The organism is Phycisphaerae bacterium, assembly GCA_028714855.1.
Taxonomy (GTDB): Bacteria; Planctomycetota; Phycisphaerae; order Sedimentisphaerales; family Anaerobacaceae; genus CAIYOL01.
This window is the reverse complement of the sequence record JAQTLP010000008.1, coordinates 1-115343: the sequence shown is the minus strand read 5'-3', so window position 1 is coordinate 115343 and position 115343 is coordinate 1. Positions and strand designations below refer to the sequence as shown.

Sequence of the window (115343 nt, the reverse complement as noted above, 5' to 3'; positions counted from 1 at the left end):
TACCTTCGGCGGGCAGGTCGGCATTAAAATCCGCGAGGCGCGCGAAAAGACGGCGGCACTTCTCGGTTGCGACCCGTCTGAAATTATATTCACCGGCTGCGGCACCGAAAGCGACAACACCGCAATCAAGGGAACACTTGCCGCCTATCCCGATAAGCGCAAGGTAATAACCACCCGCGTCGAACATCCAGCCGTTCTTCAGGTCTGCCGCGAGCTTGAGAACCACGGCTATACTGTTGTGGAGATACCTGTCGATAGGAAAGGCAGGCTCAACATCGAACAATTGGAAGAGCAGCTTACCGAAGACACTGCTATCGTAACGATTATGTATGCCAATAATGAAACTGGCGAGATATTTCCTATTGAGAAAATCGCCGAGATGGTAAAGAGCAAGGGCATCGTCTTTCACACCGATGCTGTTCAGGCGGTCGGCAAGATTCCAATTAACCTTGCAAAAAGCAGCATCGATTTGCTCAGCATATCGGGTCATAAGCTGCACGCACCCAAGGGGGTCGGAATACTCTATGTCAGAAAAGGGACGCGGCTTGCGCCTTTTATGTTGGGCGGCCATCAGGAGGGCGGTCGAAGGGCCGGCACCGAGAACGTCCCCGGCATAATCGGATTGGGCAAGGCCTGCGAACTGGCTATGCAGAATTTCGATGAGGAAAATAAAAAGGTTAAGAAGCTGCGAGATAAGCTCGAAAAGGAAATTCTCAAGAAATGTCCCGATTGTATGGTCAACGGCGATACCGAAAATCGTCTGCCGAACACGAGTAATATCAGTTTCGAATTTATCGAAGGCGAAGCGATTTTGCTTATGCTCGATAAATTCGGCATTTGCGCATCCAGCGGCTCGGCCTGCACATCCGGCTCGCTCGAGCCTTCACACGTTTTGCGTGCTATGGGCGTTCCCTTCACCGCGGCCCACGGCTCAATCCGTTTTAGCTTAAGCCGATACAACACCGAAGAAGAAGTTGACTACACAATCGAAAAAATGCCCGAAATAGTCAAACGTCTGCGCGAGTTGTCGCCTTTTGTGGTCAAAAAATAAATGTCGGCAAAAAAACTCTGCCTACGGCACCTTCAGAATCACTGGTATGTGGCCGCTTTGCTGGAGCATTTCTATAATGTGCAGAATAATAAAAATCCAGATAAACCACATTCCAAACACCAGTTTCCTTACGAAAACATCCGTGTTTATTTGATATTGCACGCTGCCCTTATACAGCGAAAATTTAGGTATGAACCGCGGTGTGCGTTTTATGTAATCGAGATACCCCTGATCGAATTTGTCCACCAGTTTCTTTTCCTCTACAATAATTGTCAGAGGATAATACAGCAGATAGAAAATAATCAGCACCGCAAGGACAAGGATGTTTTCCGATGCTAATCCGATGCCGATTGCTCCTATGAGACTGAAAACATACAAGGGGTGCCGCACAATCGAGTAAGGGCCTTCCGTGATAAGCTCAAGTTTTTTGTAGCCGCTTATGTACAATAATGCCCACAATCTGCCGATGCTGCAAATCGTGAGCAGGAATAAACCAGACATTTCAAGGAGCGTATCTGTCAAGCTGTCCTGGCTGAATGAGCTTGCCGTAAAAAGTATCAGCAGCAGAACCAGAACAGCGAAGATGCGGGAAACTGTTATTCGCTGGCGTGCAATCTTGAATAGCAAGCCGTTTTTCTGTATGCCCATATACCAATCCTTGGAACTGACCCTCTCCTCCGAGAACCTTTCAAATAAGGTTACGCGTTATCTTCCTTCCACGTTAAGGACACCTTTCTTTTTCAGTGTCCGAACTATTATGTATAAGCACAATCCTGTCAAAAATAACGATACCCAAACCGGGTCAAATACCAGTTTGTCTGAATAGAAAAAATCTTTTCCTATTTCCAGGCAAGTAAATATAGTTATTATAGCAAAGAGTGTAGTGTATTCTCTTTTGAGCACAGTCTTCAGCGAAAACGGCAAAGCTGCTTTCTGCCAGTTTCTGAATCGGGGGAACAATAATGGCGTTCTGTGTGCCCATTCAGCGAATGTATTGCCGAACTTTTCGCGAAGAATTTTTTCCTCTGCGAGGGTTATCAGCCAATAGTATAAAGAAAAGAGTAAAATAAGCGATATAACAAGAACCAGTGAATGAGGGAACATCGAAACGCCGAGCCATACGAAGAAATTGCCTAAGTACAATGGATGTCTGATTACCGAATACATCCCCGTAGTATTCAGGGTGCTCGCTTTTGGATTGCCTGTTGTCCTGCCGGATGTTCCTTTGGGGACGAAACCTACGGTAAAGACCCGGATTGCCAACCCAAATAGTGAAACACCAAAGCAGATGCCGTCCCACAGCATGTCCGGATAATGTTCATTTCTATGGTGTGAAGACTGTCTCATCACAATCAGGAAGAGGCCTATCGTAAGCAGCGGCAGGAAACTTCTCCACTTGAATAAAAAATTCCCAGTGGATTCTAATTTTTCTTTCAGAAGCATCAAATATTTTTCCGATACGTGTCGGCGAACTGTCAATGTGTTACCGGCATACGTTTTTGTTTTTTAATCCTTATACACTATACGCTAAACGCTGTACATTAAATTGCACTGCCGAAGGAGGGAATTGAACCCTCACCCTGTTGCCAGGACAGGATTTTGAATCCTGCGCGTCTGCCAGTTCCGCCACTTCGGCCCGTAAATTGCCTGTTTATTATCGATTATTCGAAGGGAATCGTCAATTGTAAAACATCAGGATATTGGTTCGCTGCTTTGGCTCGATAAACCGGGAAAGACGCTTTGAAGCGCCCTGTCGAAGCTGGTTGCATAGATGAGGCATATTGAAAAAGTGATGGCCCAATACAGTTTGAAGACGTAGTTGCAGAGTATGAAAATAATAAGGACTGCTATCAGGCCGAGAATAATCTGAACGGCTGTGGCATCACGGTCGCTGATACACTTTTCATCGATAATCCTGAGGCGCAGCATCAACAGCAGCAGAGCACCGTTGATTATGTTCCATATCGGGAAGACAAGCTGCCAGTTGTTAACGTCGTTGTTTTTTAACACATACCATCCGGATATGATGCCCGTGCCCGCATTTGCCACCACTGCGAAGAACAGCATAACCATCTTTTCATGATCAGTTTTTTCCTTTGCAGTGAAAACGTGGTATAGACTGAGAACTAAGCCTCCCAGAAAAACCGCAGATAAAAGATACACCCGGAAGTCATGAATTCCTTTTATCCATTTATATATCTGCTCTCGCATTGTGGCGTTGGCGGCGCCAAGCAGGATGAACGTCACCGCCATCAGAAACAGCGACAACTCATCGTATGTGGGAATAAACCATCCGGCTTTTTCCCTGTAGACCTCAGCTATATCATCGGGCGAACCCTGTGCAGTGCTTAATGTGGCAACCGACTCCATTACCTGCTGCAGCGGCTCCGGAATGTCGGAGCTGATAGCCGGCCTGCCTTTGGTTGTCTGGGGGACAACCACCAGATGATTACACTTGGGGCATTTGCCTTTCTTGCCGCGTCCATCCTCTTGCGCCAGCATCCTTTGCCCGCAATATATACACTTAAACCTTATCACGATTTGGCCTGGCCTCCCGCAAATAATCGCCTTGCCCGGTTAACTCCGCGGTAAATTAATAATCCACGAACACAATGTCTTCCGGAATTGCTACCACGTCCCTGTGTTTCGGGCCGAGGATTTTGCGAATCTCGGAACTGTGTTTGCCCGCAAGGGATTTTAGCTGGGCGCTGCTCAAATTTGTCACTGCTTTGGCTTTGTCGTTAAGCATAATAACGTCCCCGGCTTCGAATGAGCCTTCAATGGATGTTACTCCGCTTGGCAATAAGCTCTTACGGTTCTTAACAGCTTTCATTGCCCCTTCGTCGATGTTGATTACGCCTGCGGCGGAGCTGTTTAGAATCCATCTTGCGCGGTTGCTCAATTTTCTTTTAGGCATAAAGACCGTGCCGATTTCCTCGCCGGTGATAATTCGGCTGATGACATTTTCGGTTCTGCCGTCGGCTAAAACTATCCTGCAGCCGGCGTTTGCGGCGATTTTCGCGGCTTCAATCTTGCTTTTCATTCCGCCGGTGGCGAATTTGCTGCCGCGGCTGCCGGCGCTTTTTATAATCTGGTCTGTAATTTCGAAGACCGCCTTGACGGGTTTTGCATCGTCGAACTTGCGTGGGTCCTTGTCGTAAAGGGCATCGATGTCACTGAGCATAATCAGCACATCGGCGTCGAGCTTGCTTGCGACAAGTGCGCATAATTTGTCATTGTCGCCGAAGGCAGAGCCGATTTCGTCGGTGCTTATGCTGTCGTTTTCATTCAGAATAGGTACTACTCCCAGTTTCAGCAGTGTCTCGATGGAATGGCGAAGATTCAGATATGTCTTTCTGTTGTCGAGCACGTCTGCGGTGAGCAAGACCTGGGCGACGGTAATGTGGAACTCTTCAAAAGCCTTTCGGTATTCGGCCATCAGCAGGGGTTGTCCTATGGCAGCACAGGCCTGGCGCAGCTTTATGTCTTTTACCCTGTCGGTCAGTTTCAGTTGTCCCGCTCCCATCCCGATAGCCCCGGAAGTGATAACAACTACCTGTTTCCCCGTCTTCAACAGCGCATCGACCTGCTCGGCGACCCGGCCGACATAATCGGCGTCGATGCCGCTGTCTTTGGTCAGGGTATTTGTCCCGATTTTTATGACTACCCGTTTTGTTTTGCTGAAGTCTCTCATCTAATTATTATAGCTCGCAGTTTTTGTTAAGGTTTTTATGCGTAAATTTCTTTTCTTTGCTGCCTGAGTAATCTGCGACAATCTGGCCTGAGCCGAGGAGTTTCCATTTGTAAATCACAAGTCCTTCGAGGCCGACGGGGCCGCGGGCGTGGATTTTGTTGGTGCTTATGCCTACCTCGGCGCCTAAGCCGTAGCGGTAGCCGTCACTGAATCTCGTGCTGGCGTTCCAGAACACATTTGCGGAATCGACTAAGTCCATAAATTTTTTGGCATTTTCCTCATCGGCGGTAACTATGGTATCGGTATGGCGTGAGCTATAACGATTTATATGCTCGATCGCCTCATCGACGCCATCCACAACTTTTATCGAGATAATATAATCGAGGTACTCTGTTGACCAGTCCTTCTCCGCGGCGGCTTTGACCTTGATGATTGAACGTGTTTTTTCACAGCCGCGAAGCTCAACGCCTTTTTCTTCTAAAGCAGTTTTTACTTTTGGCAGAAACTCTTTAGCAATCTTACCATCGACCAGCAGGGTCTCAGCGGCATTGCAGACAGCGATGTACTGACACTTTGAGTCAATGACGATATTAACAGCCATATCCGAATCGGCATCACCATCGACATAGACGTGACAGATACCATCGGCGTGGCCGAGAACAGGGATATTGGTGTTGTCCATTATGTAGCGGACGAATTCGTTCGAGCCGCGAGGTATAATCAGGTCGATGTCCTCATCCATCTTGAGCATCTCGGCTACATCTTGCCGGGTTTCAAGCAGCTGAATCCAGCCATTTGGCAGAACCGATGTAGCTTCGGCGATAACTTTCGCCAGAATCTTATTTGTATTGGCTGCCTCGCTTCCGCCTTTGAGCAGGACTGCATTGCCGCTTTTCAGGCAGAGCGTGGAGATTTGCACAAGCGCATCGGGCCGGGATTCGAAGATAACTCCGATGACTCCAATCGGACAGCTGACTTTGTAAAGCTCCAGCCCTTTATCAAGCTCGGTGGCTGATAAGGTTTTGCTGACCGGGTCATCTAACTTAATCAGGCTCTCAATCCCGGCGATGACGTCAGCTATTTTATTTTCGTCGAACTTCAATCGTTTCAACAGGGCAGGGGAGAGCTTATTTTTCTCAGCGTCAGATAAGTCTATCTTGTTGGCGGAGATGATTTCATCGGTGTTTTGCTTCAGAGCCCTGGCAATCTCTGCTAATGCGGCATTTTTAACGCTGCTTTTGACCGCTGCTAATTGAATTGAGGCTTTCTTGGCCTGTTTTGCTATATCTGCTATACTCATAATGATTGACTATTGGTTATTGATTATTTACAATTTATAGACGGATATTAAATAATAAACAGAAAATAGTAAATAGTAAATAAAACATGCGGGTGTAGCTTAGTGGTAAAGCTCCAGCCTTCCAAGCTGGTCATGTGGGTTCGATTCCCATCACCCGCTTTTTTTATACCTACTTTTTCCCAAGTATTCGGCACCTTAATAATTCCGCAGTTTTTGGCTTTGTGAACCAGAGCAATAAAGTCACAGAGAAACCTGTGAAAAACGCTTAAATAACATTTAGTTCAAACACAGGGCCGATTTTTTTCCTAAACGCATTTTAATAAAGGAATTACGAGTTTTTCAAGTATAGTCCTATAATAAAATTTCACAAAAATTCCAGGAAAAATAATTTTACGTGTTGACAAAGTGGTAAGAAGTGGTAGCATTTCCCATTGTTAATTGTCTCAGTGGGATAAATGCCATGCTTTTGTTAACAGGCGAATATGAACACGTAATCGACGGCAAGAGCAGAGTGCTCATATCCAACAAGCTCAGAAGCCAGATTGATGCCGATGAGCACGGCAGCAATTTTTATCTCGTCCTCGGCGCCAACGGCATACTTTGTTTATATCCAGAGAGATATTTCGAGCGGATTGCCCTTGCGATTGCGCCCGGCACTGCTGCACCTGATGAAACTGTGGCGTTCGAGCGGATAAGTTTCGCATTGGCCAGCAAGGTAGAGCTCGATAATCAGGGACGTTTGCTTTTGAACGAAAGATTGAGAAAAAGGGCGGGCCTGAAAGACCAGGTAACGCTCGTTGGCGTCAGAGACCACATCGAGCTATGGAACAGCGAAAACTGGGAGCAATATCTTACGGACAATATGGCTCAATATCAGAAACAGATGTCGCAGGCAAGGCAGGTTGTCTTGCAGAAAGAAAGCAAGGAACTTTAACTTATTAGGTGGAGGCAAAAATGATTGGAATGGATTTGAATCATTGTCAGATTGTTGAACAGGGGCTTACCGGTGAAAGGGCGGTTGACGAACAAACCCTTGCCTCGCTGGAAATTCTTTCCGAACGGCTGGAACGGCTGAAGAAGCTCGATAAGGCCTTTTCCTGTATTAAATTTTCGTCGGCAGTTAAGAAGCTTAAGACCTGCAGAAATGCCGTGGCCGTAGGTTGAAATCAACAAATAATGGAAGCCAGACCCTATATGGGGTTTGCAGATTTAGAAGTGAATAGTTCGGTAGTTTCGCATATTCCGGTTCTTGCAGGAACGTTGGCCGAACGGATACATTTGCCCACGGATGGAGTGATGGTCGATGCGACCATAGGACAAGGAGGTCATAGTCTTCTGTTCGGCTCAAGATTGGGCCCTGAGGGAGTTCTCATTGGCCTGGATGTCGATAAAGATTCTATCCGAAGGGCCCATTTAAGATTAAAGAACCTTGTTTGCAGGGTTATTTTGATTCGCGCTAATTTTTCCCAGATTGGTGAGCAGCTTTCCGAACAGGGTATAGAAAAGATCGATTTTATATTGGCTGATTTGGGTCTCTGCTCGTCGCAGCTGGCTGGCGCCAGGATGGGGCTGAGTTTCCAGATAGATTCGCCCCTTGATATGAGAATCGACGAAAGATTAAAGACCACCGCTGCCGATATAGTTAATAAGACGGATGAAAAAGACTTGGCCGATTTGATTTACGGGTTTGGCCAGGACAGGGCCTCAAGGCGGATAGCGCGGTTTATCGTAAATCATCGTCAGGGCCGGCCGATAACTACAACCGGCCAGCTGGCAGCGGTAATTTGCAAGGCGCTTAACAGGCCGGCGGGGAAAGGAAAGACAAAAATACATCCGGCAACCAGAACCTTTCAGGCCCTGCGAATAGCAGTAAACAATGAGCTGGGAAACCTGGAGAAGCTGCTTGGTTCGGTGCCGGGACTGTTAAAGAAAGATGGACAGGTAGCTGTCATTAGTTATCATAGTTTGGAAGACAGATTAGTTAAGAATAGTTTTAAGCAGAATAAAAAGGATAATATTTACTCCGACGTCACAAAAAAGCCGATTGTGCCGTCGCGGCAGGAAATATCAGAAAACGCGAGAGCAAGAAGCGCAAAGTTAAGAATTGCCCAAAAGTCGTAAGATACTAAAAAAGGAAAAAGGAGTTTCATTATGGCTTCCGACGCCAAGATTGGGTTGCTGTTAGGTTTGGTTTTTATATTCATAATCGCACTTGTAATTAACGGGCTGCCGAGCTTTCACGAAAGCGGAAATAATAATGAGCTGACCACCAAAATGGTTAGGTCGCAGAACAATCTGCCTGCCATCGCAGCCAAGGAGCGCGGGGTCATTAATATGAGAGAATCGGTAGAACAAAAGCCGGCGCAGGTTGAACTGCCTTCCGCAGGCAATCAGGATATTATTCCTGCAATGACGGCGGCGGAAAACACCTCAATCATAAAAGAGACCGCGGCGGAGCAGGCGATTGCTGTTGCGGCGCAGGCAGTGGCGGCAATAGACGAAAGTCCGAAGGCCGAATCGGATGAAACACTGCTTTCAAAAATCTATGTCGTCAGTAAAGGCGACAGCCTCGCCAGCATAGCCAGAAAATTTTACGGTTCCAGACAAGGCAACAAACTAATAAACATCACCAGGATATTCAAGGCCAATCGCAAACAATTGAAATCACCCGACGAACTCAGTGTCGGGCAAAAGCTTGTCATACCGCCGCTGGTGGCTTCGGCGCCGGATAAAGACAGGATTGTGAACGTCCTTTCCGGGACGGAATTTACTAAGGTCGAATCCATCGGTGATAGACATCTTTTGGCTAATAGCAGCCCGGCGGAACAAAACAGCAGCTACGTTGTGCGTGAAGGCGACAGTTTATGGCAGATTGCCGCCGACCAGCTTGGCAGTGGAAGCCGCTGCAGCGAGATAGCAGAGCTGAACGCCGGTGTTTTAGACAGCGAGGATAATCTTTTCGTTGGGATGAATTTGAAATTGCCGGCTCGGTAAGGTTACGCAATGAGGTCTTGGTTTTGCTTTGTTTTTGTTGTTTTTTGTTTTACGGCTGCCTTAATTCTTACCATTTATCTCCGTAACGCTGACAACCGCACTTTCTATAAAATTTGTGTGTGCACAGCCGAACAGAATCGGCTGAAACAGCAGCTTTGGCAAAAGCAGCTTCGGCTGGAAAATTTAATAAGTCCCGCCGCTGTTTCGCACCGTCTCGACGCCAATAAATCAGGCAATTGAAAAATTGAAAAATGTCCGAATCATCATTTTCTTCTTTATTTTTTTGATAGTGGCATTTTTGTCACTTGCGGGGCGGTGCTTTTATCTGCAGTATTTCAAAAGCGGCGATTATATTGCCGCCTGCACTAGGCAGCAGCAGGGGCGCATAGTCCAAATGCCTCAGCGAGGCGTGATTCTCGATTGCCGGGGAAGGATGCTTGCCGCGAGCAACAGAGTCCAGACCGTTTTTGCTGAGCCGAGAGTTATAAAAGACCCAAAGGATGCCTCCGTCAGACTCGCTCCGATACTTGATGTGGGCGCACACGAAATCTGCAGGCTTATCACCGACAGTAAAAATCCGGGCTTTGCGAAAATCAGAGTTGGCGCCGACGCAGACCAGTGTAAAGCGGCCGCTAAAATTTATGGTATCGGTGTTCAGTCGGATTGGCGAAGGCAGTATCCGGTCGGTTCCCTGGCCGCACATGTTGTCGGTTTTACAAGCGCTGACAATCAGGGATTAGGCGGCATCGAGTTACAATACAACAAAGAGCTCGGCGGTTCGCCGGGACAGAACATTTTTTTTGCCGATGCGGCCCGCAGACCTATCCGGCTGAAACAGCAGGATAGCGTTGTCAGTGACGGCGTCGGCATTATTTTGACCATCGATGCCACCATTCAGCAGTTTGCACGTGCCGAATTGATAAAGCAATACCACGCCTACCAGGCCGAAGCGGCTATAGCGGTTGTGGCTGATGCAAAAACGGGGGCGATTCTGGCGCTTGTTTCGCTGCCTGATTTTGACCCTAATAACATTGGGTCAACTCCTGTTGACCATTTCCGCAACCGCGCCATAACCGACCAGTTCGAACCCGGCAGTATCTTAAAGCCGATTGTTGCTGCGATGGCGGTCGATGCAGGTGTTGTTAATCAGAATGAAAAAATATACTGCGAGGAGGGAAACTATCACGGCAAGGGCTTCGGAAAAATCGGCGAATACGGCGGGCACAGGTATGGCAGCCTGACGGTAAGCGAGATTCTGACTGTTTCCAGCAATATAGGAATGGCCAAAATCGGACAAAAACTCGGCAAAATCGGGCTCCACAGCGGAATGAAACGTTTCGGCTTCGGGCAGGAAACAGGCATCGAGTTGCCGGGCGAGGCGCCGGGATTCCTGCCGCCGCTTTCGGGCTGGACCGGATATAGTGTAACTCGAATACCTTTCGGTCAGGAAATTTCAGTAACTGCGCTTCAGCTGATTCAGGCTTTCTGCATACTTTCCAACGGCGGACATTCGGTTCGGCCGTTCCTTGTCCTGGCAATGGTGGATAACGACGGCAAAATTATTGAGAACAAACAGCCGGAGCCGTCCGCGGGGGTCGTCATTAAGCCCGAGGTCGCAAAGTGGGTCGTTACCGATGCTATGGTCGGCGTGGTTAACCAGGGGACAGGTAAGCCCGCCAGACTCGAAAAATGGCAGGTATTCGGCAAGAGCGGAACCGCCAACATCGCCAACAGCAATCGGCGGGGATATTCGAAGACCGATTATATCGCTTCATTCATAGGCGGAGCACCGGCCGAGGACCCGAAAGTGCTCGTTTTAGTTTCGGTGCGAAAGCCTAAAATTTCGCTCGGCAAAGGTTATACCGGCGGGGCCGTTGCCTCGCCCGTCGTCGGCAGGATACTTGAAAAAACCCTCACTTACCTCGAAAAACATCCGCTCTAATTTGAAGTTTGGCCGAGATATCCGGCTTCGATGCAGAACTGGATGATGTCACGCGCCAGCGGCGCAGCGTCGCTTGAGCCGTGCTGGCCGCCTTCGACTAATACCGCGACCGCTAATTTCCTTCCCTTTCCATCTACGGCGAAACCGGAGAACCAGGCAGTTTCCGGGGCCTGTGTTGAGCCGGTCTTGCCGTAAACTTTCGCATCCTGCTCGGCAAGGCCGGCGTAGACGAATTCTTTATAAGCTGTTCCATGGGGTTCGTTAACCACGGCATACATACCATCATAAACGGTATATAAGGTCTCCGCTGAAATTCTGAGATTAATTTCATCCGAATTTCGAATATCCATAAACAGTCTCGGCTGTTTGAAGATTCCGCCTCGGGCGATAGCCGCCATTGCGTTTGCCGCCTGCAGCGGCGTGACTCGCAGATTTCCCTGTCCTATGCCGAAGTATCTTCTTTCGCTTTTTGCAATCGGCAGTAACTGCTCGAAAGCGGGGTTTGTGCCTTCTACCGGGATTGTCGATATTTGGCCCGATACCTGTCTTAAATCTCGCGCTTCGTCCCCATCACCAGTCTGCGCGAGTCCCGCCCCTCTGGGAGGGGCGAGGACGAGCGGCGAGACGCGGCCGTACCCGAATGCCGACAGCCATTGCTGCAAAACCTCCGGCTCGATTCTGTCTGCGAGCCGGGAAAAATAGACGTTGCAGCTGCCTTTGATGGCGTTGCGAGCTTTGTTCTGCCACATATCGTCGTGGCCGGAACGGTATCTATTGTATATCAAGCAGTTCGGCCAGCCTCTCGGTGCTTTCTCGGCCCGGCAGTGTATGACCTCGTCAGGGGTGATTCTGCCGGATTCGAGACCAGCTATCAGAATCACAGGCTTTACTGCTGAGCCGGGCGGGTACTGCTTGTTTATTGCCCGGTTTCGCAGCGGCCCGTTGGGGTCGTTGGCCATGCGGGTATAGTCTGGCCTGATGCGGTTCAGGTCAAAAACGGGTGTTGAAACAAGTGCTAAGATTTCTCCGCTTGCGACATCGATTACGACGGCCGCTGTCGGCGCCAGGCAATTTTTGTTGCTATTGCAGTTGGTTATGAGTTTTTCTATTTTTTGCTGAAGCTCTATGTCTAATGTTAATGAAACATCCTCGCCGAGCTGTGCTTTGGTTTCATCTATCAGCTCGCGGTCTATGTCATAGACGGCTTTACCGCGTCTGCCGCGGAGAACAGGTTCGCAGACGTACTCGACGCCGTCCTCTCGTCCGCAAACTTCACCTTCAAGATATCTCGACAGGTTATCATCTGAGAAGAGCTGCCTGTCTTCCTGTTGTGTCGCAGGGCCTACCCAGCCTATTGTTTGGGCGGCGACTGAGCCGAAGGGGTATACTCTTTCTCCTTTTGCCAGAATTTGAACGCCGTCAATATCTGAAAACTCCAGCTGCGCGGTAAAGATATCGTCGTCGGTTTTTAACTTCACTAACGGCCAGCTCTTGTGCATCTCGGCAATATCAACTTTGCTGATAAGTCGAAGCCGTTCGGCTGAGTTTGGCTCCTTTTTCTCGAAATCGGCTGCCGCGATATAATCCGGGATGCTGATTATATTTTCATATCTTTCGAAGACTTCCGAGTTCGGAAAATTGTTCCGCCATGCCTGAAACGCGCGCCGCTTCCAGACAAAATCATTTATTTTTTGTATTTGAGTTTCTACTTCTGTTGGTTTGACCCCTCCGAGCTGAGCACATTTGCTGATTATCAGGTCCAAATCCGCCAGACCGTCGTCCAGCTTTTTCCGTATTTTGGCCGAGGCGTCTGCATCGTCTTTTTTGTTTAACAGGTAACCTTCCCTGACGCGGTCATCCATAAAACAGGTAAGGCCGTAATTTACATACAGTTGAAATTGCGGTTCGTCGACGGCCAATACTTTGCCGTTCCTGTCGAGTATTGTGCCTCTGACAGTTTTAAATTGCCGGCTGCGGCTTTTTTGAAGCCTTAGTTTTGTGATTTTATCAAGATAAAACGATTTGGACACCAGCTGCATTTGTACCAGCCGAAGCAGCAGGACAAACAGACAAAATGCGACTAATATTATAAAGATTTTAATTTGCTTGTTGTAAGTAGTATTTTGCATCTTGCCTTTCGCATCTCGTATCTTTTCGAGATACGCTTTACGGTCCACCGGATACGAATTTAATGCTGCCCGGTGCGATGTGTCTTTATACGCATCAGCCACGCTGCTGGCAAGAACAAAAATGGCCCCACAATGCTCGAATACACGGACGTCCCGAAAATAACCGTAAATGCATTGGCCGTTGCCGGCTGGCCCTTAAGAAGCGTTAAAAAATAAGCTATCACACCGGTCAGAATACTGCTGATGAATATCACGAGCGACTGATAAGGCATTTTTTTAATAATGACAACACCGTGCAGGTATGACAGCAGCGTCCCGAAAAGACCAAAGCTGATTATTTGAGGACCCATTGCAGAACCAATAATATCAGCGGCGAAACCTATTGTGAAGGATGTTATAATTGCCTCCTGCTGATTACAGTAGAGGGAAAAGAAAACCATAAGGATTAACAGCAAATCAGGTTTGATACCCAAACGGCTGATGGCAATTATATTGACCAGACCTGCTTGCAGCACGGTGACTAAACAGATAAAAGCTGCAAACCGAAGCCAACGCATTTTATGTCCTCACTTTTATCCGCCTTGGGCGGAAATCCTTATTTCGCAGTGTATTGCAGAATGAAACCATAGGTTACTTTTGCGGATTCATCCTCGCCCCTGCGGCAGGGGCGGGATTCATTATAATCACTGCTGCCTCGGTAAGTTTCCGTATATCACAGGAAGGTTTTACCGTTATGTCCCACAGCATCGGATTTTCATCGGCCGCTTTACATTGAGCCACCGTTCCTATAATCATCGGGGCGTCCAGCAGTCCCGGCTTTTTACAGGCGTAAACATTGTCTCCGATTTTGATTTTGTGCTTTATCGAAACCAGTTGGACCTTGGCCGAGTTCTTGCCGTTGCCCCGGATTACCGTTTTTAATCCGTTTATCTCTGCCGCCATATTGGATGTGGTTTCTGTAATCAGCTCAACCTTGGCGGTGCGCGATGAAACATCGGATATGGTCCCGATGATACTGTTGTCGCCAAGCACAAATTGGCCTTTTTGCAGGCCGTCGTCCTGGCCGCGGTTGATAATAAGCCCCTCGGCAGAGGCTGTGATTACATCGGCGAGCACCAGGGCGGCGCCTTCCAATGGATGCCTGTTGCGCATCCTCGACAGCTCCTCGACCTTTTGGTGTTCCTGATTCAGCTCCTCTGTAAGGTTAGCAAGATGATTTTGGAGCTGGTCGTATGTTCTGCGGTTGACAACGTCTGTGAGCTGCGGCTGCGTACGTGCCGAAAGGGTCATGGTTCTGCCGATGCTTAAAGGCCAGCGGAAAAGGTGAGCAAAAGCGAACTGAAATTTATTTGTCAGGTTCTGCGGCCCCAGCAGAAAGATAAATCCTGCTAACATAAACCATGTGAATAACATTCCTCTGGAGGGGTACTCCAAATGCCTTTTATTATATTTGGGAACCCAGATTCTGATTTGCCGCCTTGCCATATTTATTGGTCGGTTGTTTCTGCGATATCAGATGTTGCTCGCTCCGCCGACCTTCCTCCGCCCGCCTCAGCGGGCTGCTTATACTGCGCAGCACAGGCATCCTTACCTGTACTCGTTATGGTCCATCGTATCCTTCCACAATTCCAGGTTTTCCAGGTATACGCTGGTACCGCGGGCCACACAGCTTAGTGGGTCCTCGACTCTTTCAACCTTCAGGCCGGTCGCATTTGCCAGGATGGTATCCATTCCCCGCAGCAGTGACCCGCCTCCACAGAGATGCACGCCGTTTTCTATCAAATCGGCAGCCAGTTCCGGCTCGACCTTCTCTAACGTCGTCGTAACTGCGTCTATGATTGCAGCGATGGGTTCCCGAAGAGCCTCGCGGATTTCCTCGCTTGTTACGACGATTTTTCTCGGCAGCCCCGAAATTGTGTCTCTGCCTGCTACCTCCATTGTCAGTTCCTCTTCCAGCGGAGCAGCAGAACCGATTTGTATCTTCACTTTTTCTGCCCTTGGTTCGCCGATGAGCAGGTTGTAGGTCTTTTTGAGATGATTAATCACCGCTTCGTCCATATCGTCGCCGCCGACGCGGATTGATTCGCAGGTTGCGATGTCCGCCAGGCTTATTATGGCAACTTCCGTTGTCCCGCCGCCGGTGTCGACTATCATAGAGGCCGTCGGGTCGGTAATGGGAAGCCCGGCTCCGATGGCTGCTGCCATCGGCTCCTTAACCAGATAAACCTTTCGGGCGCCTGCACGTTCGGCGCTGTCTATGACAGCCCGCCGTTCTACCGCTGTTATCCCGCTTGGCACGGCTATCACAACTCGGGGTCTGATTAGGCCGCCTCTGCCGTGAACTTTCCTGATAAAATAACTCAGCATTGCCTCGGTGATTTCGAAATCGCTGATTACTCCGTCTTTCAGAGGTCTTATTGCGCTGATTGAGCCGGGTGTTTTGCCCAGCATTTCGCGCGCAACCAAACCGACGGCTTCGCCGTTATTTAGAACGATATTGGTGCCTTTGCGGACGGCTACTACGGAGGGTTCATTGAGGACAATACCTTTATCGCGGACACAGACCAGGGTAGTGCATGTGCCCAGGTCAATGCCCATATCCATGCTAAACCAGCCTAAGATTGTGTCCAGTAGCACTTTCGAGTCCCTTCTTAATAGATAGACTATTTGTATATACTAAAGGCCGGTTTGTCAATAGTCAATCTCGGCTACGGAATTTTAAAAAATGTGCCGTATTGGAAGTAGCATTTGTAGGTAACCAGTATCGCAGTGGCCAAAACTGCACAAAATGCTAAGGCGAGGATAATAGTGTAGAGATTATTGGACGTTACTGCTTTTCCACCACCGCTTTGCCCATCAGGACTCATATCTTAACCTCATATAGTATGAAGGGTTTTCCCTTACAGATTACAGGTAAGTTTATAAATTAGTAGATACGGTATCGCCGACATTTGGCTGCTGCTGTACAAGCTCCATTACCCCGACGGCTGCTTTTACGTCTGCATCCACAATAAGCAGATCACAGAGAAACATATTGCCGCGGGTCACGTGGAATCTCATACCTTCTTTGACCCCGTCTGCTGTTCCTATGGATATGGTCGCCATAGAATTTCTTAAATCCACCGCCGTTACCAATCCCTGCAGGGCGATGTCCCTTGCTTCAGTTTCAATCTCAACAGGTCGGGCCGCCTCGGTTCTTGGTGTAACCGGCATAGTGGACGCGGCGGTTTTGCCGACAGGCTGTAAGAACTGGTTTACCTTGTTTTGTAACCCCGTCTTTTCTTCCACTATGCGTTTATTTTCTGCCTGCAGCGTTTCTATTATCGCCATCTTTTCCTGAAGAACCTTCGTGGTTTCATCCAGCTCTTTGCGCTGACGGACTTGTTCTGTTTGAGTTTTACTCAGCTCCTCGAGGGTGTTTTTCAGTAACTGTCCCTGTTTATCGTTGGTTTCGTAGAAATCTTTTGTGATGCTTGTCCAGCTGTTTACTTTTTGAAGCAGGGCTGCTTTCTCTCTTTCAGCGTTGTCGAGGCTGGTTTGCAATTCATCCTTTTTTGCAGTCAGTGAAGCGATTTCGTCACCAAGTCTGCTTTCCGTTTGCTTTTTCTGCTCGATGCTTTCGTTGACCTGTTTGGTCAAGTCTTCGACCTTTTTGCTTAAGCTGTCCTTATCGGTCTTTATGGCGTCGTATTTTTGCCTGTAATTGTCAGCATTGGCTACATAAGTTACAACAATACCGCAAAGGAAAATGGAAGATAACGTCAACAAAACTATCAAAATCTTAGTGAGCGTACTCAAGATTAAACCCTTTCACTATTCTTCTTAAAATTACGTGTTGCAGCCACAGATTGTATATCGTGCTGATATACCCTGCAGTTGAATAATTTTACGTTTCAGGTCCGAAAAAGTCAAGCTATTTTTGCATTCCCTTATTGGTAAATAGCACAAATTAGCCCTCTGTAGGCGGTTAAAATAGGGCAATAGGGGATTAATACGGGTAATTAATAGGAGGCCTTTTTGGCGTTTCGGTCCTTTATTGTGCATTGAATAACGGCTTTGGCTGCAGCAATACGGACAAGTTTCGACTCATCTTTCAAAAGTTGAGGTAAAAATTTTGTCACAGATGCCGTCCGGATTTGCCCTATCGCCAGGGCTGTCAACATATTGACGCGTTCGAGCTCCTCTTCATTCATCCCGGCTGTGAGATCTTTCGTAAAAACTTTGAGAACCTCGGCCTCCCCTATGGTTTCCCCGAGCATACCGAGCTGCTCGGCTGCGGCGAGCCGGACCTCAAGCACATCGTCGTCGAGTTTGGTTATCAGAAAATTTTTGGCTTTTTCAGTCCCAAGCGCACCCATTGCCTTGATACCCATAACTCTGTCGTCGGCATAAGTGCTTATAAGCATCGCCAATAACTTCTCGTCTATCCGTTCGTCGCCGAGTCTTGCTATGGCTTCTGCCGCATTAAATCTCGCTTTGTAATCGGAATCTTTGTTTTGCAGCGTCCACCACAGCCATTTCAGCGAGTTCTTGTCGCCGCTTTTGCCCAATAAAAGAGCGGCGTTGGCTCTGACTGTTTGGTCGCTGCTGGCTACCGTTTGGCGAACAAGACTAAAACCGCTGCCTGTCCCAAGTTTGCTCGTCGCATAGTCGGCCGCAATCCTGACGTTTTCATCGTTATCTTTCAGCAATCGTTTTACTGAGTTTTCCGCAAGAGAGTATTGTAAATCTCCTACGGCCAAGGCCGCTGCAAATCTGACCGGCACAAAATCGTCTTCTAACAGCCGCTGCACCCTGGGCATCAGTTTGCTTTGTTTGGTATCTGCGATAATTTCAATGGTATTGGCCCTGATTAGCGGATCACTGTCGCTTAAACTTTCCTGGATAATTTTGTTTGCTTCAGGCAAAAGCTCGCTTATCGAGCCGCCGGCAGGGGGGTATGTTTCCTTCCGTAAGGATTCATTACAGCCCAAGGTAAATACTGCGAAAGTTATAACTGCATAAGCCGTAAGTGTTCTTGCGATTTTCATCCTTTTGCCTTTCTATTCTTGTTTTTTTGTCCTTCTCTAAAAAGAAATCGTCCCAAAGACGGCATTATCATTAGCAAAACAAAGCAGACCGCGCAACAAAAATCCAGCCATTGCCCGTATCGGCTGAAAAATGTGCTTCTTTTATCTATCGGCACTCTATCGGCAAACCAGCCTGCCATACCTGTCCTCGCCATCGCCTGATGCGGCAAAGTCCCTGCGATATAACCATTTCGTATACGGCCGACCGTATCGATTAAACAGCTTATCCCTGTATTAACACTCCGCACCACCGCAAGTCTGTTTTCAACGGCCCTGAATACGCAAATGGCTGCGTGCTGGCCCAATTCGGTGCTCGGAGAAATTTTACCATTTGCAAATCGCACGAACCACCCGTCGTTGCTTATATTGACGAGCCAGTCGATGTTCTTTCCGCCTTTTTCGTCTATTGCAAATCTCCTCGCAATCGCAGGCACCGCATCCTCATAACAAATCATCACGCTGAATTTATACACCTGCTTTTCTTTGCCGGTCATTTCGAAAACAGTGTATTCGCTCCCTGCGTCCAGCGTATAATCGTAGTCGTACGGCGTAAATTTCATCAGCAGATTATAAAGCGGCGGAAAACTTTTCTTGAAGGGTATATACTCCCCGAAGGCGACTAAATGAATCTTGCTGTATTGTTCATCCGCCGCCGTGCCGTCGGGTTTATACAGAAATGCCGAGTTATACCTTTCAGCTAAATCAAAGGTGAAATCGTCCCCAATTTTTAATGTGCCCCCGTATGCCCCTGCGAGCACAAAAACTTTTCCCTTCGAATGTTCTCTCAAAATTTTATCGACCGTTTTACAGTCGTATTCATCGGTTATACGATTTAGTATCCTCTTGTCCAGCGTTGCCTGCACCATTGTCTCAGGCCAGACCACTAGTTCCGTGCCTGCTTCGATACTTGCCCTGCTGTTTTTCAGCAGCCCGTCGAGTATTTCCTCCGACGACTGATGCGATTTCTTGACAGATTGCGGAACGGTTGTCTGCACCGCCGCGACCAGAGGTCCCGCTTTGATGTATTTGTCCGATTCGTTTATTCTGTATCGCCCGTAGATAACAGCGCCGGCCAACGCACCGCCTACCAAAGCGGCTTTCAGGAGATTACCGATTTTAAAAATCTTTTTCTCTTCGGCGGCGATTATCAGTTCTGCCGCTAACCCGTTGACCATTGCTATCAGAAACGAAACGCCCGCTGCGCCGAATATGTCAGCTATTTGAATGAGCGTGATATTGGCGTATTGGCTGTGTGCCAAAAACCGCCAGAAAAAGCCCCCTAATAAAAACCCCTGAAAATGCTCAGCCCCGACAATCAAAACCGGCACAGCTAAAAATAACGGTATCTTTTTTCCCCGGCAATACCGCAGGCAAACCGCCATTATAGGCCAAAGTAGCCCTGTGTACATACAAAACGCAATCCACCCCCCCGGCGTTACCTGGTACATCCAGTAAATGTTCCCAAGCCAATAGCAAAGCGCAACTAAGTAAGCCGTAAGAAATAACCGCCAAGCTTTTACCTCAGGCGAGCACGCCATAATAAACGGCACCAGCGCAAACCACGCCAGAAACGACAAGCTAAACGGTGCCTGTATCACCGTCAGCATCGCCGCACTGCTGGCAATCACCAGTAAAATCAGCAAATTTTTCTTCATCCCTGTATTCTTCAATCGGCCGAATCCCTTAAAACCGTCGCTATCTCTTCTGTCTTATAGCGCCTGCCGTTGTTCATCCTCACGGAAAATTGATTTGTAAATAGAACCAGAAGGTTTTTGTCGCCGGCAATCTCCCTGACAGGTATCGTCGTCTCACTGACAAGCCGTTTAAATTCAGCCATCTCCGTTGGTTTCAGAGACTCATTCCCGCAATGTTGCTTTCCTAATTGAGCTAAACGTTTTTTTGTCTTTTCAACATACTCTTCGGATATTTCCACGCCGGCGTAATTTCTGCCTAATTGTTTCGCCGCTGCCAAAGTTGTCCCTGACCCGCTGAATGGGTCCAGCACGCAATCTCCTGTATTGCTGCTTACCGCTATGATTCTTTTCAGCAGACTCTCCGGCATCTGGCACGGATGCCATTCTTCCCGTTCCTTGAATGTCCCGCATACGCGCGAGAATTCCCCCCAGACATCGTCCGGCATCTTGCCTTTCGGATTGGCGCGCTTGTCTCCGTAAATTAGTTGCCTGTCCGAAGGCACGCGAACCGCGTGTTCGTTAAAGGTAAAATTCTTCTTATCGTTTACAAAGTAAAAAATATGCGTGTGCGCGCGGGCAAATTTCATCTTCGTCTGCTGGCCGAATGTGTAATGCCATATTATCCAGTTCCGCATAAAAAGCCCAAGCTCATCCGCTATCACCTTCACGTTTGCCGCATATTCATCGCCGATGGCTATATAAAACGAGCCAGATGGCTTCAGGACCTTTTTGCAAACGCCCAGCCACTCTTTCGTCCATGCGATGTAATTTTTGCTTTTGACCTTGTCGTAGTATTTGTCGTATTTATACCCGATATTAAAAGGCGGATCCGCGAATATCAAATCCGCAAACGGCTCGCCGACCTCGCCGAGTATCTCTATACAATCCCCGCAGATAATCTTGTTAAGCAGTGCGTTCATATTGAATATTTTTTACTTGGTTAGCCCTGCCATTTTAATGGCAGGGTTTTATTCACTAAATACCAATAACTAACCACTCACGACTAAGCACTAATAACTAATGATTTTCCCCCATTTTAGCGCACAATTGTCGGATTGCAAGTGGGATTTATGGTTAGCCTCGCCATCACCTCGCAGGGGTCATTTGGGACTCACGCAGCCACTTCAACGCAGCTTCGAGAACAGCATCCCGGCTGTTAAGTTCTGTCTTCGTCGTTTTAATAAGAATATCCGGAGCAATACCCTCGCCCTCAAAGCACGTCCCGTCAGGCCGCATAGCTTTCCACGATGGCAAAAATACCGTCACACCGTTGCCCAGTTCGGTCGGCTTGGGATTACCCGAACTGCCGTAAGATTTCTCGCCAATAAGTTTACAGCCAGAAACCTGCTTCATCATCAAAAGAAACGCCTCGCAGCTGCTCATATTCACCGGCCCCGTAAGCACGGCTATCTTGCCGCGATACTTCGGCCGCCCCTCGCTCGGCTCCAGAATGCGATTATTCGGCTTGGTAAATCCTCCCGGCTCACGAACATTACGATACACATGCCGGGCATAAACCTTCGGCTCGTCGATAAAACAGCCCGCAAATTCCTCCGCAAGCGGCTCAGCACCACCGCTGTTGCTGCGAACATCGATTATAAGTCCCGGTGCATCGGCAAACTTCTCTATCGCCTTATAGGCCTCCTCGAGCGCCTCCTTACGTTCACGGGACCAGCTGTCAATAAGAATATAACCGATCCCGTCGTTGAATTGCCCGGTAAATACCGCATCGCTGCGCTTCCGCCACCCGCGAACTGTTTTTTCCAAAATTTTTAGATTGTAATTTTCAGTAACACTCCTCCTGAATTTCCCCTTAGCATTTTTTTCGCCAATCTTAACCCAGATGTGCGCATCTCCCGCATTGGCAAGCATCTCCGCTGCTGCCTCCGCAAATGCTTCCGGCGTTTTGGCGACCTTCATTGCCCGGCTGTACCTGTCGAACAGCCTGTCCCAATCAAACTTACGAAGGTCGCGATACGAGTACTTCTCATCGATAGCTTTGCGCAGCTCTTCTGTCGCCTCTGCGTTTTCTGCGACGCTGAGATTCTCAGCTTTGGCTCCTGCTTTATCTGAGCTGGTCTTAAATTCAATCGGATACGGCTCGGCCGATTCACCTTTGGTATTCTTGAAATTCTTGAAGTTTGGGCAGTTGATGCTTAGCTGATAATCATGGTTTGGAATAAGCTTCACCCGCATTACAATCGTGCGTTTGTTAACCCATCGCGGGTTTCCGATTGTTTTAGGATAATTCTCTCCGCCTCCGCATATCGAATAGCCGTTTTGGTCCATATCTTGGTCGAAGACAATGCGAATCTGTCGCAGATTGGAGTTCACATCCTGTGAACCATTTTCAGGCACCGTATTGATGATTTTCGGTGGCGCGCCCGATACCCCTGCCTCCAAAGAAAATAAAAGTATAATCACCGCAATGATTTTATTGAGTGGTTTTTCCATACCCCAATTTTAGCGCACAATTGTCGAATTGCAAGAAGGACTTGTCCGCCCCAGGCGGATTTGTTTACCCCTCGCTGCTCACGGCGACGCGATACACTATTTTGAGTTTTAATCCTCAAGCCAGTATTGTGTGAATACCGCAAGGTCTAAGATATCAATGACACTGTCCTGCGGTTCAGCAATGTCACAGCGCTCGTTCCAGTTGACCTGAGTAGGGTCGCTTAGCCAGACGTTGGCCAGAATCGCAAAGTCTATGAAACTGACGCCGTCAGGACAGGTAAAATCTGCCATATTAAACTGCCACCACAAAAGCGGATAGTTCACTCCGTCTATACACATCCGCCAGACATAATCCGTGCTGTTGGCCGTATCGCCCGCAAAACTCCAGTTGGCTGCGGTAAATGTGCTTTTCAATTTCATTTCGGCGGTGGTTTTGCCCGTCCCGCCGGCGCTCCATGATTGGCCGCTGGTTTCAATGTCCCAAAATGAATCTGTAGTTGTCCCTCCATTATTCCAGCCTAATAATCCGCCGACATACATATACCCAGACACGCTGCCTGATGAGTAACACTCTTCAATGTAGCTATTGTCGTTTATACCCACTAAGCCGCCCACATCATAGTCCCCGGCAACCTCACCCGTAGCATAGCAATCTATGACATAGCTGTCATTTGCATTCTCCCCTACCAGCCCGCCGACATAATCTGATTCATATCCGCCACGGACATTTCCTGTCGAATAACAATACATGATAAAGACGGCCCGTTCATTACCTCCAATTAACCCGCCGAGGTAGTATGAATAATCTCCGCCGGTAACATTGCCTGTCGAACTGCATTCACGGATACCTCCTCCATAGGTATATCCCACCAGCCCGCCGAGGTAGTATGAATAATCTCCGTCGCTGGTGACGGTAGCTGTCGAATTGCAGTTTCTTATGCCGCCTTCATTCCACCCCACCAGCCCGCCGAGACAAACCGAGTTGTACCCACCGGAGACATCTCCTTTTGCATTGCAATTGTCGATAGTGCCTTTATTGTATCCCACCAGCCCGCCTAACATATCAGAGTAGGAAGAGTCGCTGACAGTTCCTGTCGAATGGCAATTTGCTATAGTGCCTTGGTTGTATCCCACCAGACCGCCAACAATCCAAGAATTAGAACCACCGCTGACTGTACCTGTCGAATAGCAATTGCTGATACTGCCGTTGTTGATTCCCACCAGACCGCCGACATAATTGTGTCCGGTTATGTTTACATCGACAAGAGAGACATTTTCGATTTTTCCTGTATTGCTGACATTACCGAAAATGCCGATATAGTCGCCACTTTCTGCCGTGTATGTGAAATTGGAAATTGTGTGCCTATTGCCGTCAAAGACACCGCTGAAAGCGTGTTTGTCGTCGGTGCCGATACGGCTGAACTGTGTGCCTGTATAGGCAGAGAGGTTTATATCAGCCGTCAGTTTAAAGTGCTTGTCCCAGTCTTGGTAATTGAGCCCGATTTGGTTCATATCCTCGGCTGTGGCAATTTGATATGGGTCTTCCTCTGTCCCCGAGCCGCCGGAATAACCGAAGCAAATAGACGACAACACCAACCCCCCGAAAACAATTGCCGCAAAAAACACTCGACCCATTTTTCTGCCCTCCTGCAAAACCTCCTGATAGGCCAAATCTTGGTAACTGGAACTGACTCTTTATTATACAAAACCTGCGTCTCCGAGCAACAAAAATTCTTCTTCGCTCCGCGCGATCAAATGCGCAGGGGGGTAAAAAATCATCCAACATTTTCAACCATTTTTGCGCATTTTCTCTCACTTTTACGCGCATTTTTAGCGATTTTTTACAACTTTTTACCATTTTCTACCATTCCAAAACGCGAACTTGCGCGTTTGGTGCTATCCCACATTGCCCAAACCTCCTAAATTCCGCAAAAATATTTAATAGTTGTTGCAAAAGTTTCTCTTCTTCTGTATAATACTGGGCTTATGAGTAGAACTTACACAATTCATTCTCCGCAAAAGGCAATTCTGTGCCTTAGCGCCCTCCTTTTGCGCCGTTAGGCGCAATAAACCCTTTTTTCCACAAAAAATCTATATTTGTAAACCCTTGCTTTTGATAAATTTGTAGCAATTTAACGGCGTTTGGGGTAAATTTGCCCCGAACAGCGTTAGTTTTGGAGAAAACAAATGGCTGAAGAAAAAATCTTAATTTTCGATACCACCTTACGCGACGGCGAGCAGGCACCCGGTGCCTCTCTTTCAATCGCTGAAAAGCTCGAAATAGCCCAGCAATTAGCGGTTTTGGGCGTCGATGTAATAGAAGCGGGCTTTCCGGTTTCCTCGCCTGCCCAGTTCGAAGCGACAAAACAGATAGCCGAGCAGGTCAAAGGGCCGACAATTTGCGGCCTCGCCCGTTCGACCAAGGAAGACATCGAATCAGCTGGCAAGGCTCTTGCGCCGGCAAAAAAACGGCGGATTCACACTTTTGTCGCAACCTCGCTGATTCATATGAAGCACAAGCTGAATAAGACGCCCGCCGAGGTCTTGAAAATGGCCGTCGCTGCGGTAAAACTGGCAAAAACTTTCACCGGCGACGTCGAATTTTCACCTGAGGATGCCTGCAGGAGCGAAATGTCGTTTCTCGTTGAAATCCTGACCGCGGTCATCGAAGCCGGTGCGACGACATTAAATATACCCGACACCGTCGGCTACGTCCTGCCGTATGAGTATGGCCGAATCATTGCTCAGCTTAAATCAGACGTTCCGGGTATAGACAAATGTATAATAAGCACCCATTGCCACAACGACCTCGGTATGGCGGTGGCGAATTCAGTTACAGGCGTGCGAAACGGCGCCCGTCAAGTCGAGTGCTCGGTCAATGGTCTCGGCGAACGAGCTGGTAACGCTGCGCTCGAAGAGGTCGTGATGGCTGTGCATACGAGGCCCGACTTCTTCGGCAAAGACAGAACCAAGCCGTTAACGACAAATATAAATACAAAGCAGATTTACAAGACAAGCCAGCTTGTGTCTCGTCTTACCGGATTTGTCGTGCAGCCGAATAAAGCGATTGTCGGAGCCAATGCATTCGCACATGAGAGCGGCGTCCACGTGGATGGCGTCCTCAAGGAGCGAAGCACGTACGAGATTATGACGCCGGAAAGTATCGGCTTAGGCAGCTCTCGTATGGTGTTAGGCAGACACACAGGCAGGCACGGGTTTGTCGACCGCTGCAAAAAGCTGGGTTACAAACTCTCTAAAGAGGAGCTTGAACAGGCCTACCAGCGGTTTTTGCAGGTGGCGGACAAGAAAAAAGAAGTGTTCGATGAAGACGTTGTTGTGATTATCGATGATGAGGTGCGTGTAGTCGAGCATACCTTTGAGCTGGAGTATCTGCGGGTGCTGATAGAAACGGGAATGAATCCGACGGCAACGGTTAAAATCCGCAGCAAAGGCAAATTGAAAGAAGCGCAGGCCGAAGGCGACGGCCCCGTCGATGCAGCTTACGAGGCGATTCGCGAGGCAACCGGTTTCTCGCCGACGCTGGAAAATTACTCGATTCGAGCGGTAACCAGCGGTAAAGAAGCTCTCGGTGAAGCAACAGTCAGAATCAGGCAGGATAGCCGAACCTGCATAGGCAGAGGCGTCTCAACTGATATTATTGAGGCAAGTGCAAAGGCCTACGTTGACGCCATCAACAGAATGGTCGCGAGAAAAGACACCGGCGAAGAGCCGGAAGTAAAAGTAGAACTGTAAATTCAGGGTAAAACCTATGGGAATGACAATAACTGAAAAAATTTTAGCGAAAGCAGCGGGCCAAAAGAAAGTCTCGCCTGGCGATATAATAAACGCGAAGATTGACATCATTATGTGCCACGATGTAACAACACCGGCGGCTATTTCAATGCTGATCGAAAAAGGTATAGACAAGGTATTCGACTCCGAAAGAATAGTCGTAACGCCCGACCACTTTCAGCCTGCTAAAGACATCAAGAGTGCCGAACTCCACAAGCGTCTTGACGAATGGGCAAATCGCCATAACATAAAACATTATTATAAGCTCGGCAGGATGGGCGTCTGTCACGCGCTGCTGCCGGAACAGGGACATATCAGGCCTGGTGAGGTAATCGTCGGCGGCGATTCGCATACGTGCACATACGGTGCGTTTGCGTGTTTCAGCACTGGTATCGGCTCGACTGATTTGGCAGCGGCCATTTCGACAGGTCAGCTTTGGTTCAAAGTCCCTGCGTCAATAAAGTTTGTGCTCAAAGGGACGCTGCCCAAAGGCGCTTACAGCAAGGACGTAATTATTGCTGTGATTACACGAATAGGCGTCGATGGTGCGCTCTATAAGGCGATGGAATTCACCGGCCCTGCGATTGCGAAAATGTCAATGGAAGCGAGAATGACCATAACGAATATGGCCATCGAAGCAGGTGCAAAAAACGGCGTCATCGGTTTTGACAATGTCACAAAACAGTATCTCGACGAACATCTGAAAGGGAAAACCGATTACACCGTGTACGAATCCGACGAAGATGCTGAATATGCAAGCGTTGAAGAATTCGACTGCGCCAAATTAGAACCAATGGTAGCGATGCCGCACCTGCCCAGCAATGGTGTGCCTATCGGCAAATGCGCCGGCAAGGTAATGGACCAGGCGTATATCGGAAGCTGCACCAACGGCAGAATCGAAGATTTAAGAATAGCGGCCAAAATTATAAAAGGCAAAAAAGTTGCCATAAGGACCATCGTTGTCCCTGCAACGCCTGAAATCTGGAAACAGGCGATGGATGAAAAGCTGTTCGATATATTCTACGCGGCCGGTTGCGTAATCGCTGCGCCCACTTGTGGTGCGTGTCTCGGCGGCTTTATGGGTGTGTTAGCCGAAGGCGAGAAGTGCGTCAGCACAACCAATAGAAATTTCGTCGGCAGAATGGGGCATCCAAAGAGCGAAGTCTATTTAGCTTCGCCCGCCACCGCTGCAGCAAGTGCGGTTGAAGGGAAACTAACCGACCCAAGAAAGTATATGTGAGGTAAAAATGTCAAAAGCTTATGTTTACAAATGCGACCAGTGCCTTTAGGCACATAAATATTAAAATAGAGAGATTCGATTTTTATCTGAGGTTATAAAGATGGGTGCAGCACACTTATATAATAGAGATCACATTAATACGGATGAGATTATACCGGCCCGGTATTTGAATACCGATGACAGGGTTGAGCTTGCAAAGCATTGTCTCGAAGATTTAGACCCAGGCTTTGTCAAAAAAGTCAAGAAGGGCGATTGTATAGTTGTCGGCGAGGATTTCGGCTGCGGCTCATCGAGAGAGCATGCCGTCTGGTCTATTTGCGGCGCAGGCGTGCAGACCGTAATCGCAAAATCCTTCGCGAGAATCTTCTATCGCAATGCTATCGACAATGGCTTCTATGTGATTGAATTGCCGGACGCGCTTGAGAAAATCAGCGATGGCGATGAATTGAAAATAGATTTCAAAGCCGGCCTGATAAGAAATGAGACAACAGGCGTTGATATTAAGTTTAATCCGCTGCCCGACTTCGCTTTAGAAATAATCAGCGATGGCGGACTGCTGGAACATATAACCAAAACGCATAAGTAAAATAACGACTAAGGAGATTTGAAAGTGGCGAAGAGTTACAAAATTGCGGTGATGCCTGGTGACGGAACTGGGCCGGAAGTGACTGCGGAAGCGGTAAAGGTATTAAAAGCTGCCGCGGATAAATTCAAATTCAAAGTTGATTTGACCAGTTTTGATTTCGGCGGCGAAAGATACAAAAGGACAGGCGAGACCCTGCCCGACAGCGCCATAAAAGAGCTTCGTAAATTCGATGCGATTCTGCTCGGCGCTATCGGCCATCCCGACGTTGCGCCTGGAATTCTGGAAAAGGGAATTTTACTCAAGGCCCGTTTCGAACTTGACCAGTATATCAATCTGCGCCCAGTGAAGCTCTATCCCGGCGTCGAGACGCCGTTAAAAGATAAAGGCCCGGACGACATAAACTTTGTCGTTGTCCGCGAAAACACCGGCGATGCATACACCGGCACGGGCGGCTTCACAATGAAGGGAACGCCGCAGGAAGTGGCGGTGCAGTCGGCGGTCTATTCCCGCTTTCAGGTTGACCGCTGCCTGAAATATGCGTTCGAATACGCCCGCAAGTACGGCAAGAAAGCGACCGGCAGAGGTGAAAACAATACCCTCGCTCTCTGTGGAAAAACAAACGTCTTAACGTATATCTACGACCTGTGGGAAAGGGCCTTCCACGAAATGGGCCAAAAAGAATATCCGGATATCAAAAGAGAATACTATCACGTGGACGCCACCTGTATGTGGTTTGTGAAAAATCCCGAATGGTTCGACGTGATTGTTACAGGCAATATGTTCGGCGATATCATTACCGACTTAGGTGCGATGATTCAGGGCGGGATGGGTATCGCCGCAGGCGGCAATCTTAACCCTGAAGGCGTCAGTATGTTCGAGCCTATCGGCGGCAGTGCGCCAAAATATACCGGCAAAGGCGTAATTAATCCGTTAGCTGCCATCTGTGCGGGACAAATGCTCCTCGCCTCCCTCGGCGAAGAAAAGGCAGCCGAAAGAATAGAAAAGGCTGTAATGTTCACAACCGCCAACAAGCTCAAATCGCTCGCGGCTGGGAAAATGGGATACTCAACCAGCCAGGTCGGAGATATAGTTGCAGAAAAAGTAGCTGAATAGAAAATGCCAGCGAACCTGACGCCAGATTATTACAAGGCTGAGCAATGGTACCGCGAAGCGACTACCAATGAGGAGAAAATCATTGCGCTGGAGCAGATGCTGGCGGTTATGCCCAAGCACAAGGGTACCGACCACCTCAAAGCTGATCTTCGCAGGAAACTCAGCGCCTTAAAAGAAGCCCCCGTCGGCAAAGCAAAAGGCAAACACGTCGATATCTTCCACGTCCAGAGAAACGGCGTGGGCCAAATCGTTCTCATAGGGACGCCTAACTGCGGCAAAAGCTCCATCGTTGCCGCTTTGACTAATGCGAAGGTCCATATAGCCGAGTTTCCGTTTGCGACAGCAATGCCCGTCCCAGGAATGATGATGTTCGAGGACGTCCAGATTCAGCTCGTCGATATGCCGCCTATCACCGCCGACCACATTGCCCCCGGCCAGGTGGGGACATACCGCAACTGTGATTTGATTGCTATCGTCATTGACCTGTCCGCCGACGTGACCGAGCAAATGCGAATCTGCCTGGATTTCCTCGAATCAAAAAACCTGCTTATTGATGAACAGACGCCCGCCGCAGATGGTCTCGGCAACGTCCTCGGCAAAAAGGCCCTCTGCATCTGCACAAAGTGCGATATCGCCAAACCAGGCTCGCTTGAAGCCCTCAAGCAAGCCTGCAAATACCAGTTCGAATTTGTGGAAATTTCTACCGAGACCGCCAAGGGGCTCGACAAGCTCCCCGCTTTATTATTCCATTTATTAGGCATCATCCGCATCTATGCCAAGCCGCCGGGCAAAAAACCTGATATGGCAGATCCATTCACACTGCCGGTTGGCTCGAACGTTTCAGACCTGGCTACTGCCATCCACAGAGAGTTGGCGGATAAATTGAAATTCGCAAAAATCTGGGGCACGGACGTCTATCAAGGCCAAAACGTCCAGAAAAACCACATCCTCAGCGACAAAGACATTATCGAATTGCATTTCGCCTGACTTTTAACTACAATTAGATAGCTGTGTGAATTTCCCAGATAGGAGTAGAGAAAGGAGACAAAAATGAGTGACCAAGCACTTAGTTCCATAATAGCTGCTGCTGCTTTATGCGTTGGTACAGTAGTAGGCGCAGTTATAAAGTACATCTTGAATCTTCGTGAGATACGAAAAAATAAAGAGGCAATACAACAAAAGGATACAACAATTATTGGATTGCAGAAGCAAATTAGAGAGATTCTTGACTTAAAGGTTGAACAGGCGCCCCGTAAAATTTCCTACCAACTTCAGATTTTGGATGATGAGATAAGTAAAATCCAAGAATCAGGACACAAGGCAGAGGTATCAATACTTGGGATTAATGCAACAGGACCACTACATCAGGGTCGAGAACTACTAGTGAATCTTCTCGTAAAAGAAGGGAGATTGCGAGTATTGCTGTTGGATCCAAGAAAACCTGTTTTTGAGGAACGCTGTAACCGTGAGGACGACACCGTGGGAAGAATCGCAGCTGAATTATATGCGTCTCTGTACATCCTGATGGATATCACCTTGAAGGCTGGTATTTTCGGAGGAAACATTGAGATACGTTTGCATGAAAAATATCCTGATAGAAGTTTGCTGATGTTGAACCACAGGGACAAAGATGGGGTAATACTTGCTAATCCTTATCCAAGTAGTAATGGAAGCCGCGGGATGGATGGACAAATGTATCCCCTAATTAAGCAAGGGCGCACTACAGATGGATATAACGTAAACGTTCAATATTATGAGAATCTATGGGATGAGGCTGATCCAATTAAACTGCGAATTCCTCAAAAACGCCACCGTATTACAGACTGGCCTTTCTAATTCCAGCTTGCTAATATTATGCCAACTGTCACAAGCAAGCCACCGATTACTACCCTGAACAATTCGGCGCCGCATAGTGCCTCTTTAAGAAAAACAACCCCTAAAACCACTGCCACCAAGGTGTTCGTGTTGTAAACAATCGCCAGCTTTGAGATAGGGGCTTCCTTGCTGATTGCGAAAAGTACGGCACACATTCCAAGGGCCCAAATACAACCGGGAAGAATAGCAAGTATACAAAGACTTGGTTTACAGTGCTGGAATGTCCCGTTTGCGAGGAAGAAGTAAATAATCAAGGTAGTAAGGGCTCCTATTCCCATCAACAAAGCACTTGTAGAACTCGGGATTCCACAATACTTTGGACTGGTAACTATCTTGTTTAAGACTACATAAGTTCCCCAGCACAAAGATGCCAGCAAACCACATAAAAGCCATAATCGCATAACTCATTCCTTAAAAAATGTAAATAACCACACCTTGGAGTTCAAATCTCCGATTTCAAATGCTTGCCCATAATAACCAAGAGATATTACATTCTGTAAAGAGTTGAGTCAAACTTAAATAACAAATGTAATCCCGGCAAGTATTGCATTTCGTCTGATTTTTAACTACAATATTTCCAGTAGCCGCTAAGATAAAGCATTTTTTTAAAAGGAGACTGGGTTTAATATGGAATGCAAAAAAGAAAAAAATCTCAAAGACTGCAACTGTTCATATCCTGGCTGCAGCAGAAAAGGTATATGCTGCGAATGTTTGAGCTATCATTTATCATCCAGAGAATTGCCCGGCTGCTGTTTCCCTGATAACGTCGAAAAAACTTACGATCGCAGCTTCAGGGCCTTCGCAAAAGCGTGGAAGCTTTGACAAGGTAAAAGACAAAAGGCCGGGTGATGAGGACACTCGGCCTTTTGTATGAGTGCAGAATGGGTATTGGCAATCAGTAATCAAGCAGTTCATCGGGCCAGTCTTTGCTTAAAATTTGCTGCAGGTTTCCATTGGTGTCGAGGATGAGGATTTCCTTTCGACGGGCCGGGGTGTTCGGGTCGGTGGTTAGGAAATGGGATTTTTCCGAGACGAGGCAGGAAATCTGGTCTCTGCCTTTCCATTGTGCGACGAGCTTTGGCGGTGATTCATCTCCGAACGATTCGTTTTCTTCGATGAGGGGTTTTGAAAGATTAAGGTCGCCGCCGATGGCATAGATGCCGAGCGTGTTTTTCTTTCCATGCAGGAGGATTTTTCGGGAATCGTGAGAAAGGGCAAAGAGATTAGAATTGCCCTGCGTGAAATCGACGACAATTTGCGGAAGAATTTCACTAACAGTTCCGGTAAGCGTATCAAAGCAGAAGATGGTCTGTTTTTCCGCATCGAGTTTGCTGGAGGGCAGCGTCATTTTTGAGGAGGAGAAAAAGATGCGGCCGTCACATGCGTATGAGATGTACATCCAGGAACAATACAGGATGCCGGCGAACTCTTTTGCAGGACCGGTGCAGATATGTGGCGCCGGAGTTGTGTTTCCGTCGGGATTAGCTGGCGAGGCAAGAAGTTTTCCGTTGGGGTCGATGATTGTTTGCTCGACAAGTGAGCCGAGGACAGATTTATCTTTGTCGAAGTTTTCAACTTCCGGCTTCATATATGCTATCGCGTGAGAATCTGGTCGGAAGTCATAACCAATGGTTGTCGCCGGCGCAACGAAAATGGGCGGATTTTTTTCAGATATCACCGCGACGTAAAGGTCGAAGCCAGCTTCGAATGTTTTACCCGCAACGTTATCAATGACCCACGCGACAAGTTTGGCATCGGGCGAGAACCGGGGTCTCCAGAGTTGTCGAGAGCTTGTCGCGAGGATTTTTTTGTTGTTCGGGTCAGCCGTAGCAGCAAGAACAAGCTGGTAATAAGGAAGTTCTTTTTCTTTGATTTTTTTGATTATTGCCGGTCCGATTTTCTGTGCGAGCTGCCTATCAGCCTTTTCAATTAAATATCGGTTGACCCATGCAGTATGCTGCTCATTGGAGTAGTTTTCGAGGGCGGGAAGGTTCCCGTCTTTTATTCCCTCGGCAATGATTTTTTGTCCGAGAGTGTCGGCGTGGGCTTTGATTTTTTTAACCTCGACAGGCGGGAGAAGCTCAAATGATTTGTTGAAATCGTTTACTTTGACGATTTGGCCGTATGCGAACAAAGAACTGTCGGGCGATATAGCGGGCCAGTGCGTGGTGGTTTCCCTGGGGGCGATTGAGGTCAGAGCACCTGTATTGCCGTCGACAAGAAACAACGCACCATTTTTGCTATAAATGCCTTTAGAGCCGTCTGTTGACCATTGCAGTGAATCTTCGGGTATGCAGCCGATAAAAAAAGTAATGGCAGCGTATGAAGCGATAAGTAAAAAGTTGATGATGTTTTTCTTAGTCATAGTATTTCTCCTTTAAGATATTGTTTGTAGGCATTAAGCAGACTCATTTTGTCAAACCGGCTTTGTGCATAAGGTCTGGGCTGCATTGCAGCGAGGGCTTTCTGTCGCCAGAAACTTCCTTTGGCCTGTTGGACAGTCGGATGTGCCGGCATAGGCGAGGCATAGCCGGGGAGGTTAAGCGATGCCGTCTGTGTCTGAGGCAGTGCGGACCGTCTGCCGACGGATAGACCAATAGCGAATGCGAAAATGACGACCGCCGCGGCTGCGAGCAGCCGCAGGCCGATGACGAATCTGGTTCGCTCCGGTCGCTGGGCCTGCAGAATGTTGAGGGCAGAGGCAAACCTCTGCGAGGTTTGTTCAGCGATACCGGTGATATCCGTGGGGACTTCGGTCTGGCCGATGTTTTTCAGGATTTCTATCAGTTTTTCTTCGTTCATTTCAGGACTCCGATATATTAAAACGAGCAAATTTTTCTCTCAGCACAGCGATTGCCTTTGAGACGTGGGAGCGAGCGGTATCTTCGGTGCAGTTTAGTTTGTCGGCGACTGAGCGGTAATCTCGCTGGTCGATGTATCGCATCACAACCGCCTGGGCCTGTTTTTCTGGTAGTTCTGCAATTTCCTTTCTAACCAGATTGATTGTTTCTTCATCGGCGGGGCCGGGGGCTGTTGGGTTTTTAAGCACGTATTCTTTTGGGATTTGGCCATCCCTGCCGATTCTGTTTCGCCACGCCTTCGAGTTGGCAGACAGTGCGATTCGATAGATGTATGCGCCGGCTTGTGGGCTTGTGAGCTTTTCGAGATTCAGCCAGATTTGCAGGAGAGCATACTGGAATGCCTCGGTGAAAATCTCGGTGTCGCCGGTGAGTTTCCAGAGGGTGGAGGTAAGATAGCCGGCGTACTCGCTTCTTAATTTTTCAAAGAGCTCCAGTCGCTTTGAATATTTCATTCCAAAGGTCCTTTAGCCAATCGCCGGAAAGTTATATTTCCACATAATAATAACCGCCAAAGGCAAATTGCGTGTAAAGCTTTTCTAAAAAAAACGGCCGCCGGAGACGGCGGCCGTTGTAATTGTTTATTGTTAAAGGTATTGGTTCAGAAGTTAACTGCCGAATGTGAACTTTTTACCAGTCAGTTTATCATAAGCATCGATGTATTTCTGGCTCGTCTTTTTGCAAATATTATCAGGCAGCTCGACGCCCGGCCCGGACTTGTCAAAATTTATACTCTCAAGGTAGTTACGGACAAACTGCTTGTCGAAGCTTTCCTGGTCCCTGCCCGGCTTGTATTTGTCGGCCGGCCAAAAACGCGAAGAGTCCGGCGTCAAAACCTCGTCAATCAGAATAATCTTGCCGCCGACAGTTCCCCACTCAAACTTCGTGTCAGCCAGGATTATGCCCTTCCTCTCGGCGTACTCGCTTGCCCTTTCAAAAATCATTATGCTGTTATCGTGCACGAATTCCGCCTGCTCGGCGCCGAGAATTTCCATGCACTTCTCGAAGCTGATATTCTCATCGTGCGTTCCTCTCTCGGCCTTGGTCGAAGGCGTAAAAACAGGTTCCGGCAGCTTTTCGCACTGGCGCAGGCCGGCCGGCAGAGCTTGTCCGCAAACGGTCTGACTGTCTTTGTATTCTTTCCAGCCCGAGCCTGCCAGATACCCTCGCACAACGCACTCAATCGGTAAAACTTCGACTTTTTTAACCAGCATGCTCCGCCCGGCTAATTGCTTCTCGAAGTTGCAGAAGGGCGCCGGGAAATTGCTCACTTTGTCGCTAATCAAATGGTGCTCAACAACATCGCTGAGAAAATCGAACCAGAATTTTGAAATCTGCGTCAGGATAGTTCCTTTATAAGGTATGCCGTTGGCCATAACCACGTCGAATGCACTTATCCTGTCGGTCGCAACTATCAGCAGCTTATCGCCCAAATCGTATATGTCGCGGACCTTGCCTCTTATCGGTTCCAATCCAGCTATATTTGTTTGCAAAATTGTTTCCATAACTACCCCTCTATAAATGCTTACCAATTACTATTCTTTACTTATCTTGTTCTATTCTCGAATCGACATACTTAAGTATTGTTTCCGTCACCTTGCCAATATCTTCGGTCTTCGGCAGAAAATCAAATATTTTTTCCAGAAACCTGCGATGTTTTATCCGTTTCAGCGTCGCCGGGAAATTCACGTCATAAACCCATCCGAGCTGGCAAAGCATCATATCGTTCAGCGTTTGCAGCTTCTTGTATTCTATCCGCCGGCCGCATAAAATTGCTTCAATCACCTCGGCGGAATACCCCGAGTTATCCGGGAATTCCAGCTCCAGCGTAAACTTCTGCGGGTCATTTCTGTATTGTTCGCTGTATTCCATCACCACATAAAATATATCCAGCTTGTCGGCGTCACGTATCAATCTCGCAAACAGCAAAGTCTCTTCTTCCAGACCCGCCGGCATCTCTATCAGCCCGTGATACTCAATAGCTTTTTCAATCAATTCCTTTTCTCTTTTGTCTGCCTGCTCGAGCACCTTCTCCTGGCGAATGACCTCCACTGCCAAAAGGCAATGGTTCAAACTTTTGAAATCGCTGTATGTCCGGTGCTTGACAAACTGCTTGAACCGTCCGACATCGTGAAGAATCGCTATCGCATCAGCTATCCGCTTTTGATTGCTCGAAAGCCCCAGCTCGTCCGTCAAATACGACATCTCTTCACAGACCCGCCGGCTGTGCTCTTCTTTCAGTTTCAAATTGGCGTTTACAACCTTATCGCTGCCGTAAAAGCCGGCCGCGTAATCATCAAACCATGCCTTGAGTTTTTTCAACTGCTCTTGTTCCATAGTCCTTTACTTTTCTTTTGACCTCAACTTTCTGCTCTGCAAAGTTTAATATCAATCCGACTGGCTTGCCGGTAGCAGCCAGGTAATTTACTAGTTGCACCTCATGTGCCTTAGTAATTTGTTTAATTGATTTCAATTCTAATATGATGGTATCTTCGACTAAGATATCGGCCTTAAATTCTCCGACTACTTCGCCTTCGTAATTTACAGTAATGTCCTTTTGTGATTCGGCTTTAAGCCCTTCTTTTTTGAGCTCTATCAGTAAACACTTTTCGTATACGGATTCCAGAAAACCAAATCCCATTTTATTATATACGCAATATGCACAGCCGATAATTTTTTTTGTTAGCTCTTCATATTCCATTATAAATTTCTTACCTGTTAATCCTATGCGTCGGAATCGAGTCGATAGTTTTAGGCAGCTTCAGGATAAGGCCGTCTTGATGGCCTTGTGGACGAAGGCAAATCTTTGCGACAAAGCTTGCTTTGGGAGCAAAGTTTGCCGAGAACACAAAGCTGACTAAAACTCTGCATCGTATTTGTAAATCCTGTTATCCTGTCTAAAAAGTCCGTTTTCTCTTTTTCTCTTTCGTTTTTCCGAGCCGTTATTATACTGATTAACGATAGAATTGAAAGCATAAGGAGAATAATATGCCTACCGTTAAAGATATCATTGTTAAAAAGCCCTCGGCGACCGAAGAAGCAACCTGCAAGGCTTGGCCTATCTGGAAGTGCGGGCCGAGCACGTTCAAATGGGAATACACGGAAAAAGAGACCTGCCTTATTCTTCAAGGCAGGGCAACGATAACAGACGGCACAAATTCGGTAAGTTTTGGCCCCGGCGACTTTGTCGTTTTCCCCGATGGCCTCGAATGCACCTGGACCATAACTGAAGCAGTGTCAAAACACTACAACTTCGGATAAGCATTAGGCCGAAGGCGGAAGGGGTTAAATAACTTTTTCCATTTTGTAGTCGTCCATTGCAAAGCCATCCCCGATGTCGGTAACGAGAGAATTCGTGATAACAAACCCGAGTTTTTTGTAAGCGTTAATCGAACTGGCATTATTCTTATTTACCGTAAGGATTACTTTAGAAAAGCCGTTGTTTTTTGCGAGTGTTTCAATAAATTCCAGGGCACCTCTGCCGTAACCTTTGCGGCGGTTTTTAGCGGTGACATATAATTTGCTTAAGAATAATTCCTTCAGATGGGGAACAATTGCAAAGTATCCCACCCGATTGCCATTTTTATCTTCAAGTAAATAATAAAGGCAGCCTTGTTTTTCTATTTGATTTAAAAGGGCCTGGCGCGATTGAAACTTTTCGAGCATATACTCTACTTGGGGACTGCCTATGAGGGGAACAAAATACTCGCGCCAGATACTATGCGCAAGGGCTTCAACGACGGAAACAAGGTTATCATTCGAGACTTTGACTATTTTTGGTGTTTCCACGGCTCTGGTTTATTTGTTTTTTTGATAATATTTATCGATGGTTTGTCTGATTTCTCTCAACCAGTTTTTTCTCTGCTGCGCGGAACTGGTAACTATGACGCCGAAAGTTCTTCGGTAGAAATCTGGTATTCCGCATAAGTTGAAAATACAATTCTTCCACAGGGTTTGTAGAGGGTCGCCAAAGACTTTCTTTTCTCTTCCAGTTTCGGTATTGGAAGTATTGAATACAATCGCTGATTTTGCCTTTAACAAGCCGACAGGCACGCCTTCGCCTTTGTCGCCTTCGCGGAATTCGTAGGCGACACCGGGGCGAATGACCCTGTCTACCCAACCTTTTAAAATGGCTGGTGGCTGGCCCCACCAATTGGGATGAATGATGATAATGCCATCGGCTTGGGAGATTTCCTTACAGTGCTTTTCAATCTTAGCCGGCAGGGGAGTATCTTTGGGGAATTCTTCAAATGGTAATACCGGGTCGAAATTTTCCTTGTATAAATCGTGGAAATAAACCTTGTGGCCATTTTCATTGAGCGTTTCAACAACAGCGGCTGCTATAGCGTGGTTGAAACTTTCCTTATTAGGGTGAGCAAGTATAACTGATATTTTCGTCACGGCAGTATTTCCTTAACGTTTTTGCTGTTTCTGCCAGTATAAGAAGTTCTTGCCGGGCGGTCAATCAGTCGCTGGCGGGTTTACCGTTCCTTGGTTTTTCAGTCAAGGTTATTTACAATTCGTGATTTACTGTTACAATAGGGGGCGTAGATTAGGTGATTTGGGTTGGTTAATATGAGGTAGATAAATATGGCGGAAGAAAATATAACACATAATACAGAGTGCAAAAGCGAATCGCACGATAAGCACTTGTGCTACATTGTTTCCCAGGGGTTTCATCTCAGCGATGCGGAAGAATACAATGCCATTGTCAAAGACCCGAAGTTTAAATGTCGGCATTGCGGACGCGTAGCTCATAGTGCGAATAATTTGTGCGAGCCGGCTGGATTGTAATGCCGGACGACTTGGCTACGCCGGGGCAAGCGGAGGACGGCAGAGGGCGGATAAAATTGTGATTTTTATGCAATAAATGGGGGTAGCGGTGCGTCTATAATATGATTAAACCTTGATTTATAGGGTGATTTTTTGATATAATACGGCAATAGAGCTTTTTTTCGCTTCAAAACAGGGGAAAGATGGGAAAACTTGCCCAAAAATAGGAGCGGGGTTGCTAAAAGGCCGATGAAAAGACATTAGCGGCCATGGCATCAGTTGCGAGTATTGCCTGCAGGAAATTGATAATGGAAAATAATTCCGGTTCAGTTACAGAAAAAAGGCGTTTTTTACAGCCTAAGATTTTGGCTTTGGCGGGGGCGGTCGTGATTCTGCTGATAGTAGTTGCGGTTGTAGCTTTTAATCATTCCGGCTCGAAGACTATTTTGGCAGGAGATATGCCAACTTTTGCAGTCAAGCAGGGGCCATTGAGGATAAGTGCAACCGAATCTGGGACGATACAGGCGCGTGAGCAAATAATTCTCAAGTGCGAGGTCGAAGGGAAAACCACAATTCTTACTTTAGTGGAGGAAGGGACGCGCGTGAAGAAGGGTGACCTGCTGGTTGAATTAGACTCGAGTGCGTTGTTAGATGAAAGAGTTGACCATGAAATTCGAGTCCAGAACACCGAGGCAGCTTTTGTCGGGGCGCGTGAGAATTTGGCTGTGGCGGAAAACCAGGCGAAGAGCGACATTGATAAGGCGGCGCTGGCGTTTGATTTCGCCAAACAGGATTTGAGAAAGTATGTTGAAGGTGAATATCTGAATCAGCGCAAGGAGATGGAGTCGGAGATTACATTAGCGAAGGAAGAGCTTCAGACGGCGGAGGAGAAGTTAAAATGGTCACAGAAACTTAAAGAGAAGGAATATATTTCACAAACAGAATTACAAATTGACGAGCTGTCTGCGCACAAGGGCGAATTGAACCTTGAGCTGGCAGAAAACAATTTGCGTTTGCTGGAGGATTTTACCCATCCGAGGAACCTGGCGAAACTTGAAAGCGACGTTAACCAGGCGGAGATGGCTTTGGAGCGAACAAGCCGCAAGGCCAAAGCAGATGTTGTTCAGGCCGAAGCTGACCTTAAGGCAAAAGAGTCTGAATTCCAGCGGCAGAAAGACAAACTGAAGAAGAACGAGGAGCAGATAGCCAAGACGAAGATATACGCACCAGCCGACGGATTGGTGATTTATGCGACCAGCGCCAAGACGCAGGGCTGGCGAGGCAATCAAGAGCCGCTGATTGAAGGTCGGGAGGTTCGTGAACAGGAAGAACTTATTTATCTGCCGACGGCAACAGCGGTGAAGGCGGTGGTAAAAGTCCATGAAACCAGTCTGCAGAAGGTCAAGCCTGGTTTGCCTGTAGTGGTTACGGTGGATGCTTTGCCTGGGAAGACATTTACCGGCCGAGTTGAGAAGATAGCGCCATTGCCAGATGGTCAAATGATTTGGATGAACCCTGACCTGAAGGTCTATAATACTGAGGTTTATCTTGATGGCGAAGGGGATTATCTTCGGACGGGAATGAGCTGCAAGGCGGAAATAATTATAGAAGAGTATGACGATGTAATGTACATACCTGTTCAGGCGGTCCTTCGTGTCGGCGGGGAGCCGACCGTTTATGTGCAGAAAGGCGGGGAATTTGAGCCTCGCAAGATTAAAATTGGATTAGATAACAACCGGATGATGAGAATCCTTGAAGGTTTAAAGGAGGGTGAGGTTGTGCTGCTGACGCCGCCTTTGGCCCCATCTACTGTTGAGCAAGGTGGAGATAGGGCCGGCGAAACGCCTGCCGCAGAAGTTGGCACAGAACAGAGGGCGCGGACGACCGGAGGGGAAGGCGTGAAAGAGGCGGGGATAGAGAAAGTTGAGCAGAAAAGTCCGAAGCTGGAGGGGGAGCCATCGCCCGAGCAGCGGCAGAAGATGCGAGAGAAGTTTGAGAATATGTCCGACGAAGAGAAGGAAAATATGCGTAAACAACGGGAGGGACGTCGCCAAAAGCAATCCGGGGAAGGCGAATGATAAGTCAGGCGCAGTCTAATTCTGATAATCAGATAATCAAGCTGGAAGATGCCCGGAAGATTTATCAGATGGGCAGCAGCGAAGTAAAGGCCCTTGCTGGTGTGACGCTGTCGTTCAAGAGAGGCAGTTTCTGGGCTATAATGGGGCCGAGCGGCTCAGGCAAAAGCACGATGATGAACATACTTGGCTGCTTAGACCGTTTAAGCTCGGGTCGATATATCCTCGAAGGACATGACGTAAGCACTCTTGAAGATGATTCGCTCAGCGAGATGCGGCTTCGGCATCTTGGCTTTATTTTTCAGAGTTTCAATCTCATACCGCAGCTGTCGGTGCAGAGAAATATCGAGCTTCCCCTTTATTATTTGGGATGGGAGGCACACCACAGCGCCGAGCGAGCGAGAGAACTTGCCGGGAAAGTCGGGCTGGGAGAACGGCTGAATCATCGTCCTTCGGAGCTATCGGGCGGTCAGATGCAGCGGGTAGCGGTAGCGAGGGCTCTGGCGAACGACCCACAGATTATTTTTGCGGATGAACCAACAGGCAATCTTGATACGGCGACCGGAAAAGAGATTCTTGCGCTGCTGACCGAGCTTAATGAGCAGGGCAAGACGATAATTATGGTTACGCATGAGGCGGATGTTGCTGCATACTCAAGGCAGCGGCTTCATATGCTGGATGGTGTGGTAGACCGCATCGAGGGGGAAGAGCAATGAGACAAATCAAGCTTGTCCGTAACATTCTGCTTGGTATGGAAGACCTGCTTTTACACAAGCTGCGTGCTTTTCTTACGACGCTGGGGATTGTATTCGGGGTCGGCAGCGTGGTGGCGATGCTTTCGGTAGGAGAAGGCGCGAGCAAAGAAGCTATGGATCGGATTCGCAAACTTGGCAGCAATAATATAATTATCAGTTCAGTTAAATCGGTAGAAGAAGAATCGACGAGTACGACACATTCCCATTTGGCCATTTATGGGTTGACATATGAAGATTATGCGAGGGTAACAGAAACTTTTAAGGTCATAAGAAAAACGGCACCAGTGAAGCTGATACGCAAGGAAGGCCGTTTGGGCGAGAGGACGCTGGAGCTGCGTGTAGTAGGAACATCACCGGTGTGGTTCGACTTGGTGCAGAGACCTATTGTGGCAGGGCGGGTGCTGATAGCTTCCGACGATAATGAGCGAGCTCCGGCTGCGGTCCTGACGGAACATGGCGCCAGAAAACTTCTGGCTGCTGAAAATACAATCGGTCAATCTCTTAAGATAGGCGGTGACCGGTTTGAAGTCGTCGGGATTGTCAAAAGCGAAAGCGGACAGGCCGGCAATATTCAGATACCCGACCAGGAAGTTGACGTTTATATTCCCATCGATGTTGCGCGTACATATTTCGGTGACATAACAGCGAGAATGACATCCGGCACATTCGAACGGGAATTGGTTGAGCTGCATCAGATGATTGTGCAGGTCGATTCGATTGAGGATGTCGAGCCTACCTCAAAAGGGATAGAGGATATGCTGAGCCGTTTCCACAAGAAGAAAGATTATATGGTAAGCGTGCCGTTGGCATTGCTGCGTGAGGCGGAAGCAACCAAGCGCAGGTTTAATATTGTGCTGGGTTCGATAGCCGGCATTAGTCTGCTGGTTGGCGGGATAGGGATTATGAATATTATGCTGGCCTCGGTAACCGAGCGCACGCGGGAGATAGGTATCCGGCGGGCCATCGGCGCCAAGAGGAGACAGATTATCAGCCAGTTTCTGATAGAGACGGTCGTGCTTTCGATAATCGGGGGCCTTATCGGTATCGGACTCGGGGTGCTGGTGCCGTTTTTGATAACATATTTTTCCGATATGCCGACGGTCATTACGGTGGGAAGCATCGTGCTGCCATTGGTGATTAGTTTCGCTGTCGGGATTATCTTCGGTTTGTATCCTGCGGTGCGGGCCGCTAAAGTTGACCCCATAGTCGCACTTCGGCACGAATAGCGAGCGTGCTTTGCATTGTGTTTTTCGCCTTCGTTAAATTTATCTTGGCCTTTTTCCCTGAATTGGTATAATAACACTATCTTGCTACGGAAGGGGCAGAAATTAGCGTTTTTCAGGCGTTTCAGATGGGTAAAAAGGCACTTAAAACAGATTTTGCTCAGGAAAAGTTCGAGGAAATCGAGCGGATTTTTCGCATGCATTTCCAGCTCGGTCTCGAAACGGCGGACATAGACGGCAAAGAGATAAAAAAGATGTGCAGCGAAGACTGCTATCCGGAATTTTGCCAGGTCGTCCGCGGCAGCGCAGCCGGCGCAAGGAGATGCAGTAAGGAGCGAAGGCAGAGCCTGAAGATTGCGATTGAGACGGGGCAATCTTATATTTCGCTTTGTCACGCGGGTATAGTTCTGGTCTGTGTGCCGGTTATGGATAAAGACAAAGCTTTGGGCGGGATGTTTTTCGGCAAATGCCTCTGGGAGCCGGTAACGCCTACGCTGGTCGAGGACATCAAGAAACGGCTGAAAGGAATTCGTGTTGACAGCAAGAAGCTGACGGCGGCGATAAAAGCCCTGCCTGTTATACAGGGGACACAAATCCACAGGGAAGCGGAGTTTTTGTTCGACCTGCTGTATGAAATCGGCGGGTTCGACCCGCGCGTTGTGCGATGGAGGCAGCAGCGGTCGGAGCAGCAATCCAAAATCGGCGAATTCATACAGGAAAAAAAGAGGATTGGGGCAACGTGGGAATATCCGCTGGAGAGCGAGCGCGAGCTGATGGGCAAGGTTAAAATCGGCGACAGGACGGGCGCAAAGGAGATTCTCAATTCCATATTCGGGACGATATTGTTTCATAATCCCGGCGACATCGGTGTTCTTAAGGCGAGACTGCTGGAACTGCTGAGCATCCTGAGCCGGTCGGCTGTTGAAGGCGGGGTTGGCATCGACGTTATGCTTCAAAAGAACCTGACGTATGTCAATAAGGTTATGCAAATCAACGAGCAGGGCGATTTGTGCGCGTGGATAAGCACCGCACTGAACGAGTTTATCGAGCTGGTGTATTCGTCGCAGGACGCCAAAAAGGTAACGCAAATCAGGCCCGCGATAAACTATATCGACGCCAATTACGATAAGCCGATAGGACTTGCCGATGTCGCCAAGGCTTCGCATATGAGCGTTTCGCGCCTCGCGCACGTATTCAAAGAACAGATGGGGATTACGCTCATAGATTACCTGACCAGCGTCCGGATAGAGCGGGCGAAGCAACTGCTGCTGGCGACGACGCAAAACTGCACGGAAATCTGCTTCCAGGCGGGCTTTAATAATCAAAGTTATTTCACGCGAACATTCAAACGGCTGGTAGGCGCGACGCCGAGACAGTTCAGGGTCAAGAACCTGCGAAGAGAGAAGATGTCGATACCGCTTTAAAATTGGCTTTGTTTGGGTTTGTTTTTGATAGTTCATTGTTCGTGGTTCGTAGTTGTTAGTCATTGTTATTGCTAAAGTTATACTCATTTTGGGGGTTTTGGAAATTGGGTTTGTTTTGCATAATTTATTCATTTTGATTGATTTTTCCGCTATAAACAGAAAATCTCCGCTGCCGAAATTTCAGCCACAGAGAAAGAAGAGAAGTAAATTATAAACAATATTAATTGATTATTTGTAACCACTCATTAGTAATTCCTTTCAAAATAGACTGTTTCTCTACTGTTGGAGAAACTTGCGCGATTGATGCGAAAAAATTAATTGTCGCTTGTCGCTCGTCTCTCGTAACTCGATGTGAGAGAAGGAGTAAAAAATTTTTAGAAAAATGGGTTTTAGGTACACAACTACCTGCGCTTTTGATTGAAGTTTTATCAAAACCTACGGCGGCACAAGCAGGTGCTATAACTCTCTCGCATTAAGCTACGGCCAAGGGGGTGTCGCCAAACGCATGCTGGCGAGGCAGTCGCAATTGACAATTAAATCTTTTGCCAATTGCTTCGGGGTTCTCGATGTTTGGAAAATTGGCGATAAGACTCAGATTTTGAGCTAATCTCTCTTATTCTTGGGTTTAGAGTCAGCTATGAAGACTATAATCAACCAAGGAAGGCCAATAACAGAGAGAACCGTACCTGGATCAAGTAGGATTAATAAGAACAAGTAAGGGCTCATCTTTAACGGGAGAAGGAAAAAGCCAAGGGTAAAACAGATGGGGCCTATGAAATAAATGAGTGAATGATGAACCTCAACCTTTTTAAAACGCTTCCAATAGTAATCAATGATAAGAGACCAGTTGCCTATTGCGACTAGCGCAAAGAGCAAAAAAGATACTATGCTGATGACATGCCTAAGATTGTTCATAAGCAGATAACATAATAATATATAAAACTATTTACAGATTTTATGCCGGTGTTCGTGTAAGAGCAACAAGAAATTAGTCGCTGGTCGATTTGCGAGGCGTGGGAGAAACAACCCCCGTTATTAAAATGCCGGGGCTAAGCGAAATCCTTGACATTGGGGGTTTTCGGGCATAGTATTTAGGTTATGGTGAAACGTATAGCGATTCTGGGTTCGACGGGTTCGATAGGCAAAAACGCGCTTCGAGTAATTGATTCGTTGGGGGCAGGTTATGAGGTTGTAGCACTATCCGCACACAGCCGAGTGGAACTGCTGGCTGAACAAGTCAGAAGGTATAAGCCAAAGTTTGCGGCGATTACGAACGCTGATTTTGCGGATGAGCTTCGGGGGCTGGTCAGCGATTTGGAAGTTGACCCCGCCCTTCAGAAGGGCGGGGTTGAGGTTTTAGCTGGGCCGGAAGGGCTGGCGGAGATAGCGCAGCTTGAGGAAGTTGATATTGTTCTAACGGCGGTTGTCGGGGCGGCGGGTCTGCCTGCGGTGCTTTCGGCGGCAAAGGCGGGCAAGACGCTCGCAATCGCCAATAAAGAGCCGTTGGTTATCGCAGGCGAACTGCTTATGCAGACTGTAAAGGCGAGCGGGGGGCTTATTTTGCCTGTCGATAGCGAACATTCGGCGATTTTCCAGGCGATGCAGGCGGGCAAGCACGGAGAGGTAAGTAAAATCATTTTGACGTCTTCGGGCGGGCCGTTCAGGAAGAGCAGCCCCGAGGAAATCGAAAATGTAACGCTGGAGCAGGCGCTTTCGCATCCTGTCTGGGACATGGGGCCGAAAATCACCGTTGACTCGGCGACTATGATGAACAAGGCGCTCGAGGTCATCGAGGCGCACTGGCTTTTCGATATGCCGGTCGATAAGATAGAAGTTTTGATTCATCCGGAGTCGATAGTTCATTCGCTCGTTGAATTTGTGGACGGCTCAATGATGGCGCAGTTAGGCAAGCCCGATATGTGTCTTCCGATTCAGTATGCTTTGACGTACCCGGCGCGAGTAGCTGGGATTGCAGAGCATCTGCAGCTTGACGAATTGGGCAGGCTTACATTCGAGAAGCCGAATATGGAGACGTTTAGAGCGCTGTCTCTGGGTTTCGAGGTTGCGCGAACGGGCGGGACGGCGGCGGTTGTTTTTAACGCTGCGAATGAGGCAGCGGTGGGGGAGTTCCTCGCGGGCAGAATTAAATTTGCCCGTATAGTCGAGCTTATCGAGCATTGCCTGAATAAACACGATGTTAAGAGACGGGTGTCGCTCGAAGAACTTTTTGAGGCGGACAGCTGGGCGAGAAAAGAAGTCGAACGAAGAGCACAGGAACATAAGAGCGTAATTAGTTAAAGGGTTGTTTGATGTCTAAAGCTAAGGGAGCAATTGAGCAGTATATTTACGCGGTTTTGTGGGTTGCTGTTTTTGCCGCGGTTATTAATTTTGCAGTCCGAAACATCGGTGTTTTCGGCAATGTACTTTTAGTTGCGCTTGGTTTTGGCGCATTTGTTCTGGTCCACGAATTCGGGCATTTTCTTTTAGCCAAGCTCTGCGGGATAAAGGTAGAAGCCTTTTCAATCGGTTTTCCGCCTACGTTGGTTGGCATTTTGCGAACCGAGAAGGGCATGCGTATCCGCATTCTGCCGCAGTTTTTTCCCAAAGGAGACGGCTCTGACGACGGCAGGTTAAGTTTTACCGTAGGCAAGAAAGAGCACCAGCCGGGCGAGACCGAATATCGCATCGGAGCTATTCCGTTCGGCGGTTTTGTCAAGATGCTCGGTCAGGAAGACGTCGGCCAGATAAAAGAATGCGATGACCCGCGTTCGTTTGCCAATAAGCCGGTCAGCGCCCGTATGGCTGTTATAGCGGCAGGGGTGGTTTTTAACGCTATCAGCGCACTTATCGTATTTATGGTTGTTTTTCTGATTGGCATAAACCGGGTGCCTGCGGTAGTCGGCGGCGTGGTGCCGGGGTCGCCTGCGGCCCAAGCGGGACTAACGGCAGGTGACGAGGTAATTGAGATAGCAGGCAGAAACAAAAACCTCGATTATTATGATATCGCGGTAGAGGCGGCTTTGTCGGGCAAGGAGAAAAAGGTCGCGTTAAAAGTCAGGCACGAAGACGGCAGTATCGGAGATTATACACTTGTGGCTGAAAAGGAGCCCGGGGATGAAATGAAAAAGTTCGGCATCGTTCTGCCGCAGAGTCTGATTGTCGCAAAGATTTCCGACGCCAATGACGTTAATGAACTGTTCGAAAGGACGGGGCTGCGTCCGGGCGACCGGATTGTATCTGTTGACGGCAGGAGTGTGCAGAACTACTGGGAGTTTGAAAAAACAGCTCAAGATTCCATAGCACCGGCGGCGACGGTTAAGGCAGAGCGCATCTGGGCGGGCGGCGAGAGCGGAGAGGTTGAAGCAAAAATTAAACTGAGTTTGATTGCGGCAGACATAAAAAATGAGGCTGAATCCGAAACCGGCAATATATGTTCGATGGTTCCGCGTATGCGATTGGAAGATGTTTCGAAAGAACCGCCGCCAACTGCAAAAAAGCTCAAGGCGCTGTTCGGCAGCAAGGAGGAACGGAAGGAAATCGGGACTAAGGAGGAACTGCAAAGCGGCGATATTGTTCTTGCGGCGGGGGAGGTTGAAAATCCAACTTATAAAGAGCTTCGCGATGTCACCACAAAGTACGAAGACAAGGAAATGCCGATAAAGGTATTGCGTAAAGTTGACGGGACGGAAAATGAGCTTACCGTTACGGTTACGCCGAAACGTTCGAAGAAAGACGGGCCTGTGTTAATTGGCGTTGGAACAGTGTTTGATGCTGAGCATCCGGTAGTCGCCAAGACTATTTCCACCAAAGATTATCCCGAACTGGACATTCCTCGCGGCGCGGTGATAACCGCCGTTGACAAGGTCAAGGTTTCAAGCTTTTACGATGTAGTCCGTGAAATAAGACAGAAAGCCGGCAAGCGCATCGAGATAGCTTATCGTGCAGGTGAAAAGGAAACCGGCAGCGTTAAATTGGATGTTAAGGCGGATGAGAATTTTGCGGCTGTCAAATCGGTTTTCGCTGATTTGGTTCCGTTCAAGCCGTTAGAGAGACTTTACAAGGCAAGCGGTCCGGTCGAGGCAATCGGTATTGGATACAGGAAGACCGTTATGTTTATCGCCCAGGCGTACATAACGCTGAAAGGTCTTGTGGGCGGACTTGTCAGCCCGAAGAGTCTTATGGGGCCTGTCGGCATCATCAGCCTGAGTTACAAAATCGTCGCTGAACGGCCGTTGATAGATTATGCCTACTTTCTTGGTTTGATAAGCGCATCTATCGCGGTGTTTAATATTTTGCCTCTGCTGCCTTTTGACGGAGGCTTTATTGTGTTTTTGCTGATTGAGAAAATCAAAGGAACTCCTGTCAGTGTGCGTGTTCAGGAGAAAATCGCTTCTGTCGGCTGGATGCTTGTGATTGCACTTATTCTTTACGTGACGTTTAATGATATTATCAGGAGCTTTTTCAGCTAGGAGTTTATAACAAAACTTGCAATGCGTTTAACAAAAAAACAATCGAAATCCCGTTACGTCGTGGACAAACTTCGCGGGGTTGGCAAGATAAGCAGACGGGGAAAGACAAGTTTTGAGGAATATCATAGAGGGCAAATCAGCACCCTGAAAGAAACGGACGCCGGTGTTTATGAGCTGATAAAAAGAGAGTATGGGCGCCTGCAGGATAATATAGAGCTTCTTGCCGCGGAGAACCAGTGTTCGCGGGCTGTTTTGGCGGCGCTCGGTTCGGTTGTTCAGAATAAAACGGCAGAGGGTTTTCCGGGGGCGAGGTGTCACGGCGGCTGTGAAGTTATCGACGATGTGGAGAGACTCGCAATCGCCAGGGCCAAAGAGGCGTTCGGAGCACAATATGCAAACGTTCAGCCGCATTCCGGCACCGGCGCAAACCAAATTGTTATAACGGCGGCGTTGGAGCCGGGAGAGAAAATATTAAGTCTCGGCTCGGAGCAGGGGGGACATTATTCGCATGGGGACGAGGTTTCCCTGACCGGCAGGTTTTTCGCAGCGGAGAGTTATTACGTTGATAAGAAGACATTTCTTCTGGATTACGATGCCATTAAGGACAAGGCGCTCAAGGTAAAACCCAAGCTGATTATATGCGGCGCTTCTTTTTACGTCAGGACAATAGATTTCAAAAAGTTCAGGGAGATAGCGGACGAGGTCGGTGCGTATCTTCTGGCGGACATATCGCACATATCCGGATTAGTCTCGGCAGGCGCCCATCCGTCGCCGATGGATTACGCGCATTTTACGACAACGAGCACTTATAAGCCGGGAGGACCGAGAGGCGGGCTGATACTGATGGGGAAAGAATACGAGAAAAAGATAAAAGTGCGGGGTAAAAGCATACCTCTGTGGAAACGAATTGAGGACATAACGTTTCCGGGGGTGCAGGGGACGCCATATTTGAACCATATAGCGGCCAAAGCGGTCTTCTTCAAAGAAATGCTTACCGATGAATACAGGAGCAGACAATTCAAAATCGTGGGAAATGCGGGGAAGCTGGCAGGCTATTTGGCCGGTTTGGGGCTTGACGTGCTCACGAAAGGGACGGATAATCATATGGTCCTGATAAACGCAGCGAATTCACGGGAGCATTTGACGGGCGTGACAGCGCAGAAGTGTCTTGAGGAATGCGGCATAACCGTTGACAGAATGCGGCTGCCGTATGACGAAAGGCCGTCGGCGATTACCAGCGGCATCAGATTGGGGACGCCTATCGTTACGAGAAACGGGATGGGGGGCGAAGAGATACAGACTATAGCGGAAATGATAGATGCAGTGCTTAAACGCGTAGAGATAATAAGCGGGACGGAATATAAAATAGACAATTCATTCAGGCAGCAGGCCAGAGCTAAAGCAACTGAATTGTGCCACAGGTTTCCAATGTGGTAGTTTATTGCTGATAAGGAGACGGTAATGTATAAAGAACATACGGTTTGCGTGGTTGTTCCGGCGTATAACGAAGAACAACTCATCGGCAAAGTTCTTGAAACTATGCCGGAGTATGTTGACAAAATAGTGGTGGTGGACGACAAGAGCACAGACAGGACGGCGGAAATAGTTCGCGACGAAGCCGATAAATCTAAAGGCAGGGTCATTCTGATTCAGCACGAAGAAAACCAGGGCGTCGGAGGCGCTATCGCAAGCGGTTACAAATGGGCGCGTGATAATAAGATGTCAGCCACCGCCGTTATGGCTGGTGACGCTCAAATGGCCCCGGAGGATCTGCCAGACCTTCTGGAGCCGGTGGTGACAGGTCAGATTGATTATGCCAAAGGCAACCGGCTTTTCACCGGCAATGCGTGGAATATTATTCCGAAAGTGAGATACCTCGGTAATTCATTCCTTTCGCTCTTGACGAAAATAGCAAGCGGGTACTGGCATATTGCCGATTCCCAGACCGGCTATACCGTGATAAATCTCCGCTCTCTTGAGCTTATCGACATCGACAAGATTTATAAACGTTACGGTATGCCCAACGACCTGCTGGTTAAACTCAATATTTACAATCTAAGGGTCCGTGATGTGCCGGTCAAACCGGTTTATAACGTCGGCGGAAAGAGCGGCATAAGGATTCATCACGTCGTGCCGAAACTTTCCTGGCTGCTGCTGAAGTGTTTTTTATACAGGATGAAGGAGAAATATGTTATCAGGGATTTTCATCCGCTGATTTTCTTCTACGTGTTCGCTTTTTTGTTTGATGTCGCTACAGTGCTTCTTTTTATCAGAGTGTTTTATATATGGATTTTCCAGGGGCATATCCCGCCGATAAATGCTCTTGCGGCGATGTTTTCGTGTATTACCGCCATACAGTTTACGCTCTTTGCGATGTGGTTCGATATGGAAAGTAATAAGGATTTGAAATGAGAGATTTTACCTTAGCTGCCTGCAAAGGCGGTTTCAGGTTATTGGCATATTTCCGATACACAAACCAAATTTACTGCTATCTCCAGTGAAGCATTAAACGCCATTAGAATACACGATATTTATGGAAGCTAATAAGTAAATTTTGCAGCAGGAATCTGATATGGATAAAGTTTGTTCAAGATGCATTTTAGACGACAGGATACCGGGCATTATTTTTGACGAAAATGGGGTATGCCAGTATTGCAAGATACATGATGAACTAAAAAGAATCTACCCGCTTGACAATAAGGGTCAGGAGAATCTTGACAATTTAATTAAAAAAGCAAGAAGGAAAGGCAAAGGGGAAAAATACGATTGTATAATTGGTGTAAGTGGCGGAACAGATAGTACTTATGTATTATACCAGTTGGTACAACTTGGGATACGTCCCTTAGCTGTACATTTTGATAATGGATGGGATTCGGATATTGCAGTAAGGAATATCAAGAATGCCTGTTCCATGCTGAATGTTGATCTTTATACGTACGTGGTGGAATGGGAAGAGTTTAAAGATTTACAAATATCGTTTTTAAGAGCTTCGACTCCTGATACCGAAATTCCTACAGATGTCGGGATTCATTCGATATTAGTAAAAATGGCGGCAAAAGAAGGCGTTAAGTATGTTTTTAACGGACACTCATTCAGGGCCGAAGGTCTAATGCCAATCGGATGGACTTATATGGATGGCAAATATATTGACTATGTCCATAAAAAGTTCGGAAGTGTAAAATTGAAGACGTTTCCTAATTTTAAACTAATGGATGTTTTGTATTATAATATTATTCTTGGTATTAAAGTGATACCAATCCTTAATTATTTTAAATATGAGAAAGCCAAAATAAAACCTTTCCTGCAGAAGGAGTTAGGGTGGCAGGATTATGGCGGCCATCATCATGAATCTGTTTATACTAAATTCTACCAGTCATACCTGCTGCCAAAAAAGTTCAATATTGATAAAAGAATAGTCGATTATTCGGCGATGATAAGAGAGGGGATAACAGATAGAGAAACCGCGATTAAAGAGATAGAGCGAAATCCGCATCACGTTAAAACCGAGATTGTAGATTATGTCATCAGTAAACTGGGCCTCACGAAAGAAGAATTCAATAATATTATGAACCTGCCTGTTAAAAGTTTTAATGATTATCCTAATTATTATAAAATCATTAAATTTTTTAAAATACCGATTAAGATTTCCGTCAAACTGGGTTTAATTCCCAAATTGCTTTATCTTAAATATTTAGAAAACGAGTAAAATGATAGTTATCGTTGACTATGAAATGGGGAATCTTTGGTCTGTATTAAAAGCATTTAAAAGAATTAATGCCGACGCCATAGTTTCGTCAAAAATAGAGGACATAAAGAATGCCGGTAAATTGATACTGCCCGGCGTGGGGCATTTCAGGAACGGAATGGACAAGCTGAAAAAGCGGAACCTCATTGATATTTTGAATGAGAAGGTTCTTTCACAAAAAACTCCGATTTTAGGTATATGCCTTGGCATGCAATTGTTTACGAAACATAGCGAGGAAGGAGATTGCGAAGGTTTTGGATGGCTGGATGCCGGGACAGTAAGGTTCGATTTTAACACATCCAATTCCATTTATAAAATACCTCACATGGGCTGGAATACTATAAGACCGGAAAAGGAGTGTATTTTATATGACGGTTTGGAAAAAGATGCTTTATTTTATTTTGTCCATTCTTTTCATGTTTGCGCCGATAAAAAAGATGATATAAGCTCCACGACAGAATATAGTATCAGGTTTGTATCATCTATACAGAAGGATAATATTTACGGTACGCAATTTCATCCGGAAAAAAGTCATAAAAACGGCCTTAAGATTTTAGGAAACTTTGTTGAAAAAACATAGATTTATAACCTTTTAGAGATTTTATTTTATGTTCCGTCCGCGAGTGATTCCCTGTTTATTACTGAAGAATAAAGGATTAGTTAAAACGGTCAAGTTCAAAAGTCCCACTTATATAGGGGACCCTATGAACGCAATAAAGATTTTCAATGATCTGGAGGCGGACGAGTTGGTCTTTTTAGATATTACCGCAACTAATGAGAACAGGCTTTTGCCGCTTGACCTGGTTGAGAAAATTGCTGAGGAGGCATTTATGCCGTTTGCCGTAGGGGGAGGGATTAAAAATTTAGATGAAATAAGACAGATATTAAAAATAGGCGCTGAAAAAGTTATTATTAATACTTCATCAGTTACAAATCCAAATTTAATCAGGGAAGCATCGGATAATTTTGGGAATCAGAGTATTATTGTATCTATTGATGTTAAAAAAGATATCTGGAAGAAAAACAAGGTGTATATTAACAGCGGCAAGAAAAAGACACAGCTTGAGCCGGTTGAACACGCAAAAAAAATGGAACAATTGGGCGCCGGAGAAATTATAATTAATTCTATCGACAGAGAAGGTACAATGGCCGGTTACGATATCGATTTAATCAGAAAAGTTTCAGAAGCTGTACAAATACCCGTAGTAGCCCTTGGCGGAGCCGGTTCACTAAATGATTTTAAAGAGGCAATTGTTAATGGACATGCATCTGCTGTTGCCGCCGGGAGTATGTTTGTATTTCATGGTCCAAGAAGAGCAGTATTAATTAATTATCCTGAGGAAGAAGAGATAAAACATTTTTTGGTTTTTAACGATGAAAATACTTGTTGATATTAATCATCCTGCTCATGTTCATTTGTTTAAGTATGCCATATCGGAGCTTCGAAAGCGCGGGCACGATGTGATTATAACCGCCAGCCAAAAGGATTTGTCTTATAAACTGCTCGATGCCTACGGGTTCGATTACATCAAGATGGGGACGTACGGAGACAGCCTTGCGAAGAAGTTAATCAATTTACCGATATTGGACTGCCGAATGGTCAAAGTGGTGCTTCAGCATAAACCGGATATTTTGACCGGATTAGCGTCCTGCAGGATAGCTCATGCCGGTTTTCTGTGCAGAAAAAAGACGCTCATTCTCGATGATACCGAACATGCGACCGGTCAGATTGCGTTATATAAACCGTTCGCGACGAAAATTATGACGCCGAGCTGTTTTACATCGGATTTGGGCAAGAAGCAAATCAGGTATGAAGGTTGTCACGAGCTTGCATATCTGCATCCAAAACGGTTCACGCCTGACAGGGAGATTGCCAAAAAGTTCGGTATAGACATTTCGGAAAAATACTGCATAATTCGTTTTGTTTCGTGGAGGGCTTCGCACGATATCGGTCAGCATGGAATCGCGGATAAACAAAAGCTGAATTTCATAAAAGAAATCTCGAAATACGCCCGGCCTTATATCAGTTCGGAGGCGCAACTGCCGACAGAACTTGTGCCTTACCAGTTGAATGTGCCGCCGCATTTAGTTCATCACGTAATGGCCTTTGCTTCGTTGTACGTTGGTGAGGGCGCGACAATGGCCAGCGAATCTGCGATACTCGGCGTACCTGCGGTTTATGTCAATACGCTCCGACTCGGTTATATCGATATGCACGAGAAGTACGGCCTGCTTAAACAGACCACAGATACGAATGAGGCCTTGAAATTGTGCGTTGAATTTCTAACGGGTCAAAATGTCAAAGAAAGATGTAAAGTTGCCCAACAGAAACTGTTGAGTGAAAAGATTGATGTTACCGCATATATAGTCGAAACCATCGAACAACTGCATAAAGGCAATCTTTAATTGATTGTGAGCGGATTGTCGGGGGGAAATTTACTGTTTTTCGATTTGCGCTATGCATTTTTCCCACATGTCCTTATCGCTTGATTTATCAGTTTTAAAAACCGGAGAATTAGTAGAGGCTTTATGGGCGAGTATAGGTTCATTTTGGTAGTAATATAATTCGAAGTATTTTGCCATATTTGAATACGGGTCGTCCGGCTTGAATTCTTCCGAAGGGACCACTTTAGCTTCGAATATTATTGTTTTTACTTTAGACTTCTTTGCCTTTTGTGCCCTTCTCCAGCCGGTGTCCCTGCTGCAAAGTCCGACGATTTTTTCGATACATGGCCAAACCATTCTTATAAACTTTGAGTTTTCGAAACGCCTCCTGTTGATATAGGTGCCAAGGCGCAAAAAATTCCTCCTGACAAAATCCCAGTAAATAGTAAATTTGTTTACGTCATAAGCTGACCAATCTGGTGCGAATTCGAAATGCCGCTTCGTTTCGAAAAAACAAAAAACAGGATTAGGAAAATTATGATACATCCCCAGCTTCCATGGCGGGTAACTGACGCCAAGAGTAAAAATATTATTTTGATTTATTAAGTTTGTCAAAAAGACGTCCCAGTTTTTTTTGAGGATATGAACATCCGGGTCAAGGATTAAAGCATACGGCGTTTTGATATTTTTCATTACGACATTGAGGCCGTGAGCGTGTGCAGGCGAACCTTTAAGACTGCCGGGGTCGTTTTTGATTATGGTAACGGTTTGAAATTTTTCTTTCAGTTTTTCGATGGTTTCGTCTTTGCTATTGGTGTTATCAACGATGACAAAACGTAATCTGTCGGGGATACCGGCCTTATCGAGTAAGTTATTTAGTAATTTCTCTAAATAGGCGCAGGAATACCAATTAACCGCGGCAATAGTAATCAGGTCATTAGAAATTGGCATTTTATTTCAGTTTTAACACTATTTAAATTATGGTTTTATTTAAGCCATAATGATAAGCCAAAAAGGGCGGTTAACCAAGTATTTTCCGTGGTCAAAAAAGTCAATCTTAATCGAATATTTACAGTCTGAAGCGACGGCCGAAAGAAAGGGCGATATTTTTTAACAACCATTGTGCGAGACTGATATCCGGCACAATTTTTTTTGCCATTCTATAATCGGACAGCAGAAATCTTTTTGCGCGGATAAATTTTTGGGGCAAAAGAAGCATATCTTCTTTTAGCGGTTTTTTTGCACCAATAATATTAGCGGTATGTTGGCGATACAGAACAGTAGTCGTTGTCACGTGGATGATTTTTCCATTTTTTACAACGTTAAGGGCAATCCACCAGTCATGTATCCTGGCTTCCGGCGAAAAAGGCATTGAAATCTCTTTTGCTTTTTTATTTATCATAACCGTGCAGCCGGTAACGATGTTTCGATAAATGATTTTTTTGAGCTGACAGTCGTTCTCCGGCGATATTCTGTGAAGTTTCCAGAACGATTCTGCAATTGGCGTGAGCGTCTCATCAACCACTTTTAAGTCCGTGTGGATAAGTAAAGGTGTATTCGGCTGGGTTTTTCCTGCAGCTTCCATTGCATTTAGAGTCAGCTCGATTTTATTCGGCAGCCAGATATCGTCCTGGTCGCAGAACATAATGAATTCGCTTTGTGAGGATTCGAGTAATGCTTCAAAATTACGGACAAGTCCTAAATGTCCCTTACTATCTTCAATCAGTCGTATTTTATCAGGGCATCTGCGGGTATAATTTTTTATGATGTTTACCGTGTTGTCGGTGGAAAGGTCGTCCCTTATCAATAGCTGCCAATCTTTATAGGTTTGTGCGACGATGGAGTCTATCTGCTGAGTTAAATATTTTTCTCCGTTGTAAGTTGCCAGAAGAATATCAATCATTTTTTCTTGCCATAATTATATATTGTTGCGCCCAGAATTCTTCCAACAGGTGTAATGTGAGATTGTTCAGTATGTTATAGCGGTTTGCGGGCTCCAGCTTAAATTTTGGGATGATAAGGTTTATTGTGAAACCTGCGGATTGAATCATTTTCATCATAGTTTTTTTTGTGAAAAACCTTATATGGGTGTCGTCGAGCAGGCCGGCATTATTGTAAGTCCAGTTTCCTTTGAGGATAAGCTCCCGCACGATTCGCCAGTGTCTTATATTTGGAATACTGGTTATTATGAAACCATCTTTTTTGATATATTTTTTTAGATTGCTTATAGTCAGCCACGGGTTGTAGAGGTGTTCCAGGATATCGGCTGCTATAATATAATCGAAATATCCTTTATCGAACGGCATTTCGACGGTTTCAATATCGGCGGTTATAACCGAGTTAAGGTTTTTCTTCGCCGATTCTGCTGCTTGGGGGATTTTTTCTATACCTATAACTTCCAAGGCTTTGCCCTGTTCCTTTAAGACTTTACCCGTATTGCCTGTGCCGCATCCGATTTCCAATATCTTGTTTTTACCGGCAGGTATAAGATTAATGATGTCCCATCTTATATTGCTGAAATAATTATTTATTTTTTCCAGCATATTGCCTTTCTTTCATAATATCGTTTAAATCCGCCGAAGTTCAATGATTAAGCTCGACGTATTTGTTGCGATATTTAATAACATTTATCCCGCCTAACAATACTCCCAGAAGAATGACCAAAGCGGTGCTTAATATTCTGCTGACAAAGGAGACCAGGATTCCTTCTGCCATGCCGATGCCGAATTGCTGGCTTATGAAACCGAAGGCGATTTCCTGTATGCCGATATTGCCGGGAGTAATGACGAAGAGTGTGCTGAGTTGCAGAAGGGTGCAGAAAACGGCCAAGATTGGCAGGGACAGTCGCATATCAAAGCCTGCGAAAAGAATATAGTAAGAAAAAACTGTAACGATAAAAGCCACAATGCTGAGCAGTATTATTTTGAGCAGAAAAGAGATGTCTTTAATGTTATCGAGGGTGGTAGTCAGAACTTCAGACAGTTTTAATTTTGTCCAGTCGAGATAATGATTTTTAAAACGGATAAATCTTAAGAAAAACAAGGCCGTAATGGGCAGGATAATTATAATAGCACAGATGATAACCAGAAGGGAAGAAGCGGAAAACAGCCCTATCTTTAAATTCGGTTCGATTAACAAAATAGTCACGATAGCCAAAACCAAATTCATGCAGGTGTTCATCCACGCGAACGAGGCGAAACTGGCGATGTAGCTTGTGTAAGAAATATTATGTTCTTTTTTTAACTTTACGCCTCGGTAAACATTGCCGAGCTGTGAGAATACCAGGTTCAGGAAGTTGCCCATGATAAGGATTTTGAACCATTGCCAGAATGCGATTTTTCGGCCGCTGCATTTTTGTAATATGAGCTGTAATCTCCAGTTATGAATCAGCATGTAACCCAGCCAAAGCAGTACCAGAGCAGACAGCGTTATAAAGTTTATCCTGATAACGATGCTCAAAGAATCGCGATTGGTGTAGAAGAAGTTGGCGATGTATACGATACAGGCAGCAACAATCACGATTCTCAGAAGTGTCTTAATCTGTTTTAAGCCGAAGTGTCTGCTCATAATAAAGATTGATTTCCTGATTAACGTCTATTGCACTTTACTTGACAGGTCGAAAATCATATAAGGGTACATGCTGGCTTTGAGAAAATTACCATCCTTGGTTGTTTCACCCGAGTCGCCGGGGACATATTCGTATTTGTATGTCTGCTGAAGCTGGTTAATCAGTTCTGCCAGATTCGGGTGATACGGCACAAGATAGTAAGAGTATTCACCGGTTTTGGCAAGCTCCTGAACCCGCTGGAAGGTTGTTGCCTGCACGATGTTTCTGTCGAGATACCAGGCGATTTCAGGTCGAATGAATCCGCCTTTAGACTCGTGCTGGTTTACTATAAAGTCCTCAAAACTCAAAAGGGCTTTGTCCGGCGGAATTGCTTTGTTAAGTATTTTGAACATTTTTATTTTTGCTTCCGGCTGCCACCTGATGGAGTAATAATAATGTGCACCGACGAGGCAGCTAATCAAAAGTATGATTGCAAGTAATCCTTCCGCGGCAAATGCAAAGAACCTGTGGATTTTTTTAAGATTGTCTCCAATCGTAAGTATCGCGAGTGCTGAACCGATAGCGATTAGCGGGGCCAACGGCCGTTCCCACGTCTGATGTTTCCAGAGACAGCCTCTGAGAATAAAAAGCTGGAAAAAAGGTATTAAGAAGAACAGCCAGAAGCACGGGAATTGTAAGGCCCTTTTTCCGGTCTTGTCCTTCGGGGTCGCAAAAACAAAAAGTTGTCCTATCGTCAGGTAAGCGATTGCCGCGACAATCGCCGGAATTGTAAAGTTGGTTGCTGCGAATACCCATAATTGTGCGAACCATTTGTTCCATTCGAAGGCAGGCATTTCGCCTTTAGCGGACCGCCATTTATACAGCTCCATTATTTTGCCCGCGTCCCAGTTGTAACCTGCCGCCATAATTATAAAGTTTAAGAGCATACTACACGCCGGGGCAGCGGCGAGTATTATCAGCAAAGGCCAGTTGAACGGTTTCCTTTTTATAAGGCAGACCAGAACACAGTGTACGCCGATGCCCATTGCGAAGAAAAAGACGACCCAGTCGAATTGTATTCCCAAAAATAGCGCAACGGCCAGACAGATATAATGAAATCTTTTGGGACTTCTGGCGGTATAACCTGCTATTATCAGATAAAGCCACATAGACAGGTAGCCGAGCATTGGTCCCCAGCTGCCCATGCCAAAATAACTTGTAAGCGGGAACAATATATATATAGTTCCTGAGATAATCGCCACTAGGTCGCTGGATATATCCCGTATCATAAATATAAAGATAAGCAGCGCAAGGATATCTACGGTTATAACGCCGATTCCTGGTGCCCATTCGTTTATTCCAAATATCTCCATACAGCCTGCCGCTATCAGGACGTTTAGCTGGGGGTGGTCCCAGTATCGTTGAGGGGCTGCTTTAGGCGGATAACCGACCGCCCAGGTAGAGATGCCTTTTGTATAAGAAAGGCCGTATCTAACATGAGAGCGTGCCGCCCATGCACCGCTGGCTTGCGCCCAGCTGTGGAGGCCGTAGAACGGCCGGGCTATATCGCGAGCTATTATTGAAACAAACAATATTATAATAAGTCCCGCGCAGAACCAGAAATTAAGCGTTTTGTTTGTATGGTTTAAGTCAACCTCTTTTGTCATAATCTGTTCCTGTCTGACTACGGCACACTTCGCCCCCTATGGAGGCAGGTGTGGCGAGTCAATCCACATCATAGTAATACTTGAAATATCGGCTGTAAAGTTATATTTGACCAGTTGAAATCCCGGTGCTTCCTTGTGGTATCTAATCAAAAATTTCTTGCTTAATGATATTTTTTCTATTAGAATAAGCGTTTCCGCGAACGAATTGTAATTTATATCGTAATCTTGTTGGAGATGAGAATTATGAAACGCAATTGGTTGATTTTAACTGTCATTATGGTTGTTTCTGTCTGCTTTTTGCAGATTAGCTGGGCCGTGGCGGCAGAGGAATCTAAAACCGAGTTAAAAACGCCAGCAACGGCGGCTGGTTCTGCAAAGGACGAAAGCACTCCTGCGGCTGTTAAAGATAAGCCGGCAATTACGTTTGAAAACGTGGTTAACGATTTCGGAAACATCGCCCCGGGGTCGAAAAATGTTTGTGAGTTTAAATTTACAAATACAGGGAAAGGCTTGTTGAAAATAACAGAGGTTAGCAAGACCTGCGGCTGCACGCCATATACGCTGGAGAAAAAGGAATACGCACCGAACGAAACAGGGACCTTGAAAGTGGAATATCATGCAAGCTCTCAGACAGGGTCGGTAAGGAAAACTCTGCATGTGTCCAGTAACGACCAGGCAAATCCCAGGGTCGAATTAATCATAACGGCCGAGGTTGTATCGAAAATTAGCTTCCTCCCGAAGAAACTTGACCTTGTCCTTAACAAGGAGAACGCCGGCTGCCCGGCGATTACGATTAAAAGTCTTGACGGCCAGCCGTTTTCGATAAAAGAGGTCAAGTCGGTTGGGCGGCTTAAACCGCTCGAAAGGGCTATTACTGCTGATTATAGTTCTCCGGTGAGAGCGACGGAATTTGTTCTTAAGCCGAAGGTCGATGTGGAAAAATTGAGGGAAGAATCCGGCGGGCGTCTTGAAATTACCCTTACTCATCCGGAAAGTCCTATGATTTCTATTCCTTTTGAAGTTTTGCCGATGTTTAAGGTGACTCCGCCGTCGATTATAGTCTACAAGGCCAATTTGGAAAAGTCGGTGACAAGGGAGGTCTGGGTAATCAACAACTACGACGATGAATTCGAGATTGAGTCGACGTCATCGCAGCAAGGCACTATAAAGGTTTTGAAACAGGAAAAGGTTGATAATAATCGCTATAAGTTTGAGCTGGAGATAACACCTCCGACCGGTGAAAAAGGTCAAAATGGATTTTTCACGGACACGTTTTTTGTAAATATAAAAGGCGGCGAAAAACTGAAAATTGCCTGCAGAATGTTCTATTTGAAAAAAGCAGAGAAATCGCCTCCAATTACAGAGAAGCCATCCCCAGTTACAGAAAAGTCGTCTCCTGCAGCAGAGAAACCGTCCTCTACTGATTGAATTTGGACCTAATCAGCAGATACTTAAAATCAGGATGCTGCGTGGCTATCCCGCTGTGGCTGGCTTGGCAATTCGAGTATGAAAGTAGCTAACCGAATCATCACGGTCGTGACAGGATTAGTCCTTATAGTTGCAGCCGTGCTGAAAATCCATCAATTGCTTACCGAACCGATTATCAGCAAAGGTTTCTGGGAATCCTGGTTGTTCTTTGTATTCCAGATACCGTTGGAACTGGGACTGGGAATATGGCTTGCCTCCGGACTGTTCCGCAAGGCGGCGTGGATGATTGCCGTGCTGGCTTTCGGGTTATTTATATTGGTAACGCTGCAAAAAGGACTCATCGGGGCGGAATCCTGCGGCTGTTTCGGCAGGGTCAAGGTTAATCCGTGGATAACCTTTGCGGTGATTGATATACCCATTTTTCTTGGGCTGATTATTTTCCGCCCTAAGGGGCTGAAGCTCCTGCCGCCGCCCTGGCCGAGTGCAGCGCACTTCTTCGGTGTTGCTATACCGACATTTATAGCTTTCGGTATCATAATGCCGGTTCTTGTTTTCAATAAGCCGCCGGATAAAACGGACAAATACGAAGTAGTCCGGCCCGCCGAGTGGATTGGTCAAACCGAATGGCCAATGCTCAAGCACATCGATATTGCAGGTTCGCTGAAGTCGAATATTGTCATCGTAATGTTGTATAGTAACGAATGTGAAACTTGTCATGAAGCAATTCCGCTATACGACCGGATGGCCCGCGATATGGCCGGAAACGAGGACTCGATACGGTTCGCGTTTATTGAGATTCCTCCGTATGCTTCAGGGAAAGAGGACATTGTCCCCGTTGATACCCCTTGTTTGCAGGGAAAGCTCGATACAAGCAAGAAGTGGTATATTCAAACCCCTTTGGTAGTGGTTGTGGCCGATGGCGCGGCGGTCAAATTATGGGAGGGCGAGGCCCCGCAGCTTGATGAGATACTGAACGCTGTTCAGTAAAAAAACGCCCTTTTTTTAAGAAAAAACAGTATTAGCGGGAACCAAATGTTGTCGGTAATGTCAAATAGTACAGAGAACTGGAATATCGAATATGATAAAGACATTGCGGATAACAAGTATTATAGCGGTGGTTTTAGCGGTTTTTTTGTTTGTTTTGCCTGCGGCTTTTGGGTTTCGCGGCGATAAGCAAACAGAACAATTTCTGAAATCTGCCGGTGTGATAGAGAAATTCAAGGAGGCCAGAGGCGATAAAATCGAGGATGGCCGGCGCGAAATTTCGCCGCTTGTAAAACAGGCAGAGGCTTTTGCGTTGTATCTAAATCCTCCCCCCAAGCCAAAGCCCACACCTTCGACGACTGAGGCAAAAAGGCAGCCCAGACCTGCGGGGCCCGTTGCAGCCAAATTCAGGCTTATTGGTACCAGCCGTCATGTGTTGCAGCCGGAATTGTCACTTGCATTGATTGATGAGCCGGGCAAAGGCCTGTACTGGGTAAGACAATCCAGCCAGATAGGCCATTTAGTTGTTGAGCAGATTAAAGATGGTCTCATAGTTGTTCGAGATGGCAAAAATACTTTCGAACTTGTGGCGGAAAGGCCGGCACAAAGAAGCCTCCTTAAAGCGAGCACATCATTTGACGGCCGCATTACCGGTGATAATCCAGAGACAGGTCTCGAAGTTCAGATAAACGCCAAAGAAACGGAAGCTGTTGAGAGAGAGATATCGAATGCCGGCCGAGCCAGGCAAAAAGCTGTTCCGGCAAATGTTGAAGCTGAGGAAATAGCGGCAGCGAAAAGAGAGACTGTCTCCGACCTTGAAAATATGCGTATAAGCACCAAAGAAGCGAGGGGGCTGGGCCGTTTGGGCCGAAGGTTGAAAAACGTTCAGCAGGAGCCGGATCGAGCTGGGAATAGCAGCGCTGAGAGGGATGCAAACTTGAATGAACCGGCCTTAAATGATGCGAATATTACAGGGCAGGGATAATTCCAGTCCGCCGAGGGGCCAAGACCGATATCATCTGTCCACAGGAAGCGAAGAAAGCATCTGCTTAATTCCACTTTTCCCGAGAAGTTACACCTGATTTAAGACATACCAAAGTCTTGCTTATTTGTTCATTGTTTTACGATTTTTGCCGATAGAGAGGGAGCCTGTTTTGCGGCTTTCCAATTGCAATGGGGGGTGGTTGGGTCCGTAAAAAGGGAGTAATCAGCGGATTTTTAGCTGAAAAGAAGGAACTTTTAGGCCGTTTAAGTGTCTGAATTGATGTAGAAGAGAGTATTTGAGGCAGTCAAAGTTGGAAACTTACACAGATATTTACGTAAAGGCTTGTGAGAAAAGGACTTATTTTAGCGGCTTTTTCGGCACGATGTCCGACTTGCCGGACAAGTCCGATAAGCAGTAAATGGATTGTAAATTTTTAGTTTTGCGAACTACGGAGTGAGTATATGAAGGCAGATCGGCAACCCCTAGAATGGCTTATGCCGTTTCAATGTTGTGAGAAAGCACTCGTCAGGGCGAAATGCCATGCCGTAGCCCGAAGGGTTTTTATTTTTATCTGTGCAGTAACTGTCATTCTAAGCGGCAGTTATCTTTTTGCTGCGGAGCAGGGGGCGGCTTCCGGTGTTGAGCGATACAGGGTTTTTTCCTTAAAATACATATCCGCTGAGCAGGGCAAAAAATATCTTGCCGAAGCCGGGGTCGGTACGGTTTCACAGCTTCCCGGTGCCAATGTGCTTTTGGTAACTGCTCCGTCTGAGGACTTGATTAAAGCGAGCGCTATTTTGGGGCTTGTTGATGCTAACGGGCTTTTTGAAATAAAAGTATATACTGCGGTGGGCCCATCGCAGTTTCCCCCCAATGAGCAAATAGCAACCGAGGTTAATGATATATCTATAGGGACATTTGTTAGTCCGCCGAGCAGTACGGCAAAAGCCAAAGCAATTATAGACGTTCACGATAATAATGTGATAATCGTTGCCGAGCCAAGACAGCTTGAAAGGATTATTTCCGCAATCGGGCGACTCCTCAGCAGCGGGGGACTATTCCCTCAAGCAGTCGAGCCGGACAAATCGGCTGAGTTGGTCAAGGCCGGTGGAGCGGAAACGAAAACAGACACGGAGGCCGAGCTTAAAAGAGCTGAGGATGAGCTTAAAAGAATAGCTGCTTCTCCTGAACCTGTCGCTCAAGAAGCTATGGACGTCAACGAACCGAATGAGCTTTTAGATAAACTTCTTAATTCGCTTGCCGAGACCGAGAAAATAGCTGCTGAGGAGCACGCCAGACAGACAAGTCAGCCAGCTGCTGTTGCCCCTGCGCCTGCTGAACAAGCAGCAGCGGGAGTACCAGATGCAAACCTGTCTAGCGTCCCATCCTCTGTAGTGGCGGCGAAGAAGGAATCGATAGCGAAGACGGATGAACCGAACGATCCTTTCGCTGATTTGGAGCAAACAGAAGAAGCATCGCCGCAGATTACTGAAGAACCACAGTCCGCCGAACCGAATTTAACTGTCGAGGAACCGGAATCGGAACCAGCTCTTGAAAAAGTCCGTTCATACGAACCGGCGCCTATTGCCAATGGTAATGAAATGCTTGAGTTGGATTTGCCGGCGAAGCTTAACATCATAGATTTGGTGGATTTGGTTGGCAAGTATTTGCAATTAGACTATATGTACGATGAAACGCAGGTCAGAGGCGAAGTTTCGCTGAAGCTTCAGGGACCTATCAAGGTGAAAGATTTATATCCTTTGCTCGAATCTGTGCTGAGATTCAGAGGTTTTGTGATGGCTCGCAAGGGCAACCTTGTAACCATTGTTCCTGCCGCTGACGCATTGGGTATTGACCCTGCTTTGCAGCCAGAGGCGGGTGAGGTTCAGCTTGGAGATATAGTTATAACGCATGTTTTCAAGCTGAAGTATATAGATACAAGTAGTGCGCAGAATCTTTTGACCAGTATGAAGCTCGGCGCAAACATCTCGCCGATTCCCGAAACGGGCACGCTTATCGTTACCGAATATGCCTACCGTATGGCGCGTGTAGAGGAGCTATTGGATATGGTTGACCAGCCGGGTGCGCCGAAACAATTCAGGTTCAGGCAGTTAAAATACACGATGGCGGCGACGCTCGCTCCGAAAATCAAAACTCTTGCTGAGCAGTTAGGAACTATATCAATTACTGTCGCGGCCCCTGTGGCGGCACAGCCGCCGTCGAGGCGCATCAGGGCAGGCAGGCCCGCACCAGCACCCGCTGCGCCGGCTGCTTTGGCCCAAACGACGGTCTATCTGGATGCCGACGAAAGAACGAACCGCGTCCTGATGATAGGCCTTGAAGAGCAGTTGGTTGTTGTTGAATCTTTGATAGATTCCCTTGATGTGGAACAGCAGGACCTTCGGACTATGCGATTATACGATATCCAGTATGTCGGGGCCGATGAGGTGGTAAAGAAGCTCGGAGAGCTTGGCATAATCGGCGACAAGACAGCCGAGGGAAAGAAAATTACTGTCGGTAGGTCCCCCGCTCCGGGAGCCGCCCCGGCCGCCGCGCCTGCTGCAACTTCTGAAGTGGAGCCTCTTGTGGAGCAGCCGCAGGTGGTGATAATTGAATCAACGAATTCGCTTTTGGTAAATGCCACGCCTGAGCAGCACGTTCAGATAGCCACGATTATCAGCTACGTGGACAGCGAAACTCTTAGGCAGGCGATACCTTATGTAATTTATGCGCTCGAGAACCAGGCCCCCGAGGATTTGGCGGAAGTTCTGCAGAAATTTATTCAGGAAACCATTAAGGATAAAGAGGGAAAAATCCAGCAGACAATAAAGAAAACAGAAGAAGACATTATCATCGTTCCCGATGAGAACACCTTTTCAATCCTCGTCTATGCCAGCAAAAAAAATCAGGAATGGATAGGCAGTTTAATAAAACAGTTGGACAAGCGCAGGCCGCAGGTGCTGTTGGATGCGATGCTCGTTGAAATTACTGAGTCTGATTCCTTCGATTACGATTTACAGTTGGTCTCCAAGTTCCCGGAAATGCTCCCTGGCGGAATAATGCAGAAACTTGCTACTGGCACGAGTGCTCTATCGCCTTTCCCCTCGAATAGGGTGGGGGAGGCAACTTCAATTCTGGGAGAAGCGTCGCCTGCCCAGGGTTTTTATGCGGGCCGTCATATTCAGATGCTGTTGGAGTTAATGCAGTCAAAGGGCTACGGCCGGGTCCTTGCCAGACCTAAGATACTCGTTAATGACAATGAGAAAGGTCACATCGACACTACGAACACTATATACGTGTCCAGACAGGCGCAGACTCAGCCGAACGAAGGAGTTGTACAAACATCTTATACCTTTGACCAGTTCCCGTCGGGTATCAACCTTGATATTACGCCTCATATTAGTGAAGGCGATTTGCTTCGCCTTGAAATAAAAATGCAGCGTTCGAGTCAGATTGCTCCGGAAGGCGGGATTGGACAGAATGATCCGCCGCCTGACAAAAGTGAGAACAATGTCGAGACAATCGTTACCGTGCCCGATGACAGCACGATAATTCTCGGAGGCATAACAACGATAGGACAGACTAAGGATAACTGGAAAGTACCTTTTCTTGGTGACATCCCGATTGCCGGCGGGCTTTTCAGAAGAATAAGCACTAGCAGCTCACAAACGAAGCTGTATGTATTTGTTAGGGCAAATATCTTAAGGCCGAGTGAAACGGCTGCAGGATTGCCGGATTTGGAGAGAATATCAGACAGGAACCGGGGTGCGGTTGAGGACTTTGAGGAAAGATTCCAGAGACATCAGGATTGGCCCGGTATAGAGCCTGAGCCGATAGACCCGTTACATATCCTTGAATCAGATTAGGAAGAGGGGTATTATGGGCAACACTAAGCGCTATGTGGCTGCCTTAATCGGGCAGGCACATAAATGCGTAGCATGGCTTGCGCCACCTGCCATTGTAATATTATGAAGGAATTATTGATACAAACTGCCAAGCGGACGGGTCTCATTGACGCTGAGCAATTGGCCGAGTTTCTCAAAGCCAACAGCGACGGAAAATCCCGGCTCGATGAGCTTTTGCTCGGCTGTCCGTATTTTACAGAGTCGGCGGTTTTGAAGCTCTTTGCCGCTGCCCTTGGGTGGGAATTTTTAGATGAGGTATCCGCAAAGGCTGTGCTGGCCGAATTCATAGAATCCATCCCTGCGACCTACGCCCAGCAGCATTATCTTGTCGGGATAAGAACGAAGGCCGACGACAAAGAGCTTACCGTAGTTTTGTCCAAACCCTTGGATTCTGATGTCCTGGATAATGTTTCGAAGATGACGGGCATGCCCGTCAGGCCTGCGGTTGCCACCCGTGCTGCAATTACCGCCGCGATAGATGTTGCCTACGAGCAGAAGACAACTGTCATTGAAGAGGTGGCCGAGGAGCTTGATTCGCAGAATATCGACCAGCTTATCGACGAAGTGGGCACTTCCGATGACCTTCTTGACGTGGTTAATCGTCCGCCGGTTATCAGGCTGGTTAATGATATTCTTTTTCGCGCGCTGCAGTTGCGGGCCAGCGATATCCACGTTCACCCTTACGAGGCAAAGATTCAGATTCGTTACCGCATCGACGGTATTTTATATGATGTTTTGAGCTTGAACAGAAATGTCCTGCCGCTGATTATATCCCGTATAAAAGTGATGGCTGGAATGGATATTGCCGAACGCCGTATGCCTCAGGATGGCCGCTGCAGTGTCCGTCTGGGCGAGCGCGAAATCGATTTGCGTATCAGCACCGTGCCGACCAGCTTCGGTGAGCGCAGCGTCCTCCGGCTGTTGGACAAAAGCACCGGCCTTTTTAAATTGGATGAGCTGGGCCTGTGTGAAGACGATTTGAAAAAGTTCGATTCGCTGCTGACCCGTTCGCACGGCGTTATTTTCGTAACAGGCCCCACCGGCAGCGGAAAAAGCACCACTCTTTACGCCTGTCTTAACAGGATTAATTCGGCGGAGAAAAATGTTATAACCATAGAAGACCCTATTGAATATCAATTGGAAGGAATCAGTCAGATTCAGGTTGCCAGTAAAAAAGGTATGACTTTTGTCACGTCGCTTAGGCACGTCCTTCGTCAGGACCCCGATGTTATAATGGTCGGCGAAGTTCGTGATGTCGAAACAGCGAGAATGGCGATACAATCTTCCCTGACTGGGCATTTGGTTTTCAGTACGGTTCACACTAATGATTCTGCTGGTGCCGTCAGCCGCCTTTTAGACTTGGGCGTTGAACCTTATCTGGCAAGCTCATCGTTGATTGCCATAATAGCGCAGCGATTGGTGCGGAAAGTGTGCCCGGACTGTAAAGAGCAGCATGAGCCTAAACCCCATGAGCTCAGAGAGCTTGGTCTTGGTAATATAAGTGATCGCAACGGCGCAAAATTCTTTATCGGAAAGGGTTGTGATAAGTGTTTTCAAACCGGCTATCGCGGCAGAACCGGTGTCTACGAGCTGATGATGATTAATGAGGAAATTCAGGAAATGATATACAAAAAGGAAACCGCCGGTGCTATAAAGAAGGTCGCCATTAACGCGGGACTGCAAACCCTGCGAATGGATGGCACTCGAAAGGTTCTCGCCGGGATAACAACTATTGCTGAAGTCTTGAGGGTGACACAGTCAGACGTGATTTAGAGGACACAGGCAATGCCGAGGTATGAATATACAGCAGTGTCGGCAAACGGCAAAAAAGTCAAAGGCGCAATCACCGCCGAAAGCCCCTATGCTGCGCGAAAACAGTTGAGGGTGCGAAGCGTTCACCCGACTTCAATCACAGAGGCCGGCTCTGCTTCCGAGAAAAGAGCGGCGCTGTTTTCCGTTTTCGCCGGAAGCAGCAAAAGCAGGATACTTGATTTTACCAAGCAAATGACCACACTGCTTAATTCTGGAATTAAGCTGACCGAAGCGCTTTCTGTTCTTACTTTGCAAATATCCGATGTGCGGTTCAAAAACGCTATTACCGACATTCGCGACCGGGTTATCACGGGTGAATCTTTCGCCGATGCCTTGGGCGATTATAGCGATTATTTTGATGTTATATATGTAAGTATGGTTCGCGTTGGCGAGGTGACCGGCTCTCTTGGCCAGAGTCTTTCGACCATTGCCAAGTTTATGGAGAAGCGGCAGAAGGTCGAATCGAAGGTAATGACGGCGATGATATATCCGATTGTCCTGATTTTGTTTTGTATTGCGGCTGTTCTGGTTTTGACAACAACGGTTATCCCGAAAATTGCCGAGCAGATTGCAAGAACAGGGCAGGAGCTGCCCCTGGTTACCAGGGGCTTGATGGGTGTAAGCTATATATTGACGAGTTGGTGGCTGTTTGTTGTGATTGCCGTGGTTGTTGGAATCATCTGGGGCCTGAAGCGTTTTCTGAAAACACAGCGGGGTGCTTTACTGCGGGATAAACTCCTGCTGTCCCTGCCTTTGTTTGGTCCTCTTGTAAAACAGCGCGTTGTCTCACGTTTTGCCTCGACACTTTCGACGCTTCTTGGCTCGGGACTTGCTATGGCTGAGTCTCTTCGGGTTGTGTCGGAGGTTACCGGCAACAGTATTATGAGAGGCGCCGTTCAGCAGGCACGTGAGAGGATTCTTGCCGGTGCTGATATTGCTACCCCGCTCAGAGACAGCGGCGTCATCGACCCTGCGATTGCTCATATGGTGGCTGTCGGAGAAAAAAGCGGCGAGTTGGAAAAAATGCTTAAGGATATCAGTGAAAACCTCGAATCTTCAACTGATGTGGTTATTGAGAGATTGAGCGCCGCGGTTGAGCCGCTTATTATAATTGTTATGGCTGCAATAATAGGTTTGATTGCTTATGCGACAATACTGCCGATTCTGGAAGTTTCGGCGGGTAAATTTTAACACTGTTGCAAGTTCCCTCTAACTGGGAATTTATTTTAGGAGCATTGTAGAAAGATGAAAAAAAGAAAAAGAAAAAATAGATTAGGTTTTACGATGATTGAACTGATGGCTATGCTGATTATCATCGGTTTGCTTGCCACTTTGGTAGTTACAAAAGTGGCGACGAAGATAGACCAGGCACGTGTTACAACCACAAAGGCCAATTTAAAAATTCTTCATAACGCGGTAACTCAATTCAAAATGGACACCGGCCGGCTTCCAACCGAAGAGGAAGGGCTTATGGCGCTTGTTGAGCAGCCGAGCGATGTTATAAGGTACGAGCCGGGCGGTTATTTGGAAACCACTGAATTACCCAGAGACGGCTGGGGCTATGATTTTATTTATGAGCTCTCCCCGGAAAGCGGAAAGTCGTTTGTAATCAAAAGTCTGGGTGCTGATGGTGAAGAGGGTGGTGAGGATAACGATGCCGACTTGTACAGCACTGATGCATACTGATTGCGCCCTGCGCGGGCAATACACAATACGTAATACCAGACGCGGCTTTACGTTTACTGAGCTGGTGGTGGTGGTTTTGATAATTTCTCTGTTTGTGCTTTTAGCAGTTACGAATCTTTCAGGGTGGCTTAGAAAAAGTACCTTTAAGGTTCAGGCCGGTGAGCTTGTCTCGACAATGCAGATGGCTGCCAGCGCCGCGGCTGAAAGCGATAAAAGATACGAAGTTATTATTGACATTACAGAGCAGAGCTATACGCTTCGCCAGATTACTTCGCCCCAGTTGCCGTCGGATGTTCTGGAGGAAGAGATTATCGTAAAAAATAATTTTGGTGCGAATTGCAGGATTGTTTCTGTTCTGTTCGACGACCTTGTCAGCACCGACGAAGAGCATCAAAAGGCGTTTTTTCGCGCAGGTCGCACAGGTTGGCAGGCCGGCGGAAAGATTGTTCTGCTCGATGGGGACGAACAGCCGTATTCGGTAGTAGTTAACCGCCTGAGCAGAATTGTTATATTGCGGGAAGGAGATGTCGAACCTTTAATGCCGAAAAGACAAGATGAAGTGCCGTTCTAAACAAATTTTATTACCGGCTTTTAGTCTGGTGGAAGTTGTCACTGCTTTGATTATACTCGCGCTTATCAGTTCGAGTGTGCTGGTTGTTATAAACCGCTGTATGGCCTCGGCCGCAGATTCGTCGCTGCGTATGCAGGCCTTTGAGGTCGCGCGAGATAATATGGAAACCCTTTTGTCCAAGGATGCGGTTGAGGAGACGGTTGAGTATGGCAGCAGCGACAAGTATCCAGAAATTAAATGGCAGACTGCCGTTGAGATGTTTTATGAACCGGCGGTAATGGGCCAGGAGCAGTTATGGGTCAGAGGAATTTGCTCTGCTGAATATACTGATGTGGAAGGCGAGGCGCAGACGATTGAGCTGACGCACTGGTTAACCAGTTTGACGAAGGAGCAATTGCTTGAAATGCTTAAACAAAAGATATCTGGGCTGTCTGAGTTGAATGAGCCGAACGATATAAGCGAGCCAAATGAACCGTTCGATCCGAACTTGTTGAAAGCCGAGCTTAACGAGTCGCTGTCCGAGTCGGATGTGGATTGTGACACCTTGCCTTTCTGTGAAAGTGTTAGGTGTCTTATGAAGGCCGCTACTCCCGGCAGGCCGACCACTGAGGAGATTATTAGATACTTGAAAGAGTGTCCCTGATAATAAATTCGTTTTCATTGGTATGAAGATTATTTCTTATAAAATATACGGTCGTCGCAGCGGTTTTTCGCTGGCTGAGGTGCTTGTGGCGATGGCGATAGGGGCGATGGTTTTAGTCGCGGTCCTGGGTATTTACAACCGGGCGGAAACCAGCGCCGCTGCGATTACGCGCAAGCTTGATAGTTCCAGGCTGCCCTTCGAAGTTCTGCAGCGCATTACCGAAGACCTCGACAGGACAGCTGCGCCGTCCGATACGAAAATTACTGTGGAGAATAAATTTGAAAACGGTTTCTCGACCGCCCGCCTTACGATTTTAAAGACTATTTATAACGACAGAAACCAAAAACGAACATTTGAAGAAATCGTTTGGCAGACAAACTATGATAACGATGCTAACGGTCTTGTCTTATATCGCAGTCATAGTGGAATTGCGATGGAAGATAAGCTGCTTGACGAGCAGAAGGAAGATTGGGAGAGAGAGCTCTTTGTGCCGATTTGCACCGGCGTTACTTTTTTTAAGATACAGGTCCCCGTTGGTGAAGAACTTAAGGATGACTGGACGAGCGATTCGTTGCCTCCCGGCATTGTGGTAACTATTTCTTTTGCCGAGCCGTTTAAGACCCTGACCGGCGTCCTCGATATACCGGAGAATGAAAAAATCGTAAGAAATATGGCGATTGACCGAACCAGGGCGAACAAATTCGTATTTGCAAAAAAAGAAGGTGAAGAGAAAAAAAGGTGATGTGGAACAAAAGCCTAAATAATTGCAGCGACCGTCGAAATCGCCCCGGCATCGTGCTTTTGGTGACATTAGTGCTGCTGGTTATGCTTTCGGCGCTTGGTTATACCTTGAGCAGCCGCCTTGCCGCCCAGCGGCATCGCGAGCAGTATATCGTAGATTATCAGGCTGCCCGCTACGGTTGTAACTCGGCGGCGCGGTATGCACTTGCTGAATTGCAGGATGTTAATATGCCGCAATTGATTGAACGTCCGAATGAGCCGGATTTTTCGGATTTATTTACCCTTAGCGAGGTTGAATACAAGGAACTTTTGGCAGAGTTTGCTGCCGAAGGCGAGACTTACAGCAGAGCCAAGAGCTTCGATGATAAGCGTGACATCAAGGATATCAACGACATCAACGACATCAACGACGTCAGTGAAGCTGATGATACTAGTGGTGTCACCGATTTTAATGACCCTAATTTGCTGATAGTGCGCGGCCCGTATGGTCCGCCTTGGCCGTTCGTGTTCGAGCCGCTTGAATTCGAGATTGGTTCTGCCAAAGTCAGAATTGAAATTGAAGATGAAAATGCGAAATATCCCCTCGGCTGGATGCTGCTTGCCGATGAAGGAGAAGAAAGAGTCCATCGCGAAGCCTCAGCGGGGTTCGAAACTTTCTGCGAGTGGATGGATGTCAATAGTGTCAGGGTTGATTCGCTAAAAAAGGAGCTGAAGGAGATAGGTAAAATAAAAACGTTCAAACTTGACTTTGAACCGGTAACAATAAGCGAGGAGAGGAGAACAGTATCGTCAACAGGACGTAAAGGTAGAAGAACCGTCCAAAGGCGGACAGTCCGGACAACTACCGCGCCCGCCTCCGTCCACAGTGCCGATTTTGCGAAAATTTTTCATAGTTCATTAATTGATACTGAAACCCTTGCTATGCCGACAATACTAAGTGAGAACAGAAAAGAATCGGCCCTGAAATATATGGGTTTGTGGGCTTCGAACAGGGTCAATATTAATACCGCCCCTCGGCAGGTGCTCGAAGTTGCTTTTACTTTCGGCGGTGATGCTGATAAAATCGCCGAAGAAATTATACAGCGTAGACGAATAAAACCTTTTACCGATATAGAAGATTTGAAAAGGACGCTTTTTAGGTACTCCGATTCGATAGGAAAATGTGAGAAATATATCACAACAGCCAGCACGTTTTTCACTGTTAGAATAACCGTGGTAAGCGGAGTGGCGGAAGCGTCGACCGTTATAGCTATAACAAAACAAGGCAAAAAGTTGGAAAAAATCGCCGTAATCTCCGGCTGAAAGGCCGGCTTTTAGGAGTTTGCTCGAAGTGGAAACTCAGAACTATTTAGGGATTTATTTAAGCAAAAGCTCTGCGACCGTTGTTTGTCTCAGCGGCAGAGCCGTCTTAGGCTGCTTCAGTGTTGCTGTCGAAGAAACGCAGCAGCAGACGCCGCAGGAGTTGGCCCGACTCATCACCGAGGGCTGTACCAAAAGGGAATGGAAATTCTCCGAGGCCGCTGTCGCTCTGGACTGTTCGATATTTATGCAGCATAGCGTCCGCAGTAAGTTTAACGACCCTAAGCAAATCGCTGCGACCATCAGGTTCGACGCCGAAGAAGTTCTCGGTATGGACATAACCGACCTTGCGATAGCTTTCAAAGTAACTTCAGATAGTCCCGCCGGCTCGTCGCTGACCGTCTTCACCGCCAAGAAGAAGCAATTGTCTGATATTCTCACTGCTTTGCAGACTAATAACATCGACCCCGTAACCATTGAACCAGATGTTAATTGCCTTTCGAGATTTATTTCGCAGACCCTGTCCTTGCCTCCGGATTCGCACCCTCTTTTCTGCGTCCTTTCAGATTCGAGTGGCTACTTTTTGGCCTTTTCGCAATCGCGGGCAGCGCTGGCTATGCGGACGTTCCTCGTCAGGTCCGGACAGAATAGAAACGACCTGCTCGCCAGAGAAGTCCCGATGACCGCCGCTTTACTTTCGGGCGATAAGCCGGTAAACAGCGTCAAAGTTTTCGATTCCACCGGCTCCGTGGATTGCCCGCAGCTTAGCAATCGGCTCACCATCGAGGTCAGCCCGATAGATTTGATTGCCGCTGCCGCGACCGCCCCGGAGGCCTTGGCCGATTGCGCCGGCCCCGTTGGTTTTGTGATTGCTTATGGCGCCGCTTTGTCCCATTTGGAAAAAGCCCATAGCGTAAATTTCCGCAGCGATTTTTCCCCCTATCAGGGCAAAAAAGTCCGCCTGCAGAAAGCAATGAAAGTTTCGAGCATATCCGCGGTCGTTCTTATGCTCGCCGCGGGATTGTATTTCCAGATGCAGTTGTGGCAGCAGAATAGTTACCGCAATCAGCTCTATAAGAAATTCGAAAAACAATACGCCGCTGTTATGTTCGGCAAAAAGCCGCCGGACAAAACCAGCCCTGTAAAAAAACTCGAGGGCGAATTAAGACGCATCGAAAATGTCAGGAAAGGCCTGTTAAGCGTTACAGGCGAAGAGGCCATATCCGCTAAACTGACCCTCGTGCTCGAGGCCTTTAACAAATGCGCCGAGCAGACTAACTTAAATGTAGATTCGATTACCATTGCCGCCAAAACCATTCGTATTACAGGCGATACCGCCAGCCGGGGAAACACGCTCAAGCTGTTCGATGCAATCAGGCAAAGCAGCCTGGACATAACGCAGCAGAACCTCGATGCCAAAGGAGGCCGGGATAATTTCAGCATAACTGTTGAACCTAAGAAGTAGACAAGGATAAGTTACTATGAAAGATATTTTCAAGAATCCGGCTCTGTATTATATACTCGCCCCTGCCTTGGCGGCCTTGTGGCCGTTGCTTATTTGGGGCGTATCTTTGCCTGCCGCCGAGCATAAATGGGAGGTTGAAAAATCGCAATACGACAAGGGCCAGAACATAATGACCGAGATTTTGGCTCTCGACCCTGACAGGGTCAAATTCGCCGACGCCAATAACCCCGCCGCTGAATTTGATTACGCCAATGCCATGGATAAAACAGCCGCTTTATGCGGAATCCCGCCGTCCGGTTACAGGCTTAGTTCCGGAGTAATGCTGACCACCGCGGGCCAGAAAAGCCAAAGTGCCAAGGTCACTCTCAAGGGCATTGACATAACCAAATTCGCCAAATTCCTTTCCACGGTCCAGATTCGCTGGGCCAATCTCCAGTGTTCGCAGGTCAAACTGACCAAAAAGAAAGGCCTGCCAGACACCTGGGACATCGACCTCGATTTCAAGTATTATTATTGAGCTGCGTCTCGTAGCGCAGCGAAAATCCCCGAGCGCTGCTCCCTTGGCCGAGAACAGGGGACCCATGCTTACTTGCTTTTCTGTCGGGGATCCGGAGTCAATTTACCCTCCGATGACTATGCCGGAATAGTATGAAAGAAGATTGCCTGCCGCCGCGATTATAAATGCGGTTATCCATTTCAATCCCTTGAAATCATCCAGTTGAAAGGCGTCGAACAAGCTTAGTATTTTAATGAAAACACCATCGACAAAAACTATCACCGCCTCCGAGACAAGAACATTCTCTGTCGCCTCAAGGACGGGCTGGAATATAAAAAAGTATATCAAAAGGTTGCCTATAAATAAGGTAATCAGCAGCGGTACTATCGACATATGGCAGAAGAATAATATGGTTGCGACCAGAAGCACTTCCACACCAAAGCATGAACCGTAAAAAATGGTGGATTTAAGCCAATCCATGGGAAAAGGATTAGCTCTCGGATTAGCCAGTGCTATTGCGGCAGGAAAAAGAAACACGAGTAAAAACACAAGTTTTTTCATAACTTGGCTCCCGCATTATCGCACATCTAAAACGGCATAATTATACCGCGCCTGTCCCCAAAAATCAAGTAAATTCCCCCAACCGCCGCATCGACCGTCCTCAATCGTCCCTCGTCCCTCATCCTCTCCGCTTCGTTTCTTGGCAAATTCCCCCTTTTTGCTGTCCAGCTACCTGCGATTTTGATTGATTTTTACCAACACCCCTCGTAAACACTGTGCAAGATTTTTTACAAGGATTTATTGGAGTGTTATTGTAGATTCCAACTCACATTTATGCGCACAGAACTTCAACTGCTTTTTTAGGCATCTCATCCCATGTTTGACCATCTAATAATCTGCCATTTTTCTTCTTATTTATTCCACCCCATTGTTTAAAGAAAAATGGGACATTTTGCTCTATGCACTGTTCTCTGATATTTCTGACCCAATCCGCATTTATTGGTCTTGCGCCAGGCCCAGATTCTCCGCCTGTTATGACCCAGTCAACCCCGGTCAATTCTAATTTCCCGAGATCTTCCAGCAAAGGTTCTAAAGATAAAAATTTAATATTAGCTTTTGTTTGTCGTAAAAGTTCTATCCTGTATTTATATTCTGTTGCCTCTACCGTAACTCCCGCCCATACGTTTTTTGACCACGGCATTAAATCTGATAACTCCGCCAGCCGTTCAGCTCTTTTGGTTAAGAATTGATAAATGTGCTGCTGTGTCCGGCTCATAACATCGAAAATTTTAGATATAAATTCACAGGGAACTTTAACATGAAAAAGGTCGCTCATGGAATTTACAAAGATCATCTGAGGTTTTTTCCAGCTTAATGGTAAATCGAGCGATTTTGAATGACAGGTTACTCTAAAGCCGTTGCGGTAATTCGGCTGACCCATCGCTTGCAATCTTAGAGCCATTCTCTTGGCATAGCAGTTTTTGCACCCTGCGCTAATTTCCGAGCATCCCGTAACAGGATTCCACGTCGATTCTGTCCATTCAATTTTACTTTTCTTCATGATTTTATCTTAAAGCGATTCGGCTTCCTTTCCTTATAACACTTATCATAACTTATACACGGATGACCCTCATACTCTATTTTATTATTTTTCTTTAATCTTTTTAAAACTTCTACGGTGTGTGCTCCAATATGACCATTTTCAAGAGTATAATCGAATAATTCGATATTTGAGATTTCCTTTTTAGACAGTATATATTTTTCTAATTCATGCTCATACTTTTCTATCTTCGACAATTTCTTTTGTCCGAATAAAACCATTTGCTTTGCTTGCCAGTCATCATCAATATCGAAATTAGCAACTCCATTAAGTGCGTTTTTCTTCCAAGCTATCTTCAGAAACTTATCAACTCCAAGAGGATGTTTTGTTCCGAAAATCAGACCATATACATTTGCCCCTTTTTTAATTGTAAATGGATAAAGTTTTACCTCGCTCCCGCTCGGTATTTTGCCTCTGTAGTATTGAAGAATCAGTTTGTGCATTTCCGTTTGTTTCGCCATAGAGATATCTTGCAAATTAATATCCGGGAAATGCTTTTGAAAACTCGGGTCAGAGGCAAATCTCTTGAAATACGACGAAGAAACAAAAAATATAAAGTCGGTTGTGGGAAAATTCGCCAACTCCAAGAATATGTCTTCTGTGATTTGCTTAACCCCAGATTGGTCGAGAAAGAACAAGTTGAAATTGTTTTTTAATAAAGTTTTTTTGCTATTAAAAAGTTCTTTGAAGTCTTGATTGAAAAATTCAATTTCTAAATAATTATCTAAATCACCCGTGCTTTTTTGCTCCTGCTCAATTAAATCTCTGAGCTGTTCGCATTTTACTCGTTTGTCATCATTATATAAAATATGTATTCGCAACTCATTTTCTATAATACTATTTTTAAACTTCTTAATAACATCGATTATTCTTAATGGAGTACCTTTTATGCCATCAACATCTTTGCCGGCACCAGCAAAGAAATCGCAAATGTTTATTTCTTTGATAGAAGGGGATTGGATAGCGACTGGAAGCCACGATTCTAAATATTTTTCAAAAATCTCTAATTTGGTAATTGTTTCTTCGGTAAATGATTCATTGTGTAAATCTTTTGCGCTCATTTTTTATAATCTAACTATATGTGCAAATTTGTGCCCAAAAGCGACTAATCCCGCGATGCTTATTCTCCGCTGTCGCTCTCTCCATTCTACCCCACTTTTATTCCCTGTCAATGTCTAAAAGATTGCTAACTTAGGCAACTTGCACACCAAAAACGGTTGCTGTCCCTATTTATTCCCTATGTTTTTTCGTGCATTGATAAAAAGACAGGCGGACGCCAAATTTTCCCGTCGCAGCATAGCGCAGATCCCCGGAGGTTGCTCTCTTGCCTGCCCCAGCATGTCTTTGGCCGGGGACCGGGAACAGGAAACCCAATTTCAAATCCCTCATTTTTAAACCCTCAGATTGTTTAGTCACGACATTAGTATATACGCATATACGCACATACTAATATACTCTCTGCTCTCTGCGCCTCAGCGGTGTCAATTTAGGCAAACCTGCACTCAAAAAATTTATCCACCTCTGGCGGATTTCTCCGGCGAGATATGCTTTCACCCATTCACCCATTCACCCATTCACCCATTCACCCATTCACCCATCCACACATAAACTCATCATATTTTTGCAATTTATCTCATTTTTTACCATTTTCTACCACGTTTTAGCACTATTTTTCCTTACCCTATTTACCTAAATTTTCCATCTTGCCAACCCCGAGTGACGAGAGATTAACGACTAAATCCTCAAATATCCGATAAAAAAGCGGTCATTTTAACTTTTGGCTATCACTATATATTGTATGTTACCCAGTTTACCCAGTTTCACCCCGATAATGTGAAAAAACCCTCTTTTTTAAATCGCGGTTTTTGATATTAATAATCAGCTTTTCTTCTCGAATTAGCATAACTTTATGCTTTTCAACCGGTTAGGTAACTCCTAAACTTTTTTAAAGTTTTTCTTATCCTTCTGTCGATACCAATACTGTGAAGGCTGTTAATGCCTCGAAGGGATTCCGGGAGCATACAACATATAGTAGCTATCAGCTTTCAGGCGAAAATATGGATTTTTCCGCCTGAAAACAAGTGTATAAGGTAATTAAATGCCAAGATTTGACTATAATAACAGTTTTGAAGACCAATCTGCCAAGGAAAATCTGGTTGCGGAGCAGGATTTGCTTATGGAGCAGATACTTGAGAATATCAATACTACGCCTATCGGCCAGGTGTTAAAGAAGATTGCAACACTGCCGGAAGTCCGCAAAGAGAAAGTTCTCGACCTCCGCCAGCAGCTAAGTAACGGTAAATACAGCCTTAATGAGCGGCTGGAAGTTGCCCTCGACAAGGTTCTCGAAGACCTTACCGCCTAAAGACAGAGGTGCATAAGCAGTTACTTAGATTACTTCCGGCACTTCATCATCGGGTTCATCCATTTCCTGCGGTTTATAACCCGGCTGTTTCGATCTTTCCAGTTCTTCTTCGAAAGCGGCTGTAACTTTTTCCTGGATTTTTCGTCTGCACTCTGCGTTGATGGGGTGGGCGATGTCGGCGTGCAGCTTCATTCTGCCTTTGATATCCTTTTTTGCGCGGTTTTCCGAGAGGGTCCCTCCGCAATTGTTGCAGAATTTGGCCCTGAGATGGTTTTTGCCTCCGCATTTCTCACAGTGGTCGCTCATTTTGCGGGAGGGCATAGCTACGAAATAGCCGCCGGTGCCCTCAATGATTTTGATGTCGCGGATTACAAATTCATTGTCCATCGTTACTGAGCAAAAAGCTTTTAACCTATCATCTTTGTTCTCCACCAGTTTGACTCTGACTTCAGTGATTTGCATATTCTTTGCCTCGCTTAAAAGTCTTATCCCCACGCGTTTACCAGTTGTTGTTGCTCACGATAACGCTTTTGCAACCGGTTTGTTTTTCAAGAGTGTTTTGGATTGCCCGCCCGTTTTCAATGTCGCCGTTGTCGATAATGTGAAACATAGCAGAACCACTTCCGCTCAGGCACAGCGGCCTGACGCCCAACGATTCTATTTTAGCTTTCAAGTCAGCAAGTTCTTTGTATAAACTAAAACAGCTCATCTGTAGCATATTTGCGCACACTTTCTGGACTAAATCAATCCTGTTTTTTCCCAAAAGGGCTTTTATTTCGGTATGGAGCTCGTTATAGATGGCCGGATTATGCGTATAATTAGCGTAAACCTCTTTCGTAAAAGCACTTACGTCAGGAAGTACCACCAGGGCCAGGAAATTGAAATTTTCGTCTAATTTTTTAATTTTTTCGCCTTTTCCGGTACAAAATGCCAATGGCCCATCCAAAAAGAAGGCCACATCGCTGCCTAATTGGGCGGCGAGTTTGGCAAGTTCGGCGGCGGGAATTTGCAAATCGAGGTATCTGTTTATGCCTAAAAGGGTTGCCGCCGCATCACTGCTGGCGGAGCCAAGTCCTGAGCCTGCAGGGATATTTTTTGTCAGGGAGATTTTGATGTCGGCATTTTGGCCGCAACTTTCAAGCAGCATTTTGGCGGCTTTGTGGACGAGGTTTTCTTCTCCCTCGGGAGCCCATTGGGGGCCGGTGCAGGTGAGTTCGATGCCGGTTTTTCGGCCTTGCTGGATAAGGATTTCGTCATAGAAGTTGACCTTAGCCATTATGGTTTCTATTTCGTGGAAGCCGTCCGGCCGTTTACCGGCTATCAGTAGTGAAAGATTGATTTTCGCCGGTGCTCGGACTAATAAGCCGTTGCCGATGGTGTCAAATTGGTCTCTATTCAGCATAATTGGTTGACATTATAGCAGGTTATTCTTATGCTTGTTGCAAAAATTGCAGCCGAAGACAGAATGAATGATATTAAAGAGCAGCCGAATCAAAGCAAACCTGTTGCGTGGTGGCACTGGCACAAGCACTTATATAACTGGGTTGTTCACTGGGCGGATACACGCTACGGCGTGCTGGCATTGATTATACTGGCGATAACCGAGCCGATCTGCGTACCGATACCAGCCGATATAATGGTCGTTGGGCTTTGTCTCGGAAAGCCGAAGCACGCGTTAAGGTATGGGTTTCTCTGCTCAATTGTCTCCATAATCGGCGGCACGATAGCATTTGCCCTCGGGCTTGCAATCGGCGGCGAGAGGGTCATCCAGTTCTGTGAATGGCTCACGCCTTTTTTCACCCGTGTTACCTTCGGACTGCTTCATATAGATTTGGGAAACCTTGCCAGGCTCGCGCTGGAGCTTTATCAGAAATACGATTTTTGGGCCATTGCAATCGCCGCTCTCACGCCCGTGCCATATATGCTTTTTAGCTGGCTGGGCGGTATGGCTGGTGTTTCCATAGTGAAATTTATTCTCATCAGCATCGTTTTTCGCACTATGAGGTTTGGCTCTGAAGGTGTTCTTTTCTATTTCCTCGGGGAAAGGGCGCGTCGCCTGATAGAAAAGTATTTCAACATCGCAACCGTTGTTGTTATCATGCTGCTTGCACTGCTTGCCTATGTAATGAAAAAACTTGGCCATATATTTATGGGCTGAAAAGTGAACGATGCACAGAAACAAACGCTTCTTAAAACCGCCTGCGACGCGGTAAAGGCCATATTAACCGGCGGGGCGGTGCCAAAACCAAAATCGGACGATGCCGAACTCAATGCCCCTTGTGGCTGTTTTGTAACGTTGAAAAACGGGGAGCAGCTGCGGGGCTGTATCGGGCAATTTACCTCTGACAGGCCTTTGATTGAGTTGGTGGTTGAAATGGCAAGGGCATCGGCGACCGGCGACCCGCGTTTTTTTTCTGACCCCATTACCGCCGATGAATTGGAACAGCTTGATGTTGAAATCTCGGTGCTCTCGCCGCTGCAAAAAACGGATGACCCGTTGAGTCTGCGTCTCGGAGTTGACGGCATCTATATCAAAAGAGGATGTACTTCGGGCTGCTTTCTGCCTCAGGTTGCGACCGAAACCGGCTGGAACAAAAAGCAATTTCTATCGTATTGTTGTACACATAAGGCGGGTCTGCCCGCCGATGCGTGGAAAGAGCCTGAAACAGAGGTTTATCTATTTACTGCTGATGTGTTCGGGGCAGAGTTCGAGAAAATCTGAGGAGAAGAGACCTGATTATGACGAGGAAAGTGGTGCTGATTTGCATAGTGGGGGTTGTTTTTGTTGTCGGCTGTCTTGAAAGTTGGGCTAAAACTGACAGTTCCAAAATTCAGCGAATAGATACACCTGCCGGGATGATTGAGTATTTACACAAGCAGCGTTTGCCGACGATGGAATCCGTTGAGGTTTGGCAAAATGAATACGGACCGGGACTGAAACTTACTACCGCTCATTATGAAGTTTTTACCACGCTTCTGGAACCTTTGATGCTTACGCAGGTTCCGGGGTTTATGGAATCGGCGTATCGCGGCTATAACGGCCAGCTGCCTGAGCCGGTTGAGACGAAGACCAAGTTTACCATCTATCTTTTTGGCGAGCGCAAACAGTGGGAAGATTTTACGAAGGCCTTCACCGGTCCGCAGGCGCCGCTGTACTGCAAAATAAAATCTGGTGCGTATTATCTGAATGACGCCTGCGTGGCGTATAATATCGGCAGAGAGCGGACTTTTTCCGCACTTGGCCATGAGGGCTGGCATCAGTTCAACAAGAAGCATTTTAAGTTCCGTCTTCCGAGCTGGCTTGACGAAGGTATCGCAATGCTCTTTGAGACCAGCAGGTTTGAACGGGGCTTTTTTAATTTTGAGCCGGTTCAAAATTTGAGCCGATTAGGTTCATTGAAAATAGCGATTATAAAAAACCAGATGATACCGCTGCGGGAACTGATAGCTATGAATCCCGGCGAAGCGCTTGTCGCCGGTGACGATAAGGTGATGGCTTTTTACAGCCAGTCATATGCGCTGGTGCGGTTTTTGCGGGAAGATGGGTATGGAAAACGGCTCGGCAAATATCATCGGCTGCTCGAAGACGGCCTGGAGGGCAAATGGCCGTTTGAAGAAGGGGGCAAAAAAATCGCGGAGGACAGAAACATCCCGCAGACTGTCTGGTGGAACCGTGTCATCGGCACAAGGCTGTTCGAGTATTATATAAGCGATGATTTAGACCAAATCGACAAAGAGTATCAATTGTTTTGCAGGAAGATAGTTTACCACGTGCACTTCCAAAAATAACGCGTGGAGGGGAAAATGCGGCATCCAGTATCGTTCATTTTAGCATCGGCTTCACCGAGGCGAAAACAGTTGTTAGCCGAAGCCGGCTATAAATTTAGGGTTGTTCCGCCGGAGATTGATGAGTCGGAGTTTGAGGGGACAGAGAGTTGTAAGTATGCTGAACAACTGGCTTTAGCAAAAGCAAAAAATGTAGGCGAGAAGTTTCCGGAGAGTTTGGTTGTCGGGGCGGACACGGTTGTGGATTTTCAGGGGGAAATAATCGGCAAGCCCGCTGATGAAAAAGAGGCGGAAGTCATTGTCAGAAAACTATTTAGCGGACCGCATAAGGTCATAACAGGTGTTGCGATTGTCAGGGCATCTGACGGCGTGGAGGTTGTTGAAAGCGATACGACGACTGTTTATCCTAAGCCCTTGACAGATAAGGAGATAGCGGGGCATATTAAGGGCGGCTCGTGGGAGGGAAAGGCGGGGGCGTATGGGATTCAGGAGGGCGGGGACGCGTTTATCGAGCGAATAGAGGGGAGTTTTACGAATGTGATGGGGCTGCCGATGGAACTTTTGGGGTGGATGATGGAACAATTTGGTCGTTAGTTTCTGGCAAAATAGACAAGATGGGGGTTTTAGGTAAGGGTAAAATGTGTGAAAAAGTGGTACAAATTGGTAAAAATGTACGCGAAATTGGTACAAATGTACGTGAAATTGCTGCAAAGTGAGGCAAAAAGTGGATGAGCAGATGGGGTGATGAGTAAATGAGTAAAAAAAGAAAACCGGGTATAGGTTAACCAAATTAACACCTTCTGCCACGAACTAAATTCCCCAATTTACAGCCAAAGGGACAACTTTCTTGGGGACGGGGACACTTGAAAAAAAAATTTGACATTTTTTTATATTTTTCATTTTTCTTTCTTGACCTGATGGAAAAAGAATAGTTTATATCAATCATCGCGATATACAAGGACAGAAGTAAACAGGAAAGAGATGATGATTGCAGCAGCGAGGGTGAACATTTCGCTAAAGGACAATAAGACAGGGTCTTGTGCTGCGCAGGCACAGGAGGAGTTTACATTTACACATTTTTAAAAGGAGGCAGAAAATGTTGACGCGAAAAATTATTGTTGGAATTATGGCAGTTTTGTTTGCGGCAGCTTCTTTTGCCGATGCAAAGGTGCGTAACGTAAAAGCCATCGGCGAAGAAGCCCTAAGAAATGGGAAAATAGCTGCACCGCCAGCCGGTCACGATTTCACGAAGGTACAACCCGGCGCATCTTACAAAGAGGGCCGGCTGCTTGTACGTTTTGAACCACGAGAAATTAAAGGAAAGCTATCAGGAATGAGCGTTGGGGAGAAAAAGCGGATATTGGATTCTCTTGGAGGAGCTAAGGAGAAACACAGTTTTGATATGGTTCCTGGCCTGAGCTTAGTAGAACTGCCAGCAGGGATGACAGTAGAAGAGGCACTTAAGAAATTCAACAAAAAAGGTGGGATTTTATATGCAGAACCCGATTATAAAATCACATTCGGGTCAACATTTCCAAACGATACCAGTTTTAATGACCTTTGGGGGTTGCATAATATAGGCCAGTCCGGCGGAACATCTGATGCCGATATTGATGCTCCAGAGGCATGGGACATATCCACCCACAGTGATATTATCGTGGCGGTCATCGACTCAGGTGTTGACTATACACATCCTGACCTTGCAGACAATATATGGATCAATACAGGCGAGGTTCCCGATAACGGTATTGACGACGACGATAATGGTTACATAGATGACATACGTGGTTGGAACTTCGACCCTAATAACAACGACCCTATGGACTACGAACCCCATGGCACACATTGCGCAGGAATAGTGGGAGCCGTCGGCAACAACGAAGAAGGCATAACAGGTGTCTGCTGGAACGTGAAGATAATGGCGCTGAACATCGATACAGCGCCTTATACTTGGGAAGCATTTGTCTCCAATGCATGCAAGGCAATAGATTACGCAGTTGACAATGGGGCACAGGTATTAAACGCCTCATGGGGAACTCAAGATTATAGTCAGTCACTAATGGATAAGATTTGTGTTGCGGGAGAGGCAGGCGTGCTTTTTGTAGCTTGTGCTCAAAACCAAGCTAATTTTTCCAGTCTGAATAACGATATACGCCCAATCTATCCGGCAAGTTATGATTTGGATAACATCATAGCTGTGTTGGCAACGAACCATAATGACGGCATTTGGTCCGGTTCTCACTATGGTGCAACTTCGGTCGACCTTGGTGCTCCTGGCAGTGATATCTTGAGTTGTGTGCCGGGAGGTGATTACGAGTCATGGGATGGCACATCAATGGCAACCCCATATGTGGCCGGTGCCTGCGCACTTATCTGGTCGAGAAACCAGTCATTGAACTATCTGCAGGTAAGAGATATTATTCTCAATACAGTTGACCCTATACAGGCCCTGAACGGCAAATGTGTTACAGGCGGCCGGCTGAATCTTTATAAGGCAATCACTGCGGTTCCGGCCCTTGACCTGACCAAAGCCGATAATGTCACTGACGGGAGTTCAGTCCTACCAGGCGATGATATAATTTATACTATTAGTTACCGCAATCCGGTTACCGAACCCTGCCTCGGTATCGTCAGCGATGTGAATATCATTGATTATCTTCCGGTTGAGCTTGAGTTTATCTCCGCCTCCGGCTCCAACAGTGTTTATGACCCCCTCACACACACCGTTACCTGGCACATCGGGACGTTGCTGCCCGGGAATGATTTTAATTTCATTACGCTCACAGTCAAGGTGAACGAGCTCGCCAAACCCCTCGGTACTATCACCAATACTTGTGTTGTCGAGGCCAGTGAGATTCGGCTTACCAGCGCTGTTGAGATTACGAATGTAAACTCATGGAAACCTGATATTGTCTATGTCAACAAGCATTCTCCTTCCTGGCCTAAAACGGGTATGTCATGGGAAAACGCTTACCTGGAGCTGCGGGACGCTCTCAATGCCTTTCGCATCTCCGGCTGTAATGAAATCTGGGTAGCTAAGGAAACATACAAGCCGACTTCAAACCCTGACGATGACGAGGCGACATTTGAACTAATCGACGGCGCAGGGTTGTACGGCGGATTTGCCGGCACAGAAACAACCCGCAGCCAACGCAACTGGCTCACAAACCCAACCACCCTGGACGGCCATATAGATGATAGCAACGTGTTATACCTGGTGACGGCTTCAAACGTCAGCGAAACAACTATTGTTGATGGTTTTACAATAACCAGGAGCACTAGTGCAAATGTTCTGATTGACGGTTCCTCACCAATTATCCGACACAATAATATCACGGGAGGCAATACTTACGGCATACATTGTAAAAACCAGTCCTCGCCAACTATTACAGACTGTAACATTCAAAACAATCGCTCCTATGGAATATATTCTCTTGGCTCAGAGCCGAACGTAATTAACAGCCTTATAAAAGATAACCAGAAAACTGGAATATACTGTAATCAATCCGACCTTGCAGTGAACAACTGCACTATCGAGGGCAATAAAGGCTGCGGCGTATACAACACAGCATTTTCATCCGCTATTGTTGCAAATAGCATAATTCGGAACAATAGGACCTCCGGTTCGAGCTCTGGTGATAGCCATGGAATATATTACGGGCCGATTTCTCAACAGACGACTCCAGCCATCAAAAATAACTTGATATACAACAACAGCGGGAATGGAATCATGATTGATGACGTTGATGCTCAGGTAACAATTCTAAATAACACCATTACCAAGAACACCAGCGGCGGAATAACCCACACTTCACCTCATAGTATCAGCCACGAGATTACTAACTGCATTGTTTGGGGCAACAGCTCTGCCCAATTATACGCCTATACTCCCGGACCTTTTGACGTAACATATTCCTGCATTCAAGGCAGTTCCCTTTACCCTGGCGAACATAATATTAAAGATGACCCTTGTTTTGTCGATTATGCCAACAACGACTATCACCTAAGTATCAACCTCGATTCACCGTGCATAGATATTGGTAACAATAGTGTGGCGACTTGGCCTTACGACATAGACCAGCAACCGCGTGTGATGGGTGGGCAAGTGGATATCGGGGCGGACGAGGCGTTTGAAGAAGACATAACCGAGCCTATTCCTGACAACTGGTGGAAGTTTGATGACGGAAGCGGGACTAACGCGGATGATTCGGCAGGCAATAATGATGGAACACTTATTAATATGGAGCCGGCTACGGACTGGGTCACCGGCCAAATCGTAGGAGCGCTTGATTTTGACGGGGTTGATGATTATGTGGATGTCCCGAGTTTTACAGTTGATACAAATAATGGAACAATTTCATTATGGTTTAAGACATCCGCGGACTTTTCAGGAAACTACGGCAGCCAGGGATATTTAATAAGCCAGGACAGTAAATATGTCGGTTACTTAACAGTTGAAGGAAATGGGACTGTGCCTTACAAGATAGTCGGTGAGACTAATACACAGGATGACTATTTTGTCACTGCAGATGACGCAGCTCCCGCAGGCGTATGGAACCACGTCGTTGTATCTTTTTACGAAAAAGTAGCAAAAACATACCTAAATGGTGAGTTAATACAAACAGAGCCAGTTACCGATTCTTCCCTGACTCTTACCCGCATTGGCGGGAGGACGAGCGAGTTCTTCAACGGCCAAATCGACGACGTCCGTTTCTATGACAAGGCTTTAAATGTGGAAGAAATCGAGCAGATTTATTGGGTAGGGCGCGGCTTAAAGGCATACTGCCCCAATCCCGGTGACGGAGCAAGAGGCGTGGACCCAAATACAGAGCTCAGCTGGTCTCCAAACAGATACGCCATCTCGCACGATGTGTATTTCGGCACCGATTATGATGATGTAAATGATGCCGACACATCTTCAACAACTGTATACAAGGGCAATTATGACATTAGTACCTTTGACCCGTGCGAGGTGGGGCTGAACGCCGGCGTCACTTACTACTGGCGGATTGACGAAGGGTATCCCGAGCCAGTAGTTAAAGGAGATGTATGGAGCTTTAAGATATCTGGGGTTGAGCCTAACCTTGTCAGATTGTGGGAGCTTAATGGAAACGCCGATGATTCAGCCAACGGCTATGATGGAACTGTCTATGGAGCAACGTGGACAACGGGTCAGATAGGCGACGCGTTGAGCTTCGATGGAAGCGATGATTATATGACTATCCCCAGTTATACAGTCAGCACCAATAAAGGAACAATTTCATTCTGGTTTAAAACGTCCGCGGATTTTTCATCAAACTACGGCGGCCAGGGATTTTTAATAAGCAAGGACAGTCAGTATGTCGGCTACTTAACACTCGAAGAAGAGGGAACCGGGTATTATGGGATAGTCGGTGAGACTGATTCGCAGGATGACTATTTTGTCATTGCACACGATGTCGCTCCCGAAGACAATTGGAACCATATTGCCGTATCTTTTGACAATAAACAAGCGACAACGTACCTAAATGGTGCGATAATAGATGATTCAAGGTCAGTTACCAATTCATATCTGACTCTTACTCGCATTGGCGGAGTATCAACTGTGTACTTCAACGGTCAAATCGACGATGTCCGCTTCTACGACAAGGCTTTATCTGAAGTAGAAGTCGGGCAGATTTATCAGGAGGACTCAAGTCAAGGAGTATTTAGTCTGTGTTATCAAGGTGATGAGAATAAAAAGGCATCTAATCCGAACCCTGCCGACGAGGCAACAGGTGTTGGCGTAAATTCAGACCTTAGCTGGACAGCCGGTGAAGAGGCGCAAACCCACGACGTATACTTCGGCGACACCAACCAGCCAGCGTTCGTGTGCAACCAGACAGGCACAACCTTCAACCCCGGCATATTAAGTTATGGCACGACTTACTATTGGCGTATTGATGAAAGCAACGGTGTCGACACAACTACAGGCGACATCTGGAGCTTTACGACAGTGGCCGGTCCGAATCCCAACAGATGGTGGAAGCTTGACGAATGCAATGGTGTTACCGCTTATGATTGCGTCGGCGACGATGACGGGACGTTTAACGGCGATGACCCATGCTGGGTGACGGGGAAATTCAATGGCGCGGTTGATTTTGACGGCGTTACGGACTACTTCTCGGTATCAAGTTTGAACAGCTTGTTCAATAACAGCAGTGTTTTCACAATCGCCGGCTGGTTTAATACAGACCAATCAACAGGGATGCAAACAATTGTCGGACAATGGTCGCAACACTCCGGCGATTACTATGGCTGGCAAGTCCTGGTGGAGAACAATAAGGTTGTAGCAAAATTCGGCGGCGACGTTGCGCCGATGACCGAAATAACAGGGACAATAAATGTAAGCAGCGGGTGGCATCACTTTGTGTTAGTCAATAATGGTTCGAGCAATGCTATCCTGTATGTGGACGGCGAACCCGATGGAACGGCCGGGTCGAAGTACATGGACATATATGATACAAAGTTCCGGATAGGCGACGGCAGCTACGGCAGCGGGACTCTTGAAGGCGGGCCGTTCAACGGGATGATAGACAATGTTATGATATTCAACAGAGTGCTGTCGGCTGAAGAGGTAAAACAGCTTTATGACGAAGGAACAGAAGAGTAAGCTAAGGGGGCACAAGCTGTGTGATGTCCGCGGCGAACAGGAATAAGAAAAGCTGGGAGCGGTTTTAAGCTCCCAGCTTTTTTGGTTTTGTCATTAGTGCCAGGTTGTTTGTTCGAGCCAATCCTGCGCGAGCAAGGCGAAATCAAAGAGGTCGATAATTCCATTGCGATTGAAATCGGCATACAACTGCTCACCAGTATTCAGCCACAAAGACGAGAGTATATCGATGTCGCTATAATCAGATATTCCATCATTGGTTATGTCGGATAACAGAGCCCAATCGTAAGGCGGGATGGATGCTTCTGCTGTTCCGCCGAAGGCGCCCATATCGATACGAAGATTATGTCCCCAGATATTGTTGGGGTCATCTGGGACGGAGAGCAATTCATCGCCGAGCGGCGAGCCGGGGTTGCCGGCGTCAATGCAGCGGCTGGTGACATCGTCATAGGCCCAGCGATTTCGCACAGCGTCCCAGCTCCAGCCAGCACTTTTTAAATGATAGTCGTCAGTATCCGCGTCAACAAAACAGGGGTCAGCATTGATATTGCTGATTCCAGCCCAGCCGCCCTGAACATCAGAAAAAGAAACGGTTGGAGAACTAATCCCCTCATTATATAACTGCGGCCCTGTTTGTGCGGTATTACCCCAGAGAATGCAGTTGGCCAACGTCGGGTTACTGGAGGATAAATTGCACATCCCGCCACCATAGAGACCATCCAAGGAGACCGAGTTGCCTGTGAAAGTACAGTTGGTTACGGTCGGACTGCTGGAGGAGAAATTGTACATTCCGCCGCCCTGGATTGTTACCGAGTTGCCGCTGAAAGTGCAGTTGGTTACAGTCGGGCTGCTATTATCACGATTACACATCCCGCCGCCGGTTTGTGCGGAGTTATCACTGAATGTACAGTTGGTTACAGTCGGGCTGCTGGAGGATAAGTTGTATATCCCGCCGCCCTTGGACGCCGAGGAGTTACCTGTAAATGTGCAGTTGGTTAGGGTCGGGCTGCTGGAGTAGAAATTATACATTCCGCCGGCGCTGTAGGTTGCCGAGTTGCCTGTGAATGTGCAGTTGGTTACGGTTGGGCTGCTGCTATCGTTGGACATCCCGCCGCTACTCATCGCTGAGTTACCACTGAATGTGCAGTTGGTTACTGTCGGGCTGCCGGAGGAGTTATACATTCCAGCGCCGAATCCCATTGAGGACGAGCCATCAGCATTACCCGCGGTGATTGTGAAGCCGTCCAAGATAGTGGTGGGATTGGTGCCGGAGCTGGTAACGACGTGGTAGCTGTTGTCGCTATTGTTATACTGAACATTAATATCGCCGCTGAGGGAGGTTACGTATATGTTAGGGTCACGGTTTCCGCCTGCTGTTGGGAAGCCGCCGTAGATTGCAACACCATTTTTGAGCTGGAAGGTCGCTGTCCGGTTATTTGTGCCAGCGGGATATAGACTATTGGCATCGGGTTTATAAATGCCTTGTGCAACCCGAATTTCGGAGGCGGAGCCAGCCGCGGTAATGGCATCCTGAAGATAGTTATAGGCATCGGTCCAGCTTGAGCCGTTGTTTGCACCGGCGGCGCCGGCATCGACGAAGATTGTCCCTGCCTGAGAAGGAATGGCTAAAAACAGGCAGATAAAGGCAGAAATCAACTTTTTCATATACTCGCCTCCTAAATTGCATATGAACTAAAATATGGGATTTAGCCGGAAAAGTCAAGGGGAAAAGCGGGAGGATTGGTTAATTGGTAATTGGTTAATTGGTAATTGGTTAATTATTTAAATGGTGTGAAAGATAAGAAAGGTACGAAATAAAATTTTTTGTCGTTAGTCGCTGGTATCGAGAATGCTCATAAACGCTTCCTGGGGGATTTGGACTTGGCCGACGGACTTCATGCGTTTTTTGCCCTTTTTCTGTTTGTCAAGCAGCTTATTTTTTCGGGTGACGTCACCGCCGTAAAGCCCGGCTATTACGTCCTTGCGGTACGGCTTGATGGACTCGCGGGCGATTATTTTGCCTCCGATAGCCACCTGCAGCGGAATCTCGAACTGATGTCTCGGGATGCTCTTACGCAACTTGACGAGCAATTTGCGGCCACGAAGCTCTGCTACCGAGCGGTGAAGAATCCGGGACAAGGCGTCGACGGGTGTCTTATTGACGAGGATGTCGATTTTGACAAGGTCGGCAGCCTCGAACCCGAGGAAAGAATAATCCATAGTCGCATAGCCGTGACTGATTCCCTTGAGGTTGTCGTAAAAATCGTAGACGATTTCCGCGAGCGGCGCCTTGTATTCGAACATAACCCTGGTGGTGCTGATGTAGTTTGTCTGCAAGAGGCGACATCGCCGAGCCTCGGTCAGCTTCATTATGCCGCCGATGCTGTCTGTGTTGGTGATAATTTCGAGCTTGACCATCGGTTCCCGCAGCTCATTAATCTTTGTTTGGTCGGGCAGCTCGGCGGGCGAATCGATGCGATGGACACAGCCATCGCTGGTAACCACCTCATAGCTGACAGTCGGGGCGGTCTGGACGACGTCGACGTCGCTTTCCCGTTCCAGCCGCTCCTGCACAATCTCCATATGCAAGAGCCCGAGAAACCCGCAGCGGAAGCCAAATCCCAGCGCGGGGCTGTTCTGCGGGGAGAACGTAAAGCTCGAATCGTTCAGGGCCAGTTTTTCAAAGGCCTCGCGCAGCTTCGGATAGTCAGTGTCGGCCCCCGGGTAGAAATCGGAAAAAACCATCTGGATAGGAGTTACGTATCCCGGCAGGGCTTTTTCGGCAGGGGTTTTATCGTCGGTGATAGTGTCGCCAATCTGGACGTCGTGCAAATCACGGATATTGGCAATGACGTATCCGACCTCGCCTGTTCCCAAGCGGTCCACAGCTGTCATCTCAGGGGTAAACTTGCCAAGCTCGGTTACGTTATATGTTCTGGAGCTACCCATCAGCCGAATTTTCTGCTTGACGTTCAGCGTTCCCGCAAAGACCCGCACGTAACATATTATGCCTCGGTACTCGTCGGGCTGACTGTCGAAAATCATCGCGGCCGTCGGCTCATTGCTCCTGTCGGGCGGCGGGGGCAAGAGTGTCACCACCGCTTCCAAAAGCTCCTGCACTCCCAGTCCTGTTTTTGCGCTGATGCGAAAACACTCGTTCCTGCTGATGCCGAAGACGTGCTCGACCTCTTCGGCCACCAATTCGGGCTGGGCCGCGGACATATCGATTTTGTTCAGCACAACCAGCAATTCCACGCCGGCGTTCACCGCCAGATAGGCATTGGCGACTGTCTGCGCCTGCACACCCTGGCTGGCATCGACTACGAGCAGTGCACCCTCGCACGCCGCCAGAGCGCGGGAGACCTCATAATGAAAATCCACATGCCCCGGTGTATCGATGAGATTGAGCATATAGACCTTGCCATCGTGCTCGTAGCGCATTGTTACGGCTGAAGCCTTGATGGTGATGCCGCGCTCTCTCTCAAGGTCCATAGCGTCGAGAATCTGGTCGACCTTTCGACGCGTGTCGACAGTGCCTGTCAGCTCGAGCATCCTGTCAGCGAGGGTGCTCTTGCCGTGGTCGATGTGCGCCACAATCGAGAAATTACGTATGTTTTCCGTGCCCATAGCGATTATGAAAGTCTAATATCTTCCTAAATTGTTGAGTATATACCGGAAACGGCCGATTTGCAACAGTTCGCCGAATCCCAAAAGCGGAGTATCAATTTTCGTTGAAAGTTGCTGCCGTATAGCATAACCTTTGTGCTGTGGCCTGGGGGCTAAATTATAGGATAGTCAGGTACAAATGAATTTTGGGGTAATGCGGAAGAAGCAGGAAGAGCTGGAGGCGAGGATGACGGCGCTGGGGCTGCGCGAGGCGGACATAGAGGAAAAATATGTTCGTTCATCTGGGCCGGGCGGGCAAAACGTAAATAAGACAGCGAGCTGCGTTTATCTAAAGCACGCCGGAAGCGGGCTGGAAGTGAAGATGCAGCGGGAACGGTCGCAGGGACTGAATCGGTATTATGCGAGAAAGCGATTGTGTGAGCTGATAGAGCGGGAGAAATTAGGCTCGAAGAGTCCGGCAGCATTAGAGGCTGCGAAGATTCGCAAACAGAAAAAGCGTCGCAAACGCCGAAGCAATAGGACAGGTTTGAAGGGAACAATATGACGGATGATTATTCGGGAAATGAGGGTTCGACAACTGATAATGAGGGACAGGATGGGCAAACCCAGGAACGAGCATACGAGGAAGTTTTCGCTGAGATAGAGAAACAGAGAACGCAACAAAAAAGCTGGTTGACAAATATTTTTATTCTTGGGTTCTCTTTGCTGATATTTTTCCAGCTCGGTCTTTTCAGTTGGGGGCTGGAGAGTTTGATTACGCTGATCGGAGTTATATTAATTCACGAGATGGGACATCTTTTCGGGATGCGTCTGTTCGGCTATAAGAATGTTCAGATGTTTTTCATACCTTTTTTCGGGGCGGCCGTTTCGGGTGAAAAGCGTGACGTAGCCGCTTACAAGGAAGCGATAGTGAGCTTGCTGGGCCCGGCGCCTGGAGTAATCATCGGCTGTGTATTGCTGGTTATTTTTGCAGCGACGGGGCGAAAGGATTATTTAAATTTAGCGAATATGTTTCTTTTTATTAATGTTTTCAATCTTTTGCCTTTTTATCCTTTAGACGGCGGGCGATTTTTGTATACGGTTCTTTTTTCAAGAAACCGGTATCTTGAGTTGTGTTTCAGGATTTTTGCGGCTTTGGCGCTGATTTTAGTAGGGTATGCTTTAGGCGCGTGGCTGCTTGCAGGTTTAGGCCTGCTGAATCTTTGGGTTGTGAGGATTCCGTTTAAACTTGCGAAAGCGGCGAAGGATGTGAAGCAAACGGAGTCCTGCCGCACTTTATTTGCCTGCAGCATCGCGGAAGTTGATTCTGATACTATTCCGCCAAGTGTTGGAAGGGTCATTATCGACAAGGTTTATGAACTATTTCCTCCGCCGGTTGGCATTAATATTGTAGCAGGTCATACCAAGCAGATATGGGAGAGGATTTGTTTCCGGCCGGGCGGGGTATTTTCCACGGCAGGGTTATTGGTTGTGTATTTCTTTCTTTTCTTATTTCCATTGGCGGCGTTAATAGGTTCTGTGGTAGTAGGGCGAAGTAGTTTAGTGGAGACCAAGATGGTTGAGTATCAGAAGCCGGATGGCTCCAAGGGTCTGAAAGAGCAAAAATACTTTGGCGGCAAACTATCATCTGAGACAGAGGTTGACCCTGAAAGCTATCTATACCATGGTAAGTATATATCATATTCATATGCTGATGCGAATACGGTATCACAAGAGGGGACATGGAGTGATGGGAAATGGGATGGTGAGTGGAAAACTTATAACAGCCAAGTAGGATTGGTGCGCGTGACTATTTTAGATAAAGGTAATTTTGTGTCGCAAAAGGAGAAAGTTGACGGCCAATGGGTCGAAAAGAAGTGGGAAGATTTACCTTCCCTATATAGGCGGGTGATAAAGAAACAACAAGAAAAGGTGTCCGGGCCGAAGAAAAAGCGGGAATGATTCTTGTTCGAACTATGGGGGTGGGTTATGAGTATAGATAATAGGGAACATATATTCATAATGTAAAGGGCGGTTAGAGATGGAGACGAAAAAAGGAACAATTAGAAGATTTTGGGTTTTTGCGGCGCTGGTTTGTGTTGCAGCAGGGGGGTGTTTACTGCTATTACAAGCCAGGAAGCAATCCGCCTTGAGGCAAAATGTGAAGGAGCGGAGTATGGATAAAAGTTATAAGAAATTAACGGCGGAGGAAGAGCGGGTCATTGTTCACAAAGGGACGGAGATGCCTTTCAGCGGGGAATATAACGACTATTTCGAGAAGGGGGTTTATACGTGCAAGCGGTGCGGGGCGGAGCTGTTCAAGTCGGAATCGAAATTCAAATCCGAGTGCGGCTGGCCGAGCTTCGATGAGGAGATTAAGGGGGCGGTGAAATGGCAGAAGGATGCGGACGGTATGAGAACAGAAGCTGTTTGCGCGAAATGCGGGGCGCATCTGGGGCATATATTTTTGGGTGAAAAGATAACGGCGAAAAATGTTCGCTATTGCATGAATTCCATTTCGATGAATTTTGTGCCGGAGCAGCAGACGGAGAAAGCGATATTTGCATCGGGATGTTTCTGGGGAACGGAATATTATTTCAAACAGGCGCCGGGCGTAATATCCACGACTGTCGGGTACACGGGCGGTCAAACGGACAATCCGACTTACGAACAGGTCTGCACGCACAAGACGGGTCATGCTGAGGCGGTCGAGGTCGAGTACGACCCGACGAAGACGAGTTACGAGGCACTGGCGAAACTGTTTTTTGAGACACACGATTTTACACAGCTCAACCGGCAGGGGCCTGACGTGGGGACACAGTACCGGTCAGAGATTTTCTATTTGAACGAGCAGCAGCGGGAGACCGCCGAGAGGCTGGCAGGAGAACTCAAGAAAAAAGGATATGACGTCAAGACGCAAATAACGCCGGCAGGTAAATTCTGGCCTGCGGAGAAGTATCATCAGGATTACTACGAGAAATCAGGAGCATCTCCATACTGCCATATATATAAGAAGATATTCTAAGACAAGTGGTTTTGAGCGGAATTTTTTTTGTTTTTTTTCGTGCATTATTTCATTACATCCTTAAGATTATCTGGAAGTTGTCCCTGTATCAAAAATCCAAGAAGGGAGGTATGTATGCGGGCCAAGAAGGCCAAACAGGCGTTACATTCCGAGCATGGAGGATATATTCTTATACTAATGGTTCTTATAGTCTGCATTATCGGCGTTTTTATCTGGTTAGACCCGATGGCGCTGATGCCCGGGTCTGGTTCAGGTATGCCGTGGAACGAGGAGCGCCGATTAGTTCCGTCCAGCGAGAAGGTCAAACAGCCGAATGAGGGACAACCCGAGATTTTAGACAATTTAGGTTTTGAGGGTGCGATAGTTGAAAACGGTGATGTCAAGGGCGGGGTTGATATGTTCATTTTGACAGATGGCCGAATAAAGGGTGTTTGGGAAGGTAAATACAACCCTGAGCCTGATATAACATGGGAGGTGATGGGGTCGCGATTTAAAGGTAATATCGACCCTACGAAAATTTACAGTGACAAGGACGGCGAAGACCCGAAAAAACTTTACTTTATAGCTAAGGGCGAATCTCTTATTCTCGTAACAAATTCGAAGACCGACAAGATTAAAACCGCAACCGGCGCGATATATGTAACGGGCTGGCTTGACAACGAGTACAACGCGGCCGGTAAAATAACTATTACATCAGATAAAAAAACCTATTGGGAGTATTTCTGGCAGAGCAAAGGAGAGAAGGTGCCGGTGGTGCCTGATTTTGGTCCTGCTTTACCGAGATTATTTTAGGATGCGGCGTCAGCCTCGTTTCATAGCGTCGGCAAAGGTGGTGATATTGTTGACCCATTTTTGAGCTTCAAGGAGGTTAACTTTGTTTTCTTTTACGAGCATCGACATGTGCTTTTCCATCGTTATCATTTTTTCATCGGGTCCGCTTTTGGTTTTTGTCTGCATTTGTGAATAAAGCTGCTCGAATTTACCGAATCGGATGAGGTTTGCGCAGGCGTAGCTTTTGTTGTTGAGGATTTCCATTGCTATGAGCCGGCCTTTTCCATCTTTTTTTGGTATGAGCTTTTGGCTAATAATGTAAGCAAGCCCGAGGGAGAGCTGGTTCTGCACTTCGTTTTGCCTGTCAGGAGGAAAGTAATCGAGGATTCGCGTTACGGTGCCGGTAGCGTCTCTTGTATGGAGTGTCGAGAATACGAGGTGACCTGTCTCGGCGGCCATAAGGGTCATAGCAATGGTTTCGGGGTCGCGCATTTCGCCGACGAATATTATATCGGGGTCTTCGCGAAGTATTGCTCTTAGACCATCAGCGAAGGAAGTAACGTCCCTTCCAAGTTCGCGCTGGGAGACTATGGAATTTTTTTGCTGGTAAATATACTCTATGGGGTCTTCGATGGTAATGATTCTGCAGGCATGTTTCTCGCTGATTCGGTCTATTAGCGAGGCAATGGTTGTAGATTTTCCTGCGCCTGTGATTCCGGTGATGAGGACAAGTCCCTGCTTTCGGTCGATGATGTCCTCCCAGATGTCGTTAGGAAATCCGATTTCTTCAACCTTCGGGATGTGCAGAGACAGCGCCCTGATTGCGGCGCAGATGCCGTCGTTTTCTTTAAAGACGTTTATTCGGAATTGAAGAGAGCCGAGTCTGTAAGAGCTGTCCACGTTGTATTGAGTCTGGAGCTTGCTTATTTTTTCGTCGCTTAAAAGGGGATAAATGAGCTGCTTTGCAATCTCTTCGGTTATGGAGAGGCCTTTGAATTTTACGAGCTCGCCATCAATGCGATATACGGGCGGGACGCCGATTTTGATATGTAAATCGGAGACCCTCATAGCGCCTTTTTCCTCGAAGTATGCCAGCATATCGAGAATGCTCCATTTGCCAAGGTTTTCGGTTGGATAGACTTTTGCCGAAGCGGGATATTGTTCAGACATATATATCACCTCTACTTAGAGTAATTTGGTTGTTTATTTTAACCATTTTACCGCAGCAAGGAGTAAGTGGCAAACTATTTGATTCGGCACTTTTGACCACGCCCAGGACAGGAGAGCCTCCCATATTTATGTTTTTTATTGGCTTTGCTTGGGGGAGATGGTTATAATTCCGTGTTGCGTATTTCGTAAGAAAATAATGGAGTACGGGATGCAAGACGCAGACGCCAGGATGCGAAAGAGAAAGTTATTTATTTTGATAGTGCTGGTTTTGGCAGGCGGGGCAGTTTCGTTTGCTGTTGAGAGTGAGGTTTCCCAGCAAAAAGCCCGGGCCTTTGCGGGCCAGGATTTGCAGTTGTCGGGGCGGGATGTTACAAGCTACCAGAGCGACAGCGGCGAGCATATACTTGTCTTCCAAGGCAAATTTTCGATGTCGGTAGGGGCTAATCAATTTTTCAGCAATAAAGCGGTAGTCTGGGTGAAAGGGGCAAAAACCGAATATTTGGGCGAAAGTAGAATTAATTATAATGTAAATGCATATCTTGAGGGCAGGGTGTCGGTTAAAAAAGGCAAGAGCGCCAAGACAACCGATTTGAGCCAGACAGTAGTTGAAGACAGCGGGTCGATGGTAGTTCAGTTTGATGTGGACGGCGAGGTTTTTGTAACGGTGGATAAAAGAGAGGTTGCCGACCCTCGAGAATTAGAGCTTTATAAAAAAGCTGAGGCGGCGATAGTGCCGAAGGTTCCCGCTTGGGCGGAAGTAAAGGCACCTGAATTACCGAGCGAAGAGAAAAAACCCCCTAAAAAAGGGATAGCTGCAGCCGAAAGAGAGCGTTTGCCTGCTCTCGAAAAGCGACGGCGGCAGGGCTTACTCGAAATGATGTTTGGCGGGGGTGAGGGAAAGCCGGCCAAGCCAGTTAAAGCGATTGCGGAGATGGAAGTGAAGGGTCCCCGCTTTACGTATCCTGTTAATATAGCACCTGCGGGTAAGGTTGAACCAAAGATAGAGCGAACCAGGGCGCCGGATGGGACAGATGTTGCAACGGTTGAGGGCAGGTTCTATGTGTGGCAGAAGCAAGATGAGGCAGGAGGACTGCTGGAGCTGGAGGCAGATTCGGCAGTTATGTTTTATTCCGGCTCCGCGCTGTCCGGCGAAGAGAAAACCAAGGACGAGGAAGTTTTGACTGAGGGCGGCGTGCAGGCAATTTATATGTCCGGGAACGTTGTGATGACAGAGGGTCAGCGGACGATTCGGTCAGATGAGATGTATTATGATTTTCAGGACAAGAGGGCGCTGGCGGTAAATGCAGAGGTGAGGAATTTCGATGTGGAGCGAGGTATTCCGATATATGTTCGTGCGGCGAAGTTACGGCGGATAGCAGAAGACAAGTTTTCTGCCGAGGGCGCCGTTCTGACAAGCAGTGAATTTTATCTGCCGCAGATTTCTATTACGACCTCAAAAGTAGTTATTTCCGATACGACGGCTATCGACGCCCAGAAGGGCCGTGTCTCAAGGAGCAGTTATGATGTGGAGATGCGTGATGTTCGTTTTAAGGCCGGCAAAAGGACGCTATTCTATTGGCCGGGTATGCGAGCTAACTTTGAAAGACCGGATATTCCTATTAAAAAAATAAGTGCCGGTCGTGACAACACTTTCGGGACATTTGTTGAGAGTCGCTGGTATTTGTCCCGTCTGCTGGGGCTTCGCGAGCCTGAGGGGACGGACAGCACTCTTTTGCTTGATTATTACAGCAAGCGCGGGTTTGGCAGCGGCGTTGACATTAATTATGACAGAGAGAATTATTACGGCAAGCTTTTAGGGTATGTGATTAGCGACCACGGAGAAGACAGACTGGGCAGGATTAGCAGTCGAAAAGACCTTGAGCCGGACAAAGGGCTTCGTGGTCGGCTTACGTGGCGGCACAGGCAGTTTCTGCCCTATAACTGGCAGCTTACGACCGGGGTTAGTTATCTCTCCGACGAGAATTTTCTCGAGAGTTTTTATCGCAGGGAGTTTAACACCGGCGAAAAGCAGGAGACGTATGTTCACCTGAAGCGTCTTCAGGACAACTGGGCTCTGTCTATTTTAGGCAAAGGGCGGATAAATAATTTTGCCGATGAGCTGGAGGAGCTGCCCAGCGCCGAATTTCACCTGACGGGCCAGTCGCTTTTTGAGGACCGGTTCACTTTATACAGCGACAGCGAGATAGGCCGGCTGCGTCAGAGGATAGGCAAGGACCATTCTCAGCCGATAGTTTTAGGTGCGACGCCGGCCATTGCGACGAATTTGACGAACATCAGCGAAGATCGGTTTACGTTTGCATCGCATCGGACAGAGCTTGATATGCCGATCCAGGCGGGATCGTTTAAGGTCATCCCGTATGTGGCAGGGACGTTCGGTTATGACAACCGCAGCGGTTTTACAAGAACGCTTGTTGACGGCAGCAATACGGGCAGTTTTGGAGATAAGGACGTCTGGATTGGAGAGGCTGGAGTCCGAGTTTTTCCGCGGCCATACTGGAAGGTTTATCCTGATGTGAAGAGCCGGCTCTGGGATTTGAGTCAATTGCGTCATATTGTAAGACCATACCTGACGGCGGTCGTTTATGAGGAGAGCGATGATGCTGTGGAGCAGCGTGATGCGTTGAGTGCAGGTATCTCTCAGCGGCTGCTAACCAAGCGTGGTCGTGAAGGCGCACAGCGGACAGTTGAGTGGATGCGTTTGGATACGGAGGTTACGTGGCTGAGCAATACCGGCGATGCGGAAGAAGCGAGTCCCGACCGATATATCTGGGCGCGTCCGATTGTGCCTATGCGGGTGCTTTCGGCCCCTGAGATATTTAACGGGGATTTGATTAGCCATGACGGGGTTAGGGCGACGGGTCTTCACAGGTTTGAGAATTGGGGGCCGAGACGTGATTACTTCAGCGCCGACTATATCTGGCGTATGAGTGATACTTCGGCGGTACTCTCCGATTTGAATTTTGATATTCAAAGCATGGCGATCCAGCAATTTAATATTGGTTTTTCTCATTTATGCTGGCCTAATTTGAGCTATTATATAGGGAGCAGATATTTGAGGCGCGTGAGGGTTCTGGACGAGGAGGGTTCGAATGCGTTCGTTTTTGCAGCTACTTACGTTCTTGACCCGCGATATACGATTATTTTTGCACAGGAGTATGACTTTGACTATGGTCTAAATGTTCGAAGCGATGTAACGCTGTTGCGGCGGTATCACAGGATGTATTACGGCCTTACATTCAGCGCTGATGAATCGCTGGACAGGCAGTCTGTAGTGTTTAGTATATGGCCTCAAGGCGTTCCGGAGATGGGGACTGGAGGTAGAAAATATACGGGTATGACCGGGCCGGCGGAATATTAAAAGCGGCAGAAAATATATTAAGTTTTTTGGACTTTTTATGGTTTTTGGATTTTAGTTTTATAAGGAGAAAAGATATGGCGTTGGTTGGCACGGAGAAAATGTTTAAGATGGCATATAAGGGCGGCTATGCAATAGGTGCGTTTAATGTAAACAATATGGAAATCACACAGGGTATTGTTGACGCGGTAGCCGAGGAGAAGGCCCCGCTGATTTTGCAGATATCGAGGGGTGCGCGAGATTATGCGAAAAACAGCTACTTGAACGCTATTATCAACGTGGCAGTAGCAGAGAATCCTGATATTCCTATTGTTACACATCTGGACCACGGCGATAATTTCGAGACGTGTAAGCAATTTGTGGATGACGGTTTTACGTCGGTTATGATAGACGCCTCGAAGCTGCCATTCGAAGAGAACATTCGAGTCACCAGACAAGTAGTAGAGTATGCACATAGTCATAACGTGTCAGTAGAGGCAGAGTTGGGTCAGTTAGGCGGAATTGAAGAGCACGTTGTGGGCGTTAGTATGGACGATATTGCCAAACACCTGACGGACCCTGAGCAGGCAATAGAGTTTGTCGAGAAAAGCGGCTGTGACTCGCTGGCGGTAGCGTGCGGGACCAGCCACGGCGCCTATAAGTTCAAAAGTGAGCCGAAGCTGGCCTTCGATATTATACAGAAGATAGCCGATAAGCTGCCCGGATTTCCGTTAGTTATGCACGGTTCAAGCAGTGTGCTAAAGGAATTCAAGGACCTTATCAATAAGTATGGCGGCAAGATGCCTGATGCTATGGGCGTTCCTGAGGAGGCAATAAGCAGGGCGGCGAAGATGGCGGTGTGCAAGGTCAATATCGATACGGATTTGCGAATGGCTCTAACGGCTAAAATCAGGCAGGTTTTTGCGGAGAAGCCCGCAGAGTTTGACCCGCGTAAATACCTTGGCCCAGGCAGGGATGCTATTAAAGCGATGGTTAAGCACAAGCTGCATGTTTTAGGATGTGCCGGCAAAGCGGCGGAGTGCAGTTGACAAGAAATTTGAATTTTATACCAAAAGCTTAGATGCGAGATCTGCGAGCGAGAAGTAAATATTTGATTTTGCCGGTTTGTTTTGCGGCGTTTTTTTGCGGGTTGATTGGCTGCGGGGTGCCGAAAAGACCAGCGCCTGTCGAAATACCGAAAGCTGGGACGGCAGATGCCAACGCTGTTAAAACAGCTTGTGAGCTGATTGCCGAAGGCAAATTTGATACAGCAGGCGAGCTGATAAATTCGGCCGGCAGCAGAGAGGCCGTACAATCTCAACTGAGTCAATTAGCGGAGATTGTGCAGGAATACAAGGATATAACCGAGCATCGCAAGTCGGCCCGGGAGGATGCATACGCGGAGAGGTTGGCTGAACTGGAGAAGCTTTGGGTTGCGGCAGAGGCCAACGATGTGAGCGACGTGAACGATGTAAATGATATTTCAAAGGCGATGTCGGTTATTGCGAAGGTGAGCGAGTTTGCAGATAAAGCACAAAAGGCAGAACTATTGTCTGAGCCATTCACACAGCAGAGTTTTCAAAAAGCGATAGATAAAGCAAGTGAGTTGGAGTCGAAGGGCAAGTGGCTTGACGCATACGCGATATGCTACAGCTGGCTGCAGGTCATTGATGAAAATAATACGGCGTATTCCGACCATGCGGAGCAGCTTATAGAAAAGGCCAATATAGCGGCGTTATTTCAAGATAGTCCCTGTGAGAGCCGCAAGGAACGTTTCGAAAACGTGAAGAAAGAGATGTTTACGCGGTCGATTGAGGCGCTGAGATTAGATTACGTCAGCAGCATTATTGATTATCGCCAGATGGCGATTAAAGCTGTCAAACGCTGCGAATTGCTGGCTGAGGTGACGAATTTGTCGCCAGAAGCTCGCCGCTCATTGGCTGAATCAGATGTCAGCAGCGACGAGAACCGGCTTTCGGCGTGGTCGCGCGGCCTGAAGGCGATTTTGGATGAAATAGAGAATTCGCCGATGGAAGTGAGTAAAGATAAGTTTATAGCTATTTTTGAAAAGGTGCTGACGCTGAACACAACAACTGTGGAATTACCCACACAGCTACTGATTACACAGTTTGCGGAGGCGGCGCTGTCCGCACTAGACCCTTATACGGTTATAGTTTGGCCCAAGCAGACGGATGATTTTGAAAAGATGATGACCAATGAATTTACGGGTATCGGCATAGAGATTTCAAAAGAAAAAGGGCAGCTGACGGTGTCGAGTCTTTTGCCTGATACTCCTGCATACTACTCCGGTCTCGATGCGGAGGACATGATAGAAAACATAGACGGAGTTGAAACGAAGGACATGAGTCTTTCGTGCGCTGTTAAGAATATTACCGGTAAAGCGGGTACACAAGTGAGATTGACGATAAGGCGAGCGGGTGAGGACGAGACGAGGGACATTACCATAACCCGGGCCAAGATAACTGTCCCGACAATCCGGGGCTGGGAAAGGACCGAAACCGGCAAATGGCTGTATATGATTGATACAAGCAGGAAAATCGGTTATGTCCACATTACCAGTTTTTCCGAGAAGACCGCTTCTGACTTTGAAGATGTCCTCAATCAGCTTGAGGCTGAAGGTTTGAACGGCTTGATTTTGGATTTGCGATTTAATAGCGGCGGACTTTTAAATATGGCGATAGAGGTAGCCGACAAGTTTCTCGAAGAAGGTCCGATAGTGATAACACGGCCCCGGTCGTGGGTGTCATCGACATACGCGTGGGCACGTAAGGAAGGAACTCATCCAAATTATCCGTTAGTTATACTGATAAATAGTTATTCTGCGAGCGCTTCAGAGATTGTGGCCGGAGCGCTGGCGGACCCGCTCCATAACCGGGCGGTTTTGGTTGGCGAAAGGACACACGGCAAAGGGAGCGTGCAAGGGATAATCTCGTATCCCAAGGGAGGAGCACAGTTAAAATATACGATGGCGTATTATTATTTACCTTCAGGCCAAAGGGTCAAGAGCCAGGATGAAGTGAAAAAAGAGGGGAAGGATGATTGGGGTGTCGGGCCGGCTGTCGAGGTGAAATTGAGGAGCGATGAAATTAAAAAGATGTTTGATGTGCAGAGGGATAACGACGTGCTGGTGAGAGCCGACCGCGATAAAGAGGCGGCGCCGCTGAAAAAGCATACAGTCGAAGAAAGTTTAGCAGCAGATCCCCAGCTGACGGTCGGGCTTTTGGTCGTTAGGAGCAAATTAATTGAGGAGAGTTCTGAAATCAGGAAGTAGTGAGGTGTGAGCATTTGGCAAAGCAGGAAATAAGCCAATTTGAACGGCAGAGGCAGGAAAAGCTGTCTCGTATCAGAGAATTGGGTATTGACCCTTATGGCGGTAAATACGAAGGGGCGGAGCAATCCTGTGATATTAAAACGAGGTTTAAGGATGGCGATGAGAGCCAGCGAGCCAAATGTGCCGGCAGGATTGTGCTGCTGAGGGACATCGGCAGCCTGATTTTTATAACGCTGCGTGACTGGAGCGGGATTATCCAGACGGGCCTGAGCAAAAAGCTGCTGGGTGAGCAATGGTCGCTTGCCAAGCTGCTTGAGCTTGGCGATGTAATCGGGACTGAGGGGCAATTAGGAAAGACCAAAACGGGGGAGATTACTATATGGGCCGACAAAGTAACATTGCTGAGCAAATCGCTTTTGCCGCCGCCGGAGAAATTTCACGGTTTGTCGGATATCGACCTGCGTTACCGGCAGAGGTATGTGGATTTGTGGGCCAATCCTGATGTGATGGAATTATTCAGGAAGCGAAGCGCGATTCTGCGGACGGTGCGTGAGTATTTGACCGGCCGCGGTTTTATGGAAGTCGAGACGCCGATGATGCAAACGATAGCAGGGGGAGCGGCGGCGAAGCCGTTTATCACGCATCATAATACGCTGGATATGGATTTGTTTTTGAGGATTGCGCCGGAGCTGTTTTTGAAGCGGCTTCTTGTGGGCGGGATGGAGAAAGTTTTCGAGATAAACCGCAACTTCCGCAACGAAGGGCTTAGCACGCGGCACAACCCGGAATTTACGATGCTGGAGTTGTATCAGGCATACGCTGATTACAAAGTGATGATGGATTTGACCGAGGAGCTTATCTGCCTGCTGGTGGAGAAATATTGCGGCGGCGAGCAGGTTCAATTTGGTGAAGTTACGGTTGATTATTCGAGGCCGTGGCGGCGGGCGACGTATGCGGAGTTATTAAAGGAATACGGCGGCTGCGATGTTGACGATACCGGTTCTGTCAGGGCAAAGGCGAAGAAGCTCGGTTTAAATGAAGCGAGTATGGACGATGCGGTGGTTGTCAATGAGGTGTTCGAGGCGACGGTTGAGGAGAGATTGATTTCGCCGACGTTTGTAATGGATTATCCGGCAGCATTGTGTCCGTTGACAAAATGTAAAAAAGATAATCCGAAATATGCAGAACGATTTGAGCTTTATATAGCGGGGATGGAGCTTGCTAACGCATATACGGAGCTGAATGACCCTGCGGTTCAGGAGGAGAACTTCAAAATCCAGCTTCGCGGGCAGGAAGAAACGATGGCGACGATGGACGCCGATTTTATAACTGCGCTGAAGTATGGTATGCCGCCGGCAGGGGGGCTGGGTATTGGAATTGACAGATTGGCGATGGTTTTAACCGGTGCTACGAGCATTCGTGACGTAGTGCTGTTTCCGCTTCTTAGGCCTGTCTCCGAATAAAACGATTGGGCTCGATATGCTGAAATTGTTTCTATGGCTGCGATATCTGCGCAAGAAAAAGATTGTGCTTTTGAGTATAGCGGCGGTTGCGTTGTCGGCATCGCTATTGATAGTTGTTGCCAGTTTGTTCGGCGGTTTTATCGATGCATTCGAGAAAAGCGCAGTTGAAGTGATGGGGGATGTGGTTTTGGAGCCTCCGATTATTAAGTTTCCAAAATACCAGGAGCTTATCCGGCGTTTAGAACAGGAGAGCACGGTGGAATCGGCGGCTGCGACTCTGTCGGCTGGGGGGCTGCTGCATCTGGGCAAAGGCAATGTTCGCGGAGTGGGGATTTGGGGGGTCTCGAATCTCAATACCCGATTCTCGAAACTCGAACGAATATCAGGGAATGAGCATCCGGTATCAAGGGACGAGCAACAGGTGAGCGGATTCGTGGGAATCGGTGTGGTGGCGAAGCCTGATGAACAGACAGATGAGTATGATTTTGAAGCGGCTAAAAAGGTGATTGGTCAGGAAGCTGTTCTTACAACGGGGGCGGTAGTAAAAGCGCAAGATAGTAGCGATGGGGTGACGGTCAGGAGAAAGACCATAAGATTTACAATTACGGATGTTGTTTTCACTGGTGTTTATTATCTTGATAAGGGATTGGTGTATCTGCCTATAGAAGAAGTTCAAAGAGTTTTGTATCCGAACGAAAGTGAAGGTGTTGCAGGTCAGATTCAAATTAAGCTGAGGGCGGGAGCCGAGACAGATGCGGCACTTGCGCAGATTCGCAACGTGTGGGAGGGTTTTGCCGCGGAACAGCTTGACTGGGAGCCGCAACTTATAAAAGAGACGGAAATTGTTACGGCCAGGCAAATGCAAAGCAGACACGTGGCGGAGTTTCGAAAGCAGATGAGAATATTGATGTTGATATTCGGTGTTATAAGTTTGAGTGTAGTCCTGCTGATTTTTTGCATATTCTATATGATAATCGAGACGCGGCAGAAGGACATAGCGATAATAAAAAGCTGCGGGGCGACGAACGGAACGGTGGCGTTGATTTTTGTCGGGTTCGGCGTCTGTGTGGGGCTGGTAGGTTCGGGGATAGGTATGATACTGGGTGATATTGTAACAAAGAATATAAACACCATCGAAGAATGGATAAGGATAATCTTTGGTTTGAAGCTTTGGAAGAGCAGCGTTTATATGTTCAGCAAGATACCGAACGAAGTTGATTGGGACTGGGCTTTGCTTATAGCGCTGTCGGCTGTTTTTGCGGCGGCTGTGGGGGCGCTGATACCGGCGATTGTCGCGGTAAGGACCAAGCCGGTCAATGTATTAAGGTATGAATAAATAGTAATGTATAAAATTATTTTGTCATTTCGTTACCTGCTTAAAAAACGCATCAGTTATCTGGCATTTTTGGCAGTTGCGCTTTGCGTGTTTATAGTAGTTGTGGTGATGACAGTAATGACGGGCCTGGTGCGCGATTTTAAGGATAGTAACCATAAGTGGGTAGGTGATTGCGTGGTTGGAACCGAGTCGCTGGTTGGTTTTCCATACTATGAAGATTTTATGAAAAAGATAGAGGGAGCTGATTTTATCGAGGGAGTTTCGGCTGTTATAAAAAGCTACGCGCTGATAAAAAATCGCGACCTCGAGTGGAACAGCGGCGTGGAGATTCTGGGTATTGACCCTTTTGAACACAGCAAAGTTACCAACTTTGGTGAGACGCTGTATCACCGCAAGAACGATGCGGCCAAAGCATTTGAGCCGATTTATGCCCCGAATCTTCCCGGTTGTGTGGTAGGGATTGACTTCTGGCTGAGACGCGATGACAGGGGCAAATATGATTATGAAGTCCGTCCCGTTGAGGCGGCTCTTTTGGTGAGCTGCTTTCCTTTAACCGCTAAGGGCGCTTTGGCAAAAGCCGGGACAGACATGGTAAATACAAAAACTTTCTATTACAGCGATACTGTGCACAGCGGATTGGTGCGGGTTGATAGTTCATTTGTTTACCTGCCGTTTGAAGAGGCGCAGCTGCTTTGCGGTATGGGGGGAGCCGTCAAAAGAGCCAGTGCAATCCATATTAAGTTCAAACCGAATATTAAATTGGCAGACGGGTGTGGGAAAGTCGCCGCACTGTGGAAGGTATTTGCAGAAGAAAGAAAAGGCGCACAACAAGCGGAATTACTGAATACTGTTGCGGTGCAAAGCTGGAAAGATTATAGGCGGGAATTCATCGCGGCGATGGAAAAAGAACAGACGATACTGACGTTTATGTTTGCTCTCGTGGGAGTTACAACTGTATTTATAGTCTTTGTTGTTTTTTATATGATTGTCAGCCACAAGAGCAAGGATATCGGCATATTAAAAAGCATAGGTGTTTCGAGGCTGGATATCGTTGAATTATTTTCGTGTTTTGCTTTTTTAATAGGTCTTTTGGGCAGTGCCATCGGCGTGTTCGGCGGGTGGTTGTTTTTGCTCAAAATTAACAGGATAGAAGATTTTCTGTTCGCGCATTTTGGATTTCAGTTGTGGAACAGGGCAATGTATGCTATCGGGGATATTCCTAACACGGTTGATTCGAAGGTTTTGGCAGTGATAATAGTTTCGGCAATAGGCGCCTGTTTGGCAGGTGCGTTTTTTCCGAGCCGGCAGGCGGCGAAATTAGAGCCCGTAGAAACTTTGCAGGTGAGTCAATTATGAGTAACGACGATTTTATATTAAAGGCGGAAGGACTTTATAAATCGTATCAGATGGGCACAACAAAGGTGGAGGTGCTCAAGGGGGTGGATTTGTTTGTAAGGCAAGGTGAGTTTGCCGCGATAGTCGGGGCCTCGGGCAGCGGCAAAAGCACCCTATTGCATATATTGGGCGCTCTGGACAAACCCGAAAAAGGTGCTGTAAGCTTCGAAGGCCGTGTCTTGAGCCGGATGGGGGAGCGCGAATTGAATAAATTTCGCAATAAAATGGTAGGATTTGTTTTTCAGTTTTATCATTTATTGGACGAATTAAGTGTATTGGAAAATGTTTTCCTTCCGGCAATGGCCTCGAAAAGCGTGATTGGCTGGCTTGGCAGCCGGAGGTGGGCGATGAGCCGAGCCAGGGAATTGCTCGGCGAGCTTGGCTTGAGCGAAAGGGCCAATCATAAACCGTATCAGCTGTCGGGAGGAGAGCGGCAAAGGGTGGCTATCGGCAGGGCATTGATGAATGAGCCGAGAATACTTTTGGCAGATGAGCCGACGGGAAACCTTGACTCTGCGACAGGAAATGATATTCTAAGGGTCTTTGAGAAATTGAATAAGGCCGGCCAGACGATTGTGATGGTAACCCATGACGAAAGGATTGCCCAAAAGGCCGGGCGGATAATAACACTGGCGGACGGCAGGGTGGCAGAAGGCAAAAGTTAAAGTCAAAGGATAAGTTATGGCGTTGAAGATTTGGCTTAATGGCAAGCTTGTAGACGAGGCGGATGCCAAGATAAGCGTTTTTGACCACGGTCTTCTTTATGGGGACGGGGTATTTGAAGGTATCCGTGTTTACAGCAGCAGGATATTTGAGCTGGATGCCCACATTAAACGTCTTTACGATTCTGCGAAGGCAATTCGGCTTGATATCCCGATGGGCAGAGATAAGCTTATCAAGGCAGTTGAAAAAACTGTCGAAGCTAACGGCGTTATCGATGGTTATATTCGGCTCGTTGTGACGCGCGGAACCGGAACTTTGGGGCTGAACCCGTTCATTTGTGAGAACGCCGGATTATTTATCATAGCTGATAACATACAGCTTTATCCGGAAGAGCTTTATGAAAAAGGGCTGAAGATAATTAGCGCAACGACGGTCCGCAATCATCCTCTGGCGATTCCGCCGCAGGTCAAAAGCATGAATTATCTCAATAATATACTGGCCAAGATTGAGGCTCTGGATGTAAATGCAGCCGAAGCGGTTATGTATAACCACGAAGGATATGTTGCCGAGGCGACCGGCGATAACGTTTTTATTGTAAAAGACGGAGTGATTTATACGCCGCCTGTTGAAGCAGGTGCATTAGGCGGGATAACTCGCGGTGTTGTTATCAGATTGGCGAAAGAAACAAAGCTTGAGGTGGTTGAAAAAAACCTGACGAGATTTGATTTATACGTTTGCGATGAGTTTTTCCTTACCGGGACGGCTGCCGAGGTAATCGGTGTTATTGAGATTGACGGCAGAATTATCGGGGACGGCAGGCCCGGATCTTATACGCGCCTATTGAGAAAGAAATTCTTCAAATACGCCCACGGAAAGAGCAAATAGTCAATGTCCCTCTCGTATCCCTGACGAGATACAAAAGGTGAAGCTCGCAGCATATATAATATGCAATTACCAGCACATACAGATATATCCGGCAGTCTGCCACGCAACGGTGTCACTGCTTTTAGAGTTATCAACGATGAATTGGGGCAGGTAAAAGAGCTGATAAGTAATGAACTGCTGAACTGTCCCGGCAAAGCCGGCGTGAAGCACCTGGTGGAGCACCAGAATAGCAGCGGCGGCAAGATGATTCGTCCGGGTCTGGTTTTGCTTGCCGGCAGAGCTGTCGGTAAAATCACAGACAAGCACATATGTATTGCGGCGATTATGGAGATGATTCACAATGCGACGCTGCTGCACGATGATGTTATAGACGAAGGGCAAAGTCGCCGAGGACGGGCTACGGTGAACAGTTTGTGGGGCAATGAGTCTGCGGTTTTACTGGGTGATTTTTTATTAAGCAAGGTTTTTAAGATGTGTGCCGATTTGGAGCCGCACATCGTGAAAATAATTGCCGCCGCCGCCGGCCGGACCTGCGAAGGCGAATTGAGGCAGATAACACAAAGAGGAAATTGGCAGTTAAGCGAAACGGAATATATCGACATAATTACTGACAAAAGCGCGGCACTTTTCAGCAGCTGTTGTTATCTTGGCGGCTTTTTAGGCGGGGCGGGCGAAGCGGAGTTAGAGTTGCTGTCTGATTTCGGTTTGAATTTCGGTATTGCGTTTCAAATTACTGATGATTTACTCGATTTGGTTGGAGACCAAAACAAGACGGGAAAGTCAATCGGCAACGACCTTGATAACGGCAAGGTGACGCTGCCGGTCATACATTTGCTCAAGACGGCAAATGAGACAGACAAAGAGCTTGTCATGGGTATTCTGGACGGTGGCGGAGAAAAAGGGCGTAGAAAGAGGTATGACGTTTTGGCTGAGAAATTACAAAGCTGCGGCAGCATCGGCTACGCGCAGAAACGGGCGCAGGAGTTTGCAGAGCAGGCAATTGCGGCGATTGAAGGATTTAATCATAGCGAAAGCAAAGACGCGTTAATCGAACTATCGCGTTTTGCTGCGCAACGGGTGACTTAACCGGCAGATTTCCGAAAATAAAAAGGGCCGGCCAATTTTCTGGACCGGCCCTTTTTGTTTCTTCAGTTAAGAGATTTTTCCAGCTTAGAAGCTGTACTTTAAGGTTAAACTTGCCCAGGTAATATTGTGGTCTGGACTAACGCCTCTGGTTGCGCTGTCTTCCATCGTAATCTGATGATAAACGCCAGGGGTAAAGGTAAGATTGTTGCCGAGGTCGAAGTCGGTCGAGACACCCATCATAACGTGAGTCCAGTCGCTGTCGGTATAACCGCCTGCTGGCCTTGGGTCAACACCATCGTTATAAACAGTTTCTACGTGGAAGTTAAATGTTTGCGCATCAGTTATGAATCCCTTTGTTGGCAGAGCGTAATCGAGCATAAAGACGTGTGCCCAGCCTGCGTATGTTCCGCCGTTGGGATTTGCCGCACCGCAGACAGTACCGCTGTTGCTCGGCCAGCCCTTAACGATGACATAGCCAGGAACAAGCCCTTCTACGCCAAACAATCTGGGGAAAACAAAGCCGGCATAAACTTCCTGCAGGTCTGTGCTGTTGCGGGTGTGAGAACTGCTGTCAGGGTAATTGAAGTACCTCCAGCCGACTTTATACCTGGTTTCCCATTGCTGGTCGATTCCGAAAGCACCGAGATAATAAGGAGAATAGTCCCATCTTTCACCGTTTTCGTAACCGCTCGAATTGGCGCGGTGCGCGATTGTTTCAAGATGGAAACCAGTGCCGAAAAGGTCGAGGTCTATAAATGGGTGTATGGCACTTTTGTCACCATAGACGGTGATGCCGCGCCATACATACTTGGTGTCATAGGTGATGCCAGTAAAGCCGTGCAGTTCGCCTTCCGCGGCCAGGACGGGGCATATAGCACCAAACAAAACCACAGTTGCTAAAAGAAATTCTTTCCTCAACATATTGAGCTCCTTCCCAAAAAGTTCTTTAAAGAAATAACGGCACTATAATTATCTTATTGTTTTAACCGTTCCTGATTTCACCAAATATATCAAAATTTATAGGGCTGACAACAAAAAAACCCTTTTTTGAGCTCTTGCCGCAAAAGCCGAATCTTCAGCTCTAACGGCGGTATAAACGGTTTTTTTATCGGCCTTTTTTCTGCCGATTCGCAATATCTATATTGTCGGACACCGCCCTTGTCGGAGATTACCATTTTCCTGATTTTTTCATTTCGGCTTTGGGAAGATTTTTCAAGGGTGCGGTGAATTTTTCAAGGTCCTGCTGCGGCAACTCGTGGTCGGTTAGTTTTCCTGTCAGGAACGCATCATAGCCGGAGAGGTCCATAAGCCCGTGTCCGCTGTAGTTGAACAGAATGACTTTTTCTTTGCCTTCCTCTTTGGCTTTTGTAGCTTCGTCAATGACTGCCGCGATGGCGTGACTTGTTTCCGGCGCGCAAATATAGCCTTCGGTCTTGGCCCAGGTAAGGGCAGCTCCATAGCATTTGGTCTGCGGATATGCCTTTGGTTCAAGGAGCCCTTCGACGATGGCCTGACAGACAAGCGGTGCCATACCGTGATATCGCAATCCACCGGCGTGAATAGGCTCCGGGATGAAGGAATGTCCGAGGGTGTACATTGCCATAAGGGGCGTCGTGCAGGCGGTGTCGCCGAAATCATAAGCGAACGGGCCGCGAGTCATTGTGGGACAGGATGTCGGCTCGATGGGCATAATTTTGATATTAGCGCCGTTGATTTTGTCAGCGACGAACGGAAAAGACAGGCCTGCGAAGTTGCTGCCGCCGCCGGCGCAGCCGATAACGACGTCAACTTTTTTTTCGCCGGCGAGTTTCAGCTGCTTTTTGGCCTCGAGTCCGATGATTGTCTGATGCAGCATAACGTGATTGAGAACGCTGCCGAGCGAGTATCTTGTTTTGCCTTCCTTGTCAGTGACGGCCTGCTCGATGGCTTCGCTGATGGCAATTCCGAGCGAGCCAGGGGTATTAGGTATTTCAGCGAGGACTTTTCTTCCCGCGTTGGTTTCGTTGCTGGGGCTTGCAACACAATTTGCGCCCCAGACCTGCATCATAAGTTTTCTGAAGGGCTTCTGGTCAAAACTGATTCTAACCATAAAGACCTTGCATTCAAGGCCAATCAGTTTGCAGGCAAAGGCCAGCGCGCTGCCCCATTGTCCTGCGCCGGTTTCTGTCGTTAATCGTTTGATGCCGAATTGTTTGTTGTACCAGGCCTGCGGGACGGCGGTGTTCGGCTTGTGGCTGCCGGGGGGACTGACGCTCTCATCCTTGTAATAGATATGGGCGGGGGTTTTCAAATATCTTTCGAGGTAAACGGCCCTTCTTAGGGGGGCCGGCCGCCACCTATAGAGGATATCAAGGATTTCATCGGGTATATCGATCCAGCGTTGTGAGCTGACCTCCTGCTCGATGAGATTCATCGGAAAAACCGGCGCCAGCATATCTGGCGAGATGGGTTTACCGTCTGGACCCAGTGGCGGAAGCAGCGGAGAAGGCAGGTCCGGGGCGAGGTTATACCATTGTTTTGGGATGTCCTTTTCTTGCAGTGGAATTTTGATTTCCATAATATATCTCCAATTGATGTATTTAATCAAATTATAAAGTCTTTATAGGTAAAGCATTAAGGTGCGGATGTCAAGAGTTTTTTTGATGGAGAATAATACGGGGGATTAAGCCAAAATAGGGTAATAAATTTCGCTAATGATTCTTCCGCCGTGCAAATTACGCATTCCTTTCTGGAATTGTTGGACTTCCATAGCTGGTTACTGATTTTCAGTTTGTTCCTTGTGTGAACACCTGATTTCTTGACAGATAATGCCGAAATATGGTATAAATAAAGAGGATGGGAGCGGTTTTGGGAAGTGGGCAAATACATGTGTCATAAGTTTACCTATATCAAACTGGCGGCAGTGCTAACGGTATGTCTATGTCTGGCCCAGCCGGCGTTCAGCGACGTCGGGATTCTCGGCGACTGGGTAACAGGATTAACTCACGCAAAGGAGGCGGGCAGCAACCGAGTTCTGATACTCATTGCGCAGGCAGAGTATTCATCCTC

The 115343-nt window shown here is 47.3% G+C and carries 99 protein-coding genes, 2 tRNA genes and 1 pseudogene (1 of these 102 running past the window's edge); 62 read left to right on the top strand and 40 right to left on the bottom strand.

What is annotated here, in order from left to right; all coding sequences use genetic code 11:
• Positions 1-1051, top strand: partial view of a cysteine desulfurase NifS gene (gene nifS, locus PHG53_08090; protein MDD5381577.1) — the 3' portion only. Its footprint begins 110 nt before the window's first position; the window shows 1051 of its 1161 coding nt (coding positions 111-1161); the start codon falls outside the window, past its left edge; it ends in the stop codon at positions 1049-1051.
• A gap of 21 nt (positions 1052-1072) precedes the next feature.
• On the opposite strand, the gene PHG53_08085 is transcribed toward nifS, so the two are convergent.
• From PHG53_08085 to PHG53_08060, 6 genes are all read right to left on the bottom strand, one after another.
• The gene (locus tag PHG53_08085) at positions 1073-1699 is read right to left on the bottom strand and encodes an isoprenylcysteine carboxylmethyltransferase family protein (protein ID MDD5381576.1); all 627 of its coding nucleotides are present in this window, start codon (positions 1697-1699) and stop codon (positions 1073-1075) included.
• Between the two features lie 57 nt (positions 1700-1756).
• A complete protein-coding gene (locus tag PHG53_08080) occupies positions 1757-2494 on the bottom strand; it encodes an isoprenylcysteine carboxylmethyltransferase family protein (protein ID MDD5381575.1) in 738 nt (245 codons plus the stop codon).
• A 109-nt stretch (positions 2495-2603) separates the two neighbouring features.
• Positions 2604-2687 (bottom strand) — tRNA-Leu (locus PHG53_08075).
• A gap of 56 nt (positions 2688-2743) precedes the next feature.
• Positions 2744-3553 carry a hypothetical protein gene (locus PHG53_08070; GenBank protein ID MDD5381574.1) on the bottom strand — a complete coding sequence of 270 codons (810 nt, stop codon included), beginning with the start codon at positions 3551-3553 and terminating at the stop codon, positions 2744-2746.
• A gap of 91 nt (positions 3554-3644) precedes the next feature.
• Positions 3645-4745 (bottom strand): glutamate 5-kinase, encoded by a 1101-nt coding sequence (gene proB, locus PHG53_08065; protein ID MDD5381573.1) that lies wholly within the window; start codon positions 4743-4745, stop codon positions 3645-3647.
• 7 nt (positions 4746-4752) lie between these two features.
• Positions 4753-6045: a glutamate-5-semialdehyde dehydrogenase gene (locus PHG53_08060; protein MDD5381572.1), complete on the bottom strand. Its 1293-nt coding sequence runs from the start codon at positions 6043-6045 to the stop codon at positions 4753-4755.
• 88 nt (positions 6046-6133) lie between these two features.
• On the opposite strand from PHG53_08060, the gene PHG53_08055 reads away from it, so the two are divergent.
• The 6 genes from PHG53_08055 to PHG53_08030 all read left to right on the top strand — a co-directional run bounded on the left by PHG53_08055 (position 6134) and on the right by PHG53_08030 (position 10981).
• A tRNA-Gly gene (locus PHG53_08055) sits at positions 6134-6204 on the top strand.
• 301 nt (positions 6205-6505) lie between these two features.
• On the top strand, positions 6506-6979 hold the full coding sequence (locus PHG53_08050; protein ID MDD5381571.1) for a hypothetical protein: 474 nt from the start codon (positions 6506-6508) through the stop codon (positions 6977-6979).
• A 20-nt stretch (positions 6980-6999) separates the two neighbouring features.
• A complete protein-coding gene (locus PHG53_08045; protein MDD5381570.1) occupies positions 7000-7209 on the top strand; it encodes a hypothetical protein in 210 nt (69 codons plus the stop codon).
• A 12-nt stretch (positions 7210-7221) separates the two neighbouring features.
• A complete protein-coding gene (rsmH, locus tag PHG53_08040) occupies positions 7222-8166 on the top strand; it encodes a 16S rRNA (cytosine(1402)-N(4))-methyltransferase RsmH (GenBank protein ID MDD5381569.1) in 945 nt (314 codons plus the stop codon).
• A gap of 30 nt (positions 8167-8196) precedes the next feature.
• Complete coding sequence (locus tag PHG53_08035) at positions 8197-9039, top strand: LysM peptidoglycan-binding domain-containing protein (GenBank protein ID MDD5381568.1); 843 nt, start codon at positions 8197-8199, stop codon at positions 9037-9039.
• Between the two features lie 244 nt (positions 9040-9283).
• On the top strand, positions 9284-10981 hold the full coding sequence (locus tag PHG53_08030; GenBank protein MDD5381567.1) for a penicillin-binding protein 2: 1698 nt from the start codon (positions 9284-9286) through the stop codon (positions 10979-10981).
• Here the strand turns inward: PHG53_08030 and PHG53_08025 are convergent.
• From PHG53_08025 to PHG53_07980, 10 genes are all read right to left on the bottom strand, one after another.
• Positions 10978-13212 carry a penicillin-binding transpeptidase domain-containing protein gene (locus tag PHG53_08025; GenBank protein ID MDD5381566.1) on the bottom strand — a complete coding sequence of 745 codons (2235 nt, stop codon included), beginning with the start codon at positions 13210-13212 and terminating at the stop codon, positions 10978-10980. The genes PHG53_08030 and PHG53_08025 overlap by 4 nt on opposite strands.
• On the bottom strand, positions 13170-13667 hold the full coding sequence (mreD, locus tag PHG53_08020; GenBank protein ID MDD5381565.1) for a rod shape-determining protein MreD: 498 nt from the start codon (positions 13665-13667) through the stop codon (positions 13170-13172). The genes PHG53_08025 and mreD overlap by 43 nt, the downstream gene beginning before the upstream one ends.
• Positions 13668-13740: 73 nt before the next feature.
• Entirely contained in the window at positions 13741-14523 is a 783-nt protein-coding gene (locus PHG53_08015) for a rod shape-determining protein MreC (GenBank protein ID MDD5381564.1), read from the bottom strand.
• 174 nt (positions 14524-14697) lie between these two features.
• The gene (locus PHG53_08010) at positions 14698-15747 is read right to left on the bottom strand and encodes a rod shape-determining protein (GenBank protein MDD5381563.1); all 1050 of its coding nucleotides are present in this window, start codon (positions 15745-15747) and stop codon (positions 14698-14700) included.
• Between the two features lie 282 nt (positions 15748-16029).
• The gene (locus PHG53_08005) at positions 16030-16908 is read right to left on the bottom strand and encodes a hypothetical protein (protein ID MDD5381562.1); all 879 of its coding nucleotides are present in this window, start codon (positions 16906-16908) and stop codon (positions 16030-16032) included.
• A gap of 203 nt (positions 16909-17111) precedes the next feature.
• The gene (locus PHG53_08000) at positions 17112-18140 is read right to left on the bottom strand and encodes a HEAT repeat domain-containing protein (protein ID MDD5381561.1); all 1029 of its coding nucleotides are present in this window, start codon (positions 18138-18140) and stop codon (positions 17112-17114) included.
• Positions 18137-19834, bottom strand: a complete 1698-nt coding sequence (lnt, locus tag PHG53_07995) for an apolipoprotein N-acyltransferase (GenBank protein ID MDD5381560.1) — start codon at positions 19832-19834, stop codon at positions 18137-18139. The genes PHG53_08000 and lnt overlap by 4 nt, the downstream gene beginning before the upstream one ends.
• 11 nt (positions 19835-19845) lie before the next feature.
• On the bottom strand, positions 19846-20793 hold the full coding sequence (locus tag PHG53_07990) for a DNA methyltransferase (GenBank protein MDD5381559.1): 948 nt from the start codon (positions 20791-20793) through the stop codon (positions 19846-19848).
• Positions 20794-20959: 166 nt separating this feature from the next.
• A complete protein-coding gene (locus PHG53_07985; GenBank protein ID MDD5381558.1) occupies positions 20960-22327 on the bottom strand; it encodes a S41 family peptidase in 1368 nt (455 codons plus the stop codon).
• Between the two features lie 108 nt (positions 22328-22435).
• Positions 22436-23962, bottom strand: a complete 1527-nt coding sequence (locus tag PHG53_07980; GenBank protein ID MDD5381557.1) for a GLUG motif-containing protein — start codon at positions 23960-23962, stop codon at positions 22436-22438.
• Between the two features lie 552 nt (positions 23963-24514).
• Here PHG53_07980 and PHG53_07975 point away from each other — a divergent pair.
• From PHG53_07975 to PHG53_07950, 6 genes are all read left to right on the top strand, one after another.
• Positions 24515-26080, top strand: coding sequence for a 2-isopropylmalate synthase (locus tag PHG53_07975; protein MDD5381556.1), 1566 nt, complete (start codon positions 24515-24517; stop codon positions 26078-26080).
• A 16-nt stretch (positions 26081-26096) separates the two neighbouring features.
• Positions 26097-27359, top strand: a complete 1263-nt coding sequence (locus tag PHG53_07970; GenBank protein MDD5381555.1) for a 3-isopropylmalate dehydratase large subunit — start codon at positions 26097-26099, stop codon at positions 27357-27359.
• Between the two features lie 100 nt (positions 27360-27459).
• Positions 27460-27945 carry a 3-isopropylmalate dehydratase small subunit gene (locus PHG53_07965; GenBank protein MDD5381554.1) on the top strand — a complete coding sequence of 162 codons (486 nt, stop codon included), beginning with the start codon at positions 27460-27462 and terminating at the stop codon, positions 27943-27945.
• Between the two features lie 18 nt (positions 27946-27963).
• Positions 27964-29058 (top strand): 3-isopropylmalate dehydrogenase, encoded by a 1095-nt coding sequence (locus tag PHG53_07960; protein MDD5381553.1) that lies wholly within the window; start codon positions 27964-27966, stop codon positions 29056-29058.
• A 3-nt stretch (positions 29059-29061) separates the two neighbouring features.
• Positions 29062-30045, top strand: a complete 984-nt coding sequence (locus PHG53_07955; GenBank protein MDD5381552.1) for a TGS domain-containing protein — start codon at positions 29062-29064, stop codon at positions 30043-30045.
• A 63-nt stretch (positions 30046-30108) separates the two neighbouring features.
• The gene (locus PHG53_07950; protein MDD5381551.1) at positions 30109-30894 is read left to right on the top strand and encodes a hypothetical protein; all 786 of its coding nucleotides are present in this window, start codon (positions 30109-30111) and stop codon (positions 30892-30894) included.
• Here the strand turns inward: PHG53_07950 and PHG53_07945 are convergent.
• Positions 30891-31334, bottom strand: a complete 444-nt coding sequence (locus tag PHG53_07945; protein ID MDD5381550.1) for an EamA family transporter — start codon at positions 31332-31334, stop codon at positions 30891-30893. The two genes, PHG53_07950 and PHG53_07945, sit on opposite strands and share 4 nt — an antisense overlap.
• Before the next feature lie 226 nt (positions 31335-31560).
• Between PHG53_07945 and PHG53_07940 the strand changes: the two genes are divergently transcribed.
• The gene (locus PHG53_07940) at positions 31561-31755 is read left to right on the top strand and encodes a DUF6485 family protein (GenBank protein ID MDD5381549.1); all 195 of its coding nucleotides are present in this window, start codon (positions 31561-31563) and stop codon (positions 31753-31755) included.
• 73 nt (positions 31756-31828) lie between these two features.
• Here PHG53_07940 and PHG53_07935 read toward each other — a convergent pair whose 3' ends face one another.
• The 6 genes from PHG53_07935 to PHG53_07910 all read right to left on the bottom strand — a co-directional run bounded on the left by PHG53_07935 (position 31829) and on the right by PHG53_07910 (position 36492).
• Complete coding sequence (locus tag PHG53_07935) at positions 31829-33298, bottom strand: hypothetical protein (protein MDD5381548.1); 1470 nt, start codon at positions 33296-33298, stop codon at positions 31829-31831.
• A complete protein-coding gene (locus PHG53_07930; GenBank protein ID MDD5381547.1) occupies positions 33295-33735 on the bottom strand; it encodes a hypothetical protein in 441 nt (146 codons plus the stop codon). The genes PHG53_07935 and PHG53_07930 overlap by 4 nt, the downstream gene beginning before the upstream one ends.
• 1 nt (position 33736) lies before the next feature.
• Positions 33737-34246 (bottom strand): sigma-70 family RNA polymerase sigma factor, encoded by a 510-nt coding sequence (locus PHG53_07925; protein ID MDD5381546.1) that lies wholly within the window; start codon positions 34244-34246, stop codon positions 33737-33739.
• Positions 34247-34399: 153 nt separating this feature from the next.
• Positions 34400-35296, bottom strand: coding sequence for a phosphoribosylaminoimidazolesuccinocarboxamide synthase (locus tag PHG53_07920; GenBank protein MDD5381545.1), 897 nt, complete (start codon positions 35294-35296; stop codon positions 34400-34402).
• A 37-nt stretch (positions 35297-35333) separates the two neighbouring features.
• A complete protein-coding gene (locus PHG53_07915; protein ID MDD5381544.1) occupies positions 35334-36128 on the bottom strand; it encodes an HD domain-containing protein in 795 nt (264 codons plus the stop codon).
• Entirely contained in the window at positions 36088-36492 is a 405-nt protein-coding gene (locus PHG53_07910) for a GxxExxY protein (protein ID MDD5381543.1), read from the bottom strand. Before PHG53_07910 ends, PHG53_07915 begins: the two co-directional genes overlap by 41 nt.
• A 287-nt stretch (positions 36493-36779) precedes the next feature.
• On the opposite strand from PHG53_07910, the gene PHG53_07905 reads away from it, so the two are divergent.
• Positions 36780-37052 (top strand): cupin domain-containing protein, encoded by a 273-nt coding sequence (locus tag PHG53_07905; protein MDD5381542.1) that lies wholly within the window; start codon positions 36780-36782, stop codon positions 37050-37052.
• 24 nt (positions 37053-37076) lie between these two features.
• On the opposite strand, the gene PHG53_07900 is transcribed toward PHG53_07905, so the two are convergent.
• Both PHG53_07900 and PHG53_07895 read right to left on the bottom strand, forming a co-directional pair.
• On the bottom strand, positions 37077-37580 hold the full coding sequence (locus PHG53_07900) for a GNAT family N-acetyltransferase (GenBank protein MDD5381541.1): 504 nt from the start codon (positions 37578-37580) through the stop codon (positions 37077-37079).
• A gap of 9 nt (positions 37581-37589) precedes the next feature.
• The gene (locus tag PHG53_07895; GenBank protein ID MDD5381540.1) at positions 37590-38192 is read right to left on the bottom strand and encodes an NAD(P)H-dependent oxidoreductase; all 603 of its coding nucleotides are present in this window, start codon (positions 38190-38192) and stop codon (positions 37590-37592) included.
• A gap of 189 nt (positions 38193-38381) precedes the next feature.
• Here PHG53_07895 and PHG53_07890 point away from each other — a divergent pair, with 189 nt between their 5' ends.
• From PHG53_07890 to PHG53_07830, 13 genes are all read left to right on the top strand, one after another.
• On the top strand, positions 38382-38585 hold the full coding sequence (locus PHG53_07890; GenBank protein MDD5381539.1) for a hypothetical protein: 204 nt from the start codon (positions 38382-38384) through the stop codon (positions 38583-38585).
• Positions 38586-38872: 287 nt separating this feature from the next.
• Positions 38873-40642, top strand: a complete 1770-nt coding sequence (locus tag PHG53_07885) for an efflux RND transporter periplasmic adaptor subunit (protein ID MDD5381538.1) — start codon at positions 38873-38875, stop codon at positions 40640-40642.
• A complete protein-coding gene (locus tag PHG53_07880; GenBank protein ID MDD5381537.1) occupies positions 40639-41355 on the top strand; it encodes an ABC transporter ATP-binding protein in 717 nt (238 codons plus the stop codon). Before PHG53_07885 ends, PHG53_07880 begins: the two co-directional genes overlap by 4 nt.
• The gene (locus PHG53_07875; protein ID MDD5381536.1) at positions 41352-42620 is read left to right on the top strand and encodes an ABC transporter permease; all 1269 of its coding nucleotides are present in this window, start codon (positions 41352-41354) and stop codon (positions 42618-42620) included. Before PHG53_07880 ends, PHG53_07875 begins: the two co-directional genes overlap by 4 nt.
• Positions 42621-42745: 125 nt before the next feature.
• On the top strand, positions 42746-44041 hold the full coding sequence (locus PHG53_07870; protein MDD5381535.1) for a PocR ligand-binding domain-containing protein: 1296 nt from the start codon (positions 42746-42748) through the stop codon (positions 44039-44041).
• Positions 44042-45139: 1098 nt separating this feature from the next.
• The gene (locus PHG53_07865; GenBank protein ID MDD5381534.1) at positions 45140-46339 is read left to right on the top strand and encodes a 1-deoxy-D-xylulose-5-phosphate reductoisomerase; all 1200 of its coding nucleotides are present in this window, start codon (positions 45140-45142) and stop codon (positions 46337-46339) included.
• Between the two features lie 11 nt (positions 46340-46350).
• Entirely contained in the window at positions 46351-48510 is a 2160-nt protein-coding gene (locus tag PHG53_07860) for a site-2 protease family protein (GenBank protein ID MDD5381533.1), read from the top strand.
• Between the two features lie 21 nt (positions 48511-48531).
• Complete coding sequence (locus tag PHG53_07855) at positions 48532-49947, top strand: serine hydroxymethyltransferase (protein ID MDD5381532.1); 1416 nt, start codon at positions 48532-48534, stop codon at positions 49945-49947.
• Between the two features lie 24 nt (positions 49948-49971).
• Complete coding sequence (locus tag PHG53_07850) at positions 49972-50922, top strand: glycosyltransferase family 2 protein (GenBank protein MDD5381531.1); 951 nt, start codon at positions 49972-49974, stop codon at positions 50920-50922.
• Positions 50923-51082: 160 nt separating this feature from the next.
• Positions 51083-52216 carry an N-acetyl sugar amidotransferase gene (locus tag PHG53_07845; protein MDD5381530.1) on the top strand — a complete coding sequence of 378 codons (1134 nt, stop codon included), beginning with the start codon at positions 51083-51085 and terminating at the stop codon, positions 52214-52216.
• Position 52217: 1 nt separating this feature from the next.
• Entirely contained in the window at positions 52218-52835 is a 618-nt protein-coding gene (gene hisH / locus PHG53_07840; protein ID MDD5381529.1) for an imidazole glycerol phosphate synthase subunit HisH, read from the top strand.
• A 28-nt stretch (positions 52836-52863) separates the two neighbouring features.
• Positions 52864-53646: an AglZ/HisF2 family acetamidino modification protein gene (locus tag PHG53_07835; protein ID MDD5381528.1), complete on the top strand. Its 783-nt coding sequence runs from the start codon at positions 52864-52866 to the stop codon at positions 53644-53646.
• On the top strand, positions 53630-54661 hold the full coding sequence (locus PHG53_07830; protein ID MDD5381527.1) for a DUF354 domain-containing protein: 1032 nt from the start codon (positions 53630-53632) through the stop codon (positions 54659-54661). Before PHG53_07835 ends, PHG53_07830 begins: the two co-directional genes overlap by 17 nt.
• A gap of 30 nt (positions 54662-54691) precedes the next feature.
• Here the strand turns inward: PHG53_07830 and PHG53_07825 are convergent, their stop codons facing one another.
• From PHG53_07825 to PHG53_07805, 5 genes are all read right to left on the bottom strand, one after another.
• The gene (locus PHG53_07825; GenBank protein MDD5381526.1) at positions 54692-55591 is read right to left on the bottom strand and encodes a hypothetical protein; all 900 of its coding nucleotides are present in this window, start codon (positions 55589-55591) and stop codon (positions 54692-54694) included.
• 118 nt (positions 55592-55709) lie between these two features.
• Positions 55710-56543, bottom strand: coding sequence for a glycosyltransferase family 2 protein (locus tag PHG53_07820; GenBank protein MDD5381525.1), 834 nt, complete (start codon positions 56541-56543; stop codon positions 55710-55712).
• Positions 56536-57183, bottom strand: coding sequence for a class I SAM-dependent methyltransferase (locus PHG53_07815; protein MDD5381524.1), 648 nt, complete (start codon positions 57181-57183; stop codon positions 56536-56538). Before PHG53_07815 ends, PHG53_07820 begins: the two co-directional genes overlap by 8 nt.
• Before the next feature lie 40 nt (positions 57184-57223).
• Positions 57224-58207: a lysylphosphatidylglycerol synthase transmembrane domain-containing protein gene (locus PHG53_07810; protein ID MDD5381523.1), complete on the bottom strand. Its 984-nt coding sequence runs from the start codon at positions 58205-58207 to the stop codon at positions 57224-57226.
• Positions 58208-58234: 27 nt separating this feature from the next.
• Entirely contained in the window at positions 58235-59854 is a 1620-nt protein-coding gene (locus PHG53_07805) for a hypothetical protein (GenBank protein ID MDD5381522.1), read from the bottom strand.
• A 243-nt stretch (positions 59855-60097) separates the two neighbouring features.
• On the opposite strand from PHG53_07805, the gene PHG53_07800 reads away from it, so the two are divergent.
• The 13 genes from PHG53_07800 to PHG53_07740 all read left to right on the top strand — a co-directional run bounded on the left by PHG53_07800 (position 60098) and on the right by PHG53_07740 (position 75890).
• Positions 60098-61282: a DUF1573 domain-containing protein gene (locus tag PHG53_07800; protein MDD5381521.1), complete on the top strand. Its 1185-nt coding sequence runs from the start codon at positions 60098-60100 to the stop codon at positions 61280-61282.
• A gap of 78 nt (positions 61283-61360) precedes the next feature.
• Entirely contained in the window at positions 61361-62269 is a 909-nt protein-coding gene (locus tag PHG53_07795; protein MDD5381520.1) for a hypothetical protein, read from the top strand.
• A 91-nt stretch (positions 62270-62360) separates the two neighbouring features.
• Complete coding sequence (locus PHG53_07790; protein ID MDD5381519.1) at positions 62361-63251, top strand: hypothetical protein; 891 nt, start codon at positions 62361-62363, stop codon at positions 63249-63251.
• A 494-nt stretch (positions 63252-63745) separates the two neighbouring features.
• Positions 63746-67117, top strand: a complete 3372-nt coding sequence (locus PHG53_07785; protein MDD5381518.1) for a secretin N-terminal domain-containing protein — start codon at positions 63746-63748, stop codon at positions 67115-67117.
• A gap of 102 nt (positions 67118-67219) precedes the next feature.
• A complete protein-coding gene (gene gspE, locus PHG53_07780; GenBank protein MDD5381517.1) occupies positions 67220-68929 on the top strand; it encodes a type II secretion system ATPase GspE in 1710 nt (569 codons plus the stop codon).
• 12 nt (positions 68930-68941) lie between these two features.
• Positions 68942-70159, top strand: a complete 1218-nt coding sequence (locus PHG53_07775; GenBank protein MDD5381516.1) for a type II secretion system F family protein — start codon at positions 68942-68944, stop codon at positions 70157-70159.
• A gap of 54 nt (positions 70160-70213) precedes the next feature.
• Positions 70214-70654, top strand: coding sequence for a type II secretion system major pseudopilin GspG (gene gspG / locus PHG53_07770; protein ID MDD5381515.1), 441 nt, complete (start codon positions 70214-70216; stop codon positions 70652-70654).
• Entirely contained in the window at positions 70623-71225 is a 603-nt protein-coding gene (locus PHG53_07765) for a prepilin-type N-terminal cleavage/methylation domain-containing protein (protein ID MDD5381514.1), read from the top strand. The genes gspG and PHG53_07765 overlap by 32 nt, the downstream gene beginning before the upstream one ends.
• A complete protein-coding gene (locus PHG53_07760) occupies positions 71209-71868 on the top strand; it encodes a type II secretion system protein (GenBank protein MDD5381513.1) in 660 nt (219 codons plus the stop codon). Before PHG53_07765 ends, PHG53_07760 begins: the two co-directional genes overlap by 17 nt.
• A 22-nt stretch (positions 71869-71890) precedes the next feature.
• Entirely contained in the window at positions 71891-72610 is a 720-nt protein-coding gene (locus tag PHG53_07755) for a prepilin-type N-terminal cleavage/methylation domain-containing protein (GenBank protein MDD5381512.1), read from the top strand.
• Positions 72610-73911: a type II secretion system protein GspK gene (locus PHG53_07750; GenBank protein MDD5381511.1), complete on the top strand. Its 1302-nt coding sequence runs from the start codon at positions 72610-72612 to the stop codon at positions 73909-73911. The genes PHG53_07755 and PHG53_07750 overlap by 1 nt, the downstream gene beginning before the upstream one ends.
• Before the next feature lie 28 nt (positions 73912-73939).
• The gene (locus tag PHG53_07745; protein ID MDD5381510.1) at positions 73940-75373 is read left to right on the top strand and encodes a hypothetical protein; all 1434 of its coding nucleotides are present in this window, start codon (positions 73940-73942) and stop codon (positions 75371-75373) included.
• A 16-nt stretch (positions 75374-75389) separates the two neighbouring features.
• Complete coding sequence (locus PHG53_07740) at positions 75390-75890, top strand: hypothetical protein (protein ID MDD5381509.1); 501 nt, start codon at positions 75390-75392, stop codon at positions 75888-75890.
• Positions 75891-75992: 102 nt separating this feature from the next.
• On the opposite strand, the gene PHG53_07735 is transcribed toward PHG53_07740, so the two are convergent.
• The 3 genes from PHG53_07735 to tcmP all read right to left on the bottom strand — a co-directional run bounded on the left by PHG53_07735 (position 75993) and on the right by tcmP (position 78530).
• Positions 75993-76430: a hypothetical protein gene (locus PHG53_07735; protein ID MDD5381508.1), complete on the bottom strand. Its 438-nt coding sequence runs from the start codon at positions 76428-76430 to the stop codon at positions 75993-75995.
• A 271-nt stretch (positions 76431-76701) separates the two neighbouring features.
• A complete protein-coding gene (locus PHG53_07730) occupies positions 76702-77433 on the bottom strand; it encodes a phage Gp37/Gp68 family protein (protein MDD5381507.1) in 732 nt (243 codons plus the stop codon).
• Positions 77427-78530 (bottom strand): three-Cys-motif partner protein TcmP, encoded by a 1104-nt coding sequence (gene tcmP / locus PHG53_07725; protein ID MDD5381506.1) that lies wholly within the window; start codon positions 78528-78530, stop codon positions 77427-77429. The genes PHG53_07730 and tcmP overlap by 7 nt, the downstream gene beginning before the upstream one ends.
• 1037 nt (positions 78531-79567) lie before the next feature.
• Between tcmP and PHG53_07720 the strand changes: the two genes are divergently transcribed.
• Positions 79568-79834, top strand: coding sequence for a flagellar biosynthesis anti-sigma factor FlgM (locus PHG53_07720; GenBank protein ID MDD5381505.1), 267 nt, complete (start codon positions 79568-79570; stop codon positions 79832-79834).
• A 75-nt stretch (positions 79835-79909) separates the two neighbouring features.
• On the opposite strand, the pseudogene PHG53_07715 reads toward PHG53_07720, so the two are convergent.
• Together PHG53_07715 and ispE are read right to left on the bottom strand one after the other, a co-directional pair.
• Positions 79910-80296: pseudogene (locus PHG53_07715) on the bottom strand (SpoVG family protein).
• 37 nt (positions 80297-80333) lie between these two features.
• A complete protein-coding gene (gene ispE, locus PHG53_07710; protein ID MDD5381504.1) occupies positions 80334-81236 on the bottom strand; it encodes a 4-(cytidine 5'-diphospho)-2-C-methyl-D-erythritol kinase in 903 nt (300 codons plus the stop codon).
• Positions 81237-81266: 30 nt separating this feature from the next.
• Here ispE and PHG53_07705 point away from each other — a divergent pair, with 30 nt between their 5' ends.
• The 6 genes from PHG53_07705 (at position 81267) to PHG53_07680 (ending at position 90251) form a co-directional block, all read left to right on the top strand.
• Complete coding sequence (locus PHG53_07705; protein MDD5381503.1) at positions 81267-81992, top strand: hypothetical protein; 726 nt, start codon at positions 81267-81269, stop codon at positions 81990-81992.
• Positions 81993-81995: 3 nt separating this feature from the next.
• Positions 81996-82556 carry an AmmeMemoRadiSam system protein A gene (amrA, locus tag PHG53_07700; protein MDD5381502.1) on the top strand — a complete coding sequence of 187 codons (561 nt, stop codon included), beginning with the start codon at positions 81996-81998 and terminating at the stop codon, positions 82554-82556.
• 17 nt (positions 82557-82573) lie between these two features.
• Positions 82574-83623, top strand: a complete 1050-nt coding sequence (locus PHG53_07695; protein MDD5381501.1) for a hypothetical protein — start codon at positions 82574-82576, stop codon at positions 83621-83623.
• Between the two features lie 15 nt (positions 83624-83638).
• The gene (locus tag PHG53_07690; protein MDD5381500.1) at positions 83639-84214 is read left to right on the top strand and encodes a Maf family protein; all 576 of its coding nucleotides are present in this window, start codon (positions 83639-83641) and stop codon (positions 84212-84214) included.
• Positions 84187-84336: a hypothetical protein gene (locus tag PHG53_07685; protein ID MDD5381499.1), complete on the top strand. Its 150-nt coding sequence runs from the start codon at positions 84187-84189 to the stop codon at positions 84334-84336. The genes PHG53_07690 and PHG53_07685 overlap by 28 nt, the downstream gene beginning before the upstream one ends.
• 380 nt (positions 84337-84716) lie before the next feature.
• Positions 84717-90251 carry a S8 family serine peptidase gene (locus PHG53_07680; GenBank protein ID MDD5381498.1) on the top strand — a complete coding sequence of 1845 codons (5535 nt, stop codon included), beginning with the start codon at positions 84717-84719 and terminating at the stop codon, positions 90249-90251.
• A gap of 93 nt (positions 90252-90344) precedes the next feature.
• Here the strand turns inward: PHG53_07680 and PHG53_07675 are convergent, their stop codons facing one another.
• Both PHG53_07675 and lepA read right to left on the bottom strand, forming a co-directional pair.
• On the bottom strand, positions 90345-91913 hold the full coding sequence (locus PHG53_07675) for a right-handed parallel beta-helix repeat-containing protein (protein ID MDD5381497.1): 1569 nt from the start codon (positions 91911-91913) through the stop codon (positions 90345-90347).
• Positions 91914-92078: 165 nt separating this feature from the next.
• Positions 92079-93875, bottom strand: coding sequence for a translation elongation factor 4 (lepA, locus tag PHG53_07670; protein MDD5381496.1), 1797 nt, complete (start codon positions 93873-93875; stop codon positions 92079-92081).
• Between the two features lie 193 nt (positions 93876-94068).
• Here lepA and PHG53_07665 point away from each other — a divergent pair, with 193 nt between their 5' ends.
• The 4 genes from PHG53_07665 to PHG53_07650 all read left to right on the top strand — a co-directional run bounded on the left by PHG53_07665 (position 94069) and on the right by PHG53_07650 (position 97671).
• The gene (locus PHG53_07665; GenBank protein ID MDD5381495.1) at positions 94069-94419 is read left to right on the top strand and encodes a peptide chain release factor-like protein; all 351 of its coding nucleotides are present in this window, start codon (positions 94069-94071) and stop codon (positions 94417-94419) included.
• Entirely contained in the window at positions 94416-95816 is a 1401-nt protein-coding gene (locus tag PHG53_07660; protein ID MDD5381494.1) for a site-2 protease family protein, read from the top strand. The genes PHG53_07665 and PHG53_07660 overlap by 4 nt, the downstream gene beginning before the upstream one ends.
• 214 nt (positions 95817-96030) lie before the next feature.
• Positions 96031-96879 (top strand): bifunctional methionine sulfoxide reductase B/A protein, encoded by an 849-nt coding sequence (locus PHG53_07655; protein MDD5381493.1) that lies wholly within the window; start codon positions 96031-96033, stop codon positions 96877-96879.
• Between the two features lie 114 nt (positions 96880-96993).
• Complete coding sequence (locus PHG53_07650) at positions 96994-97671, top strand: hypothetical protein (GenBank protein ID MDD5381492.1); 678 nt, start codon at positions 96994-96996, stop codon at positions 97669-97671.
• 9 nt (positions 97672-97680) lie between these two features.
• Here the strand turns inward: PHG53_07650 and PHG53_07645 are convergent, their stop codons facing one another.
• Positions 97681-98820, bottom strand: coding sequence for a PilT/PilU family type 4a pilus ATPase (locus PHG53_07645; GenBank protein ID MDD5381491.1), 1140 nt, complete (start codon positions 98818-98820; stop codon positions 97681-97683).
• A 208-nt stretch (positions 98821-99028) separates the two neighbouring features.
• Here PHG53_07645 and PHG53_07640 point away from each other — a divergent pair, with 208 nt between their 5' ends.
• From PHG53_07640 to PHG53_07600, 9 genes are all read left to right on the top strand, one after another.
• Positions 99029-102199, top strand: coding sequence for a hypothetical protein (locus PHG53_07640; GenBank protein ID MDD5381490.1), 3171 nt, complete (start codon positions 99029-99031; stop codon positions 102197-102199).
• 74 nt (positions 102200-102273) lie between these two features.
• A complete protein-coding gene (gene fba, locus PHG53_07635; protein ID MDD5381489.1) occupies positions 102274-103224 on the top strand; it encodes a class II fructose-1,6-bisphosphate aldolase in 951 nt (316 codons plus the stop codon).
• A gap of 116 nt (positions 103225-103340) precedes the next feature.
• The gene (locus PHG53_07630; GenBank protein MDD5381488.1) at positions 103341-105467 is read left to right on the top strand and encodes a S41 family peptidase; all 2127 of its coding nucleotides are present in this window, start codon (positions 103341-103343) and stop codon (positions 105465-105467) included.
• Positions 105468-105481: 14 nt separating this feature from the next.
• The gene (lysS, locus tag PHG53_07625) at positions 105482-106930 is read left to right on the top strand and encodes a lysine--tRNA ligase (GenBank protein MDD5381487.1); all 1449 of its coding nucleotides are present in this window, start codon (positions 105482-105484) and stop codon (positions 106928-106930) included.
• A gap of 16 nt (positions 106931-106946) precedes the next feature.
• A complete protein-coding gene (locus PHG53_07620) occupies positions 106947-108266 on the top strand; it encodes an FtsX-like permease family protein (GenBank protein MDD5381486.1) in 1320 nt (439 codons plus the stop codon).
• Positions 108267-108272: 6 nt separating this feature from the next.
• Entirely contained in the window at positions 108273-109622 is a 1350-nt protein-coding gene (locus PHG53_07615) for an FtsX-like permease family protein (GenBank protein ID MDD5381485.1), read from the top strand.
• A complete protein-coding gene (locus tag PHG53_07610) occupies positions 109619-110326 on the top strand; it encodes an ABC transporter ATP-binding protein (protein ID MDD5381484.1) in 708 nt (235 codons plus the stop codon). The genes PHG53_07615 and PHG53_07610 overlap by 4 nt, the downstream gene beginning before the upstream one ends.
• A gap of 16 nt (positions 110327-110342) precedes the next feature.
• On the top strand, positions 110343-111209 hold the full coding sequence (gene ilvE / locus PHG53_07605; GenBank protein ID MDD5381483.1) for a branched-chain-amino-acid transaminase: 867 nt from the start codon (positions 110343-110345) through the stop codon (positions 111207-111209).
• A 60-nt stretch (positions 111210-111269) separates the two neighbouring features.
• A complete protein-coding gene (locus PHG53_07600) occupies positions 111270-112295 on the top strand; it encodes a polyprenyl synthetase family protein (GenBank protein MDD5381482.1) in 1026 nt (341 codons plus the stop codon).
• Between the two features lie 84 nt (positions 112296-112379).
• Here the strand turns inward: PHG53_07600 and PHG53_07595 are convergent, their stop codons facing one another.
• Together PHG53_07595 and PHG53_07590 are read right to left on the bottom strand one after the other, a co-directional pair.
• Positions 112380-113216 (bottom strand): hypothetical protein, encoded by an 837-nt coding sequence (locus PHG53_07595; GenBank protein MDD5381481.1) that lies wholly within the window; start codon positions 113214-113216, stop codon positions 112380-112382.
• A 247-nt stretch (positions 113217-113463) separates the two neighbouring features.
• Entirely contained in the window at positions 113464-114852 is a 1389-nt protein-coding gene (locus tag PHG53_07590) for a TrpB-like pyridoxal phosphate-dependent enzyme (GenBank protein ID MDD5381480.1), read from the bottom strand.
• A 309-nt stretch (positions 114853-115161) separates the two neighbouring features.
• On the opposite strand from PHG53_07590, the gene PHG53_07585 reads away from it, so the two are divergent.
• Positions 115162-115343, top strand: a 182-nt coding sequence (locus PHG53_07585; protein ID MDD5381479.1) for a hypothetical protein, incomplete at its 3' end; no start/stop codon positions are given.

Coding starts and splice junctions, on each gene's coding strand:
- PHG53_07955 (MDD5381552.1), top strand. CDS start 29,062: ATGCCAGCGAACCTGACGCCAGATTATTACAAGGCTGAGCAATGGTAC.
- PHG53_07690 (MDD5381500.1), top strand. CDS start 83,639: ATGCGGCATCCAGTATCGTTCATTTTAGCATCGGCTTCACCGAGGCGA.
- PHG53_08070 (MDD5381574.1), bottom strand. CDS start 3,553: ATGCTGGCGCAAGAGGATGGACGCGGCAAGAAAGGCAAATGCCCCAAG.
- proB (MDD5381573.1), bottom strand. CDS start 4,745: ATGAGAGACTTCAGCAAAACAAAACGGGTAGTCATAAAAATCGGGACA.
- PHG53_07655 (MDD5381493.1), top strand. CDS start 96,031: ATGGATAAAAGTTATAAGAAATTAACGGCGGAGGAAGAGCGGGTCATT.
- PHG53_07760 (MDD5381513.1), top strand. CDS start 71,209: ATGAAGTGCCGTTCTAAACAAATTTTATTACCGGCTTTTAGTCTGGTG.
- PHG53_07920 (MDD5381545.1), bottom strand. CDS start 35,296: ATGGAAACAATTTTGCAAACAAATATAGCTGGATTGGAACCGATAAGA.
- PHG53_07865 (MDD5381534.1), top strand. CDS start 45,140: ATGGTGAAACGTATAGCGATTCTGGGTTCGACGGGTTCGATAGGCAAA.
- PHG53_07980 (MDD5381557.1), bottom strand. CDS start 23,962: ATGGGTCGAGTGTTTTTTGCGGCAATTGTTTTCGGGGGGTTGGTGTTG.
- PHG53_07935 (MDD5381548.1), bottom strand. CDS start 33,298: ATGACTAAGAAAAACATCATCAACTTTTTACTTATCGCTTCATACGCT.
- PHG53_08035 (MDD5381568.1), top strand. CDS start 8,197: ATGGCTTCCGACGCCAAGATTGGGTTGCTGTTAGGTTTGGTTTTTATA.
- lepA (MDD5381496.1), bottom strand. CDS start 93,875: ATGGGCACGGAAAACATACGTAATTTCTCGATTGTGGCGCACATCGAC.
- PHG53_07610 (MDD5381484.1), top strand. CDS start 109,619: ATGAGTAACGACGATTTTATATTAAAGGCGGAAGGACTTTATAAATCG.
- PHG53_07875 (MDD5381536.1), top strand. CDS start 41,352: ATGAGACAAATCAAGCTTGTCCGTAACATTCTGCTTGGTATGGAAGAC.
- PHG53_07590 (MDD5381480.1), bottom strand. CDS start 114,852: ATGGAAATCAAAATTCCACTGCAAGAAAAGGACATCCCAAAACAATGG.
- PHG53_07645 (MDD5381491.1), bottom strand. CDS start 98,820: ATGTCTGAACAATATCCCGCTTCGGCAAAAGTCTATCCAACCGAAAAC.
- PHG53_07970 (MDD5381555.1), top strand. CDS start 26,097: ATGGGAATGACAATAACTGAAAAAATTTTAGCGAAAGCAGCGGGCCAA.
- PHG53_07650 (MDD5381492.1), top strand. CDS start 96,994: ATGCGGGCCAAGAAGGCCAAACAGGCGTTACATTCCGAGCATGGAGGA.
- PHG53_08000 (MDD5381561.1), bottom strand. CDS start 18,140: ATGAAAATCGCAAGAACACTTACGGCTTATGCAGTTATAACTTTCGCA.
- PHG53_07755 (MDD5381512.1), top strand. CDS start 71,891: ATGAAGATTATTTCTTATAAAATATACGGTCGTCGCAGCGGTTTTTCG.
- lnt (MDD5381560.1), bottom strand. CDS start 19,834: ATGAAGAAAAATTTGCTGATTTTACTGGTGATTGCCAGCAGTGCGGCG.
- PHG53_07620 (MDD5381486.1), top strand. CDS start 106,947: ATGCTGAAATTGTTTCTATGGCTGCGATATCTGCGCAAGAAAAAGATT.
- PHG53_07675 (MDD5381497.1), bottom strand. CDS start 91,913: ATGAAAAAGTTGATTTCTGCCTTTATCTGCCTGTTTTTAGCCATTCCT.
- PHG53_07705 (MDD5381503.1), top strand. CDS start 81,267: ATGCTTGTTGCAAAAATTGCAGCCGAAGACAGAATGAATGATATTAAA.
- PHG53_07800 (MDD5381521.1), top strand. CDS start 60,098: ATGAAACGCAATTGGTTGATTTTAACTGTCATTATGGTTGTTTCTGTC.
- PHG53_07795 (MDD5381520.1), top strand. CDS start 61,361: ATGAAAGTAGCTAACCGAATCATCACGGTCGTGACAGGATTAGTCCTT.
- gspE (MDD5381517.1), top strand. CDS start 67,220: ATGAAGGAATTATTGATACAAACTGCCAAGCGGACGGGTCTCATTGAC.
- gspG (MDD5381515.1), top strand. CDS start 70,214: ATGAAAAAAAGAAAAAGAAAAAATAGATTAGGTTTTACGATGATTGAA.
- PHG53_07640 (MDD5381490.1), top strand. CDS start 99,029: ATGCAAGACGCAGACGCCAGGATGCGAAAGAGAAAGTTATTTATTTTG.
- PHG53_07950 (MDD5381551.1), top strand. CDS start 30,109: ATGAGTGACCAAGCACTTAGTTCCATAATAGCTGCTGCTGCTTTATGC.
- PHG53_07820 (MDD5381525.1), bottom strand. CDS start 56,543: ATGATTGATATTCTTCTGGCAACTTACAACGGAGAAAAATATTTAACT.
- PHG53_07860 (MDD5381533.1), top strand. CDS start 46,351: ATGTCTAAAGCTAAGGGAGCAATTGAGCAGTATATTTACGCGGTTTTG.
- PHG53_07695 (MDD5381501.1), top strand. CDS start 82,574: ATGACGAGGAAAGTGGTGCTGATTTGCATAGTGGGGGTTGTTTTTGTT.
- PHG53_08085 (MDD5381576.1), bottom strand. CDS start 1,699: ATGGGCATACAGAAAAACGGCTTGCTATTCAAGATTGCACGCCAGCGA.
- PHG53_07975 (MDD5381556.1), top strand. CDS start 24,515: ATGGCTGAAGAAAAAATCTTAATTTTCGATACCACCTTACGCGACGGC.
- PHG53_07660 (MDD5381494.1), top strand. CDS start 94,416: ATGACGGATGATTATTCGGGAAATGAGGGTTCGACAACTGATAATGAG.
- PHG53_08050 (MDD5381571.1), top strand. CDS start 6,506: ATGCTTTTGTTAACAGGCGAATATGAACACGTAATCGACGGCAAGAGC.
- hisH (MDD5381529.1), top strand. CDS start 52,218: ATGATAGTTATCGTTGACTATGAAATGGGGAATCTTTGGTCTGTATTA.
- PHG53_08080 (MDD5381575.1), bottom strand. CDS start 2,494: ATGCTTCTGAAAGAAAAATTAGAATCCACTGGGAATTTTTTATTCAAG.
- PHG53_07665 (MDD5381495.1), top strand. CDS start 94,069: ATGCGGAAGAAGCAGGAAGAGCTGGAGGCGAGGATGACGGCGCTGGGG.
- PHG53_07785 (MDD5381518.1), top strand. CDS start 63,746: ATGCCGTTTCAATGTTGTGAGAAAGCACTCGTCAGGGCGAAATGCCAT.
- PHG53_07925 (MDD5381546.1), bottom strand. CDS start 34,246: ATGAAATATTCAAAGCGACTGGAGCTCTTTGAAAAATTAAGAAGCGAG.
- PHG53_07720 (MDD5381505.1), top strand. CDS start 79,568: ATGCCAAGATTTGACTATAATAACAGTTTTGAAGACCAATCTGCCAAG.
- PHG53_07615 (MDD5381485.1), top strand. CDS start 108,273: ATGTATAAAATTATTTTGTCATTTCGTTACCTGCTTAAAAAACGCATC.
- PHG53_07600 (MDD5381482.1), top strand. CDS start 111,270: ATGCAATTACCAGCACATACAGATATATCCGGCAGTCTGCCACGCAAC.
- rsmH (MDD5381569.1), top strand. CDS start 7,222: ATGGAAGCCAGACCCTATATGGGGTTTGCAGATTTAGAAGTGAATAGT.
- PHG53_07805 (MDD5381522.1), bottom strand. CDS start 59,854: ATGACAAAAGAGGTTGACTTAAACCATACAAACAAAACGCTTAATTTC.
- PHG53_07735 (MDD5381508.1), bottom strand. CDS start 76,430: ATGAAAAAACTTGTGTTTTTACTCGTGTTTCTTTTTCCTGCCGCAATA.
- PHG53_07910 (MDD5381543.1), bottom strand. CDS start 36,492: ATGGAATATGAAGAGCTAACAAAAAAAATTATCGGCTGTGCATATTGC.
- PHG53_07880 (MDD5381537.1), top strand. CDS start 40,639: ATGATAAGTCAGGCGCAGTCTAATTCTGATAATCAGATAATCAAGCTG.
- PHG53_07965 (MDD5381554.1), top strand. CDS start 27,460: ATGGGTGCAGCACACTTATATAATAGAGATCACATTAATACGGATGAG.
- PHG53_07845 (MDD5381530.1), top strand. CDS start 51,083: ATGGATAAAGTTTGTTCAAGATGCATTTTAGACGACAGGATACCGGGC.
- PHG53_07945 (MDD5381550.1), bottom strand. CDS start 31,334: ATGCGATTATGGCTTTTATGTGGTTTGCTGGCATCTTTGTGCTGGGGA.
- tcmP (MDD5381506.1), bottom strand. CDS start 78,530: ATGAGCGCAAAAGATTTACACAATGAATCATTTACCGAAGAAACAATT.
- PHG53_07740 (MDD5381509.1), top strand. CDS start 75,390: ATGAAAGATATTTTCAAGAATCCGGCTCTGTATTATATACTCGCCCCT.
- PHG53_07855 (MDD5381532.1), top strand. CDS start 48,532: ATGCGTTTAACAAAAAAACAATCGAAATCCCGTTACGTCGTGGACAAA.
- PHG53_08060 (MDD5381572.1), bottom strand. CDS start 6,045: ATGAGTATAGCAGATATAGCAAAACAGGCCAAGAAAGCCTCAATTCAA.
- ispE (MDD5381504.1), bottom strand. CDS start 81,236: ATGCTGAATAGAGACCAATTTGACACCATCGGCAACGGCTTATTAGTC.
- PHG53_07850 (MDD5381531.1), top strand. CDS start 49,972: ATGTATAAAGAACATACGGTTTGCGTGGTTGTTCCGGCGTATAACGAA.
- ilvE (MDD5381483.1), top strand. CDS start 110,343: ATGGCGTTGAAGATTTGGCTTAATGGCAAGCTTGTAGACGAGGCGGAT.
- PHG53_07810 (MDD5381523.1), bottom strand. CDS start 58,207: ATGAGCAGACACTTCGGCTTAAAACAGATTAAGACACTTCTGAGAATC.
- PHG53_07825 (MDD5381526.1), bottom strand. CDS start 55,591: ATGCCAATTTCTAATGACCTGATTACTATTGCCGCGGTTAATTGGTAT.
- PHG53_07930 (MDD5381547.1), bottom strand. CDS start 33,735: ATGAACGAAGAAAAACTGATAGAAATCCTGAAAAACATCGGCCAGACC.
- PHG53_07815 (MDD5381524.1), bottom strand. CDS start 57,183: ATGCTGGAAAAAATAAATAATTATTTCAGCAATATAAGATGGGACATC.
- PHG53_07680 (MDD5381498.1), top strand. CDS start 84,717: ATGTTGACGCGAAAAATTATTGTTGGAATTATGGCAGTTTTGTTTGCG.
- PHG53_07595 (MDD5381481.1), bottom strand. CDS start 113,216: ATGTTGAGGAAAGAATTTCTTTTAGCAACTGTGGTTTTGTTTGGTGCT.
- PHG53_07890 (MDD5381539.1), top strand. CDS start 38,382: ATGGCGGAAGAAAATATAACACATAATACAGAGTGCAAAAGCGAATCG.
- PHG53_07870 (MDD5381535.1), top strand. CDS start 42,746: ATGGGTAAAAAGGCACTTAAAACAGATTTTGCTCAGGAAAAGTTCGAG.
- PHG53_07835 (MDD5381528.1), top strand. CDS start 52,864: ATGTTCCGTCCGCGAGTGATTCCCTGTTTATTACTGAAGAATAAAGGA.
- PHG53_07765 (MDD5381514.1), top strand. CDS start 70,623: ATGCCGACTTGTACAGCACTGATGCATACTGATTGCGCCCTGCGCGGG.
- PHG53_07790 (MDD5381519.1), top strand. CDS start 62,361: ATGATAAAGACATTGCGGATAACAAGTATTATAGCGGTGGTTTTAGCG.
- PHG53_07830 (MDD5381527.1), top strand. CDS start 53,630: ATGAAAATACTTGTTGATATTAATCATCCTGCTCATGTTCATTTGTTT.
- PHG53_07750 (MDD5381511.1), top strand. CDS start 72,610: ATGTGGAACAAAAGCCTAAATAATTGCAGCGACCGTCGAAATCGCCCC.
- PHG53_08015 (MDD5381564.1), bottom strand. CDS start 14,523: ATGTTATTCACATGGTTTATGTTAGCAGGATTTATCTTTCTGCTGGGG.
- PHG53_07940 (MDD5381549.1), top strand. CDS start 31,561: ATGGAATGCAAAAAAGAAAAAAATCTCAAAGACTGCAACTGTTCATAT.
- PHG53_07915 (MDD5381544.1), bottom strand. CDS start 36,128: ATGGAACAAGAGCAGTTGAAAAAACTCAAGGCATGGTTTGATGATTAC.
- PHG53_07775 (MDD5381516.1), top strand. CDS start 68,942: ATGCCGAGGTATGAATATACAGCAGTGTCGGCAAACGGCAAAAAAGTC.
- mreD (MDD5381565.1), bottom strand. CDS start 13,667: ATGCGTTGGCTTCGGTTTGCAGCTTTTATCTGTTTAGTCACCGTGCTG.
- PHG53_07985 (MDD5381558.1), bottom strand. CDS start 22,327: ATGGAAAAACCACTCAATAAAATCATTGCGGTGATTATACTTTTATTT.
- fba (MDD5381489.1), top strand. CDS start 102,274: ATGGCGTTGGTTGGCACGGAGAAAATGTTTAAGATGGCATATAAGGGC.
- PHG53_07905 (MDD5381542.1), top strand. CDS start 36,780: ATGCCTACCGTTAAAGATATCATTGTTAAAAAGCCCTCGGCGACCGAA.
- PHG53_08045 (MDD5381570.1), top strand. CDS start 7,000: ATGATTGGAATGGATTTGAATCATTGTCAGATTGTTGAACAGGGGCTT.
- PHG53_07990 (MDD5381559.1), bottom strand. CDS start 20,793: ATGAACGCACTGCTTAACAAGATTATCTGCGGGGATTGTATAGAGATA.
- PHG53_07885 (MDD5381538.1), top strand. CDS start 38,873: ATGGAAAATAATTCCGGTTCAGTTACAGAAAAAAGGCGTTTTTTACAG.